General features: G+C 71.9%; 101 protein-coding genes and 1 riboswitch (1 of these 102 cut by a window edge). Of the genes, 46 read left to right on the top strand and 55 right to left on the bottom strand.

Annotated features, from left to right (window positions below; all coding sequences use genetic code 11):
* Positions 1-1,348: the 3' portion of a metallopeptidase TldD-related protein gene (locus tag ACPT94_RS21970; RefSeq protein WP_425246602.1), read on the top strand. The gene continues 47 nt to the left of window position 1, outside the view; only the last 1,348 of its 1,395 coding nucleotides appear in the window; its start codon lies beyond the left edge, outside the window; its stop codon occupies positions 1,346-1,348.
* 91 nt (positions 1,349-1,439) lie between these two features.
* Positions 1,440-2,708 carry a tyrosine--tRNA ligase gene (tyrS, locus tag ACPT94_RS21965; protein WP_360339923.1) on the top strand — a complete coding sequence of 423 codons (1,269 nt, stop codon included), beginning with the start codon at positions 1,440-1,442 and terminating at the stop codon, positions 2,706-2,708.
* Positions 2,709-2,940: 232 nt separating this feature from the next.
* Here the strand turns inward: tyrS and ACPT94_RS21960 are convergent, their stop codons facing one another.
* Complete coding sequence (locus tag ACPT94_RS21960) at positions 2,941-3,219, bottom strand: GlsB/YeaQ/YmgE family stress response membrane protein (RefSeq protein WP_425246601.1); 279 nt, start codon at positions 3,217-3,219, stop codon at positions 2,941-2,943.
* A 202-nt stretch (positions 3,220-3,421) separates the two neighbouring features.
* Here ACPT94_RS21960 and ACPT94_RS21955 point away from each other — a divergent pair, with 202 nt between their 5' ends.
* Together ACPT94_RS21955 and ACPT94_RS21950 are read left to right on the top strand one after the other, a co-directional pair.
* Positions 3,422-3,859, top strand: coding sequence for a DUF3099 domain-containing protein (locus ACPT94_RS21955; RefSeq protein ID WP_425246609.1), 438 nt, complete (start codon positions 3,422-3,424; stop codon positions 3,857-3,859).
* 215 nt (positions 3,860-4,074) lie between these two features.
* The gene (locus ACPT94_RS21950) at positions 4,075-4,302 is read left to right on the top strand and encodes a hypothetical protein (RefSeq protein ID WP_360339929.1); all 228 of its coding nucleotides are present in this window, start codon (positions 4,075-4,077) and stop codon (positions 4,300-4,302) included.
* Positions 4,303-4,304: 2 nt separating this feature from the next.
* Here ACPT94_RS21950 and moaA read toward each other — a convergent pair whose 3' ends face one another.
* From moaA to ACPT94_RS21935, 3 genes are all read right to left on the bottom strand, one after another.
* On the bottom strand, positions 4,305-5,294 hold the full coding sequence (gene moaA, locus ACPT94_RS21945) for a GTP 3',8-cyclase MoaA (protein WP_425246600.1): 990 nt from the start codon (positions 5,292-5,294) through the stop codon (positions 4,305-4,307).
* A 160-nt stretch (positions 5,295-5,454) separates the two neighbouring features.
* On the bottom strand, positions 5,455-7,080 hold the full coding sequence (locus tag ACPT94_RS21940) for a solute symporter family protein (protein ID WP_360339935.1): 1,626 nt from the start codon (positions 7,078-7,080) through the stop codon (positions 5,455-5,457).
* Positions 7,077-7,433: a DUF485 domain-containing protein gene (locus tag ACPT94_RS21935; RefSeq protein WP_360339938.1), complete on the bottom strand. Its 357-nt coding sequence runs from the start codon at positions 7,431-7,433 to the stop codon at positions 7,077-7,079. The genes ACPT94_RS21940 and ACPT94_RS21935 overlap by 4 nt, the downstream gene beginning before the upstream one ends.
* Positions 7,434-7,731: 298 nt before the next feature.
* On the opposite strand from ACPT94_RS21935, the gene ACPT94_RS21930 reads away from it, so the two are divergent.
* Positions 7,732-9,264 carry a S8 family peptidase gene (locus tag ACPT94_RS21930; protein ID WP_425246599.1) on the top strand — a complete coding sequence of 511 codons (1,533 nt, stop codon included), beginning with the start codon at positions 7,732-7,734 and terminating at the stop codon, positions 9,262-9,264.
* A 145-nt stretch (positions 9,265-9,409) separates the two neighbouring features.
* Entirely contained in the window at positions 9,410-10,783 is a 1,374-nt protein-coding gene (locus tag ACPT94_RS21925; RefSeq protein WP_360339944.1) for a CoA transferase, read from the top strand.
* A gap of 16 nt (positions 10,784-10,799) precedes the next feature.
* Here ACPT94_RS21925 and ACPT94_RS21920 read toward each other — a convergent pair whose 3' ends face one another.
* Positions 10,800-11,483 (bottom strand): lysoplasmalogenase, encoded by a 684-nt coding sequence (locus ACPT94_RS21920; RefSeq protein ID WP_425246598.1) that lies wholly within the window; start codon positions 11,481-11,483, stop codon positions 10,800-10,802.
* Positions 11,480-12,364 (bottom strand): sterol desaturase family protein, encoded by an 885-nt coding sequence (locus ACPT94_RS21915; RefSeq protein ID WP_425246597.1) that lies wholly within the window; start codon positions 12,362-12,364, stop codon positions 11,480-11,482. The genes ACPT94_RS21920 and ACPT94_RS21915 overlap by 4 nt, the downstream gene beginning before the upstream one ends.
* A 371-nt stretch (positions 12,365-12,735) precedes the next feature.
* On the opposite strand from ACPT94_RS21915, the gene ACPT94_RS21910 reads away from it, so the two are divergent.
* From ACPT94_RS21910 to ACPT94_RS21870, 9 genes are all read left to right on the top strand, one after another.
* Positions 12,736-15,819, top strand: a complete 3,084-nt coding sequence (locus ACPT94_RS21910) for an MXAN_6230/SCO0854 family RING domain-containing protein (RefSeq protein WP_425246596.1) — start codon at positions 12,736-12,738, stop codon at positions 15,817-15,819.
* 186 nt (positions 15,820-16,005) lie between these two features.
* Positions 16,006-16,995 (top strand): DEDDh family exonuclease, encoded by a 990-nt coding sequence (locus ACPT94_RS21905; protein ID WP_360339956.1) that lies wholly within the window; start codon positions 16,006-16,008, stop codon positions 16,993-16,995.
* Between the two features lie 80 nt (positions 16,996-17,075).
* The gene (locus ACPT94_RS21900) at positions 17,076-17,309 is read left to right on the top strand and encodes a hypothetical protein (protein ID WP_188291435.1); all 234 of its coding nucleotides are present in this window, start codon (positions 17,076-17,078) and stop codon (positions 17,307-17,309) included.
* Between the two features lie 48 nt (positions 17,310-17,357).
* On the top strand, positions 17,358-18,149 hold the full coding sequence (locus tag ACPT94_RS21895) for an SURF1 family cytochrome oxidase biogenesis protein (RefSeq protein WP_360339959.1): 792 nt from the start codon (positions 17,358-17,360) through the stop codon (positions 18,147-18,149).
* A gap of 472 nt (positions 18,150-18,621) precedes the next feature.
* On the top strand, positions 18,622-20,178 hold the full coding sequence (locus ACPT94_RS21890; protein ID WP_360339962.1) for a sodium:solute symporter family protein: 1,557 nt from the start codon (positions 18,622-18,624) through the stop codon (positions 20,176-20,178).
* A gap of 14 nt (positions 20,179-20,192) precedes the next feature.
* The gene (locus tag ACPT94_RS21885) at positions 20,193-20,756 is read left to right on the top strand and encodes a SigE family RNA polymerase sigma factor (RefSeq protein WP_360340236.1); all 564 of its coding nucleotides are present in this window, start codon (positions 20,193-20,195) and stop codon (positions 20,754-20,756) included.
* Positions 20,753-21,067 carry a hypothetical protein gene (locus tag ACPT94_RS21880; protein ID WP_360339965.1) on the top strand — a complete coding sequence of 105 codons (315 nt, stop codon included), beginning with the start codon at positions 20,753-20,755 and terminating at the stop codon, positions 21,065-21,067. The genes ACPT94_RS21885 and ACPT94_RS21880 overlap by 4 nt, the downstream gene beginning before the upstream one ends.
* A 33-nt stretch (positions 21,068-21,100) precedes the next feature.
* The gene (locus ACPT94_RS21875; RefSeq protein WP_360340239.1) at positions 21,101-22,888 is read left to right on the top strand and encodes a glycoside hydrolase family 15 protein; all 1,788 of its coding nucleotides are present in this window, start codon (positions 21,101-21,103) and stop codon (positions 22,886-22,888) included.
* Positions 22,889-22,893: 5 nt separating this feature from the next.
* Positions 22,894-23,649 carry an SDR family oxidoreductase gene (locus tag ACPT94_RS21870; protein WP_360339968.1) on the top strand — a complete coding sequence of 252 codons (756 nt, stop codon included), beginning with the start codon at positions 22,894-22,896 and terminating at the stop codon, positions 23,647-23,649.
* A gap of 27 nt (positions 23,650-23,676) precedes the next feature.
* Here the strand turns inward: ACPT94_RS21870 and amaP are convergent, their stop codons facing one another.
* From amaP to ACPT94_RS21845, 5 genes are read right to left on the bottom strand one after another with little or no spacing between them, the layout of a single operon-like run.
* Positions 23,677-24,255: an alkaline shock response membrane anchor protein AmaP gene (gene amaP, locus ACPT94_RS21865; protein ID WP_360339971.1), complete on the bottom strand. Its 579-nt coding sequence runs from the start codon at positions 24,253-24,255 to the stop codon at positions 23,677-23,679.
* A gap of 5 nt (positions 24,256-24,260) precedes the next feature.
* Positions 24,261-24,902 carry a DUF6286 domain-containing protein gene (locus ACPT94_RS21860; protein WP_360339974.1) on the bottom strand — a complete coding sequence of 214 codons (642 nt, stop codon included), beginning with the start codon at positions 24,900-24,902 and terminating at the stop codon, positions 24,261-24,263.
* Positions 24,899-25,309 (bottom strand): Asp23/Gls24 family envelope stress response protein, encoded by a 411-nt coding sequence (locus tag ACPT94_RS21855; RefSeq protein WP_360339977.1) that lies wholly within the window; start codon positions 25,307-25,309, stop codon positions 24,899-24,901. Before ACPT94_RS21855 ends, ACPT94_RS21860 begins: the two co-directional genes overlap by 4 nt.
* A 5-nt stretch (positions 25,310-25,314) precedes the next feature.
* Positions 25,315-25,500, bottom strand: coding sequence for a hypothetical protein (locus ACPT94_RS21850; RefSeq protein WP_360339980.1), 186 nt, complete (start codon positions 25,498-25,500; stop codon positions 25,315-25,317).
* A gap of 38 nt (positions 25,501-25,538) precedes the next feature.
* Positions 25,539-26,021, bottom strand: coding sequence for an Asp23/Gls24 family envelope stress response protein (locus ACPT94_RS21845; protein WP_360339983.1), 483 nt, complete (start codon positions 26,019-26,021; stop codon positions 25,539-25,541).
* Positions 26,022-26,108: 87 nt separating this feature from the next.
* Here ACPT94_RS21845 and ACPT94_RS21840 point away from each other — a divergent pair, with 87 nt between their 5' ends.
* Positions 26,109-26,831, top strand: a complete 723-nt coding sequence (locus tag ACPT94_RS21840) for a nucleopolyhedrovirus P10 family protein (RefSeq protein WP_360339986.1) — start codon at positions 26,109-26,111, stop codon at positions 26,829-26,831.
* A gap of 4 nt (positions 26,832-26,835) precedes the next feature.
* Here ACPT94_RS21840 and ACPT94_RS21835 read toward each other — a convergent pair whose 3' ends face one another.
* The 3 genes from ACPT94_RS21835 to ACPT94_RS21825 all read right to left on the bottom strand — a co-directional run bounded on the left by ACPT94_RS21835 (position 26,836) and on the right by ACPT94_RS21825 (position 29,956).
* The gene (locus ACPT94_RS21835; RefSeq protein WP_360339989.1) at positions 26,836-27,639 is read right to left on the bottom strand and encodes an enoyl-CoA hydratase/isomerase family protein; all 804 of its coding nucleotides are present in this window, start codon (positions 27,637-27,639) and stop codon (positions 26,836-26,838) included.
* 161 nt (positions 27,640-27,800) lie between these two features.
* On the bottom strand, positions 27,801-28,022 hold the full coding sequence (locus ACPT94_RS21830) for a helix-turn-helix domain-containing protein (protein ID WP_004002281.1): 222 nt from the start codon (positions 28,020-28,022) through the stop codon (positions 27,801-27,803).
* A 335-nt stretch (positions 28,023-28,357) separates the two neighbouring features.
* The gene (locus ACPT94_RS21825; RefSeq protein ID WP_360339992.1) at positions 28,358-29,956 is read right to left on the bottom strand and encodes an ABC-F family ATP-binding cassette domain-containing protein; all 1,599 of its coding nucleotides are present in this window, start codon (positions 29,954-29,956) and stop codon (positions 28,358-28,360) included.
* 284 nt (positions 29,957-30,240) lie between these two features.
* Between ACPT94_RS21825 and ACPT94_RS21820 the strand changes: the two genes are divergently transcribed.
* Entirely contained in the window at positions 30,241-30,645 is a 405-nt protein-coding gene (locus ACPT94_RS21820; protein WP_360340242.1) for a VOC family protein, read from the top strand.
* A 54-nt stretch (positions 30,646-30,699) separates the two neighbouring features.
* Here ACPT94_RS21820 and ACPT94_RS21815 read toward each other — a convergent pair whose 3' ends face one another.
* Complete coding sequence (locus ACPT94_RS21815; protein WP_360339995.1) at positions 30,700-32,142, bottom strand: hypothetical protein; 1,443 nt, start codon at positions 32,140-32,142, stop codon at positions 30,700-30,702.
* 393 nt (positions 32,143-32,535) lie between these two features.
* On the opposite strand from ACPT94_RS21815, the gene ACPT94_RS21810 reads away from it, so the two are divergent.
* On the top strand, positions 32,536-33,387 hold the full coding sequence (locus tag ACPT94_RS21810; protein WP_425246595.1) for a polysaccharide deacetylase family protein: 852 nt from the start codon (positions 32,536-32,538) through the stop codon (positions 33,385-33,387).
* Positions 33,388-33,468: 81 nt separating this feature from the next.
* On the opposite strand, the gene ACPT94_RS21805 is transcribed toward ACPT94_RS21810, so the two are convergent.
* The gene (locus ACPT94_RS21805) at positions 33,469-34,587 is read right to left on the bottom strand and encodes an alpha/beta hydrolase family protein (protein WP_425246594.1); all 1,119 of its coding nucleotides are present in this window, start codon (positions 34,585-34,587) and stop codon (positions 33,469-33,471) included.
* Positions 34,588-34,675: 88 nt separating this feature from the next.
* Complete coding sequence (locus tag ACPT94_RS21800) at positions 34,676-35,377, bottom strand: class II aldolase/adducin family protein (protein ID WP_360340004.1); 702 nt, start codon at positions 35,375-35,377, stop codon at positions 34,676-34,678.
* Positions 35,378-35,720: 343 nt separating this feature from the next.
* Here ACPT94_RS21800 and ACPT94_RS21795 point away from each other — a divergent pair, with 343 nt between their 5' ends.
* From ACPT94_RS21795 to cobI, 9 genes are all read left to right on the top strand, one after another.
* Positions 35,721-36,959, top strand: a complete 1,239-nt coding sequence (locus ACPT94_RS21795) for an inorganic phosphate transporter (RefSeq protein WP_360340007.1) — start codon at positions 35,721-35,723, stop codon at positions 36,957-36,959.
* Between the two features lie 33 nt (positions 36,960-36,992).
* On the top strand, positions 36,993-37,214 hold the full coding sequence (locus ACPT94_RS21790; protein ID WP_360340010.1) for a hypothetical protein: 222 nt from the start codon (positions 36,993-36,995) through the stop codon (positions 37,212-37,214).
* A gap of 132 nt (positions 37,215-37,346) precedes the next feature.
* Positions 37,347-37,486: riboswitch (cobalamin riboswitch) on the top strand.
* Between the two features lie 101 nt (positions 37,487-37,587).
* Positions 37,588-38,535 (top strand): cobalamin biosynthesis protein, encoded by a 948-nt coding sequence (locus tag ACPT94_RS21785; protein WP_425246593.1) that lies wholly within the window; start codon positions 37,588-37,590, stop codon positions 38,533-38,535.
* On the top strand, positions 38,532-40,064 hold the full coding sequence (locus ACPT94_RS21780; protein ID WP_425246592.1) for a cobyric acid synthase: 1,533 nt from the start codon (positions 38,532-38,534) through the stop codon (positions 40,062-40,064). The genes ACPT94_RS21785 and ACPT94_RS21780 overlap by 4 nt, the downstream gene beginning before the upstream one ends.
* A complete protein-coding gene (cobN, locus tag ACPT94_RS21775) occupies positions 40,061-43,729 on the top strand; it encodes a cobaltochelatase subunit CobN (protein WP_360340019.1) in 3,669 nt (1,222 codons plus the stop codon). The genes ACPT94_RS21780 and cobN overlap by 4 nt, the downstream gene beginning before the upstream one ends.
* A gap of 169 nt (positions 43,730-43,898) precedes the next feature.
* Positions 43,899-45,899 carry a putative cobaltochelatase gene (locus ACPT94_RS21770; RefSeq protein ID WP_425246591.1) on the top strand — a complete coding sequence of 667 codons (2,001 nt, stop codon included), beginning with the start codon at positions 43,899-43,901 and terminating at the stop codon, positions 45,897-45,899.
* The gene (gene cobO / locus ACPT94_RS21765; protein ID WP_360340024.1) at positions 45,899-46,498 is read left to right on the top strand and encodes a cob(I)yrinic acid a,c-diamide adenosyltransferase; all 600 of its coding nucleotides are present in this window, start codon (positions 45,899-45,901) and stop codon (positions 46,496-46,498) included. The genes ACPT94_RS21770 and cobO overlap by 1 nt, the downstream gene beginning before the upstream one ends.
* Positions 46,495-47,937, top strand: a complete 1,443-nt coding sequence (locus ACPT94_RS21760) for a cobyrinic acid a,c-diamide synthase CobB (RefSeq protein WP_425246590.1) — start codon at positions 46,495-46,497, stop codon at positions 47,935-47,937. Before cobO ends, ACPT94_RS21760 begins: the two co-directional genes overlap by 4 nt.
* Positions 47,934-48,683, top strand: coding sequence for a precorrin-2 C(20)-methyltransferase (gene cobI / locus ACPT94_RS21755; RefSeq protein ID WP_360340030.1), 750 nt, complete (start codon positions 47,934-47,936; stop codon positions 48,681-48,683). Before ACPT94_RS21760 ends, cobI begins: the two co-directional genes overlap by 4 nt.
* Before the next feature lie 11 nt (positions 48,684-48,694).
* Here the strand turns inward: cobI and ACPT94_RS21750 are convergent, their stop codons facing one another.
* Positions 48,695-49,423, bottom strand: coding sequence for a ZIP family metal transporter (locus ACPT94_RS21750; RefSeq protein WP_425246589.1), 729 nt, complete (start codon positions 49,421-49,423; stop codon positions 48,695-48,697).
* Between the two features lie 80 nt (positions 49,424-49,503).
* Here ACPT94_RS21750 and cobM point away from each other — a divergent pair, with 80 nt between their 5' ends.
* The 5 genes from cobM to cobC all read left to right on the top strand — a co-directional run bounded on the left by cobM (position 49,504) and on the right by cobC (position 55,680).
* Positions 49,504-50,322 carry a precorrin-4 C(11)-methyltransferase gene (gene cobM / locus ACPT94_RS21745; RefSeq protein WP_360340036.1) on the top strand — a complete coding sequence of 273 codons (819 nt, stop codon included), beginning with the start codon at positions 49,504-49,506 and terminating at the stop codon, positions 50,320-50,322.
* 5 nt (positions 50,323-50,327) lie between these two features.
* On the top strand, positions 50,328-51,572 hold the full coding sequence (cbiE, locus tag ACPT94_RS21740) for a precorrin-6y C5,15-methyltransferase (decarboxylating) subunit CbiE (RefSeq protein WP_425246608.1): 1,245 nt from the start codon (positions 50,328-50,330) through the stop codon (positions 51,570-51,572).
* Positions 51,569-53,266: a precorrin-3B C(17)-methyltransferase gene (cobJ, locus tag ACPT94_RS21735; RefSeq protein WP_360340039.1), complete on the top strand. Its 1,698-nt coding sequence runs from the start codon at positions 51,569-51,571 to the stop codon at positions 53,264-53,266. The genes cbiE and cobJ overlap by 4 nt, the downstream gene beginning before the upstream one ends.
* Before the next feature lie 430 nt (positions 53,267-53,696).
* Positions 53,697-54,629 carry a sirohydrochlorin chelatase gene (locus ACPT94_RS21730; RefSeq protein WP_425246588.1) on the top strand — a complete coding sequence of 311 codons (933 nt, stop codon included), beginning with the start codon at positions 53,697-53,699 and terminating at the stop codon, positions 54,627-54,629.
* Entirely contained in the window at positions 54,619-55,680 is a 1,062-nt protein-coding gene (gene cobC / locus ACPT94_RS21725) for an Rv2231c family histidinol phosphate aminotransferase CobC (protein WP_425246587.1), read from the top strand. The genes ACPT94_RS21730 and cobC overlap by 11 nt, the downstream gene beginning before the upstream one ends.
* On the opposite strand, the gene ACPT94_RS21720 is transcribed toward cobC, so the two are convergent.
* From ACPT94_RS21720 to ACPT94_RS21680, 9 genes are all read right to left on the bottom strand, one after another.
* A complete protein-coding gene (locus tag ACPT94_RS21720) occupies positions 55,628-57,565 on the bottom strand; it encodes a DUF2264 domain-containing protein (protein ID WP_425246586.1) in 1,938 nt (645 codons plus the stop codon). The two genes, cobC and ACPT94_RS21720, sit on opposite strands and share 53 nt — an antisense overlap.
* A gap of 155 nt (positions 57,566-57,720) precedes the next feature.
* Positions 57,721-58,770: a LacI family DNA-binding transcriptional regulator gene (locus ACPT94_RS21715; RefSeq protein WP_360340050.1), complete on the bottom strand. Its 1,050-nt coding sequence runs from the start codon at positions 58,768-58,770 to the stop codon at positions 57,721-57,723.
* Positions 58,771-58,814: 44 nt separating this feature from the next.
* Positions 58,815-60,464 carry an extracellular solute-binding protein gene (locus ACPT94_RS21710; protein ID WP_425246585.1) on the bottom strand — a complete coding sequence of 550 codons (1,650 nt, stop codon included), beginning with the start codon at positions 60,462-60,464 and terminating at the stop codon, positions 58,815-58,817.
* A gap of 65 nt (positions 60,465-60,529) precedes the next feature.
* Positions 60,530-61,417 (bottom strand): carbohydrate ABC transporter permease, encoded by an 888-nt coding sequence (locus tag ACPT94_RS21705; protein WP_425246584.1) that lies wholly within the window; start codon positions 61,415-61,417, stop codon positions 60,530-60,532.
* The gene (locus ACPT94_RS21700) at positions 61,414-62,268 is read right to left on the bottom strand and encodes an ABC transporter permease (protein WP_360340059.1); all 855 of its coding nucleotides are present in this window, start codon (positions 62,266-62,268) and stop codon (positions 61,414-61,416) included. The genes ACPT94_RS21705 and ACPT94_RS21700 overlap by 4 nt, the downstream gene beginning before the upstream one ends.
* A gap of 269 nt (positions 62,269-62,537) precedes the next feature.
* Positions 62,538-63,635: an amidohydrolase family protein gene (locus ACPT94_RS21695; protein ID WP_360340062.1), complete on the bottom strand. Its 1,098-nt coding sequence runs from the start codon at positions 63,633-63,635 to the stop codon at positions 62,538-62,540.
* 25 nt (positions 63,636-63,660) lie between these two features.
* Positions 63,661-64,449, bottom strand: coding sequence for an amino acid ABC transporter ATP-binding protein (locus ACPT94_RS21690; protein ID WP_425246583.1), 789 nt, complete (start codon positions 64,447-64,449; stop codon positions 63,661-63,663).
* Positions 64,446-65,279, bottom strand: a complete 834-nt coding sequence (locus tag ACPT94_RS21685) for an amino acid ABC transporter permease (RefSeq protein ID WP_360340068.1) — start codon at positions 65,277-65,279, stop codon at positions 64,446-64,448. Before ACPT94_RS21685 ends, ACPT94_RS21690 begins: the two co-directional genes overlap by 4 nt.
* Positions 65,276-66,127, bottom strand: a complete 852-nt coding sequence (locus ACPT94_RS21680) for a transporter substrate-binding domain-containing protein (RefSeq protein ID WP_360340071.1) — start codon at positions 66,125-66,127, stop codon at positions 65,276-65,278. Before ACPT94_RS21680 ends, ACPT94_RS21685 begins: the two co-directional genes overlap by 4 nt.
* A gap of 183 nt (positions 66,128-66,310) precedes the next feature.
* Here ACPT94_RS21680 and ACPT94_RS21675 point away from each other — a divergent pair, with 183 nt between their 5' ends.
* From ACPT94_RS21675 to thpD, 5 genes are all read left to right on the top strand, one after another.
* Entirely contained in the window at positions 66,311-67,411 is a 1,101-nt protein-coding gene (locus ACPT94_RS21675; RefSeq protein WP_360340248.1) for a pyridoxal-phosphate-dependent aminotransferase family protein, read from the top strand.
* A gap of 380 nt (positions 67,412-67,791) precedes the next feature.
* Positions 67,792-68,301, top strand: coding sequence for a diaminobutyrate acetyltransferase (ectA, locus tag ACPT94_RS21670; RefSeq protein ID WP_360340074.1), 510 nt, complete (start codon positions 67,792-67,794; stop codon positions 68,299-68,301).
* Positions 68,302-68,350: 49 nt separating this feature from the next.
* Entirely contained in the window at positions 68,351-69,622 is a 1,272-nt protein-coding gene (gene ectB, locus ACPT94_RS21665) for a diaminobutyrate--2-oxoglutarate transaminase (RefSeq protein ID WP_360340077.1), read from the top strand.
* 62 nt (positions 69,623-69,684) lie between these two features.
* Complete coding sequence (locus ACPT94_RS21660) at positions 69,685-70,089, top strand: ectoine synthase (protein WP_189938858.1); 405 nt, start codon at positions 69,685-69,687, stop codon at positions 70,087-70,089.
* Between the two features lie 7 nt (positions 70,090-70,096).
* Positions 70,097-70,999 (top strand): ectoine hydroxylase, encoded by a 903-nt coding sequence (gene thpD, locus ACPT94_RS21655; protein WP_425246582.1) that lies wholly within the window; start codon positions 70,097-70,099, stop codon positions 70,997-70,999.
* A 229-nt stretch (positions 71,000-71,228) separates the two neighbouring features.
* Here thpD and ACPT94_RS21650 read toward each other — a convergent pair whose 3' ends face one another.
* The 5 genes from ACPT94_RS21650 to ACPT94_RS21630 form a co-directional block, all read right to left on the bottom strand.
* Positions 71,229-72,299: an aminotransferase class V-fold PLP-dependent enzyme gene (locus ACPT94_RS21650; protein WP_425246581.1), complete on the bottom strand. Its 1,071-nt coding sequence runs from the start codon at positions 72,297-72,299 to the stop codon at positions 71,229-71,231.
* A gap of 116 nt (positions 72,300-72,415) precedes the next feature.
* Positions 72,416-73,132 (bottom strand): DsbA family oxidoreductase, encoded by a 717-nt coding sequence (locus ACPT94_RS21645; RefSeq protein ID WP_360340086.1) that lies wholly within the window; start codon positions 73,130-73,132, stop codon positions 72,416-72,418.
* Between the two features lie 76 nt (positions 73,133-73,208).
* Positions 73,209-73,712, bottom strand: a complete 504-nt coding sequence (locus ACPT94_RS21640; RefSeq protein WP_360340089.1) for a GNAT family N-acetyltransferase — start codon at positions 73,710-73,712, stop codon at positions 73,209-73,211.
* 38 nt (positions 73,713-73,750) lie between these two features.
* The gene (locus ACPT94_RS21635) at positions 73,751-74,359 is read right to left on the bottom strand and encodes a DUF1349 domain-containing protein (RefSeq protein WP_360340092.1); all 609 of its coding nucleotides are present in this window, start codon (positions 74,357-74,359) and stop codon (positions 73,751-73,753) included.
* Positions 74,360-74,405: 46 nt separating this feature from the next.
* Complete coding sequence (locus ACPT94_RS21630) at positions 74,406-75,935, bottom strand: aldehyde dehydrogenase (NADP(+)) (RefSeq protein ID WP_360340095.1); 1,530 nt, start codon at positions 75,933-75,935, stop codon at positions 74,406-74,408.
* Positions 75,936-76,097: 162 nt separating this feature from the next.
* Between ACPT94_RS21630 and ACPT94_RS21625 the strand changes: the two genes are divergently transcribed.
* The 3 genes from ACPT94_RS21625 (at position 76,098) to ACPT94_RS21615 (ending at position 78,888) form a co-directional block, all read left to right on the top strand.
* Positions 76,098-76,871: an IclR family transcriptional regulator gene (locus ACPT94_RS21625; protein WP_327314200.1), complete on the top strand. Its 774-nt coding sequence runs from the start codon at positions 76,098-76,100 to the stop codon at positions 76,869-76,871.
* Positions 76,872-76,874: 3 nt separating this feature from the next.
* The gene (locus ACPT94_RS21620) at positions 76,875-77,354 is read left to right on the top strand and encodes a GNAT family N-acetyltransferase (RefSeq protein ID WP_360340098.1); all 480 of its coding nucleotides are present in this window, start codon (positions 76,875-76,877) and stop codon (positions 77,352-77,354) included.
* Between the two features lie 85 nt (positions 77,355-77,439).
* Positions 77,440-78,888, top strand: coding sequence for a peptidoglycan D,D-transpeptidase FtsI family protein (locus ACPT94_RS21615; RefSeq protein ID WP_425246580.1), 1,449 nt, complete (start codon positions 77,440-77,442; stop codon positions 78,886-78,888).
* A gap of 90 nt (positions 78,889-78,978) precedes the next feature.
* Here ACPT94_RS21615 and ACPT94_RS21610 read toward each other — a convergent pair whose 3' ends face one another.
* Positions 78,979-80,430, bottom strand: coding sequence for an NCS2 family permease (locus ACPT94_RS21610; RefSeq protein ID WP_360340104.1), 1,452 nt, complete (start codon positions 80,428-80,430; stop codon positions 78,979-78,981).
* 285 nt (positions 80,431-80,715) lie between these two features.
* On the opposite strand from ACPT94_RS21610, the gene ACPT94_RS21605 reads away from it, so the two are divergent.
* From ACPT94_RS21605 to ACPT94_RS21595, 3 genes are all read left to right on the top strand, one after another.
* On the top strand, positions 80,716-81,285 hold the full coding sequence (locus ACPT94_RS21605; RefSeq protein WP_360340107.1) for a SigE family RNA polymerase sigma factor: 570 nt from the start codon (positions 80,716-80,718) through the stop codon (positions 81,283-81,285).
* A complete protein-coding gene (locus tag ACPT94_RS21600) occupies positions 81,282-82,151 on the top strand; it encodes a hypothetical protein (protein ID WP_425246579.1) in 870 nt (289 codons plus the stop codon). The genes ACPT94_RS21605 and ACPT94_RS21600 overlap by 4 nt, the downstream gene beginning before the upstream one ends.
* 108 nt (positions 82,152-82,259) lie before the next feature.
* Positions 82,260-83,090 carry a pectate lyase gene (locus ACPT94_RS21595; RefSeq protein ID WP_425246578.1) on the top strand — a complete coding sequence of 277 codons (831 nt, stop codon included), beginning with the start codon at positions 82,260-82,262 and terminating at the stop codon, positions 83,088-83,090.
* Positions 83,091-83,212: 122 nt separating this feature from the next.
* Here ACPT94_RS21595 and ACPT94_RS21590 read toward each other — a convergent pair whose 3' ends face one another.
* Entirely contained in the window at positions 83,213-84,367 is a 1,155-nt protein-coding gene (locus ACPT94_RS21590; RefSeq protein WP_360340116.1) for a right-handed parallel beta-helix repeat-containing protein, read from the bottom strand.
* 235 nt (positions 84,368-84,602) lie between these two features.
* Here ACPT94_RS21590 and ACPT94_RS21585 point away from each other — a divergent pair, with 235 nt between their 5' ends.
* On the top strand, positions 84,603-86,810 hold the full coding sequence (locus ACPT94_RS21585; protein ID WP_425246577.1) for a glycoside hydrolase family 43 protein: 2,208 nt from the start codon (positions 84,603-84,605) through the stop codon (positions 86,808-86,810).
* A gap of 7 nt (positions 86,811-86,817) precedes the next feature.
* On the opposite strand, the gene ACPT94_RS21580 is transcribed toward ACPT94_RS21585, so the two are convergent.
* From ACPT94_RS21580 to ACPT94_RS21490, 19 genes are all read right to left on the bottom strand, one after another.
* The gene (locus tag ACPT94_RS21580) at positions 86,818-87,930 is read right to left on the bottom strand and encodes a right-handed parallel beta-helix repeat-containing protein (protein ID WP_360340122.1); all 1,113 of its coding nucleotides are present in this window, start codon (positions 87,928-87,930) and stop codon (positions 86,818-86,820) included.
* 44 nt (positions 87,931-87,974) lie between these two features.
* Positions 87,975-89,135 carry a dienelactone hydrolase family protein gene (locus ACPT94_RS21575; protein WP_425246576.1) on the bottom strand — a complete coding sequence of 387 codons (1,161 nt, stop codon included), beginning with the start codon at positions 89,133-89,135 and terminating at the stop codon, positions 87,975-87,977.
* Positions 89,122-90,150: a pectinesterase family protein gene (locus ACPT94_RS21570; RefSeq protein WP_425246575.1), complete on the bottom strand. Its 1,029-nt coding sequence runs from the start codon at positions 90,148-90,150 to the stop codon at positions 89,122-89,124. Before ACPT94_RS21570 ends, ACPT94_RS21575 begins: the two co-directional genes overlap by 14 nt.
* A 1-nt stretch (position 90,151) precedes the next feature.
* Entirely contained in the window at positions 90,152-91,285 is a 1,134-nt protein-coding gene (locus tag ACPT94_RS21565) for a pectinesterase family protein (RefSeq protein WP_425246574.1), read from the bottom strand.
* A 132-nt stretch (positions 91,286-91,417) separates the two neighbouring features.
* Positions 91,418-92,698, bottom strand: coding sequence for a pectate lyase family protein (locus tag ACPT94_RS21560; RefSeq protein WP_425246573.1), 1,281 nt, complete (start codon positions 92,696-92,698; stop codon positions 91,418-91,420).
* Positions 92,699-92,762: 64 nt separating this feature from the next.
* Positions 92,763-93,557 (bottom strand): rhamnogalacturonan acetylesterase, encoded by a 795-nt coding sequence (locus ACPT94_RS21555; protein WP_360340137.1) that lies wholly within the window; start codon positions 93,555-93,557, stop codon positions 92,763-92,765.
* Between the two features lie 160 nt (positions 93,558-93,717).
* Positions 93,718-95,061, bottom strand: coding sequence for an ABC transporter substrate-binding protein (locus ACPT94_RS21550; protein ID WP_360340140.1), 1,344 nt, complete (start codon positions 95,059-95,061; stop codon positions 93,718-93,720).
* Positions 95,062-95,115: 54 nt separating this feature from the next.
* Positions 95,116-97,104, bottom strand: a complete 1,989-nt coding sequence (locus ACPT94_RS21545; RefSeq protein ID WP_425246572.1) for a pectinesterase family protein — start codon at positions 97,102-97,104, stop codon at positions 95,116-95,118.
* 33 nt (positions 97,105-97,137) lie between these two features.
* Positions 97,138-98,658 carry a glycoside hydrolase family 43 protein gene (locus ACPT94_RS21540; protein WP_425246571.1) on the bottom strand — a complete coding sequence of 507 codons (1,521 nt, stop codon included), beginning with the start codon at positions 98,656-98,658 and terminating at the stop codon, positions 97,138-97,140.
* On the bottom strand, positions 98,655-99,503 hold the full coding sequence (locus ACPT94_RS21535; RefSeq protein ID WP_360340149.1) for a DUF6807 domain-containing protein: 849 nt from the start codon (positions 99,501-99,503) through the stop codon (positions 98,655-98,657). The genes ACPT94_RS21540 and ACPT94_RS21535 overlap by 4 nt, the downstream gene beginning before the upstream one ends.
* Positions 99,503-100,657: a Gfo/Idh/MocA family protein gene (locus ACPT94_RS21530; RefSeq protein ID WP_360340152.1), complete on the bottom strand. Its 1,155-nt coding sequence runs from the start codon at positions 100,655-100,657 to the stop codon at positions 99,503-99,505. Before ACPT94_RS21530 ends, ACPT94_RS21535 begins: the two co-directional genes overlap by 1 nt.
* A complete protein-coding gene (locus ACPT94_RS21525) occupies positions 100,654-101,943 on the bottom strand; it encodes a pectate lyase family protein (RefSeq protein ID WP_360340155.1) in 1,290 nt (429 codons plus the stop codon). The genes ACPT94_RS21530 and ACPT94_RS21525 overlap by 4 nt, the downstream gene beginning before the upstream one ends.
* Complete coding sequence (locus ACPT94_RS21520; RefSeq protein WP_360340158.1) at positions 101,940-102,839, bottom strand: carbohydrate ABC transporter permease; 900 nt, start codon at positions 102,837-102,839, stop codon at positions 101,940-101,942. The genes ACPT94_RS21525 and ACPT94_RS21520 overlap by 4 nt, the downstream gene beginning before the upstream one ends.
* Entirely contained in the window at positions 102,836-103,771 is a 936-nt protein-coding gene (locus ACPT94_RS21515; protein ID WP_360340161.1) for a carbohydrate ABC transporter permease, read from the bottom strand. The genes ACPT94_RS21520 and ACPT94_RS21515 overlap by 4 nt, the downstream gene beginning before the upstream one ends.
* Before the next feature lie 142 nt (positions 103,772-103,913).
* Positions 103,914-105,656 (bottom strand): L-arabinonate dehydratase, encoded by a 1,743-nt coding sequence (araD, locus tag ACPT94_RS21510; RefSeq protein ID WP_360340164.1) that lies wholly within the window; start codon positions 105,654-105,656, stop codon positions 103,914-103,916.
* Complete coding sequence (locus tag ACPT94_RS21505) at positions 105,653-106,564, bottom strand: dihydrodipicolinate synthase family protein (protein ID WP_360340167.1); 912 nt, start codon at positions 106,562-106,564, stop codon at positions 105,653-105,655. The genes araD and ACPT94_RS21505 overlap by 4 nt, the downstream gene beginning before the upstream one ends.
* Entirely contained in the window at positions 106,561-107,229 is a 669-nt protein-coding gene (locus ACPT94_RS21500) for a GntR family transcriptional regulator (RefSeq protein WP_360340170.1), read from the bottom strand. Before ACPT94_RS21500 ends, ACPT94_RS21505 begins: the two co-directional genes overlap by 4 nt.
* A gap of 158 nt (positions 107,230-107,387) precedes the next feature.
* Positions 107,388-108,140 (bottom strand): MBL fold metallo-hydrolase, encoded by a 753-nt coding sequence (locus ACPT94_RS21495; RefSeq protein ID WP_360340173.1) that lies wholly within the window; start codon positions 108,138-108,140, stop codon positions 107,388-107,390.
* 682 nt (positions 108,141-108,822) lie between these two features.
* Positions 108,823-109,461: a TIGR03086 family metal-binding protein gene (locus ACPT94_RS21490; RefSeq protein WP_425246570.1), complete on the bottom strand. Its 639-nt coding sequence runs from the start codon at positions 109,459-109,461 to the stop codon at positions 108,823-108,825.
* Between the two features lie 304 nt (positions 109,462-109,765).
* Here ACPT94_RS21490 and ACPT94_RS21485 point away from each other — a divergent pair, with 304 nt between their 5' ends.
* Positions 109,766-110,998 (top strand): MFS transporter, encoded by a 1,233-nt coding sequence (locus ACPT94_RS21485; protein WP_425246569.1) that lies wholly within the window; start codon positions 109,766-109,768, stop codon positions 110,996-110,998.
* Here the strand turns inward: ACPT94_RS21485 and ACPT94_RS21480 are convergent.
* Positions 110,935-112,107, bottom strand: a complete 1,173-nt coding sequence (locus ACPT94_RS21480; protein ID WP_360340182.1) for a hypothetical protein — start codon at positions 112,105-112,107, stop codon at positions 110,935-110,937. The two genes, ACPT94_RS21485 and ACPT94_RS21480, sit on opposite strands and share 64 nt — an antisense overlap.
* 67 nt (positions 112,108-112,174) lie before the next feature.
* Positions 112,175-113,116 (bottom strand): 5-dehydro-4-deoxyglucarate dehydratase, encoded by a 942-nt coding sequence (locus tag ACPT94_RS21475; protein ID WP_360340185.1) that lies wholly within the window; start codon positions 113,114-113,116, stop codon positions 112,175-112,177.
* A 251-nt stretch (positions 113,117-113,367) separates the two neighbouring features.
* Between ACPT94_RS21475 and ACPT94_RS21470 the strand changes: the two genes are divergently transcribed.
* Positions 113,368-114,177, top strand: coding sequence for an NAD-dependent epimerase/dehydratase family protein (locus ACPT94_RS21470; RefSeq protein ID WP_360340188.1), 810 nt, complete (start codon positions 113,368-113,370; stop codon positions 114,175-114,177).
* Positions 114,178-114,292 lie beyond the last annotated feature (115 nt).

The raw sequence follows: 114,292 nt of genomic DNA, 5'->3' as shown, positions 1-114,292 counted from the left end.
GGAGCTGTCGCAGGCCGACGGCTGTGTCGTCATCGCCGACGAGCAGTCGACCGCCAACCTGCGCTGGGCGGGCAACGCGCTCACCACGAACGGCGTCACCCGCACGCGTACGCTCACCGTGATCGCGACGGTCGACGGCAAGGAGGGCACCGCCTCCGGGGTCGTCTCGCGGGCCGCGGTGACCGCGGACGAGCTGGAGCCGCTGGTGCGGGCCGCCGAGGCCGCCGCGCGCGGCGCCGGTCCCGCCGAGGACGCGCGGCCGCTGGTCACCGGCGTACCGGCGTCGCCCGACTTCACGGACGCGCCCGCCGAGACCTCCTCCGCCGTGTTCGCCGACTTCGCCCCCGCGCTCGGTGAGGCCTTCGCACGCGCGCGTGCGGGCGGACGCGAGCTGTACGGCTTCGCCAACCACGAGCTGATGTCGACGTACATGGGGACGTCGACGGGGCTGCGCCTGCGCCACGACCAGCCGAACGGGACGCTGGAGCTCAACGCCAAGTCGCCGGACCGTACGCGTTCGGCGTGGGCGGGCCGGTCGACCCGGGACTTCAAGGACGTCGACCCGGCGGCGCTGGACGCCGAGCTCGCCGTACGCCTCGGCTGGGCGCAGCGGCGCGTCGAGCTGCCGGCCGGGCGGTACGAGACGCTGCTGCCGCCGACCGCCGTCGCGGACCTGCTGATCTACCAGATGTGGTCGTCGTCGGGCCGGGACGCGGCCGAGGGCCGCACGGTGTTCTCCAAGCCGGGCGGCGGCACGCGCATGGGGGAGAAGCTCGCCGACCTGCCGCTGACCCTGCGCAGCGATCCGAACGAGCCGGGCCTGGAGTCCGCCCCGTTCGTGCTCGTGCACTCCTCCGGCGGCGACCAGTCGGTGTTCGACAACGGGCTGCCGCTCGCGGCCACCGAGTGGGTGAGCCAGGGCGAGCTGAGCAACCTGCTGACCAGCCGGCACAGCGCGGACCTGACCGGCCTGCCGGTGGCGCCGGGGATCGACAACCTGATCCTGGACGGGGGCGAGGACCGCTCCCTGGAGGAGATGGTCGCGAGCACCACGCGCGGGCTGCTGCTGACCTGCCTGTGGTACATCCGCGAGGTCGACCCGGCGACGCTGCTGCTGACCGGCCTGACCCGGGACGGCGTCTATCTCGTCGAGAACGGCGAGGTCGTCGGCGAGGTCAACAACTTCCGGTTCAACGAGTCCCCGGTGGACCTGCTGGGCCGGGCGACCGAGGCCGGGCGCACGGAAAAGACGCTGCCGAGGGAGTGGAGCGACTGGTTCACTAGGGCTGCGATGCCCGCTCTGCGCGTCCCCGACTTCAACATGAGCTCGGTCAGCCAGGGCGTCTGAGTGCCGGGGCAGGTGGCACGGCATCCGAGTGTCAGCGGCCCCCCATAGACTGGCGGGGCACAGTTTTCACCGTTCGAGGAGACATACGACCGTGACGGACATCGTCGACGAGCTGAAGTGGCGGGGGCTGTTCGCCCTGTCCACTGACGAGGACGCTTTGCGCAAGGCGCTCGCGGACGGTCCCGTCACGTTCTATTGCGGGTTCGACCCGACCGCCCCGTCCCTGCACGTCGGGCATCTGGTGCAGGTGCTCACCGTGCGCCGGCTCCAGCAGGCCGGTCACCGGCCGCTGGCGCTGGTCGGCGGGGCCACGGGCCTGATCGGCGACCCCCGCCCCACGGCGGAGCGCACGCTGAACGCCCCGGAGACGGTCGCCGGCTGGGTCGGCAAGCTGCGCTCCCAGATCGAGCCGTTCCTCTCCTTCGAGGGTGAGAACGCGGCCGTGATGGTCAACAACCTCGACTGGACGGCCGGTCTGTCCGCGATCGAGTTCCTGCGCGACATCGGCAAGCACTTCCGCGTCAACAAGATGCTGACGAAGGACTCCGTGGCCCGGCGCCTGGAGTCCGACCAGGGCATCAGCTACACGGAGTTCAGCTACCAGATCCTCCAGGGCATGGACTTCCTCCAGCTCTACCGGCGCTACGGCTGCACGCTCCAGCAGGGCGGCAGCGACCAGTGGGGCAACCTCACGGCCGGCCTGGACCTGATCCACAAGCTGGAGCCGCACGCGTCCGTGCACGCGCTGGCGACACCGCTGATGACCAAGGCGGACGGCACCAAGTTCGGCAAGACCGAGGGCGGCGCCGTCTGGCTCGACCCGGAGATGACGACGCCGTACGCGTTCTACCAGTTCTGGCTGAACGTGGACGACCGGGACATCTCCTCGTACCTGCGCATCCTGTCCTTCCGCTCCCGTGCGGAGCTGGAGGAGCTGGAGAAGCAGACCGAGGAGCGGCCGCAGGCGCGGGCGGCGCAGCGTGCGCTGGCCGAGGAGCTGACGACGCTGGTGCACGGCGCCGACCAGACGGCCGCCGTGATCGCCGCGTCCAAGGCCCTCTTCGGGCAGGGCGAGCTGGCGGACCTCGACGACCGGACGCTGGCGGCGGCCCTGTCCGAGGTGCCGCACATCCAGGTCGCCGAGCTGGGTCCGGTCGTCGACCTGTTCGCCGAGGTCGGCCTGGTGGCCAGCAAGTCCGCTGCGCGGCGGACGGTGAAGGAGGGTGGCGCCTACGTGAACAACGTCAAGGTGACCGCGGAGGACGCCGTCCCGGCGAGCGAGGATCTGCTGCACGGGCGGTGGCTGGTGCTGCGGCGCGGCAAGAAGAACCTCGCGGCGGTGGAGGTCACCGGCGCGTGAGCGCTCCGCTGGGGAAGTGCCGCGATGTGCAGTCGGTCGTCTTGCGGCACCGCCGTGGCTGGTCGCGCCCGCGCGGCGGAGCCGCACATCGACACGGCCTCGCGCCCCTTCGGGGCGCTGCCGAACCGCAGCGGACTTAACCCGGCCTGCTGAGCGTGCCACGCGGCGGAGCCGCACATCGATACAGCCCCGTGCCCCCGAAGGGGTGCGGGGCTGTGTGCGTCCCGCAAGCTCACACCCGCTGTTTCCGCTTGCCCAGCGTCGCCATGTACAGCATGTCGCCGAAGGCCACGATGATGATCGCGGCGATCAGCTGGAAGATGTGACGGCTCCAGTCGATGCCGGGCGTCTCGTCCACGCCGAAGCCGCGGGCGACCGCGTTGCCGACGACCGCGCCGAGCATGCCGAAGATGGTGGTCAGCCAGAGGGGGCTGTGCTGCTTGCCGGGGATGACCGCCTTGGCGATCAGGCCCAGCACGAATCCCACGATGATCGCCCAAAACCAGCCCATGGCTGCCTCCTCGTACGGCTCGACATGAGCACTGCCCTCAGTCTCGGTCCGTGCGCCGTACGGCGCATGTCGGGTGGCGCCGTACGCGGTACGGCGCACAGTGTCCGCCCTGACGGGAGGTGCCCCGGTCTCGAAGGCGGCGCAGGCGCGGCGTACCGTGGATGGCCGGGGAGAGTTCGATGTGGGCGGATGGTGGAACGTGATGCGGAAGCAGGGTGGCGGCGGCAACGCCCAGGTGTTCCGGATCACCGGAGCCCGTCAGGGGCTCCAGGACGATGTGCGGGGCCGGCAACGGCGGTATGTGATCTCGATGTCGATCCGCACGGTCTCGGTGATCCTCGCGGCGGTCCTGTGGAACGTGGAGCGCCATGTGGCTGTGGTGGCACTGGTCCTCGGGCTGGTCCTGCCCTACATCGCGGTGGTGATCGCGAATGCCGGGCGGGAGAACGCGCCGGGGCTTCCCTCGACCTTCCTGGCCACGCCGACACGGCCGGTGATCGCCCCGCCACCCGCGGACGGCCGTTCGGAGGAATCCGGTCCCGAAGAGGAGCGACACGCGGGGTCCGGCCGGCAAGAGGAGCGGGTCGCGGAATCCCTCCGGCAGGAGGCGAAGGCCGATCAGGCTGAGCGGCGGCCATGAGGCGGCTGTGTGCCAAGCTCAGGAAAAGCTCAGATCAATCATGTTGTTCCGGTGCCCTGGGGCCGGTCCGCCGTGACATACTTCGTACGCGCTCCGCATCCCCCGTCGGAGCGACAGACCGACGCCGGGCAGCTCCCCCCGTGGCTGCTCGGCGTCGCCTTTTTGTGCACGTTCCTCGTGCGTGCTCCGAGTGCGCGTGACTGTGAGACGAATCCGTGAGTGACGAGATCCCCATCTGTTCCGCCAAGGGCTGCCGTGTCGACGCGGTGTGGGTGCTGGCGTGGAACAACCCGAAGATCCACACGCCGGAGCGGCGCAAGACGTGGCTCGCGTGCGAGGAGCACCGAGAGCACTTGTCGCAGTTTCTCGGGGTGCGGGGTTTCCTGAAGGACGTCGTCCCGCTCGAGGAGTGGGAGGAACGGGCAGAGCGGGAGGACGCGTAGCGTCAGCCGCCGATCGCCGACATCGGGCGGTCCGGCTGGACGAACGACGGATCGTCCAGGCCCGCGCCCGCCTTCTTGCCCCACATGGCCAGGCGCCAGATGCGGGCTATCTCCTCGTCGGGGGCGCCGGAGCGCAGGGCCGCGCGCAGGTCGGTCTCCTCGCGGGCGAACAGGCAGGTGCGGATCTGGCCGTCGGCGGTGAGGCGGGTGCGGTCGCAGGCGGCGCAGAACGGGCGGGTGACGGAGGCGATGACGCCGACGCGGTGGGGGCCGCCGTCGACCAGCCAGCGCTCGGCCGGGGCTGAGCCACGGGCCTCGTCGCCCTCCGGGGCGAGGTCGAAGCGGGTGCGCAGGGAGGCCAGGATGTCGCCGGCGGTGACCATGCCCTCGCGCTTCCAGCCGTGCTGGGCGTCCAGGGGCATCTGCTCGATGAAGCGCAGCTCGTAGTCGTGCTCGACGGCCCAGGCGAGGAGGTCGGGGGCCTCGTCGTCGTTGAGACCCGGCATCAGGACGGTGTTGACCTTCACCGGGGTCAGGTCCGCGTCGCGGGCGGCCTGGAGGCCTTCGAGGACGTCCTTGTGGCGGTCGCGGCGGGTCAGGGCCTTGAAGACGTCCGGGCGGAGCGTGTCGAGGGAGACGTTGACCCGGTCCAGGCCGGCGGCCTTCAGGGCCGTCGCCGTGCGCTTGAGGCCGATGCCGTTGGTGGTCAGCGACATCTGGGGGCGCGGGGTGAGGGCGGCGACCCGCTCGACGATGCCGACGAGGCCGGGACGCAGCAGGGGCTCGCCGCCGGTGAAGCGGACCTCTTCGATGCCGAGGGAGGTGACCGCGATGTCGATCAGGCGGACGATCTCGTCGTCCGTGAGGAGGTCGGGCTTGGCCAGCCACTGCAGGCCCTCCTCGGGCATGCAGTACGTGCAGCGCAGGTTGCAGCGGTCGGTCAGCGAGACCCTCAGGTCGGTGGCCACTCGGCCGTAGGTGTCGATGAGCACGTGGGCCCCCTCCCTCGTCAGCGGATCGCATGTGTTCCGTCCTCTGCGAGCCTACGTGACGGCACTGACATCGCCACAGGCCGGATCCCACGAGGCAGGACGCGGCCGCGTCGTAGGGACGTACAGGTGGCCTACGACGCGGCCGCTCGAGGGGTGTCGCTCAGTGGGCGCCGGTGCCGGTCAGGGACCGGACCTCCAGCTCCGCGTACTTGCCGGTGTCCGGCTCCTCCTTCGACAGGACGGTGCCGAGGAAGCCCATCAGGAAGCCGAACGGGATGGAGATGATGCCGGGGTTCTTCAGCGGGAACCAGGCGAAGTCGGCGTCGGGGAACATCGCCTTGGGGTCGCCGGAGACCACGGGCGAGAACAGCACGAGGCCGACGGCGACGATCAGGCCGCCGTAGATCGACCACAGGGCGCCCTGGGTGGTGAACCGCTTCCAGAAGAGGCTGTAGAGGATGGTCGGCAGGTTGGCGGAGGCGGCGACCGCGAAGGCCAGCGCGACCAGGCCGGCCACGTTGAGGTCGCGGGCGAGGGCGCCGAGGCCGATGGAGACGATGCCGATGAAGACGGTCGCCCAGCGGGCCGCGCGGACCTCCTCCGCGCCGGTGGCCTTCCCCTTGCGGATGACGTTGGCGTAGATGTCGTGGGCGAAGGACGACGAGGAGGCGAGGGTGAGGCCGGCGACGACGGCGAGGATCGTCGCGAAGGCCACCGCCGAGATCGTGGCGAGCAGGATCGCGCCCCAGGCCGAGTCGACGCCGCCCAGGTGGAGGGCGAGCAGCGGGGCCGCCGTGTTGCCGGACGGGTTGGACGCGATGATCTCGTCCTGGGAGATCAGGGCGGCGGCGCCGAAGCCGAGCGCGATGGTCATCAGGTAGAAGCCGCCGATGATGCCGATCGCCCAGTTCACCGACTTCCGGGCGGCCTTGGCGTTGGGGACCGTGTAGAAGCGGATCAGGATGTGCGGCAGGCCGGCGGTGCCGAGCACCAGGGCGATGCCCAGGGAGATGAAGTCCAGCTTGGAGGTGCCGGTGGCGCCGTACTGGAGGCCGGGCTCCAGGAAGGCGGCGCCCTTGCCGCTGTTGTCGGCGGCCTTGCCGAGCAGGTCGGAGATGTTGAAGTTGAACTTCAGCAGCACCAGGAAGGTGATCAGGATGGTGCCGCCGATGAGCAGCACGGCCTTGACCATCTGGACCCAAGTGGTGCCCTTCATGCCGCCGATGGAGACGTACACGATCATCAGGAGGCCGACGAGCGCGACGATCAGGATCTTGCCGGCGTCGGAGGTGATGCCGAGCAGCAGGGAGACGAGGACGCCGGCGCCCGCCATCTGGGCCAGCAGGTAGAAGATCGAGACGACGATGGTGGAGGTGCCGGCCGCGGTGCGGACCGGGCGCTGGCGCATGCGGTACGCCAGGACGTCGCCCATGGTGTAGCGGCCGGAGTTCCGCAGCGGCTCGGCCACCAGGAGCAGCGCCACCAGCCAGGCGACCAGGAAGCCGATGGAGTAGAGGAAGCCGTCGTAGCCGAAGAGGGCGATGGCGCCGGCGATGCCGAGGAAGGACGCGGCCGACATGTAGTCGCCGGAGACCGCGAGGCCGTTCTGGAAGGCGCTGAACTGGCGGCCGCCGGCGTAGAAGTCGGCGGCGTCCTTGGTCTGGCGGCCCGCCCAGATGGTGATGACGAGGGTCGCGACGACGAACAGCGCGAACAGGGTGATGATCAGCGGCCGGTGTTCGCTGGCCTCGTTGGCGGCCAGGAAGGTGTGCTGTGCGGGGCTCATGCGCCGCCCTCCATCCGGGACTTGATGGCGTCCGCCTTGGGGTCGAGCTTCGCGGCGGCGTGCCGCGCGTACCACCAGGCGATGAGGAACGTGGTGACGAACTGGGCGACGCCGAGGACGAACGCGACGTTGATGTTGCCGAACAGCTTGGTGCCCATGAAGTCGCCCGCGTAGTTCGACAGCAGGACGTACAGCAGGTACCAGGCGATGAAGGCCACGGTCAGCGGAAAGGCGAAGTTGCGGTAGGAGCGGCGCAGTTCACCGAACTCCGCGCTCTCCTGCACCGCGACGAACTCCTCGGTGGAGGGGAGTTGGGCTTGGGTTTTCGAGGGGGGCGGTGTCTCGGTGGCCACGGAGTCTCCTCGCGTTGCGGATGGCGGGTGTGCAAGGGGCTCGATCGTCCTCGGGCTCCCTGCACAAGGTCACGGCGGCGCGCGATGGCCGGTTCAACTCGATCGGGTTCTTTCGAAAGTCGTTCGCCGGGTTCCTTTTCGGCGGTCATGACCGGTTGCTTCGGAAGTCATCGCCGTAGGTCATTGCTGGCCGGCGAGTCAGGAAGATAGCTTCGGGCCTGCACCACCCCGTCATGTACCTGCCCAGGCGCGACCCGCGTTCCGGGCCGGTCCCGTTTCCGGATGATGTGGAGACCCCATGGCTCATCTGCCTTCCAGACGCCGCCTCGCCCTCGCGGTGCCCGTCGTGCTGTCGCTGACCGCCTCCCTCGGCTTCCTGCCGACGGCGGCCTCCGCGGCCCCTGTTACGGCCCCCGCCTCCCAGGCGGCGGACGCGGGCACCCTGGCGTACGTCGTCAACACGAAGGTGGACCACCGCACGATCGCGTCGGTGAAGAAGGCGATCGCCGCGGCCGGCGGCACCGTCACCGTGGCGTACGAGAAGATCGGTGTGCTCGTCGTGCACTCGGCGAACCCCGACTTCGGCCCGACGATACGCGCGGTGCGCGGGGTGCAGTCGGCGGGTGCGACCCGTACCGCGCCGCTGAGCCCCGCGGGGACCACCGACGAGGGCGCGGTGCAGCTGCTGTCGAAGGCGCAGGCCGCGAAGACGGCGAGCGCGTCGGCCGCGGCCGGTGAGAGCGAGCCGCTCGAGGCCGACCAGTGGGACCTGCGCGCCATCGGCGCCGACAAGGCCGCCGAGATCAACCCGGGCAGCAAGAAGGTGACGGTCGCCGTGATCGACACCGGCGTCGACGACACCCACCCGGACCTCGCCCCGAACTTCTCCGCGTCCCAGTCGGCCAACTGCGTCGGCGGCGTCCCGGACACCAGCGAGGGCGCCTGGCGCCCGTACAACCCCACGGAGGACTACCACGGCACGCATGTCGCCGGTGAGATCGCGGCGGCCCGCAACGGCATCGGTGTGGCCGGTGTCGCGCCCGGCGTGAAGGTCGCCGGCATCAAGGTGAGCGACCCCAAGGACGGCCTCTTCTACCCGGAGAACGTCGTCTGCGCCTTCGTGTTCGCCGCCGACCACGGCGTCGAGATCACGAACAACAGCTACTACGTCGACCCGTGGCTGTACAACTGCAAGGACGACCCCGACCAGAAGGCGATCGTCGACGCGGTCAACCGGGCGCAGCTGTACGCCCAGAAGAAGGGCACGCTGAACATCGCCTCGGCGGGCAACTCCAACCACGACCTGGACGCCGACTCGATCGTCGACACCAGCAGCCCCGACGACTCCACGCCGGTGACCCGGACGGTCGACCCGCACACCTGCCTCGACGTGCCGACCCAGCTGCCGGGCGTCGTCACGGTGAGCGCGACGGGCGTCAAGGGCGCCAAGTCGTACTACTCCAGCTACGGCTACGGCGTCACCGACGTCGCCGCTCCGGGCGGCGACCGCTACCAGATCCCGGACACGCCGTCGGCCAACGGCCGCATCCTGTCGACGATGCCGAACAACGCGTACGGCTACCTGCAGGGCACCTCGATGGCGTCCCCGCACGTCGCCGGTGTGGCCGCGCTGCTGAAGTCGAAGTACCCGTACGCGTCCCCGGCGATGCTGCAGGCGCTGCTCAAGGCGCAGGCGGACAACCCGGGTTGCCCGGCCGAGCCGTACGACGGCAACGGTGACGGCGTGGTGGACGCCACGTGCGTGGGCGGCAAGCGGCTCAACGGGTTCTTCGGCTTCGGTGTCGTGAACGCGTTGCGTGCGGTGAAGTAGCCGAGCCAGAAGTCGAGTCGGTGAGGGCCGGGCGGGGATTCCGCCCGGCCCTCACGCGTCGCTCCGGCCCGCAGCGCCGGTCCGGTCCTCAAAGGTCGTTCGTGATCTCACGAGTTGGCCCGATCGGATCGTGCATAGTGCCGTCATGACTGACATCGAGTTCGCCTGGTCGGAGCTGGGCGGCGATCCCGCGCTCCTCGCGCGCGTGTCGACCGTCGTGCGGGAGGGTGCTCTGACGGCACGGCTTCCGGTACGGGAGTTGGCGCGGGCCTGCGTCGGGGTGTGCGCGCTGGCCGGGGCCGAGTTGGGGGCGCGGCGGGCCGGGCTCGCGGAGGTGCCCCGGGTGCGGGTGGACGACGGGGCGGTGGCCACGGCGTTCGTGAGTGAGCGCCATCTGCTGATCGACGGGCGGGCGCCCGTCACCTTCGCGCCGCTGTCGCGGTTCTGGCGGACGGCCGACGGGTGGGTGCGCACGCACGCCAACTATCCGCACCACCGGGAGCGGTTGCTCCGGGCGCTGGGTCTGGCGGAGGAGGACCCCGCGGCCGTCGAGGCGGCACTCGGGGAGCGGTCCGCCCTCGAGGTGGAGGAGGCGGTGTACGCGGCGGGAGGCCTGGCGGTCGCGCTGCGCACGCCCGAGGAGTGGGCGGCGCACGAGCAGGCGGCGGAGATCGCCCGGCGGCCGCTCGTGGAACGCGGGCGTCCGGACACGGCACGCGCGCGCGTGCTGCCGCCGCTCGACGGCACTCCCCTGCTGCCCGCCGCCGGACTGCGCGTCCTGGACCTGACGCGGGTCATCGCCGGCCCGATCGCCACCCGCACCCTGGCCCTGCTGGGCGCGGACGTCCTGCGCGTCGACGACCCCCACCTCCCCGAACTCCCCGACCAGCACGCCGACACGGGCTTCGGGAAACGGTCGGCGACCCTGGACCTCGCCACCGACCGGCGGACGTTCGAGGAGTTGCTCGCCGAGGCGGACGTCGTCGTCACCGGCTACCGGCCGGGCGCCCTGGACCGGTTCGGCCTCTCCCCGGAGGCGCTGGCCGAACGCCGGCCCGGGCTGGTCGTCGCGCAGTTGTCGGCGTGGGGTGCGTACGGCCCGTGGGGCGGGCGGCGCGGCTTCGACAGCCTCGTCCAGGTCGCGACCGGCATCGCGGCGATCGAGGGAACGGCCGAACGACCCGGCGCCCTGCCCGCCCAGGCCCTCGACCACGGCACGGGGTACCTCCTGGCGGCGGCGATCCTGCGGGCCCTCACCGAGCAGTCGTCCGAGGGCCACGGCCGGGTGGTGCGGGTGGCACTGGCGCGGACGGCGGCGTGGCTGACGGGCGGGGTCCGGCCGGACGTGGGGGCGGCCGGCGCCGCCTACGACAGCCCGCGGGCATGGCTCACCGAGGCCGTCGGCGGCATCGGCCGACTGCGGTACGCGCTGCCGCCGGTGTCCTTCGACGGCGGCCCGGCCGACTGGGCACGGCCGCCGGGGCCGTGGGGGGCGGATCCGGCGCGGTGGGCGGGCTGAGCCGTTGCCGGTGGGCTCAGGGGGCGGTCGAACGCATCGCCCCGTACGACGTCACCGGCGCCGGCCGGGTGTCGAGGGCGCCCCGGGCCAGCAGGAACTGCGCGGCGACGTACGTGAGCATGATCCAGAAGTCGGGGCGCGGGGGCCGCGGCCAGTCGGCGACGCCGGTCGCGATGAGGGTGTCGGAGAGGAGGAACAGCGCGCCGCCGAGACCCGCGACGAGGCCGAGGCGGGTGGCGGCGGTGTACGCCATGGCCGTGAGGAGGGTGCTGTAGCAGGCGACGGGGATGCGGAGGTCCGCCGGGAGATCCGGCCACAGGAGGGCGACGGTGGCGATCAGAGCGGCGGCGTAGCCCGGGGCGAGGAGGGCGGCACGCGCGCGGGGTGGGCCGTTGCGGTGGAAGAGGGCGAGGTAGCAGACGTGGCCGACGGCGAAGGAGGCCATGCCGGCGAGGAAGGCGGGGTCGGCGTCGGACAGGAGCAGGACGTCGCCGCCCCAGCCGCACAGGAGGGCGGCGACGAGCGGCCGGGGTGCGCCCCGTACTGCGGCCCAGGCGGCCAGGAGCGGCATCAGGAGGGGCTTGGCCGCCAGGTGGCCGGGGGTGAAGCCGGCCACGAGGCTCAGCAGGTCGACGGCGGTGGCGACGGCGAGGGCGACGAGGAGGAGGCCGGGCAGGCGGGGGCGGCGGGGACGGGTCACGCTGCCGTGGTCTCCTCGACCGGCGTGGACGTGCCGGCGGGGGCGGTGACGGGCGTCGGCTGCCAGCCCGGTCCGCGGAACACACGCCCGGCCCGCTCGCGCCAACTGCGCGCCGTCTTCAGGTCCTTGGCGATGGCGACGTACTCATGGGTGGCCACCTTCACGGGGTTGTACGTGTTGATGTTCTTCGTCAGCCCGTAGACAGGCCGTTCGACCTCCGGCACGAAGGATCCGAAGAGCCGGTCCCAGACGATGAGGATGCCGCCGAAGTTGCGGTCCAGGTAGCCGCCCTGGGAGGCGTGGTGGACGCGGTGGTGGGAGGGCGTGTTGAAGACGAACTCGAACCAGCGGGGCATCCTGTCGATGCGCTCGGTGTGGATCCAGAACTGGTAGACGAGGTTCGCCGAGGAGCAGAAGGCGAGGGCGGCCGGGTGCACGCCGGCGGCGACCAGCGGGACGTAGAACGGCCAGACGGTCAAGGACGTCCAGGGCTGGCGCAGCGCGGTGGTGAGGTTGAACTTCTCGCTGGAGTGGTGGACGACGTGGCAGGCCCACAGGATGCGGACGACGTGGTGGCCTCGGTGGGACCAGTAGTAGAAGAAGTCCTGCGCGAGCAGCATCAGCGGGATCGTCCACCACAGGACGGGGACGCGCAGCGGGGTCAGTTCGTGGAGCGCGGTGTAGATCGCGACGATCGGGATCTTCCAGAGCAGGTCGAAGACCAGGCTCCCGAGCCCCATGCCGATGCTCGTGGCCGCGTCCTTGGCCTCGTAGCCGGCCGCGTCCTCGTCGGGATGGAGACGGACGCTGATCATCTCGACCACGGTGAGCAGCACGAAGGCGGGTATCGACCACAGCACGACATCGGGCAGGTTCGGCATGGGGGCACCGTAGAACCGCTGGTGGGCCGCGGCTAGACGTTGTTACCCACAAGTATTACCGGGGGTACGCGCTTGCTTCTTGGCGATCTCCGCCAAGCGGAGGCCTCGCCCGCGCACGTGAGCGGCACCGCGCCCGCGCACGTGAGCGCACCGCATGCGTCAGTGGCGCGCCTTCCCCCGACAAATCAGTGGCGCCCCTTTCTCCGCCCGGCCTAAAGTCACCCCAACGGGGGCGGCTCCGCCGCGTGCTTCCTTCTCTTCTTCCGACGAATCCGTAGCGCGCCCACTCTCCGCCCCCGTTTCAGACCGACCTCTCGCCCCGACTCGCACGACGAGTCCGGGTACCTTCCACGCGTTCCGGGGGATTCCGCTTGTCCGTACTCGCGTCCGTGCTGCTCCGCCGTCTCCGTACCGTCTACGTCGACCAGGCCGGGCCGCGGCCGGGTGACCCGTCGACGGACGAGGGGCTCGTCGCGCTCGAAGCCGAGCTGCTGGAACGGGGATTCGCACCGAACGCGCAGTTGCGGGCGGCGCTGGCGTGGCTGGGGCCCGCCGGGCTGGCCGACGCGGGGCGGCAGATGATCGCGCACATCGACGCCGAACTGGGCGCCGACCGTACGCACATGCCGCTGTTCCGCAGCTTCCCGGCCTCCGTGCCGGACGACACCTTCCAGCTGTGGATCGACCGGGTCTTCACGCTGCTGCTGCAGTGGCCGAAGCAGCCGTGCGTGCTGTGCGGCACGGTCGGCGGCGTGCACCCGGTGTCGCCGTGCGCGCATCTGGTGTGCCGGGAGTGCTGGGACGGCGCGGACTACTCGGGCTGCCCGATCTGTCATCGCCGTATCGACCCCGCCGACCCCTTCTTGAAGCCGGCTCCGCCGCGGCACGCGCGCGAGGTGTCCGTCGGCCCGCTGAGGGTGCTCGCGCTCGGGTTGGACGCGCGCGCCGACGCCGTGACGGCGCTGCGGACGCTGCTGGCCCGTCGTACGCCGCTGCCGCCGCGGGACCGGGAGGACCTGGCGGTGCTGCTGGCGCACGCGCCGGCGGGGGTCGAGTGGTTCCCGGAGGAGATTCCGGTGCGGGAGACCAAGGCGCTGGTGCTGGGGCGGATGCTGCGTGTGCGCGAACGGCGCGCGGACGCCCTGGAGTTGCTCGACCGGCATCTGACGACCGCGACCGACGTGTTGCGGCTGCTGTGCGTGTGGTCGGGGGGCGAGGCCGATCTGATCGAGCCGCCGCGGCTGCGGTCGGTGCCGCGCGGGCTGCGCCGCCGGCTGCTCGGCCTGCTCGACGGACTGTCGGCGCCCTCGCTGGTGGAGGACGTGCTGCGGCATCCGGTCCTGTGGAAGCGGGCCGCGGAGATTCTCCACCCGTACGAGCAGCACGCCCGCCATCCGAAGGCCGCGATGGCGTTCGCCGTGCTGCGGGGGACGGACGTGTCGGGGGCGGGGGCGCCGGGGCCCGCGGGCACCCCGGGTGACACCCGGCCGCGCGACACCGCCACCTCGGCCGCCCGGGCCGACGGGACGCCGCCGCACGCCACCGGCATCCCGGGCGCCGCGCTCACCGAGCCCCTCCCCCACCCCGCGAACACCCACGGCACCGCTGCCTCGGCCGCCCGGGCCGACGGGACGCCGCCGCACGCCACCGGTGTCCCGGGCGACGGGGCCGGCGAGCCCCTCCCCCACCCCGCGAACACCCACGGCACCGCTGCCTCGGCCGCCCGGGCCGACGGGACGCCGCCGCACGCCACCGGCATCCCGGGCGCCGCGCTCACCGAGCCCCTCCCCCACCCCGCGAACACCCACGGCACCGCCACCTCGAACGCCGAGGCCGACGGGACGCCGCCGCACGGCACCGGTGTCCCGGGCGACGGGGGCGGCGAGCCCCTCTCCCAGCCCGTGAACACGCCTGGCACCACCCTTGGCGAAGTCCTGCTTCGCACCGCCGCCGCGTATCCCGACGCCGTCCGTGTCGACGGCGCCCGGCTCCGTGCCGTCACCTTCAGTGCACGCGTCGAGCAGGCGCTGGGCGAGAAGGACACCGCGGGCGCCCTCGCGTTGCTGGCCCGGCGGCCCGGGGAGCTGCTGCGCCGCCTCGACCACCTGCTGCGGCTGCGCGAACTCGACGCCCTGCCGGAGGACTTCGCGGACGTGCTGCGGCGGGCCCTGCCACAGGCGGGTCCGGCGCCGCTGCTGGCCGCGCTCGGGCGGCTGAGGATCCGTCACCTGCCCACCGAGCGGCGGGTGTTCTTCCCACGTGGCCGGGTCACGCACGCGTACACCCTCGACGACACCCGCGCCCCGCTGTCGCCCGCCGTGACCGGCGAGGTGTGCGCGCTGCTGGAGGCCGAGGCGGTGCGCCGGCTGTCCGCCGCCCCGCGTGTCGACCTGGCCGTGCTGGACTCGGCGCTCACCGGTCTCGCCGTGCCGGCCACCGAGCGCGCCGACACCAAGGCCCTGGTCTCCGTGCCGCGCGGCAGCACGCAGCCGCTGCCCGACGGCGAGGTCATGCGGCTGTTCCTGCACTGGACGGAGCCCGCGAAGACCCGTGTCGACCTCGACCTGTCGGTGGCGCTGTACGACGAGAACTGGGAGTTCGCCGGCCTGTGCGACTACACCAACCTGGTGTACGGCGAGCGGTGGGCGGTGCACTCCGGCGACCTGACGTCGGCCCCCGCGCCGGACGGTGCCACCGAGTACGTCGACCTGGACCTCACCTCGCTCGGCAGCCGCGGCGTGCGGTACGCGCTGCCCGTCGTCTTCAGCTTCAACGACATCCCCTTCGAACGGCTCCTGGACGCCTTCGCGGGCTTCATGACCCTCCCCTCGGCCGCCGAGGAGGCCCGCGACGCGTCGTACGACCCGCGTACCGTGCGCCAGCGCTACGACCTGGTCGGCGATTCCCGCGTCCACGTCCCGCTCCTGGTCGACCTGCGCGACCGCACGTTCCTGTGGACGGACCTGCACCTGTCGGCCGCCGAGGGCTACCACAACGTGTACCGGCACGCCGCCGACCTGGGCCGCGCCGGCCGTGACCTGTACCAGTACTTCGCCTCCGGCCGGACGACGCTGTGGGACCTGACGGTGTGGCATGCCGCCGCGCGCGCGGACGAGGTCGCGGTGGTACGGCGCGCGCCGCTGCCGGGCGACCGAGACGAGCTGTGGCACTACCTCCGGCGGGACGGCGAGACCGACACGGCGTTCGCGGCACGCGTGCGTGCGCTGGAGGCGCCCGAGCGGCGGGAGCGGCCGGACGGCGTGCCGGGCGGCGGCTCCGTCGACGAGCTCGCCGCCGAAGCCGCCGCCAAGAAGCACGTGTTGCTCGCGCTGGTGCACGGGGGCGTGGCGCCGGAGCGCGCGACCGGGGAGGTGTACCGGCTGCTGCCCGGCCCGGTCGACGGCTGCGGTCTGAGGCCGCTGGCGGCCGGGGACCTGGTGGCCGCGCTGGGCTGACGGCATCCCGGCCGGGCGCCCCGTGCGCCTCGACTGCCGGCCCACCGGTCGGGCGTCCCGGCCGAACTCCCGTGCGTCCGGAGCGCGTTCCGTCCGCCTTCGTCCCGCACGCGCGTGTGGCCGCGCCCGGTGCCGTACCGGGACTTGTGCACGGGGTGTCAGTGGCGGCCCGTATCCTCAGGGACCATGCTCGAAGACCGCACGACCACAGTGTCCTCCCCCACGGAGTGGCCGGCCGCGTATCCCCAGGGATACGCGGTCGTTGACGTGGAGACCACCGGCCTGGCCCGCGACGACCGGATCGTCTCCGCCGCCGTCTACCGGCTGGACGCGCGCGGTGAGGTCGAGGACCACTGGTACACGCTGGTCAATCCGGAGCGCGACCCGGGCCCGGTGTGGATCCACGGTCTGACCAGCGAGGCGTTGGAGGGCGCGCCCCTCTTCCCCGAGGTGGCCGAGGAGTTCGCGGCCCGGCTCGCGGGCCGGGTGCTGGTCGCGCACAACGCGGTCTTCGACTGGCAGATGATCGCGCGGGAGTACGCGCGCGCGGAGCGCGAGGCCCCGGTGAAGCAGCGGCTGTGCACGATCGCGCTCGCCAAGGAGCTGGCGCTGCCGCTGCCCAACCACAAGCTGGAGTCGCTGGCGACCCACTTCGGTGTCGTCCAGCGGCGCGCGCACCACGCGCTGGACGACGCGCGCGTGCTGGCGGAGGCGTTCCGGCCGAGCCTGCGGGCCGCGGCGGCGGGCGGTGTGCGGCTGCCGCTGCAGGAGTGCCGGCCGCTGACGGAGTGGCAGGACCGGCCCGTGCCCCGCATCGGGCAGCAGGCAGGCGGCCCCGGTGGCTACCGGCCGAGCAGCTGGCGCCCGTCCCGCAAAAGGCCCGCGTGCCCCTATCCCAACCCAGGTCGGTACGAAGAGGGCAAAAGGCTCAAGCAGGGCATGCGGGTGGCCTTCTCGGGTGACACGTCGGTCGACCGCGAACTGCTGGAGGACCGTGCGGCCGAGGCGGGGCTGCATGTGGCGACGAGTCTGTCGCGGCTGACCAGCCTGCTGGTCACGAACGACCCCGATGCGGGCACGTCGAAGGTGGTCAAGGCCCGGCAGTTCGGGACGCCGGTGGTCGACGAGGCGGCGTTCGGGCAGTTGCTGCGCGATGTGGAGCCCGCCGACGGGTGACCCGTACGTACGGGTGATTGGCACGCGACTCGCCCGTCGCCCGCTCGCCCGCGCCCCGGCGACCGCTCACCCTGTGGCGCATGGCGACATGTGAAGTGTGCGGCAACAACTACGGAATGACCTTCGAGGTGCACGCCCAGGGCGCGGTCCACGTCTTCGACTGCTTCTCCTGCGCGATCCACCGTATGGCCCCCATCTGCGAGCACTGTCGTGTGCAGATCATCGGCCAGGGCGTCGAGGTCGAGGGCCACTGGTACTGCGGCGCCCACTGCGCGCGGGCGGAGGGGAAGGTGGGCATCGTCGACCGCGTCTGAGCGCACCCTGCCGGAAGCACCCCACGGTCCGAGATGTACGGTCGTGGGGTGTACCGCTTCCTGTTGTCCCGGCAGTGGGTGATCATCACGCTGGTCGCCCTCCTCCTCATCCCCACGATGATCAGGCTGGGCATCTGGCAGATGCACCGCTACGAGGAGCGCTCCGCCCGGAACCAGCTGGTCTCCGACGCGCTCACCGCGAAGCCGGTGCCCGCGGAGAAGCTGACCTCGCCGGGACACACCGTCACCACCGACGAGCGGTATCGCACGGTGACCGCCGAGGGTCACTTCGACACCGAGCGGGAAGTCGTCGTCCGGCGGCGCGTCAACGCCGACGAGGAGGTCGGCTTCCACGTCCTCACCCCCTTCGTCCTGACGGACGGCAAGGTGCTGCTCGTCAACCGCGGCTGGATCCCCGCCGACGGTCCGAGCCAGACCGCGTTCCCCAAGATCCCCGCACCGCCCGGCGGCCGGATCACCGTCACCGGGCGGCTGATGCCCGACGAGACGACCGAGGCGAGCGGCATCAAGGACCTCAAGGGCCTGCCGGACCGGCAGATCATGCTGATCAACAGCGAGCAGGAGGCACGGCGCCTCGGCGCCCAGGTCCTCGGCGGGTACATCGCACAGAGCGCTCCCGAGCCCAAGGGCGACACCCCTGAGCTGCTCGGTAAGCCCGGCGACGAGAACGCCGCGCTGAACTACGCGTACGCCATCCAGTGGTGGCTGTTCTCCGCCGGCGTGCCCGTCGGCTGGGTGATCCTGGTCCGGCGTGAGCTGCGCGACCGCACGGAGAAGGCGCGGGAGGAGACGGAGCAGGCGGAGCCGGCGACGGTGTAGCGGGCTCCGGACGCACACCGCGCAGCGGGAGGGGCCCCGGCCGGGCGCCACTCGCACGCCCCGCGTCACTTCAGAGCACGGGCGAGCACCCACCGGACGCCGCGGCCGACGGGCGGTCCCTGCGGGGTGGTCCCGGAGGAGACCAGGGGGTGGAGGCCGGAGAGCGCGCCGCGCACGACAGTGCTCCAGCCGCTCCGGAGAGCCCGCCGCGCGCCACAGTGTTCCTGCCGCTCCGGAGAGCCCGCCGCGCGCCACAGTGCTCCAGCCGCCCGGCAGAGCGCGCCCACCAGCGGTGACAACGCCCGTGGGCTCCCGTCCGCTGTCGGTCTGTGCAAGAGTTGCCCACCCCGCCGGAACCGGATGACAGCGCGTTTCCCGTTTCCGGGGATTTCCCGCCGGTTTTCCGTCAACCGAATCGGTCGCCCGCGCAACCAATGCGTTGAGGGCACAGGCACACCAAGGACGGTGACCCATGGCCAACGGCGCCATGACCGCGACGTTCCTCGCCGTGATCGGCGCGGCGTCGCTGCTCGCCGTCACGGCACGGCGCCTGCGCCCCAGCGACCGGCTGCCGTCCCTCGAGGGCTGGGCGCTCGCCGACCGCAGCCTGGGCCCGGTGTGGACGTGGCTGCTGCTCGGCGGCACGATCTTCACCGCGTACACCTTCACCGCCGTGCCGGGGCTGGCGTACGGCAACGGCGCGCCCGCGTTCTTCGCGGTGCCGTACACGGTGATCGTCTGGCCGCTCGCCTTCGTCCTGCTGAGCCGTCTGTGGAGCGTGGCCCGCCGGCACGGCTACGTCACGGCCGCCGACTTCGTGCGCGGACGGTACGGGTCGCCGCCGCTGGCCCTGGTGGTCGCGCTGACCGGGATCCTCGCCACCATGCCGTATCTGGCGCTGCAACTGCTCGGTATACAGGCGGTGCTGACCGCGGGCGGGGTCTCTCCGCGCGGTCCGGCCGGGGACCTGGTGATGGTCGCGCTGTTCGCGGGGCTCGCGGTGGCCACGTACCGGCACGGGCTGCGCGCGCCCACGGTGATCTCCGCGCTGAAGGCGGTGGCGGTGTTCGTCTCGCTCACCGCCGTGTGCTGGCTGGTCCTTCAGCGGCTCGGCGGGCCCGGTCCGGTCTTCGAGGGCGCGGCCCGGCGCCTCGGCGGAACGGACCTCGCCCACTCCCCGCTGCTGCTCTCCCCCGACCAGCAGCCCGCGTACGCCACGCTGGCCCTCGGCTCGGCGCTGGCCCTGCTGATGTACCCGCACGTGCTCACCGCCGGGTTCGCCGCGGACGGGCCGCGGACGCTGCGCAAGGTCTCCGTGGCACTGCCCGCGTGGACGGGCCTGCTCGCCCTGTTCGGCTTCCTCGGCATCGCCGCCCTCGCGACCGGTGTGGAGGCCCCCAGGGGCGGTGCCGAGGCCGCCGTGCCCATGCTGGTCGACCGGCTGATGCCGGCGCCGCTGGCCGGGCTGGTGTTCGCCGCGATCACCCTGGGCGCGCTGGTCCCGGCGGCCGTGATGTCGATCGCCGCGGCGACGAGCTTCGTCCGCAACGTGTACGTCGAGTACGTCCATCCGACGGCCACGCCCAAGCGGCAGGTGCGCATCGCGAAGGCCGTGTCGCTCACCGCGAAGGTGGGCGCGGTGGCGTTCGTGTTCGGGCTGCGCGACCAGGACGCCGTCAATCTCCAGCTGCTGGGCGGGGTGTGGATCCTGCAGATCTTCCCGGCCGTGGCCGTCGGGCTGTTCACCGCGCGACTGCACCCGAGGGCGCTGCTGGCGGGGTGGGCCACGGGCATGGTCGCCGGAACCCTCCTGGTGGTGCGCGAGGGGTTCTCGTCCATCGTGCCCCTGGGTTCCGGAGCACCGGCGGTCTACGCCGGGCTCGCGGCCCTGCTGCTCAATCTGGCCGTCACGGTCACCGGCACCGCCGCCCTCGAACCCTTCGGCGTCCCGCGTGGCGCCGACGCGACCGACCTGCCGTCCCGCCTGACCGTCAGGCGACGCCCCGAGACGGGAGCGAACAACCCGTGAGACGCAGACACCCGATTCCCGTGCCCGAGCCGTTCGTCGAGCAGCAGGCTCTCGCTCCCGTGGTGACCGACCCGGCCGAGCTGGAACGCGAGGCCGGTGTCGCCCGGCTCTTCGAGCTGCACTACTCCTCGATGCTGCGGCTCGCCGTGCTGCTCGGCGCCGACGACCCGGAGAACGTGGTGGCCGAGGCGTACTACCAGATCTACCGCAAGTGGCGGCGGCTGCGGGACGTCGAGGCGGCGGAGGCGTATCTGCGCTCCACCGTCTGCAATCTGACCCGGATGCGGATACGCCACCTCCAGGTCGCCCGCAAGCACGTGGAGAATCCGCCGGAACTCCCGGACGAGACCGTCGCCTCCGCCGAGAGCACCGCGCTGCTCCGTGACGACCAGCGGGTGCTGATCGACGCCCTCCAGCAGTTGCCGGCGCGGCAGCGCGAGGCGCTGGTGCTGCGACACTGGCTGGGGCTGAAGGAGGGCGAGATCGCCGCCGCGATGGGCATCTCCTGCGGTTCCGTCAAAACCCACACCTCACGCGGCCTGGCCGCCCTGACCCAGGCGATGGAGGCCCGGCGATGACGCATCGAGATGCGACTCCGTCGCGTGACACCGGTGCGGACCGCACGGAGCGGGAGCTGCGCGAGGCCCTGGAGGCGCTGGCCGGAGGCGTGCGGGCGGCCCCCGACGCCTATCGCACGGCGCGCGGCGAATGGCTGCGCCGGGAACGGCGGCGACGGCTGGTGCTGGCCGTACTGATCGCCGTCGTCTTCACCCTGGCGACGCTGATCGGGCTGTGGGTGCTCAACCAGGCCCCCTCGGACCCCGGCGTGATCTTCTCCGGCACCGGCGACGCCGTGAGCCACGCGTCACTCCCCCGGCCGCAGCCCTGATTGCCCCCCGTGTCCGCCGGGAACCCGCACCCCGTGCACCCCCGTATCGAGGACTACGCCCTCATCGGCGACGAGCAGACCGCCGCCCTGGTCGGCCTGGACGGCTCTGTCGACTGGCTGTGCCTGCCCCGCTTCGACTCCCCGGCCTGCTTCGCCCGCCTCCTCGGCGACGAGGAGAACGGTCACTGGCGCATCGCGCCCAAGGGCGTCGACGGCCCCTGTACACGGCGCGCCTACCGCCCCGACACCCTCGTCCTGGACACCGAGTGGGAGACGGACGAGGGCGCGATCCGCGTCACCGACCTGATGCCGCAGCGCGACCGCGCCCCCGACGTCGTCCGCATCGTGGAGGGCCTGCGCGGCCGGGTCGCCGTCCGCAGCACGCTGCGGCTGCGCTTCGACTACGGCTGGGTCATCCCGTGGATGCGCCGGGTCGACGGCCACCGGGTGGCGATCGCCGGGCCGGACGCGGTCTGGCTGCGCAGTGAACCGGAGGTGCGCACCTGGGGCGAGGACTTCCGCACCCACTCCGACTTCACCGTCGGCGAGGGCGAGTCGGTCGCCTTCGTGCTGACCTGGCACCCCTCGCACCACCCGCGTCCACCGCTCGTCGACCCGTACGAGGCGCTGCGGCACAGCGTCGACGACTGGCAGAGCTGGTCGGCGCGGTGTCGCTACGACGGGCCCCACCGGGACGCCGTCGTGCGCTCCCTGATCACGCTCAAGGCCCTGACCTACGTGCCCACCGGCGGCATCGTCGCCGCGCTCACCACCTCCCTGCCCGAGGAGCTCGGCGGGGTGCGCAACTGGGACTACCGCTACTGCTGGCTGCGCGACTCCACCCTCACCCTCGGCGCCCTGCTGGCGGCCGGCTACCACGAGGAGGCCGAGGCCTGGCGCGACTGGCTGCTGCGCGCCGTCGCGGGCAGCCCGGCGGACCTGCAGATCATGTACGGGCTCGCGGGCGAGCGCCGGCTGCCCGAGTGCGAGCTGCCGTGGCTGTCCGGCTACGCCGGATCCCAGCCCGTACGCATCGGCAACGGGGCCGTGAACCAGCTCCAGCTGGACGTCTACGGCGAGGTCATGGACTCCCTGTCGCTGGCCCGCACCGCGGGCATGTCGCCCAAGCCGCACATGTGGTCGCTGCAGTGCGCGCTGATGACGTGGCTGAGCGAGAACTGGCGGCAGCCGGACGAGGGGCTGTGGGAGGTGCGCGGCGGACGCCGCCAGTTCGTGCACTCCAAGGTGATGGTGTGGGTGGCCGCCGACCGGGCCGTGCGCGCGCTGGAGCAGTACCCCGAGCTGCGCGGCGACCTGGAGGGCTGGCGAAAACTGCGCGACGAGGTGCACCAGGAGGTGTGCGAGAAGGGCTACGACCCGGAGCGGAACACCTTCACCCAGTACTACGGCTCCCACGACCTGGACGCCTCCCTGCTGCTGATCCCCCGCGTCGGCTTCCTGCCGCCCGACGACCCCCGGGTGACCGGCACCGTCGACGCGATCCGCGAGGAGCTCGGCCACGGCGGCCTGGTGCGCCGTTACAGCACCGACGGCACCACGGTCGACGGCCTGCCCGGCGACGAGGGCACCTTCCTGGCGTGCTCCTTCTGGCTCGCCGACGCGCTCCACATGACGGGCCGCACGAAGGAGGCGCGGGAGCTGTTCGAACGGCTCTGCCACCTGGCCAACGACGTGGGCCTGCTCGCGGAGGAGTACGACCCGGTGGGCGGCCGCCACCTCGGCAACTTCCCCCAGGCCTTCAGTCACATCGGCCTGGTCAACACCGCCCTCACGCTGTTCGACGGCGAGGGGGCAGGATAGGGGCCATGGATCTTGGACTGAAGGACCGGGTGTACGTCGTCACCGGGGCCACGCGCGGCCTCGGCAACGCCGCCGCGCGCGAGCTGGTCGCGGACGGCGCGAAGGTGGTCGTCACGGGGCGGGACGACCAGCGTGCCGCCGACGCGGCGAAGGAGCTGGGGCCGAACGCGGTCGGCGTCGGCGTCGACAACGCCGACCCCGAGACGCCCGCACGGCTGATCGCAGCCGCCCGCGAGCACTTCGGGGGGTTCGACGGCATCCTCGTCAGCGTGGGCGGGCCGCCGCCGGGGTTCGTCGCCGACAACAGCGACGAGCAGTGGCAGACGGCGTTCGAGTCGGTGTTCCTCGGCGCGGTGCGGCTCGCGCGGGCGGCCGCCGCCGAGCTGGAGGCCGGGGGTGTCATCGGGTTCGTGCTGTCGGGGTCGGTGCACGAGCCGATTCCGGGGCTGACGATCTCCAACGGACTGCGGCCCGGCCTCGCGGGGTTCGCGAAGTCGCTCGCGGACGAGTTGGGGCCGCGGGGGATTCGGGTCGTGGGGTTGCTGCCGGCGCGGATCGACACGGATCGCGTGCGCGAGCTGGACGGGTTGTCGGCCGACCCGAAGGCCACTCGGGCCGCCAACGAGGCGCGGATTCCGCTGCGGCGGTACGGGACGCCGGAGGAGTTCGGGCGGACGGCCGCCTTCCTCCTGTCGCCGGGTGCTTCGTACCTGACCGGGATCATGGTTCCCGTCGACGGCGGGATGCGGCACGGTTTCTGACCGTCTCGTCGCTGGTCGCGGGTGGCTTCAGCTGACCCTCTCCGCACGGTGCTTGGCCGCCCTCAGGCGGACTTCCGCCGGGAGCGCCTTCAGGGCCGCCGATTCCCTCGCGTGGGTCAGGGACTCCGCCGTCAGGTGGTCCAGGGTGTCCCCCGGGTCCACATGCGGCTCCAGGAGGAGACGTACGTGGGCCTGGGGGGCGTCCCTGCGGCCCGTCAGATGGGCGTGGGCGTGGGAGACGCCGTTCAGGCCGGCCGCGTCGGCGGCCAGGACGCCCTCCAGGGCGCGGCCGCGCAGCAGGGCGCCCGCGCCGTCGCCGGTGTCGATGAGGACCTCGCCGAGCCGGCGGCGCCGCAGGACGGCGACCAGCCACCACAGGGCGAGCAGCACAAGGACGGTGAGGACGGCGAGGACGGCCGGCCACCACCAGGTCCGGTCCCGCCAGTGGGTGCGTTCGGCGGTGCTGAGCAGGACGTCGTGGGGGCCGTCGTGGATCCACCAGGAGGGCGCGGGGGCCCCCAGGCCGACGGCCAGCACCGAGCCGCCGACGACGACCAGGACGAGGCCCACGAGTCCCAGTGCCACCCGGTTGACGGTCCTGAGCATCGCCCTCACCCCTTCCTGCCGGGCCGGCGCACCTGCACCGACAGCGCCGGCGGACGGGCCAGGCCGAGGCCGCGGACCGCGTCACCGAGCACGGTGTCCAGGTCGGCGCGTACGTCGTCCAGGTCGCGGAAGTGGGAGACCGCGCGGACGTCGGCCCTGCGGCGCCTCGTGCGCACCCGCACCGACTGCACGCCGGCGACCTCCATGGCCCGGTCGCGCAGGACGAGCGCGGCGGCGTCGCGGTGGAGTCCGGCGCGGACGTCGGGCTGGGTGCGGCGCATGGGCAGGACGCGGCGCAGGCCCGGGGTGACGGCGAGGACGATCAGCCACAGGCCGAGGGCGAGGGCGACGCCCGCGCCGACGAGCACCCAGGTGTCGTCCAGGGGCCGTTCGGCGAGTTGCCGGGCCAGTTCCCAGCGGGCGTGGAGGGCGGGCCGGTGGGCGCGGACGGCGGCGATGTCGTAGAGGAAGGCGCCGGCGAGGGCCAGGAGCAGGAGCGCGACGATGCCCGCCGGGACACGGCGCGCGGACCAGAAGCGGCCGCTGCCCGGGGCGGGGCCCGGGTCGGTCTCCGGCACCTCCTCCGTGGGTTTTTCCAGGACCGGCAGTTGCTGCGTGGTGCCCTCGGAGCTCCGGGGCTCGCTCATCGCGTCCTCCCGCGTGCCGCGCCGTGCGCCTCCGTCAGGTGCAGCCGTTCGACCTGGACGGCGACTTCCGGCACCTCCATTCCCACCAACGCGCCTACCCGCTCGGTGACATGACGACGCACCGCGTGACAGCGCGGCCCGAGATCGGTCGGGTAGTCGAGTTCGAGATGGATACGGATGTGGGCCGCGTCGACGGGACGTCCGCCGCTCGCGCCGGGCCGGGAGTGGGGGTGGACGACGACGGTGGCCTGCGGGCGGGCGGCCTCGGAGGGCAGGCGTCCGACCGCCTCGCGTGCGGCCTGGGCGGCGATCTTGACGACGACCCGGTCGGCGATCCGGGTCGCGCCGCGTTCCCCCGGCGGGACGGCGGCGGACCCGGCGCCGAGCGCGTCGCTCCCCTCGCTCACTTACGTCACCGCCTGCGGTCTTCGCGTGTGCGGAAGAAGTCGCCGAGTTCCAGGTCCCCTTCCAGGAACCGGCCGACGACGAAGCCGATGGCGCCCAGCGCCGCCACCAGTACGAAGGCCCCGAACCCGCCGAAGTATCCGGCGAAGCCCAGTGCCATGCCGGCGATCATGCCGACCACGGCCATGCTCAACGTGCACTCCCCTCACCGGTCGCCCGGTCGGCGACCCGTCACTGGAGCCGGCTCTCCGGCTCCTCTTCCTCTTCCTCGGGCAGCTTGACGTCGCTCACCGCGATGTTGACCTCGACGACCTCGAGACCGGTCATCCGCTCGACGGCCGCGATGACGTTCTCGCGCACGTCTCGCGCGAGGTCGGAGATCGACACCCCGTAGTCGACCACGATCTCCAGGTCGAGCGCGGTCTGCACCTCGCCGACCTCGGCCTTGACGCCGCGCGTCACGGACTTCGCGCCGCCGGGCACCCGGTCGCGTACGGCCCCGAAGGTGCGGCTGAGGCCGCTTCCCATGGCGTGGACGCCGTCGACGTCGCGTGCCGCCAGTCCGGCGATCTTCTCCACGACTCCGTCGGCGATCGTGGTGCGCCCTCGGGACGCCGGGGCTCCGCCTCCGCGCCTGGTGGGCTTGCGGGTCTGTACCGCCTCGGTACCGCTGTCCGGGGCCTGCGTCCGGTTCTGCTCCGATGTCTCACTCATCGCCGTATGTCCTTTTCGATTGTCCTCCTTCGACCACCGTAAGCGCGGTTCCCGAACCGCGCTCCGGCAATGCGGCACGCTGGAGGAATGACGGCGGATCGGTGGACGACTGCGGTACGGCAACAGCTCGGCCTGGGCAGACTGCTGCCCCTGGGCGGGCCGCGGGACGGGGCGTGGATCGCGGAGAACGCGGCGGAGGGGGTGCTGCGGCGGGCGGTGCGGGAGGTGCCGGGGGTGCGCCTGGGACCGCTGCGCCTCGCGCCGGCGGATCCGGAGGGCGCGGGGGAGGCCGTCGTACCGCCTCCGCCGAGTGGGCTGCCGCCGGGGCCCTTGCGGGTGACGGCGGACTTCGCGGCGACGGCCTCCCAGCCGCTGCCGGCGACGGCGTCCCGGCTGCGTACGGTGCTGGCGACGGCCGCGGCGGAGCGGCTCGGGCTGGTGGTGGCTCAGGTGGATCTTCGGGTGACGGCTCTCCTGGACGAGGAGCCCGGGGACGAGCCGGAGAAGGTGCGGCCGCCGCAGTTGTCCGAGGCGGCCCGCGAGGGTGACGAGGCGCGTGCGGCCGAAGCGGCTCTGTCCGTGCCGGGGGTCGCGGGGCTGACCGATGTGCTCGGGCGGGCGGTGCGGGTCGAGGAGCGGCAGGGCGCGGCCGCCGCCGTCGCCGCCCTGCCGCGCCTCCACGCGCGCGTGGAGATCGCGGTGAGCGCGGACCGCCGGGCACTGGACGTGGCCCGGGAGGTCCGTGGTGCGGTGGCGGCGGCGTTGCGGGATCAGCCGACGGTGGCGGTGCTGGTGACGGCGGTGGGCTGAGCGCTCACTCGCCGATGCCGGCCAGGTCCCGCAGCCGTCGGGCCTGGGCGGCTCGCTCGGCGGCGCGCTGCTCGTCGTAGGTACGGTCTGCCGCGCCCCGCAGCAGCGCCTTGGTCTCGACGGCCGCGTCCCGCGGGGCGGCCAGGATCGCCGCGGCCAGCTCACGGACCGTCGCGTCCAGCTCGGTCGCGGGTACGGCGATGTTGGCGAGCCCGGTGCTCACCGCTTCCTCCGCGTGCACGAAGCGGCCGGTCAGGCAGATCTCGGCGGCGCGGCCGTAGCCGACCAGGGAGACGAGGGGGTGGGTGCCGGTGAGGTCCGGTACGAGGCCGAGGCTGGTCTCGCGCATGGCGAACTGCACGTCGTCGGCGACGACGCGCAGGTCACAGGCGAGAGCGAGCTGGAAGCCCGCGCCGATGGCGTGGCCCTGGACGGCGGCGATCGACACGAGGTCGCTGCGTCGCCACCAGGTGAAGCCCTCCTGGAACCCGGCGATGGCGGCGTCGAGTTCGGCGTCGCCACTGCGCGCGAGATCGATGAAGGACGGCTCGCCCTCGATCCCCTCGGGCGTGAACATCTGCCGGTCGAGCCCGGCGGAGAAGGACTTGCCCTCGCCGCGCAGCACGACCACACGGACGGAGCCCGGCAACCGACGCCCGGCTTCGGCGAGCGCGCGCCACATCGCGGGACTCTGCGCGTTGCGCTTGGCCGGGTTGGTCAGCGTCACCGTGGCGAGCGCGTCGTCGACGGTGAGCCGTACGCCGTCCTTGTCGAGCAGGGGAGCGAGTTCCTGGTCGGGCGAAGCCATGGGGCGCCTCCGATGAGTGCGGTCAGCAGAGCGATGCTGGGAGCGTTGCTAAGTGACTGCACAGTAACCACCCGGCCGACCTCGTGATCCTCCAGGGCCCCTTAAGGGTCCGGAGGGAGACCGACCGGGTGGTCACCATCGAAGCCGGTGGGCCGCCCGGGTCAGGACGAGGCGGCCTTCTTGCCCCGCGTCGCCCCGCCACGCCCACGGAGCGTGACGCCCGACTCGCTGAGCATCCGGTGTACGAAGCCATACGAGCGGCCGGTTTCCTCGGCCAGTGCCCGGATGCTCGCACCGGAGTCGTACTTCTTCTTCAGGTCTGCCGCGAGCTTGTCGCGCGCGGCGCCGGTCACCCGGCTGCCCTTCTTCAGAGTCTCGGCCACCCGTGCCTCCTCATGGGAAGTGCGCTCTGGTCCCCTCATGATCACCCCTCTGGGCCCTGATGGCCACCCATTCGGCAAGGTCCGTGCGACATGGTTTTGACGACAGGAGCGCGTCCCCACAATCGGAACCTGTCATTCCAGGGGGTGGTGTTCGTGCGGCCGAACGGGTCCATTCGCGAAGTGCCAGGTCAGGGACGCGCGACGGCCGATCCCTTGTCGACGAAGGGATCGGCCGTGAAATGGATGTAGGACACACCTCGATACGAGGAGATCTCACACAGATGATGGATCACGAGTGGGCCGAATGATCCATACGCTGTGGATCACGCTTTCGATCAAGCCAGGGCGACGAGATCCGCGTAGTCGGAGCCCCACAGGTCCTCGACGCCGTCGGGGAGCAGGATGATCCGCTCGGGCTGGAGCGCCTCGACGGCGCCCTCGTCGTGGGTGACCAGGACGACCGCGCCCTTGTAGGTGCGCAGGGCGCCGAGGATCTCCTCGCGGCTGGCCGGGTCGAGGTTGTTGGTGGGCTCGTCGAGCAGCAGCACGTTCGCCGAGGAGACCACCAGGGTGGCCAGGGCCAGACGGGTCTTCTCACCGCCGGACAGGACACCCGCCGGCTTGTCGACGTCGTCGCCGGAGAACAGGAACGAGCCGAGCACCTTGCGGACCTCGACCAGGTCCATGTCGGGGGCGGCGGAGCGCATGTTCTCCAGGACCGTGCGCTCCGGGTCGAGGGTCTCGTGCTCCTGGGCGTAGTAGCCGAGCTTGAGGCCGTGGCCGGGGACGACCTGTCCGGTGTCGGGGTTCTCCACCCCGCCGAGCAGGCGCAGCAGGGTGGTCTTGCCCGCGCCGTTGAGACCGAGGATGACGACCCTCGACCCCTTGTCGATGGCCAGGTCGACGTCGGTGAAGATCTCCAGGGAGCCGTACGACTTCGACAGGCCCTCGGCCATCAGCGGGGTCTTGCCGCAGGGCGCGGGCTCCGGGAAGCGGAGCTTGGCGACCTTGTCGGACTGGCGGACCGCCTCCAGGCCGGAGAGCAGCTTGTCGGCGCGGCGGGCCATGTTCTGCGCGGCGACCGTCTTGGTGGCCTTGGCGCGCATCTTGTCGGCCTGCGCGTTGAGGGCGGCGGCCTTCTTCTCGGCGTTGGCGCGCTCGCGCTTGCGGCGCTTCTCGTCGGCCTCGCGCTGCTGCTGGTAGAGCTTCCAGCCCATGTTGTAGATGTCGATCTGGGAGCGGTTGGCGTCCAGGTAGAACACCTTGTTGACGACCGTCTCGACCAGGTCGACGTCGTGGGAGATGACGATGAAGCCGCCGCGGTAGGTCTTCAGGTAGTCCCGCAGCCAGATGATCGAGTCGGCGTCGAGGTGGTTCGTCGGCTCGTCGAGGAGCAGGGTGTCCGCGTCGGAGAACAGGATCCGTGCCAGCTCCACACGGCGGCGCTGACCGCCGGAGAGCGTGTGCAGGGGCTGGCCGAGGACACGGTCGGGCAGGTTGAGCGCGGCGGCGATCGTGGCGGCCTCGGCCTCGGCGGCGTACCCGCCCTTGGTGAGGAACTCCGTCTCCTGGCGCTCGTACTGCTTGAGGGCCTTCTCGCGGGTGGCGCCCTGGCCGTTGGCGATGCGCTGTTCGTTCTCGCGCATCTTGCGGATCAGGACGTCCAGGCCGCGCGCGGAGAGGATGCGGTCGCGGGCGAGGACGTCGAGGTCGCCGGTGCGGGGGTCCTGCGGGAGGTAGCCGACCTCGCCGGAGCGGGTGACGGTGCCGCCGGCGGGGATGCCCTCGCCGGCGAGGACCTTGGTCAGCGTGGTCTTGCCGGCGCCGTTGCGGCCGACCAGGCCGATGCGGTCGCCCTTGGCGACACGGAAGGAAGCGTTCTCGATGAGGATGCGGGCACCGGCGCGCAGCTCGATGCCGGAGGCGGAGATCACGGACAGACTCCAGGGCGGGGTCGTAGGCGGGATGGGCGGCTGAGGACGTTCCCGCCGTCTAATGCGCGAGGAGAATGGCCATGGGGCCAGTCTAACGGGGCCCTGCAACCAGTTTTCCCGGTTCGGGTGTTCGATCTCCCCGTGCTCCGGGTCGAGGGGCGTTGTCAGTGGGGGCTGCCAGACTGGGCGGTGGATGACATGTCCGGCGGGAGTGAAGACGTTTCCGGCGGGAATCGAGTGGTCCGTCCGGCAGGGGTCACAAGGGAGTGATCGGTGTGGCAGGGATGAACGGCGGGCGTCCGAGCGTCTGCCCGACGGTGCTGTACCGGGACGCGAAGGCGGCGATCCGGCAGCTCACGCAGGCCTTCGGGTTCACGGAGCTGTCCGTGTACGAGGGCGAGGACGGCTCGGTGCTCCACGCCGAGCTGGCGCAGGGCAACGGCGTGGTGATGCTGGGCTCGAAGGGCCGCGGCGGTGTCTTCGACACGGCGATGAAGGACGCCGGCCCCGCGGGGGTGTACGTCGTCGTGGACGACGTCGACGCCCACCACCGGCGGGCCGTGGAGCACGGCGTGGAGATCCTCATGCCCCCGACGGACCAGGACTACGGCTCCCGGGACTACATGGCCCGCGACGCCGAGGGCAACATCTGGAGCTTCGGCACCTACGCGCCCGAGATACAGGGCTGAGGCTGACGGTTTCCCCGGCGGCCTCGCTGACCGGTCCGCCCGGAGGGCCGGTGGTCAGCTGCCCCCGGTGTGGACCTGGAAGGCGGCCCGGCGGACGGCCTTCGCCAGCGCCGGGTCGGGATGCGCGGCGGCCAGCGCCACCAGGACCTGCACGGTGCGCGGGTGTCCGACCGCGCGCACCTCGTTCAGCAGCGCGGGGACGGTCGGCTGCAGCGCGGACTCCAGGTGACGCACCAGCATCGGCGCCTCGCCGTGGTCGGCGACGGCCGCGGCGGTGTCGACCCACAGCCAGGTGGCCTCCTCCCGGGTGAGCACCTCGTGCGCGTCCTCCGGGTCCACCCCGTCGTGCTCGGCGAGCCAGAGCAGGGCGTACGGCCTGAGGGCCGGCTCCTCGACGACGGCGCGGACGTCGGGCTCGGCGGGGGCTCCGACGACGCGCAGCGCCTCGAAGGCGAGGCCGCGCAGCAGGGCGTCCTCGCCACGGGCGGCGAACAGCAGCTCGGTGACGGCGCTGCCGACGGGGCGGGCGGCGAGCCAGGCACGGTACTCGGCGCGGGCCGCGTTCGGGCGGAGCTGGGCGCAGCCGCGGAGCATCTCCTCGGCGGAGACCTCGATGTTCCCGGCGGGGCTCTGCGCGGCAACGCAGATCTGCTCCAGCTTGACCCAGACCGCCCAGTTGCCGAGCGGGGTGAGGGTGGCGTGCCCGTCGCCGCAGGTGAGGGCGCCCACGGAGGCGAGGGCGTGCAGGGCCCAGTCGAGGAGGGGGGCGAGTTCGTCGTTCCGGGCGGGCTCCGCCGGGTCGGTGCCGGCGTCGGCGGAGGGGGCCGGGGTCCCGGGGGTCGCGGTGTCGGCCTCGGGGCCGTAGGAGACCTCGCAGCGCTCGGTGCGCAGTTCGGTGACGCGCTGGCGCAGCAGGTCGAGAAGCTGGTCCACGGGGACGGGGCCGGCGGACAGCTGGAGGAAGGAAAGCACCTGCGGCATGGCCGAGACGACTTCGGCGACGGTGCCGGGCTCCTCGCCCGCGGGCTCCGGGGTGGCGAGCGACCAGGCGTCGAAGAGGGCGACCCAGCCGCGCAGTACGGCGCTGTCGTCACGGTCCCAGGCGCGCAGCCGCCAGCCCGGGCGGGCGCTGTCGCCGTGCACCTCGACGAGGCCGGCGAGGCGGGCGGTGTCCCAGTCGGCACGGATCTGAGCCGGGGTCAGGCCGAGGTCGCGGGCCGCCCGTTCGGTGGTCGCGTCGGAGAGGGTGGCCTTGCCGTCGTCGGTCGCTCCGTCACGGCCGGGGCCGAGGGCGGCGTCGGCCCAGCGCGCGACACGGGCCGCGTCGGCGAGACCTGAGCGCGCCATTCTGGCCAGCTCCGCCGGGGCCGGTGTGCCCTCCGGCGGGCGGGGCGCGGGGCGGCGCGTGCGCCGCTGGTTCACAGCTGAGGGGGCGCCGGCCAGGGGTCGCGGGCGGACGAGTCGAAGCCTGGAGTCGCGCGGGATACGGGACGTCACGGGTGCAGTCTTCCGGTTGACGGTCCGAAAACCCAAACGGAATGTCACGACGGGCTACGGGACTGGCCAACGCACGGGGGTCGGAGAGGGCCGGAGAGGCGTGATCAAGCCACTGGTACGGGCTTAAACGGAACCACTGGGGCGGGGTCGGGGGGGTGTCGGGGGCGGGGTCGTGCGGGACGGCTGCGGCGGTCCTCGCCGGCCGCCGGGCGGGGAAGTCCGCCGGTCGGCGCCGCCCCGCGCCACCCGGAAAACGCGCGCCCAGGCGCGGTCGTCGGCCGGAAGGCGCTGCGGTGGCGGCCGTCGTCGCGTCCGGAGCGGAACCTCGGACGTCCGTTCGACATCAAGCAAGGCGGACAGGCCGAGGCGTACCGACGACACGGGGGGCACACGATGGGCAGGCGGATCAGGGGGGCGGCGCTGGCGTGCGTCCTTCTCGCGACGGGCGTCGCGACGGGCTGCACGGCCGAAACACCGGAGGACTCCCGTCCCAGCACGCCGTCCCGCTCCGCATCGCCCACCCAGGCTGCCCGCGGCGACGCGGGTGCGCGGGCGGGAATCGAGGCCGCCTACCGCAAGTGGGGCATCAAGCCGCTGGCCGCTCCGCCCGCCCCGCCCGCCACCAAGCCGGCCGGGCGCCCGGCTGCCGGAGGGCCGGTGCCGGTGATCAGCGAGATACCCACCAAGGAGAAGATCGTCTTTCTCACGTTCGACGACGGGGCGGAGAAGGACCCGGAGTTCGTGACCATGATGCGGGAGCTGAAGATCCCCTTCACGATGTTCCTGACGGACTCCGCCATCCGCACCGACTACGGCTACTTCAGCAAGCTCCAGCGGCTCGGCAACGGCGTCCAGAACCACACGCTGACGCATCCGAACCTGCGCACCCTGGGCATGACCGCTCAGAAAGAGGAGATCTGCGGCCAGCAGGACAAGCTGAAGGATCGATACGGCACCGCTCCCCGGCTGTTCCGTCCCCCCTACGGCAACTGGAACGAGGACACCCGCGCCGCCGCGGCGTCCTGCGGCGTCGAGGCGATCGTCCTGTGGCGCGAGTCCATGCAGATCAAGAACATGCAGTACCAGCGCGGCGACAAGAAGCTCCACCCGGGCGACATCATCCTGGCGCACTTCCGCGGGCCGTCCGACCTCAAGGGCACGACGATGACCGAGATGACCGCGAACATGCTGCGTCACGTCCAGGAGCAGGGCTTCACGGTGGCCCGACTGGAGGACTACCTGTAGTCCACCACCGGGAGGCCCCCCGCTGGCAGGCCCCTCACCGGCCGCATCGGCCGGCACCACGTCATGACCGGCTCGCGTGGATCACATCAAGGGCGTCAGGAAGCGGCGCAGGGCTTCCTCGTAGGCGTCCGGGTCGGCGTTCCACATGGCGGCGTGGGGGGCCCGGGGGACGGGGTGGAGGGTGATCAGGTCGGGGCGGCGGGCGGCCAGCAGGCGGGTGGTCGTCCAGGGGGCGACCGTGTCGTCGGGGCCGTGGATGATCAGGGTGGGGACGCTCAGGTCCGTGGTCTCGTCGGCGCGCTCGGCGTTCAGGCCCGTGCGGCCCTGGGCGGCGCGGACGGCCAGGGGGAGCAGCGCGCCCGGGGTGCGGCGGGCGGCGGCGAGGGCGCGCAGCGTCGCCTGCCAGTCGAGGACCGGGGAGTCCAGCACCAGGCCGGAGACCAGGTCGCGCAGCTCCGAGCGGGCGGCGGCGCGCAGGGCCATGGTGGCGCCGGTGGACCAGCCCAGCAGGACGAGCCGTTCGGCGCCGTGGCGGACGGCGTACCGCATCGCCGCGTCCACGTCGCGCCACTCGGTCTCGCCGAAGTGGTTCAGGCCGTCAGGGGGGCGGGGCGCGCCGAGGTCGCCGCGGTAGGAGAGGGCGAGCACGGGGAAGCGGCGGCCGTGCAGGAAGGCGAGGAGGTTCAGGGCGTGTTCGCGGGTGGTGCCCAGGCCGTGCACGGCGATGACCCAGGTGCTGCGGGCGGCGGGGACGTACCAGGCGGGCAGCGAGCCGAGTTCGCCGGGGATGCCGACGTCGGTGTGGTCGAGGCCGAGCGCGCCGCTCGGGTCGCCGACGTACAGGTTCGGGGTGAGCCACACCGCGTCGCCGCGGCTCAGCGTGCCGTGGGTGACGCGTTCCAGGCGGCGTACGACCGTGTCGGCGGAGTGCGGGACGGTGGTCAGGACGGGGCCGACGACCGCGTGGGAGCCGTCGCCCGAGAGGCCGTAGGTACCGGGGCGCAGGGCGGCGAGGTCGCGGGTGAGGAGGACCTGACCGGCGGCCGTGCCGTGCACGGTGAGCCGGGGTTCGGTGGGCAGGGGGCGGCCGGGCGGCGCCTTGAGCGCGGCGTCGCTGGCGAACCGGCCGGCGGCGACACTGGCGGCGCCGGTGGCCAGGGCTGCGGTGACGGCGGCGGCCGTCGCGGTGACAGTGCGCACCTGTCCAGTGTCCTGGCCGATCGTCCTACCGGCCAGTGGTGGGACGGGCGAAGCCGTCCGGGGCTGCTCTGCCGGGGACCGGCCGGTCTCACTTCCGCTGCCCGTACCCTCGCAACCGCTCCCCCACCTCCGCCAGCTGCTCCTCGGTCAGGAGGGTCGGTGTCCGGCCGGGTACCGAGGACGCCGTCAGCCACAGGCGGCACATCCACTCCAGTTGGGCGGTGCGGTCGTAGGCCTGGTCGAGGGTGTTGCCGTAGGTGAGGGTGCCGTGGTTCTGGAGGAGGCAGCCGGTGCGGTCGGCGAGGGCGTGGAGCATGTTCTCGGCCAGCTCCTCGGTGCCGTACGCCGCATAGGGGGCGACCCGGACGGGGCCGCCGAGGGCGGCCGCCATGTAGTGGACGGTCGGGAGTTCGGTCACGAGGGTGGAGACGGCCGTGGCGTGCACGGCGTGGGTGTGGACGACGGCGCGGGCGTCGGTGGTGCGGTGGACGGCGAGGTGCATGGGCAGTTCGCTGGTCGGGACCAGCGTGCCGAGCACCTGCCGGCCGTCGAGGTCGACGCCGGTGATGTCGTCCGGGGTGAGGCGGTCGTAGGGCACGCCCGACGGTGTGACCAGCACCGTGTCGCCGACGCGCACCGAGACGTTGCCGGAGGTGCCGACGACCAGTCCGTCGGCGACGGTGCGGCGTGCCGTGGCGACGAGCGCCTCCCAGGCCCGTGCCTCCTCCTCACCGCGCATGCCGTCCATGTGGTCACGGGCGTCCCGCCGGTCGCGTCGCTGCTCAGCCATACCGCGATCCTGCCAGGAGGGGCGTGCGCCGTCGCCCGGCGCGGGCGCCTCACCGGCGCCGGCGCCGTGGGCCGGCTCCTGCGTCCGCAGGGTCGTCGTGGACCTTCCGGCGGTACGACATCGGGGGCGGTCTGCCGGGTGACGAAAATCTCTTCAACGGCTCCGCTGAGGGCCTGGTGAGGTGCGCCCGGGGCTCCTGGCCGTGCGGCGCCTGGCTCGCCCCGGCGGAGCGGAACAGCATTCCCCACTTGTGGACACCGTGATGCCCGCCCCAGTTCACCTTCCGTTCACTCAGGTTACCTACGTTCGTCCGACCAATGACCTCGAACGAATGCCTGGGTAAATGGAAAGCTTCTCGCTGATCCTCGCGATTGTGGTGGTAACCGCACTCGCGTTCGATTTCACGAACGGTTTCCACGACACCGCCAACGCGATGGCCACGACCATCTCGACCGGTGCGCTCAAGCCCAAGGTCGCGGTGGCCATGTCCGCCGTGCTGAACCTCGTGGGCGCCTTCCTCTCCGTGGAGGTCGCCAACACGATCTCCAAGGGTCTCGTCGACGAGACCGGTATACGTCCCGAGGTCATCTTCGCCGCCCTGGTCGGCGCGATCCTCTGGAACCTGCTGACCTGGCTCGTGGGCCTCCCGTCCAGCTCCTCGCACGCCCTCATGGGTGGTCTGATCGGCGCCACCATCGCCTCGGCGGGCGTCGGCGCGGTGCACGGCGACGTGCTCGTCACCAAGGTGCTGATCCCGGCGATCGCGGCCCCGCTGGTCGCGGGCATCGCCGCGATGCTCGCCACGCGCCTGTCGTACACGCTCGGCAGGAAGGCCGACGGCAAGGCCGCCGAGAAGGGCTACCGCGCGGGCCAGATCGCCTCCGCCGGCCTGGTCTCCCTCGCGCACGGCACGAACGACGCCCAGAAGACGATGGGCATCATCACCCTCGCCCTGGTCGCCGGCGGCGCCGTCGCGCCCGACTCCGACCCGCCCCTGTGGGTCATCCTCTCCGCGGGCCTCGCGATCGCGCTCGGCACCTACCTCGGCGGCTGGCGCATCATCCGCACCATGGGCAGGGGCCTGACCGACCTCCAGCCGCAGCAGGGCTTCGCCGCCCAGACCAGCGCGGCGACCGTCATCCTCGCCTCCTCCCACCTCGGCTTCTCCCTCTCCACCACGCACTCCGTCTCCGGCTCGGTGATGGGCGCGGGCCTCGGCCGCAAGGGCGGCGTCGTCCGCTGGTCGACCGCCACCCGCATGTTCGTCGCCTGGGGCCTGACGCTGCCCGCGGCGGCCCTGGTCGGCGCGATCGCCGAGTGGGTGACCGGCCTCGGCGACTGGGGTACGGCGCTCGTCGCGGTGTTCCTCGTCGCCTCCAGCGCGGCGATCTGGAAGATCTCGCGCCGCGAGGTCGTCGACCACAACAACGTCAACGACACCGAGGAGCCGCCCGGCGTGGTGACCACCGCGATCGCCGCGGTGACCCCGCCTCCCACGGGCACGGTGACCGAGGACCTGACGGCCACGATCCCCGCCCCCACGGGCGAGTCGGCTCCGCCGGCCGCCACCACCCCCGTCTGAGCCCCGGCACCCGGGTACGAAGGAAGAAGCATCATGAAGATCGACTGGGCTGCCCTCGGCTCCGTCTTCGGCGTCAGCCTCGTGGTCACCGTGGCCCTCGTGGCCCTGTTCACCCTCGGCATCGCGGGCCTGTCCCGCCGCGAGCGCGCCGCCGCCCAGGGCGAGTCGGCCGCGCTGGCCCTCACCGCGGCGTACGCGTGCTTCGCGGCCTGCGCGGCGGCGGTGGCGTACGGCATCTCACTGATCGTCGCCTGACGCCGGACGCTCCGGCGTACGCGGGGTGCGGGACGGATCGCCGTCCCGCACCTCGCCTTTTCGTGCCCCGGCGCACGCCCGCGTGTGGGGTTCTGCACACTCTCCCCGCGCAGGTCAACAGCAAGTTGACGGCCCTTCCGGGCCCGTGGTGGACTGCCGGAGCCATGTACGGCGGCAGGAGAGGAAGCCGGTGTGAGTCCGGCGCGGTCCCGCCACTGTCACCGGGGTGGACAACCCCGGGAGCCAGGAACTCTCGTCGCCGGTCTCGTCGAACCAGGGCGTGGACACCCTGAGTGAGGACATATCGCCATGCTCGGCTGCCGTTCGAGGTTCAGCACCCGGTCGTTGCCCGACTCCACGGTCGGCTGAGCCGATGGGTGCCGATCGCGTTCACGCGTACGGCGCCGCCGTCGGCCTCCTGGGGGACCTGCTTCTCGGCGATCCGCGCCGAGGGCATCCGGTCGCCCTGTTCGGACGGGCCGCGGCCGGCGTGGAACGGGTGCTGTGGCGGGACCACCGCGGGTGGGGCGCGCTGCACACCGCCGTGTGCGCCGGGGGCGCCGTCGCGCTCGGGGCCGTCGCCTCGCGTGCCGTACGACGCTCCCCCGCCGCCTCCGTCGCCCTCACCGCCGCCTCCACCTGGGCCGTCGTCGGCGGCACCTCCCTCGTGCGGGAGGCCCGGGCCATCGGTCGGGCCCTCGAGGCCGGGGACGTCGAGGCCGCACGGGCACGGCTGCCGCACCTGTGCGGGCGGGACCCACAGGCCCTGGACGCCGACGGGATCGCCCGTGCCGTGGTCGAGTCCGTCGCCGAGAACACCTCCGACGCGGTGGTCGGGGCGCTCGTGTGGGGCGGACTCGCCGGCGTGCCGGGGCTGCTGGGGTTCCGGGCCGTCAACACCCTCGACGCCATGGTCGGGCACCGGTCACCGAGACATCTGCGGTACGGGTGGGCCTCCGCGCGGCTCGACGACGTCGCCGGATGGCCGGGGGCGCGGCTGACCGCCGTACTCGCCGCCGTCGCCGGGGACGATCCGCGGGGGGCCGTACGGGCGTGGCGGGACGATGCGCGCAAGCATCCCAGTCCCAACGCCGGGCCCGTGGAGGCCTCCTTCGCGGGCGCGCTCGGTGTGCGGCTGGGCGGGACGCTCTCCTACGGCGGCCGGGTCGAGCACCGGCCCGTGCTCAACGGGGCGGCGGGGCGGCCCGTCGTCCCCCACGACATCGAACGCGCCGCGCGGCTCTCCCGCCGTGTCGGCCTGCTCGCGCTCGGCGTCACCGTCGCCGCGCGCCTCGTCGCGAAGAAGGGGCGTACGTCATGAGCGGGGGTCTCCTCGTCGCCGGCACCACCTCCGACGCCGGCAAGAGCGTCGTGACGGCCGGGATCTGCCGGTGGCTGGTGCGGCAGGGGGTCAAGGTCGCGCCGTTCAAGGCGCAGAACATGTCCCTGAACTCGTTCGTCACCCGCGAAGGGGCCGAGATCGGGCGGGCCCAGGCCATGCAGGCGCAGGCCTGCCGGGTGGAGCCCACCGCGCTGATGAACCCCGTGCTGCTGAAGCCGGGTGGCGAGCAGAGCAGTCAGGTGGTGCTGCTCGGGAAGCCCGTGGGCGAGCTGAGCGCCCGGGGCTATCACGGCGGGCGGCAGCAGAAGCTGCTCGGGACCGTGCTGGACTGTCTCGCCGAGTTGCGGGGCACGTATGACGCGGTGATCTGTGAGGGCGCCGGTTCTCCCGCCGAGATCAATCTCCGGCGGACCGACATCGTGAACATGGGGATCGCCCGGAACGCCCGGCTCCCCGTGCTCGTCGTCGGCGACATCGACCGGGGCGGGGTCTTCGCCTCGTTCTTCGGGACCGTGGCCCTGCTCTCCCCCGAGGACCAGGAACTGGTCGCCGGATTCCTCGTCAACAAGTTCCGGGGTGACGTCTCGCTGCTGGAGCCGGGGCTCGACATGCTGCACGGGCTCACCGGGCGGCGGACGTACGGCGTGCTGCCGTTCCGGCACGGGCTCGGGATCGACGAGGAGGACGGGCTGCGGGTTTCCCTGCGGGGCACCGTCCGGGAATCGGTGGTCGCCCCGCCGGTCGGCGAGGACGTGCTGCGCGTCGCCGTCTGCGCGATCCCGCTCATGTCCAACTTCACCGACGTGGACGCGCTCGCCGCCGAACCCGGCGTCGTGGTGCGGTTCGTGGACCGGCCGGAGGAACTGGCCGACGCCGACCTCGTGGTGGTTCCGGGGACCCGGGGGACCGTACGGGCGCTGGAGTGGCTGCACGAGCGGGGGCTCGCACAAGCCTTGAGGCGCAGGGCGTCCGAGGACCGGCCCGTCCTGGGCGTCTGCGGCGGCTTCCAGATCCTCGGCGAGCACATCGAGGACGAGGTCGAGAGCCGGCGGGGTCATGTCGAAGGGCTCGGAGTCCTCCCCGTCCGCGTGCGGTTCGCGCGCGAGAAGACCCTCACCCGGCCCGTGGGGGAAGCCCTCGGCGAGCACGTCGAGGGGTACGAGATCCATCACGGGGTCGCCGACGTCACCGGCGGGGACACATTCATCTCCGATGACCAAGGACACAGCCTGGACGGCTGCCGGGTCGGTGCCGTCTGGGGCACGCACTGGCACGGTTCGCTGGAGTCGGACGGTTTCCGGCGCGCCTTCCTGCGCGAGGTGGCGGCCGCCGCGGGCCGCCGGTTCGTGCCGGCCGCCGACACCTCGTTCGCCGCGCTGCGCGAGGAGCAGCTCGACCGGCTCGGCGATCTGATCGAACAGCACGCGGACACGGACGCGCTCTGGCGGCTCATCGAGTCGGGCGCGCCGCAAGGACTGCCTTTCATTCCACCGGGAGCGCCCGCATGAGCACAGTGTTGTTGTTGTCGACCGCCGACACGGATCTGCTGGCGGCTCGGGCCGCCTCCGGCGCCTCCTACCGGATCGGCAACCCGACCCGGGTGGACGTCGCGGAGGAGCTGCCCGGTCTCGTCGAGGGCGCCGACATCGCCGTCGTACGGCTGCTGGGCGGCAAGCGAGCCTGGGAGGACGGGCTCGCCGCGCTCAAGGCGTCCGGTGTGCCGACGGTGCTGCTGGGCGGTGAGGCGGTGCCCGACGCGGAGTTGATGGCCGAGTCGTCCGTGCCGGCCGGTGTCGTCGCGGAGGCGCTCAAGTACCTCGTCGAGGGCGGGCCGGGCAACCTGACCGAGCTGGCGCGGTTCCTCTCCGACACCGTGCTGCTGACCGGCGAGGGCTTCGTCGAGCCGCGGAAGATGCCCGAGTACGGGGTGCACGGGGAGCGTGACCTCGTCGAGGGACGGCCGACCGTCGGCGTGCTCTTCTACCGGGCCCATGAGCTGAGCGGCAACACCGCCTTCGTGGACACGCTGTGCGACGCGATCGAGGCGCAGGGGGCCAACGCCCTTCCCGTGTACTGCGGTTCGCTGCGCGGGGCGGAGGCGGGGCTGTACGAGATCCTCGGCCGGACCGACGCCCTGGTCGCCACCGTTCTCGCGGCCGGCGGCACGCATGCCTCGCAGGCATCGGCGGGCGGCGACGAGGAGGCCTGGGACATCGGGGCGCTCGCCGACCTCGACGTGCCGGTGCTGCAGGGGCTCTGCCTGACGTCCTCGCGGGCCGCCTGGGACGAGTCCGACGCCGCCCTCTCCCCCATGGACGCGGCGATGCAGGTCGCGATCCCGGAGTTCGACGGGCGGCTGATCACGGTCCCCTTCTCCTTCAAGGAGCAGGGCCCGGACGACGTGCCCGTGTACGTCGCCGACCCCGAGCGGGCCGCCCGGGTCGCCGGGATCGCCGTACGGCACGCGCGGTTGAAGCACAAGCCGAACGCGGAGAAGAAGCTCGCGCTCGTGTTCACCGCCTACCCGACCAAGCACTCGCGCGTCGGCAACGCGGTCGGCCTGGACACGCCGGCGTCGGCGGTGCGGGTGCTGGACGCGCTCAAGCAGGCCGGATACGGCGTCACCGAATACCCCGACAACGGCGACGAGTTGATCCACCGGCTCATCGAGGCCGGCGGGCACGACGTGGAGTGGCTGACGGAGGAGCAGCTCGCCGCCGCTCCCGCCCGGGTGCCGCTCGCCGACTACCGGGCCTGGTTCGACAAGCTCGACCCGGAGCTCAGGGACGCCATGGTCGAGGCGTGGGGTGAGCCGCCGGGCAACCTGTACGTGGACGGGGACGACATCGTCCTCGCCTCCCTCGGGTTCGGGAACGTCGTCGTCATGATCCAGCCGCCGCGCGGCTTCGGCGAGAACCCGATCGCGATCTACCACGACCCCGACATGCCGCCGTCGCACCACTACATGGCGGCCTACCGGTGGCTGGAGGCTGCGACATCGGAGGGGGGCTTCGGCGCCGACGCGATCGTGCACATGGGCAAGCACGGCACGATGGAGTGGCTGCCGGGCAAGGGGCTGGGGCTCAGCGGGGGCTGCGCTCCGGACGCCGTCCTGGGCGACCTGCCGCTGATCTACCCGTTCATCGTCAACGACCCCGGTGAGGGCACCCAGGCCAAGCGGCGCGGGCACGCCACCGTCGTCGACCACCTCGTACCGCCGATGGCACGGGCCGACACCTACGGCGACCTGGCCAAGCTGGAGCAGCTGCTCGACGAGTACGCGCTCGTCTCCGACCTGGACCCGACGAAGGCGCCCGCCGTGCGGGCCCAGATCTGGACGCTGGTCAAGGCGGCCGAGCTCCACCACGACCTGCATGTCGACGAGCAGCCGGACGACGACGAGTTCGACGAGTTCGTCATGCACATCGACGGCTATCTGTGCGAGATCAAGGACGTGCAGATCCGGGACGGGCTGCACATCCTGGGCGGCGGGCCGGTCGGTGAGGCACGGGTGAACCTGGTGCTCGCCGTGCTGCGCGCGTCGCAGGTGTGGGGTGGGCAGGCGAACGCGCTGCCGGGTCTCAGGGCGTCCCTGGCGGAGCACTTCGGGCTCGTGGAGAAGGAGTTGCTGGCCGAGCCGGGGGCTCCGGTGAAGCTGCCGGTGGAGCTGACGGACCTGGTGGAGGGGCCGTCGCGCACGGCCGCCGACGCGATCGACCTGCTGGAGCAGTTGTGCCGGCGGATCGCGGAGGGGATGGAGGCGCGGGACTGGGCGGTCGCGGAGAGCGCCGCGCTCGTCCGCGAGGTCCTGGGCGTCGAACTCCCCGCCGCCGTGGGCGTCCTGGAGTTCGCCTGCGCCGAGGTCGTGCCGCGGCTGGCCCGGACCACCGACGAGATCGGCCACATCCTGAAGGCCCTCGACGGCGGATACGTCCCCGCGGGTCCGTCCGGTTCGCCGACGCGCGGGCTCGTCAACGTCCTGCCGACCGGCCGCAACTTCTACTCCGTCGACCCCAAGGCGATTCCGTCCAGGCTGAGCTGGGAGGTCGGGCAGTCGCTCGCCGACTCGCTCGTCCAGCGGTATCTGCAGGACACCGGCGAGTACCCGAAGTCCGTCGGCCTCACGGTGTGGGGGACGTCCGCGATGCGTACGCAGGGCGACGACATCGCCGAGATCCTCGCGCTGCTGGGCTGCCGCCCGGTGTGGGACGACGCCTCGCGCCGGGTGACCGGGTTCGAGGTGGTCCCCCTGGAGGAGCTGGGCCGGCCGCGCATCGACGTCACGGTCCGGATCTCCGGCTTCTTCCGGGACGCGTTCCCGCACGTCGTCGGGTTGATCGACGACGCGGTGCGGGCGGTGGCCGAGCTGGACGAGCCGGCCGAGTCCAACTTCGTCCGGGCGCATGTGGAGGAGGACGCCGCCGCGCACGGTGACCGACGGCGGGCCACGGCTCGTGTCTTCGGGTCGAAGCCGGGGGCGTACGGCGCCGGTCTGCTGCCGCTGATCGACGCACGGAACTGGCGGTCGGACGCGGACCTCGCCGAGGTGTACGCGGTGTGGGGCGGTTACGCCTACGGGCGCGGGCTCGACGGGCGGGCGGCGCGCGGGGACATGGAGACGGCGTTCAAGCGGATCGCCGTCGCCGCGAAGAACGTCGACACGCGCGAGCACGACCTCGTCGACGCCGACGACTACTTCCAGTACCACGGCGGCATGGTCGCCATGGTGCGGCACCTGACGGGGGCCAACCCCGAGGCGTACGTGGGTGATTCGGCCGTACCCGATCAGGTCAGGACGCGGACGCTGGGCGAGGAGACGCACCGGGTCTTCCGCGCCCGGGTCGTCAACCCGCGCTGGATGGCGGCCATGCGCCGGCACGGCTACAAGGGCGCCTTCGAGATGGCGGCGACCGTCGACTACCTCTTCGGCTACGACGCCACGGCCGGGGTCGTGGACGACTGGATGTACGAGAAGCTCAGCGCGGAGTACGTCTTCGACGCGGAGAACCGGGACTTCATGAAGAAGTCCAACCCCTGGGCCCTGCGGGGCATCACCGAGCGTCTGCTGGAAGCGGCGGACCGCGGTCTGTGGGCGGAGCCGGACCAGGAGACGCTGGACCGGCTCCGGGCGACCTACCTCGAACTTGAGGGAGATCTGGAGGGAGACGCGTGACGCCCCTCGACACCCCCGCGTCAGCGGGGAGCAAGTCATCCCGCGCAGTGCCCACGGGTTCGACTTCGGATCACCCCCGCTGCAGCGGGGAGCGAGCCTTGACCCTGACGCATGAGCCGTCGCCGCGCCTACTGCTCTCGCAAGAAGCACCCGAAGGAGTGATCGCCGCGTGAGTACCCCCTTTCCGTTCACGGCCGTCGTCGGCCAGGACGACCTGCGGCTCGCGCTGCTGCTGAACGCCGTGTCGCCGGCGGTCGGCGGGGTGCTGGTGCGCGGTGAGAAGGGCACCGCCAAGTCGACGGCGGTGCGGGCGCTCTCGGCGCTGCTGCCGCAGGTCGACGTCGTCGCCGGGTGCCGTTTCTCGTGCGATCCGGGCGCGCCGGACCCGGGGTGCCCGGACGGGCCGCACGAGGCGGGCGCCGGGGTGCGCCGGCCCGCCCGCATGGTCGAGCTGCCCGTCGGGGCGTCGGAGGACCGGCTCGTCGGCGCGCTCGACATCGAGCGGGCGCTCGCCGAGGGCGTGAAGGCGTTCGAGCCCGGGCTGCTCGCCGACGCGCACCGCGGGATCCTGTACGTCGACGAGGTCAACCTGCTCCACGACCACCTGGTCGACCTGCTGCTGGACGCGGCGGCGATGGGCGCGTCGTACGTGGAGCGGGAGGGCGTCTCCGTGCGGCATGCCGCGCGGTTCCTGCTCGTCGGGACCATGAACCCCGAGGAGGGCGAGCTGCGGCCGCAGCTCCTCGACCGGTTCGGGCTGACCGTCGAGGTCGCGGCCTCGCGGGAGCCCGACCAGCGGGTGGAGGTCGTCCGGCGACGCCTCGCCCACGACGACGACCCGGCCGGCTTCGCCGCGCGGTGGGCCGACGAGGAGGCCGCCGTACGGGCGCGGATCGTGGCGGCGCGGGAGCTGTTGCCGTCCGTGCGGCTGGGCGACGGGGCGTTGCGGCAGATCGCGGCGACCTGTGCCGCGTTCGAGGTGGACGGCATGCGGGCCGACATCGTGATGGCGCGGACGGCGACGGCGCTGGCCGCGTGGGCCGGGCGGACCGACGTGCTCGCCGAGGACGTGCGGCAGGCCGCGCTGCTGGCGTTGCCGCATCGGCGGCGGCGCAACCCCTTCGACGCGCCGGGTCTCGACGAGGACAAGCTCGACGAGACGCTGGAGGAGTTCTCCGGTGACGGCGACGAGGATCCCGACCCGGACGGGCCCGGCGGTGGGGGCGGTGGGCAGCCGCCGCAGTCCGACGGGGGCGGTCCGGAGGGCGGCGACGCCGGTGCCCGTCCCGAGGCTGGGGAGGGCGGCGCGCCGCAGCCCTCCGGCGCCGGCGAGCAGTCCGCCGTACGGGCCTCCGAGCCGTTCCGTACGAAGGTGCTGAGCGTGCCCGGGATCGGCGAGGGTGCCGCCGGGCGGCGTTCGCGGGCGCGGACCGAGCACGGGCGGACGACGGGGGCTCGGCGGCCGCAGGGCGCCCTGACCAAGCTGCACCTCGCGGCGACCGTGCAGGCGGCGGCGCCGCACCAGCGGGCCCGGGGGCGTTCCGGGCCCGGGCTCGTGGTGCGGCGGGACGATCTGCGGCAGGCGACCAGGGAAGGGCGCGAGGGGAATCTGGTGCTGTTCGTCGTCGACGCCTCGGGGTCGATGGCGGCGCGGCAGCGGATGAGTGCCGTGAAGGGGGCTGTGCTGTCGCTGTTGCTGGACGCGTATCAGCGGCGGGACAAGGTGGGGCTGGTGACGTTCCGGGGCGCGGGTGCCGAGGTGGCGTTGCCGCCCACGTCGTCCGTGGACGCGGCCGCCGTTCGGCTGGAGTCGCTGCCCACCGGGGGGCGCACTCCGCTGGCCGCCGGGCTCCTCAAGGCGCATGACGTGCTGCGGGTCGAGCGGTTGCGGGATCCCGCTCGGCGGGCGCTGGTCGTCGTCGTGACGGACGGGCGGGCCACCGGGGGCCCGGAGCCGGTCGCGCTCGCGGGGCGGGCCGCCCGGCTGTTCGCGGCCGAGGGGGTCGCGTCGGTGGTCGTGGACTGCGAGTCGGGGCCCGTGCGGTTGGGGCTGGCCGGGCAGCTCGCGGGTGAGCTGGGGGGTGCCGCCGTGACGTTGGACGAGTTGCGGGCGGACTCCATCGCGGGGCTGGTCAAGGACGTTCAGGGCAGTAACAGGAGGGCCGCGTAATGCCTCAGGGACAGCCGAGTGTCGTGCCGGACGACGGACTGACGACGCGTCAGCGGCGTAATCGGCCGCTCGTCGTCGTGCACACGGGGGTAGGGAAGGGCAAGTCCACCGCCGCCTTCGGGCTCGCTCTGCGCGCCTGGAACCAGGGGTGGCCCATCGGGGTGTTCCAGTTCGTCAAGTCGGCGAAGTGGAAGGTCGGCGAGGAGCGGGCGCTGCGGGTGCTCGGGGACTCCGGTGAGGGCGGGACCGTCGCCTGGCACAAGATGGGCGAGGGGTGGTCCTGGGTGCAGCGGGACTCCCAGATGGACAACGAGGAGAAGGCCCGCGAGGGCTGGGAGCAGGTCAAGCGGGATCTCGCCGCCGAGACGTACCGGCTGTACGTGCTCGACGAGTTCGCGTACCCGATGCACTGGGGGTGGGTCGACACCGACGAGGTCGTCGACGTGCTGCGCGACCGGCCGGGTACCCAGCATGTCGTGATCACCGGGCGCAACGCGCCCGCGAAGCTCGTCGACTTCGCCGACCTCGTCACCGACATGTCCAAGGTCAAGCATCCGATGGACGTGGGGCAGAAGGGGCAGAGGGGCATCGAGTGGTGACTGCTTCCGTCCCTCGGCTGGTCGTCGCCGCGCCTTCCTCGGGCAGCGGCAAGACCACCGTCGCCACGGGGTTGATGGCCGCGTTCGCCGCGCGGGGGCTCGCCGTGTCTCCGCACAAGGTGGGGCCCGACTACATCGATCCCGGGTATCACGCGCTCGCGAGCGGGCGGGTGGGGCGGAACCTCGACGCGTATCTGTGCGGGCCGGAGTTGGTCGCTCCGTTGTTCCTGCACGGGTCCCGGGGGTGTGACATCGCCGTCGTCGAGGGCGTCATGGGGATGTACGACGGGGCCGCCGGCGAGGGCGAGCTGGCGTCCACCGCGCACGTCGCCAAGCTGTTGCGGGCGCCGGTGGTTCTTGTCGTGGACGCTTCGTCGCAGTCGCGGTCGGTGGCGGCGTTGGTGCACGGGTTCGCGTCCTGGGATCCGCAGGTGCGGGTCGGGGGCGTGATCCTGAACAAGGTCGCGTCGGAGCGGCACGAGGAGTTGCTGCGGGAGGCGTTGGACTCGGCCGGGGTGCCGGTGCTCGGCGCCTTGCGGCGGGCCCCGCAGGTGGACACGCCGTCGCGGCATCTGGGGCTGGTGCCGGTCGCGGAGCGGCATTCCGCGGCCGTGGAAGCCGTTGCGGCCATGGCCGCGCAGGTCTCCGACGGGTGCGATCTGGAAGCGTTGGTCTCGCTGGCGCGGAGTGCTGGTGCGTTGTCCTGTGCGGCCTGGGATGCGGCTGAGGTCCTGGGCCCCGCGGCGGAGCCCCTGATGGATGCAGCGCCCCCGCCGCCCCTTCCCGTTCCCGACCCTGGGGCCCGCAGCCCCCAGACCCCCGCTTCGGCCCTGAACGGGCTGGTTGTCGCTGTCGCCGGTGGCCCCGCCTTCACCTTCTCCTACGCCGAGCACGCGGAGCTGCTCGCCGCCGCCGGCGCCGAGGTCGTCCGCTTCGACCCTCTGCGTGACGAGGGACTGCCCGACGGGACACGCGGGTTGGTCATCGGTGGCGGTTTCCCCGAGGTGTACGCCGCCGAGTTGTCCGCCAACGAGCCCCTCCGCAAGGCGGTGGCCGAGCTCGCCCTCGGTGGGGCGCCCGTCGCCGCGGAATGCGCCGGGCTGCTGTATCTGTGCCGGGAGCTCGACGGGCAGCCCATGTGCGGGGTGCTCGACGCCGGCGCGCGGATGTCGGAGCGGCTCACCCTCGGGTATCGGGACGCCGTGGCCGTCGGTGACAGCGTTCTGGCGGCGGCCGGGACGCGGATGCGGGGGCACGAGTTTCACCGGACCGTCGTGGAGCCGGGAGCCGGGGCGGCTCCCGCCTGGGGTCTGCGTGGCCCTCGGCGACGTGTCGAAGGTTTTGTACAGCGAGGTGTGCACGCGAGTTATCTGCACACGCACTGGGCGGCCGAGCCCGGTGTGGCCCGTCGGTTCGTGGAGAGGTGCCGGACGTCATGAGCAGCAGGCTGATCGGAGTCGGGGTGGGCCCCGGGGATCCGGAGCTGGTGACCGTCAAGGGCGTCAACGCGCTGCGCGCGGCCGATGTGGTCGTCGTGCCCGTCATGGCCGCGCCCGATGGAAAGGACGGCGGGGAGCGGGGGCGCGCCGAGGCCACCGTGCTGCACTACGTGCCCGAGGACAAGGTCGTCCGGGTCGTGTTCGCGTTGAACGAGCGGAGCGACCGGGGCCGGCGTGAGGCCGCCTGGGACTCCGCCGGGGAGCGTGTCGCCGAGTTGCTCGGGCGGTACCGGGCCGTCGCCTTCGCCACGATCGGTGATCCCAACGTGTACTCCACGTTCACCTACCTCGCCCAGACCATCGTGGAGCTGGTGCCGGGTGTGGTCGTCGAGACCGTGCCCGGGATCACCGCCATGCAGGATCTGGCGGCGCGGTCGGGTGCCGTGCTGACGGAGGGGACCGAGCCGTTGACGCTGGTGCCCGTGACCGCCGGTTCCGCCGTGCTGAAGGACGCGCTGGCCGGGCCGGGGACCGTCGTCGCCTACAAGTTCGGGCGGCAGGCCGCCGAGGTCGCCGAGGCCCTGCGGGAGACCGGGCGGATCGGGGGCGCCGTGTGGGGGTCGGCGCTGGGGCTGCCGGAGGAGTCCGTTCGGCCCGCCGGCGAACTCGACGGTGAGCCCCTCCCCTACCTGTCCACGCTCATCGCGCCCGCCCGGCGTGACGGCGGGCGGGGCGGCAAGCTGTGAGAGCCTCCGCCTCACGCCGCGAGGCCCACCACCAGCCAGATGAAACCCACACCCGCGACCGTGCACAGCAGGGTCGAGCGGGCGGGGTGCGCGTGGTGGGCCTCGGGGAGGATCTCGGCCGCCGCGAGATACAGCAGCGCGCCGCCGAAGAAGCCGAGGTAGGCGCCGAGCAGCGGTTCGGGGATCGTCACGAACGCGGTCGAGGCGGCGCTGGCGACCGGGGCCACGGCGTCCGCGAACAGCATGGTCAGGGCTCTGCGGCGGGCGTTCCCGTACACGCTGGTGATCGTGTACGTGTTGAAGCCGTCCGCGAAGTCGTGGGCGATGACGGCCAGGGCCACGGCCGTGCCCATGCCGCCGCCGACCTGGAAGGCCGCGCCGATCGCCACGCCGTCCATGGCGCTGTGGCCGACCATCGCCGCGGCAGCCGTCAGGCCCACCTCGGGGGTGCGGCCGGCGTGTTCCTCGGCGCCGTGCGCGGCCTGTCGGTGTGCGAGCAGGCGTTCCACCAGGTGGGCCGTCAGGAAGCCCGCGACGAAGAGAAGGAGCGCTGCCGGGACGCCGAAGACGTTTCGGCCGGCCGCCTCCAGTGCCTCCGGCAGCAGGTCCAGGCCGACCACGCCCAGCATCAGGCCGCCGGCGAGGCCCAGCACCAGGTGGCGGCGGTCGGTCACGCGCTGCGCCGCCCAGCCGCCGGCCAACGTCATCAGGAACGCGCCGAGCGCGACGAACACCGCCATGTGCCCTTCGTAGCGGATCGAGCCCCGGTCGCGCACATCCGGCTCCCGCACCCCATCCCGTCATGAGAGGACCCGAACCCATGGCCGACGCCCCCACCGGCAAGGTGACCTTCGTCGGTGCCGGCCCCGGCGCCGCCGACCTGCTGACGTTCCGTGCCGCGCGCGCCATCGCCGAGGCCGATGTCGTGATCTGGGCCGCGAGCCTGGTCCAGGCGGAGGTCCTCGAGCACGCCCGTGAGGGCGCGGAGATCCTCGACTCGGCGACCATGTCCCTGGAGGACGTCGTCGCCGTGTACGAGCGGGCCCGGGACGAGGGACTCCGTGTCGCCCGGATCCACTCCGGCGACCCCGCGCTGTGGGGCGGTACGCAGGAGCAGCTCGACCGGTGTGCCGGGATCGGGATCCCCACCGAGATCGTGCCGGGGGTCTCCTCCTTCTCCGCCGTCGCCGCGCTCGCTCAGCGGGAGCTGACGATTCCCGAGGTGGCGCAGTCCGTGATCCTCACCCGGCTCGGCGGCGGCAAGACGCCGATGCCGCCCGGGGAGGAGGTGCGGGAGTTCGCCCGGCACGGCACGACCATGGCGATCTTCCTGTCGGCGGCCCGCAGCGGGCAGCTCGTCCGGGAGCTGCTGGAGGGCGGCTATCCGACCGCCACCCCGGTCGTCATCGCCCACCAGGCGACCTGGCCGGAGGAGCTGGTCGTGCGGTGCACGGTCGGCACGCTGGAGGAGACCGTCAAGGAGCACAAGCTGTGGAAGCACACGCTGTTCCTGGTCGGCCCGGCCCTCGACGCGCACGGCACCCGCTCGCACCTGTACCACCCGGGCCACTTCCACGGCTACCGCAAGGCCGACCCGGAGGCCCGCAGGGCCCTGCGTGAGCGGGGTGCGAGTACGTGAGCCGTGTGATCACCGTCGTCGGTACGGGGACGGGTGCGCCAGTTCCGCCGGACGTGGTGGCGGCAGCGGAGCTCGTCGTGGGCGGGCGGCGGCACCTGGACGCCGTGGCGCTGCCCCCGGGTGCCGAACGGATCGTGCTCGGGCCGCTGGCGCCCGCGCTCGACACCATCGAGAAGTACGTCGCCGAGGAGCGGCGGGTGGTCGTGCTGGCGTCCGGGGATCCGGGGTTCTTCGGGATCGTGCGGGCGCTGGCCGAACGGTTCGGCTCGCCGCGGCTCGATGTCCGGCCGGGGGTGTCGTCCGTCGCCGCCGCCTTCGCCCGGCTCGGACTGACCTGGGACGACGCCGTCGTCGTCAGCGCGCACGGGCGGGATCCGCGGACGGCCGTCCATGTGTGCCGGGCGCATCCCAAGGTCGCCGTGCTGACCGGGCCCGGCGCCGGGCCCGCCGAGCTGGGCGCCGCCCTCGCCCGGACCGTGCCCGGACGGGTGCTCGTCGTCGCGTCGGCGCTGGGTGATCCGGGGCGCGAGCGTGTGGAGCGGGTCAGCCCGGCGGAGGCCGCCGGCCGTGACTGGGGCACGGCGGTGAGTGTCGTGCTGTGCCTGGACGAGACCCGGGCGCTCGGTCCCGTGCGCACGCTGGCCGGAGCCGACGCGCGTCCCGCCGGCTGGGCGCTGGAGGAGGGTGGCTTCGCCCACCGCGACTCGATGATCACCAAGTTCGAGGTGCGGGCGCTGGCGCTGGCCCGGCTCGGCCCACGGGCCGGCGACCTGGTGTGGGACGTCGGCTCCGGGTCGGGGTCCGTGGCCGTGGAGTGCGCGCGGCTGGGGGCCGCCGTCAGCGCGGTCGAGAAGGACGGGGACGGTGTCGGGCGGATCCGGGCCAACGCCGCCGCGCACGGCGTCGACGTGCATGTGGTGCACGGGGAGGCGCCGGACGCCCTGGGCTCACTCGACGATCCCGACGCCGTGTTCGTCGGGGGCGGCGGGCGGGAGCTCGCCGACATCGTCGGGGTGTGCGCGCGGCGGGCCCGGCGGACCGTGGTCGTCGCCATGGCCGCGCTGGACCGGGTGCCGGCGGCGCGCGCCGCGCTCGTCGGCGCCGGGTTCGATGTCGACGGGGTGCTGTTGCAGTCCTCGCGGCTGGCGCCGCTGCCGGGCGACGTGACCCGGCTCGCGGCGACCAATCCGGTTTTCCTGCTGTGGGGCGTCAGGTCTCCAGTACGTACTGAAGAAGGAGTTTCCCAGTGATCGGCCTCATTTCCGCCACCGCGGCGGGGGCGGCGGCGCGCGACCGGCTGGCCGCGGCGTGGCCGGACCGCACGCGCGTGTACGACGGCCCGGTCGGGGACGCCGTACGGCGGGCGTTCGCGGAGTGCGAGCAGCTCGTGTGCTTCCTGGCGACGGGGGCCGTCGTACGGCTCGTCGCCCCGCTGTTGGGTGACAAGGCGTCCGACCCGGGCGTCGTGTGCGTCGACGAGGCCGGGCGGTTCGCGGTCTCGCTGGTCGGCGGGCACGGGGGCGGCGCCAATGAACTCGCCCGTGAGGTGGGCGGGTTGCTGGGAGCCGAGCCGGTGGTGACCACGGCGACGGACGCTGTCGGGATTCCCGGCCTGGACACGCTCGGGCTGCCTGTGGAGGGTGACGTCGCCGGGGTGACGCGGGCCCTGCTGGACGGGGAGCCGGTCGCGCTCGACGCGGAGGTGGCCTGGCCGTTGCCGCCGGTGCCGTTCGCGGACGGGGGGACCGGGGCGTACACGGTGCGGCTGACGGACCGGGCGGTCGCGCCCGGCGCCGGCGAGGTCCTGCTGCGGCCGCCGTCCCTGGTCGTGGGAGTGGGCGCCTCCAAGGGCGCTCCGGTCGAGGAGGTCCTCGACGTGGTCGAGGGGGCCCTGCGCGATGCGGGGCTGTCGGTGGCCAGTGTCGCCGAGCTGGCGACCGTCGACGCCAAGGCCGGCGAGCCGGGCGTCGTCGAAGCGGCCCGGCGTCTGGGCGTGCCCCTGGTGACGTACACGGCGGAGGAGTTGGCCGCCGTCGAGGTGCCGAACCCCTCCGACGCTCCTCTGGCCGCCGTCGGCACGCCGTCCGTCGCGGAGGCGGCGGCGCTGGTGCGCGGGGGCGAGCTCCTCGTGCCGAAGCGGAAGTCGGAGCGCGCGGACGGGCGTCCGGCCATGGCGACCTGTGCCGTCGTACGGCGTCCTGGGCGGGGGCGGCTCGCGGTCGTCGGGCTCGGGCCGGGTGCCCGCGATCTGCTCACCCCGCGCGCGAGGGCGGAGCTGGAGCGTGCCTCGGTGCTCGTCGGGCTCGACCAGTACGTCGACCAGGTCCGCGACCTGCTGCGGCCCGGCACCCGGATCCTGGAGTCGGGGCTCGGGGCCGAGGAGGAGCGGGCGCGGACGGCCGTCGCGGAGGCCCGCGAGGGCCGGGCCGTCGCGCTGATCGGCAGCGGGGACGCGGGCGTGTACGCCATGGCCTCCCCCGCGCTCGCCGAGGCGTCCGACGACATCGACGTGGTCGGGGTGCCGGGGGTGACCGCCGCGCTGGCCGCCGCCGCGCTCCTGGGCGCGCCGTTGGGCCACGACCATGTGTCGATCAGCCTGTCCGACCTGCACACGCCGTGGGAGGTCATCGAACGGCGGGTGCGGGCGGCGGCCGAGGCCGACATCGTCGTGACCTTCTACAACCCGCGCAGCCGGGGCCGCGACTGGCAGCTGCCGAAGGCGCTCGCGATCCTCGCCGGGCACCGGGAGCCGTCGACGCCGGTGGGTGTCGTGCGCAACGCCTCGCGGCCGGACGGGACGGCGCGGGTGACGACCCTCGCGGAGCTCGACCCGGCGTCGGTGGACATGATGACGGTCGTGACCGTGGGCAACACCGCGACCCGGACCGTCGCGGGGCGCATGGTGACGCCGCGCGGCTACCGCTGGCAGGAGGACGCCCGGTGAACCGCCCGGTCCACCCGGTCGAGCCGCGGTCCTTCCGGCGGTCGCGCACCCGCCCGCAAGCCCCCGCGCCCGTCCTCGGGCCGCCCGTCGGCTTCGTCGGGGCGGCCGGGTCCAGGGCGTGTTTCGAAAGTCCCGTCTGCCTGGCGACGCCTGGCACGCACGCTCGCCACGTTGTCGGGATCACCCCGATACAACCGGTATCGGGGCGACCCTCCGCCTTGCGATCGCACGCACCGGACGCCGCCGGGCCTGCCCTTCGGGCAGACGACGCTACTTTCGAAACACGCCCTAGGGCCGCCTCGCGCGAGAGCGGGCCGCCCGCGGTGAGCGACGTGTCCGACAAGGGCGGGTCGGCGGTCGCCGCCACCGCGCTCGACGCCCCGCTGTACCCCCCTGTTCCACCATCCGATTCGCAGTCCGAGGAGACATCGTGACCACCCCGCCGCCCGCCCTGCTCATCGCCGGCCATGGCACCCGCGACGACGCCGGGGCCGAGGCGTTCCGCGACTTCGTACGGGAGTTGGGGCGCCGCCACCCCGAACTGCCCGTCGCGGGCGGCTTCATCGAGCTGTCCCCGCCGCCGCTGGGCGAGGCCGTCACCGAGCTGGTGGAGCGGGGCGTGCGGCGGTTCGCCGCCGTTCCTCTGATGCTGGTGTCCGCCGGGCACGCCAAGGGGGACATCCCGGCGGCGCTGGCCCGTGAGAAGGAACGCCACCCGGGGATCTCGTACACCTACGGCCGTCCGCTGGGCCCGCACCCGGCGCTGCTGAGCGTGCTGGAGCGGCGGCTGGACGAGGCGCTGGGCGGCGGCGCCCGTACCCCGCAGGACCGGGCCGGCGTGACCGTGCTGCTGGTCGGGCGCGGCTCGACGGACCCGGACGCCAACGCCGAGGTGTACAAGGCGGCCCGGCTGCTGTGGGAGGGGCGCGGGTACGCGGGCGTGGAGACGGCGTTCGTGTCGCTGGCGGCGCCCGATGTGCCGAGCGGGCTCGACCGGTGCGTGCGGCTGGGTGCGCGGCGGATCGTCGTGCTGCCGTACTTCCTGTTCACCGGGATCCTGCCGGACCGGGTGCGGCAGCAGACCGAGGGCTGGGCGGCCGCGCATCCGGAGGTCGAGGTGCGGTCGGCGGACGTCATCGGGCCGGAGCCGGAGCTGCTGGACCTGGTGATGGAGCGGTACGAGGAGGCCGTCAAGGGCGATCTGCGGATGAACTGCGACTCGTGCGTGTACCGGATCGCGCTGCCGGGGTTCGAGGACAAGGTGGGTCTGCCGCAGCAGCCGCACTTCCACCCGGACGACGACGGCCACCACCACCACGGCCACCCCCACCACGGAGGGCACACGCACTCCCATGCACACTGACGGGCACGATCTGCGGCACCACGGGGACTCCGAGGTGCGGGACGACGGTGCGGCTCTGGTGGACCTCGCGGTGAACGTCCGCGCGGACACACCGCCCGACTGGCTGCGCGAGACCATCGCCGCGTCCCTGGTCGGCCTCGCCGCCTACCCCGACGGGCGGGCGGCGCGGGCGGCGGTGGCGGCGCGGCACGGGCTGCCGGCCGAGCGGGTGCTGCTGACGGCGGGGGCGGCGGAGGCGTTCGTGCTGCTGGCCCGTGCTCTGAAGGTTCGTCGGCCCGTCGTGGTGCACCCGCAGTTCACGGAGCCGGAGGCGGCGCTGCGGGACGCCGGGCACACCGTCGACCGGGTGCTGCTGCGGGAGGAGGACGGCTTCCGGCTCGACCCGGCGGCCGTTCCCGAGGACGCCGATCTGGTGGTGATCGGCAACCCGACGAATCCGACGTCGGTACTGCACCCGGCCGCCGCGATCGCCCGACTCGCCCGTCCCGGGCGGACGCTGGTGGTCGACGAGGCCTTCATGGACGCCGTGCCGGGTGAGCGGGAGGCGCTGGCCGGCCGGACGGACGTGCCCGGCCTCGTCGTGCTGCGCAGCCTCACCAAGACCTGGGGGCTGGCCGGGCTGCGCATCGGCTACGTCCTGGCGTCCCCGGAGACGATCGGTGAGCTGGAGCGGGCCCAGCCGCTGTGGCCGGTGTCCACGCCGGCGCTGGCCGCGGCGGAGGCGTGCGTGTCCCCGCGGGCTCTGGCGGAGGCGGCCCACGCGGCCCACCGCGTCGCCACCGAACGGGCCCATCTGGTCGCGGGGCTCGCGCGGTTCGCGGCGGCCGGGGTCCGGGTGGCGGAGCCCGCCGAGGGCCCCTTCGTCCTCGTACGGCTGCCCGGGGCCGCCGCCGTCCGCCGCCATCTGCGCGACCTGGGCTTCGCGGTGCGGCGCGGGGACACCTTCCCGGGGCTGGGCGAGGAGTGGCTGCGGCTCGCGGTACGGGACCGGGGGACGGTCAACTCGTTCCTCCGGGCTCTGGACCGGGCGATGACGCTGACACGTCCCTGACGGACGGCGGCACCCGCTCCAGGGTGCCGTCCGGGAAGCGGATCTCCACGGTCCCGTCGGCGGCGACCCGCGCACTCGCGTCCGTGCGCAGGGCGTCCGGGCCGGCGCTGAGGAGCACGAGTGTCACCAAGAGGCGTGCGCCGCCGGGGCGTTGGAGGACGGGTGTCGCCGAGTGGTGTCCGACGGCGTTGGCGCCGTGGGCCGGTACGACCGTGCCCTCGGCGTCGCCCCAGCCGTACAGGCCGACGAGCGCGCTGGTCAGGCCGTCCGCGCGGCGGGCCACGGCCAGCGCCGGGCCGGTCTCCCCCACCGGCGGCACGGTGTCGTCGGCGACGGCCCAGCCGCCCTCCCGCACCGGTGTGCCCGGGGGCGCGTCGAGCCGGTGCACCCGGACCTCCCACGGCCCGTGCACCACGCTCACCGTCTCGACGCGGTGCCCCTCGCCGGTGCCGCCGGGCACCAGCGCCCGGTGCCAGGAGGCGGCCCGGCGGCCCTCGGCGCCGAGGGGGTGGATGCGGCCGCGCGGGGACGGGGTGCCGTCGGGGGCGAGCAGGGCGAGGTGGTTGTCGGGGCCCGCCGCCGCTTCCGGGGTCTCGGGGGCGGTGGCGGTGGAGTAGGCGAGGCGGGCGTAGTGCGGGCTGTCCTCGGACGTCGCGGGCGGGGGCGGCAGCCGGTCGCTGCCGTGGTTGACGAGCCGGACGATCCCGTCGGCGGCGGTGGAGTGCAGCAGCCAGCCCGGTGCGGGCAGGGCCAGGCGGACGTCGTCCGTGTCCACGGGCGCGGTCTCCTCGCACGCCGTCCACACGGGATGGTCGTCGGGCAGCAGCAGGCCGAGGAACGCCTTGCTCGCCCAGTAGGGGGAGGCGGGCCCGGAGTAGCGCTGGGTGACGGGCAGGAAGGGCCGGTACCAGCCGAGGGAGAGCAGGCCGCGCTCGTCGGGAACGCCGCGCTCGGCGAAGTGCTTCAGGGCGCCCGAGGCGAGACGGCGGGTACGGCCCGGCGGCAGCGGCGTGGCGTCGGCGAGGGCTCCCGCCCACAGCGGGGCGGTGGTGGCGAAGCGGTAGGTGAGGGAGCGGCCCTGGTGGACCGGGGCGCCGTCGGCGCCGAAGAAGTGCTGGTGGACCGCGAGGAACTCGCGCAGCCGGGCTCGGTGCCGGAGCACGGTGCCGGGATCGGCGCGGGGGCCCGCGATCCGTGCCCACAGCACCGGATACAGGTGCAGCGCCCACGCGTTGTAGTAGTCGAACTTCCTGCCGTCGCCGTCGGTGTACCAGCCGCCGCCCCGATACCAGTCGTCCAGGCGGGCGAGCCCCGCGTCGATCTCGGCGCGACGGTACGGGGCGCCGACGGAGGCGAGGAACTCCTCCGTGATGACCTGGAAGAGCCGCCAGTTGGAGTCGTTGACGTCGGCGCCGACGAAGCCGCCCAGCCAGTCGGCGACCCGTTCGCGCACCCGGTCGTCGAGGCGGTCCCAGAGCCACGGCCGGGACTCGTGCAGGCCGATCGCGACGGAGGCCGCCTCCACCATCGGCTGGGCCCGGTCGGTGATGGGCGGCCAGCGTTCGTCGCCGTGCGGGTCGGTGCCGGCGGCGAGCCCGGCGGCGTACCGCTCGATGAGTGCGGGCCCTGCACGGCCGTTCGAGCCGGCGATACGGAAGGCGGCGAGCAGGAAGGACCGCGCGAAGCCTTCGAGACCGTCGGACCAGGGCCCGGAGTGGCTGGGCCGACCGGGCAGCCGGTACTGGGCGAGTCCCGGGGAGGCGTACGGCAGCAGTCCGTCGAGGAGACGATCGGCGATCGCCTCCCAGTGGGCGCGGGTCCAGCCGGTGAGGGGTGAGAGAAGGAAGTCGGACTCGGGGAGGTGCGTCAAGGGCGGCGCGGTCATACGGGGGTGAGTCCTCCGTGAGTTGTGGTCAGGGGGCAGCGCACCTCGAGGGGCGCGGGGCGGTGTGCGATCTGCGGCTCCGCCGCGACGGGGGTCCCCCCGCTCGAGCGAAGCCGAGAGTGGGGGGAGCGACCAGCCACAGATCACCCGCACCCTCACGACGCCCCACCCGGCGGACCGACGCTCCGCCGCACGACGATGTGGGTGCCCAGCAGATGGTGGCTCCCGGCCGCCTGCTCGGGATCGCGCAGAGCGATCCGCACGGCCGCGCGGCCCAGTTCCTCCGCGGGCGTGCGCACGGTGGTCAGCGGCGGATCGAAGTCCTCGGCGAGCGGGATGTCGTTGTACCCGACGACGGACATGTCGTCGGGCACACGCAACCCCGCGTCGGCGATCGCGCGGAGCGCCCCCGCGGCGACCATGTCGTCCCCGGCCACCACCGCCGTGAAGTCCCTCCGTCCCTTGAGGAGTTCGCCCATCGCGCGCAGGCCCGCCGCGCGGCCGAGCCCGCAGTCGACGACCCGCGCGGCCGCCGGAGGCAACCCGTGCTCGGCGAGCGCGGCCCGGTATCCGGCGACGCGGGCGTCGAGGGCGGTGTTGCCGGGCAGGCCCCCGAGGAAGACGATCCGCCGGTGCCCCGCTGACAGCAGGTGTCCGGTGATCGCCCGTGCCCCCGCCTCGTTGTCGAACTCGACGACCAGCGCGGGGATGTCGGGGCCCGGCGCCGGCCGCCCGCACAGCACCAGCCGCGCCCCGGAGGCGTCCAGGGCCTGCGCGTAGTGGGCGACGCGCGAGCGGTACGCGTCGTCCTCCACGACGCCGCCGACCAGGATCACGAGGCGTGCCCCCTCCTCCCGCATGAGCTGCACGAACTCCATCTCGCGCTGCGGATCCCCGCCGGTGGCGCCGACCACGCACAGCCAGCCCCGGTCGGCGGCCTCCGCCTCGACGCCCTCGGCGACCTGGGCGTAGAAGGGGCTGGTGACCTGGCGGACGACGACGGCGGCCATCTTGCGGCCGGCGCCGACGAGGGCGCGGGCGTGCGCGTTGGCGACGTAGTCGAGGTCGCGAGCGGCACGCAGCACCCGGGCCCGGGTCGCGGCGGGCACAGGATGGTTGCCGCTGAGCGCTCGTGACGCCGTGGCCGTGGACACGCCCGCCCGCTCGGCGACCTCGCGGATCGTGACCCGCCCCTTGGACTCCATGTCGTTCCCCATCCCCCGCGTCTGTCGATCCACCGGCGGTTCGTTCACGTGTTCGCCGCGAAGTCCTTCGCGAACTCCTCGGCCATTCTGTCGCCGCCCCGGGCCCGCCACTTCTTCACGGCCGCGTCCCATTCGGACAGCGGCAGCCGCCCGGCGACGATCCCGGTGACGGTGTCGTCGAGGAGCGCCTTGAGGGTGGTGCCCTGGGCGTTCTTGGTGCGGGACTGCAGGCCGTAGGAGGCGTTGCGGACGGCGCGCGGGACCGTCTTCTGCTGCCAGGCGTGCAGGGCCCGTACGGCCTCGGGCATGCCGGGCACGAACAGGACCTGGGGGCCTTCGGCGAGGTACTTCAGCGGCAGGTTGGTGTTGTTCTCGACCTCGCCGAGCTTGGTGGGCTGCGGTGAGCCGTCCTCGCCGCGGGTGAAGTGGGTGCCCTCGACGCCGTAGTGGACGAGCTCCCACTCCTCGCTGCCGAAGGGTGCGGCCAGGTAGTCGAGGACGCGCAGGAGCAGCTCGATGCGTTCCTTCCTGGCCTTCTTCAGCACGGTGTAGCCGAAGGAGCGGCGGGCGGCGACGATGCCGCCGGGCTCGCCGTCGACGCTGTACGGCAGCGCCGCCGCGGGGGTCAGCTTGCCGCGGGACTCGCGGAACTTGGGCAGGTAGGCGCCGAAGCCGTCCTGCATGGAGCCGACCGTGCCGTTGTAGTAGAGCGTGGTCAGGTCGATCTGGGAGATGGACGTGGCGTCGGGGTGGTAGCAGCCGCTCTTGCGCAGCTCGGCCTGGAAGGCGATCGCCGCCTTGTAGCGTTCGTCGGCGCAGCCCGGCCGGAAGGCGCCGCCCTCGGTGACGGCCCACTCCTGGGGCGCGTTGTGGGCGGCGGAGTGCACGGCGTTGCCGAAGAGGGAGCCCGCGGCTGCGCCGAGGGCGTACGTACGGCCGCCGGTCGCCCGTTTCGCGACGGCGGCGAAGTCCGTGGAGGTCCAGCCCTCCTTCATGCCGGCGTCGGTGAACAGGCCCTGGTTGAGCCACAGGGTGGAGCCGGGCAGCGGGCGTTCCAGGGGGATGCCGTGGATGCGTCCGCCGATGCGGCCCATGTCGCGCCAGGCGTGGGTGGGGATGTTCGCGAGGTTGGGGTAGTCGGCGATCGCCGCGCCGGAGAGGTACGGCGTGAGGTCCTCGGCGCGCCGTTGGACGAACTCGGCCTCGCGTGGCAGCACGAATCCGGAGAAGAGGTTGATGACGTCCGGCAGGGCGTCGGGGTCGGCGGCCATCACGGTCGCCATCTTCTTCTGGTAGTCGGCCTGGGAGACGATCGTGTACTCGATCTTCACGCCGAGGGCGTTCTCGACGGCCGCCCAGAAACGGTTGGCGGAGGCGGGCTTGGGAGGAGTGCCGAAGGAGACCGACATGACCTTGACGGTGGAGCCGTCGCCGGGGGTGCGGGAGACCGACTTCACCAGGTCGGCGGGGTAGGAGGTGTAGCCGGCCTGGACGCCGGCGTCGGTGGGGGCGAGGTCGGGCCGAGGGCCCTTGGCGGGCCGGTGGGCGGGCCACGGGGCGAGTTTCTTGCCGGCGTTGGAGACGTCGCTGCCGCCGGACTCGGTGGAGCAGGCGGTCAGCAGGCCGGGGACGGAGACGGCGGCGCCGCCGACGGCCATGGAGCGCAGCAGGGTACGCCGGGACATGCGGGGCATGGCGGATGACCTTTCGTAGCGCGGCTCTTGACGGGTGACGGCCGGTGTCGCGGCCGGCCGGTGTCTCAGCTCTTGACGGCGCCGGTGAGCACGCCCTTGGTGAAGTACCGCTGCAGGAACGGGTAGACGAGCAGGATCGGCACGGTGGCGATCACCAGCACGGCCATCTGCACGGTCTGCGGAGCGGTGATGGTGCCCTCGCCGGTGGTGGCGTCGGTGAGGCCGGAGCCGGCCACCACGTAGGTGCGCAGGACCTGCTGGAGGGGCCAGTGGTCGCTCTCCAGGTAGAGCGAGGCGTAGAACCAGGAGTTCCAGTACGCCACCGCGTAGAACAGGCCGACGACGGCGAGCGCGGCCTTGGACAGGGGCAGGACGACCGAGACCAGCACCCGCCAGTCCCCGGCCCCGTCGAGCCGCGCCGCCTCGTACAGCTCCTCGGGGATGCCCTGGAAGAAGCCGCGCAGGACGACGAGGTTGAAGACGTTCACGAGGACGGGCAGGACCAGCGAGGCGTAGCTGTCCAGCAGCCCCAGCTCCTTGACCAGCAGGAAGCTCGGGATCATGCCGGGCGGGAAGAGGAACGTGAACAGGACGAGGAGCAGGACGGGCCGGCCGCCGAGGACTCCGGGGCGGGAGAGGGCGTAGGCGAGGGTCACGGTGCAGGCGAGGCTGAGCAGGGTGCCGACGACGGTGACGCCCGCGCTGACGGCGAGCGCGTGGGTGACGATGCCGCCGTCGAGGATGTCGCGGTACGCCTTGAGCGTCGGCTCGGTCGGCCAGAGCACCCAGCCGCCGTTGTCGACGACCTCGTCGGTGGAGGCCAGCGAGGTCGAGACGATGACGAGGAAGGGAACGCAGACCAGGAGGACGACGGCGGCGAGGGCGAGGGCCTTGCCGGCCTGGGTGACGGGCCCGGGCTTCTCCATCCAGCCGGGGCGGACCTGAGCGCTCACTTGTAGACCCCCTGTTCGCCGAGACGGTGGGCGACCCTGTTGGCGGCGTAGACGAGGAGGGCGCCGACGACGCCCTTGAACAGTCCCGCGGCGGCCGCGAAGCCGTAGTCGCCGCCGACGATGCCCTGGTAGTAGACGAAGGTGTCGATGATCTCGGCGGTTTCGGGGCCGACCGCGTCGCGCTGGAGCAGCATCTGCTCGAAGCCGACGGAGAGGATGTCGCCGAGCCGCATGATCAGCAGCAGGACGATCACCGGGCGGATCGCGGGCAGGGTGACGTGCCAGAAGCGCCGCCAGGGGCCCGCTCCGTCGATCGCGGCGGCCTCGTACTGCTGCTCGTCGACCTGCGCGAGGGCGGCGAGGAAGATGATCGTCCCCCAGCCGGCGTCCTTCCAGATGACCTGGGCGACGACGAGCGGCCGGAAGGCGTCGGGGTTGCCGATGAGGTCGACGGTGTGCAGGCCCATGCCGTCCAGCGAGGAGTTCAGCAGCCCGGTGTCGCCGAGCACCTGCTGGAAGAGGGCGACGACGATCACCCACGAGATGAAGTGCGGCAGGTACGCCACCGACTGCACGAAGCGCCGCACCGAGCTCCAGGTGAGGCTGTGCAGCAGCAGGGCGAGGCCGAGCGGCACGGGGAAGTAGAAGACGAGCTGGAGCACCGCGATCCAGAGGGTGTTGAGGACCGCGGACCAGAACTCCCCGTCCTCGAACATGCGCTGGAAGTTGCCCAGGCCCACCCAGGGGCTGCCCCGGAGACCGTCGAAGGGCACGTACTCCTTGAACGCGATGACGTTGCCGGCCAGCGCGCCGTAGTGGAACAGCAGGAAGTAGGCGAGCCCGGGCACCATGAGCAGCAGAAGGACAGGGCTTTGAAAGCGTTTACGCGATGGACGCGCGCCGCCCGCCCGACGCCGAGCGCTGCCGACCCCCTTCTCACCTGCGTGTTCCCGTAAGGCAACGGCCACGGGTCCCCCTCATGTCTCGGAGTCGAGTGAGAGGAAGTTAAAACGCTTTCATGGGTCGGTCAACGGCCCTGACACCGAAGGACCGTTGACGGTGTGTCGAAAACTTTCGAGGGCTCGGAAGACGACCCGTGCACAGCCGGCGGGTCGGGGCCCTAGCCCACGACCCTCCCGTTCACCACCACCCGCACCGGTGCCCCCAGCACACGCACATCCGCGCGGGGGTCCCGTTCGTACACCACCAGGTCCGCCGCCGCGCCCTCCTCCAGGCCGGGGCGGCCGAGCCACTCGCGGGCCGCCCAGGTCGTCGCGGCGAGGGCGTCGACCGGGGGAATGCCCGCCGTCACCAGTTCGGCGACCTCCTCCGCGACCAGACCGTGGGGCAGGGAGCCGCCCGCGTCCGTGCCGACGTAGACCGGCACGCCGGCGTCGTAGGCGTTGCGGACCGTGTCGTAGCGGCGGGCGTGGAGCCGGCGCATATGGGCCGACCAGCGGGGATACCTGGACTCGCCGCCGGCGGCGAGTTCCGGGAAGGTCGCGATGTTGACGAGGGTCGGCACGATCGCCACGCCGCGGGACGCGAACAACGGGATCAGGTCGTCCGTCAGACCGGTCGCGTGCTCGATGCAGTCGATGCCCGATTCCACCAGGTCCTGCAGTGAGTCCTCGGAGAAGCAGTGGGCCGTGACGCGCGCGCCCAGGCGGTGGGCCTCGGTGATCGCCGCCTCGACGGCCCCGCGCGGCCAGCAGGCCGCCAGGTCGCCCGCCTCGCGGTCGATCCAGTCGCCGACCAGCTTCACCCAGCCGTCGCCGCGCCGGGCCTCCTGGGCGACGTACGCGACCAGGTCCTCCGGTTCGATCTCGTGCGCGTAGCCGCGGAGGTAGCGGCGGGTGCGGGCGATGTGCCGGCCCGCCCTGATGATCTCGGGGAGGTCCTCGCGGTCGTCGATCCAGCGGGTGTCGGAGGGGGAGCCCGCGTCGCGGATCAGCAGCGTGCCGGCGTCGCGGTCGGTCAGCGCCTGCTTCTCCGCGACGTCCTGCGGCACCGGGCCGTGCGGGCCGAGGCCCACATGGCAGTGGGCGTCGACCAGGCCGGGCAGCGCCCAGCCCTCCACCGTGCGGATGTCACGGGCGCCGACGGGACGGTCGTAGGAGATCCGGCCGTCGATCACCCACAGGTCGTCGCGGACCTGGTCCTCGTCCGGTCCGGCGAGGACCCGGCCCTTCACGTGCAGCACCGTTCGATCGCTCATGTACTGCACCTTAGTGAGCCCCGCGCTACCGGCCGTCCGCCCGGTCCGGCCTCTCCTCCTCCACCTCCGCCATCGCCGGGTCGAGGAGGCGGGAGAGGAAGTGGCGGGTGCGTTCGTGGCGGGGGTTGCCGATGACCTGCTCGGGGGAGCCGTCCTCGACGATCACACCGCCGTCCATGAAGACGACCCGGTCGGCGACCTCGCGGGCGAAGGTCATCTCGTGGGTGACCACCATCATGGTCATGCCGTCCCGGGCGAGCATGCGCATGACCGCCAGGACATCCCCCACCAGCTCCGGGTCCAGCGCCGACGTCGGTTCGTCGAACAGCATGACCTCCGGGCCCATGGCGAGGGCACGGGCGATCGCCACCCGCTGCTGCTGGCCGCCGGAGAGGGAGGCGGGATACGCGTCGGCCTTCTCCGCGAGGCCGACCCGCTCCAGGTTCTCCGCGGCGACCTTCGCGGCCTGCGCCTTGCCCCGCCTCAGCACCCGGCGCTGCGGCAGCGTGAGGTTCTCGGTCACCGTCAGGTGCGGGAAGAGGTTGAACTGCTGGAAGACCATGCCGATCCGGCGACGTACGGCGTCGATGTCGACGTCGGGGTCGGTCAGCTCGGTGCCGCCCACGAAGACCTGGCCCTTGGTGGGTTCCTCGAGCAGGTTCACACAGCGCAGCAGCGTCGACTTGCCCGAGCCCGAGGGGCCGATGACGCAGACGACCTCGCCCTGGCCGATCTCCAGGTCGATGCCGTTGAGGACCTCGTTGGCGCCGAACGACTTGTGCAGGCCGCGTACTTCGATCTCCGGTCGGCTCATTTCACGGCCTCCTGGGCCTTCGCCTCCATACGGCGTACGACGAAGCCGAGCGGGATCGTGACCAGCAGGTAGCACAGGCCGGCGACGAGGATCGGCGTGGAGTTGGCGGTCGTGCTGGCCAGGTCGCGGCCGTACTTGGACAGTTCGCGCTCCTCCAGGGTGACGCCGAGGAACAGCACCAGGGAGGAGTCCTTGAAAAGCAGGACCAGTTCGTTGGTGAGCGGCGGGAGGATGATGCGGAACGCCTGCGGGATGATGATCGAGACCATCGCGCGGGCCGGGGAGAAGCCCAGGGAGCGGGCCGCCTCCATCTGTCCCCTGGGGACCGCCTGGATGCCGGCGCGGATCGTCTCCGCCATGTACGCCGCCGCCACCAGGCCGAGCGCGAGGGCGACCTTGCCGTAGGTGCCGCCGACGATCTCCGTGCCGGGGAAGGCCAGCGGGACGGCGACCCCGATGAAGATGAAGATCAGCAGGGCGGGCAGACCGCGGAAGATCTCGATGTAGATGCCGGCGAGCCAGCGGTAGGGGCCGACGGACGACAGCCGCATCAGCGCGATGACCATGCCGAGGGCCAGGCCGACGACGAAGCCGGACACCGTGTAGAGCACGGTGTTCTTCAGCGCCAGCGTGATGACGTCCGGGAACATCCGCTCGGCTATGTCGGCCTGCGCGAACTGGTTCTGCAGCCGGTCCCAGTCCGCCGAGACCGCGAAGGCGATCACGGCGGCGACGAAGACGGCGTACTGGATGCCGCGCGAGACGCTGCGCTTCTGGCGCCGGGTCAGGCCCTTGCGCCGGGGCGTCGCCTGGAGCTCGGTGTCGCTCATGAGGCGGACGGGGAGGCCACGGACGCGTCGTAGGGGCCGATCCACTGCTCGTACAGCTTCTTGTACGTGCCGTCGGCCTTGGCGTCGGCGATCGCCTTGTCGATGGCGGCGAGCAGCTTGGTGTTGCCCTTCTTCACCGTGAAGCCGTACTGCTCACCGGTGTTGAGGTTGTCGACGACCTTGAAGGCGTCGGCGTTGGCCTTGTCCTTCAGCCAGCCCTGGACGACCGGGTAGTCGATGATGACGGCCTTGACCTGGCCGGTGCGCAGGCCGTTGAGGACGGCGTCGGAGGACTCGAAGGAGACCGGGTCGAAGCCCTGCTTCCTGGCGTAGTCCTCGCCGGTGGTCTGCGCCTGCGCGCCGAGCTTGACGTCCTTGGACTTCACGTCGGCGAGGGAGTTCACCCCGGCGTTCTTGTCGACCAGGACGGCCTGGGTGGCGTCGAAGTACGGGTCGGAGAAGTCGACGTTCTTCTTGCGCTCCTCGGTGATGGTCATGCCGGCCGCGGCCAGGTCGCACTCGCCGGAGTTGAGGAAGGCGCCCGTCTTGAAGTTCTCGAACGGCGTGTCACGTATCTCCTGCTTCACGCCCAGGTCCTTGGCGACCAGGTCGATGAGGGAGACGTCGAAGCCCTGGACCTTGCCGTCGATCTCCGACTGGAACGGCGGGTACGGCAGGTGGGTGCAGGTGGTGAGCTGTCCGGCGGTGACGAGCTCGACGCCGCCCGCGGCGGTCTTCGAGCCGCTGCCGCCGTCGTCCGTGGAGGTACAGGCAGCCACCAGCATCAGCCCGGCCGTCGCGGTGATGGCGGCCAGCATGCGGGTCCGGCGCCCGGGGAGCGTGTTCACGGCGGGCCTTCCTGTAAGGGATGTAAGGGAACTTTGGGTTCTGATTATAAGGAGAAGTTTGAGTCTCTCAAACCAAACCCATGGTTACGGGGCTGTACTGCCTGCGAAGTCGCCAGTCGGAATGGTGCGAAGCGTGCCGGTTACTCTCGTCACACCTACCCCGTGAGTGAAGAGAGCACCGCCGTGACGCACCCGTTCCTGGACCTGACCCCGCTGAGTGCCGCCCACTTCGCGTCGATCGAGGACCGTGTGGCGCGTCTGCTGAGCACCGAGCAGGACGTCGTGATCATGCAGGGCGAGGCGCTGCTGCCGCTGGAGGGCGCGATCCGCGGGACGGCCGGTCCGGGCACCACGGCCCTCAACGTCGTCACCGGTCCGTACGGGCAGACCTTCGGCGACTGGCTGCGGGACTGCGGCGCCACGGTGATCGACTTGGCGGTGCCCTTCCACACGGCGGTCACCGCCGAGCAGATCCGGGAGACGTTCGCCGAGCACCCGGAGATCGACTTCGTGTCCCTGGTGCACGCGGAGGCCGCCACCGGCAACACCAACCCGGTCGCGGCGATCGGCGAGGTGGTGAAGGAGCACGGCGCCCTCTTCTACCTGGACGCCGTCGCCTCGGTCGGGGCCGAACCGGTGCTGCCGGACGCGTGGGGTGTGGACCTGTGTGTGATCGGGGCGCAGAAGGCGATGGGCGGGCCGGCGGGCGTGTCGGCGGTGTCGGTGAGCGAGCGGGCGTGGGCGCGGATGGCCGCGAACCCGAAGGCGCCGCGCCGCTCGTACCTCTCCCTCCTGGACTGGAAGGAGCGGTGGGTCGACGGCGGCCGCAAGGCGCTGCTGCACGCGCCGGCGCAGCTGGAGATGCTGGCGCTGGAGGCGTGCCTGGAGCGGATCGAGACGGAGGGGCTCGATGCGGTGACGGGCCGGCACGCCCGTGCCGCCGCCGCGACCCGCGCGGGTGCGGTGGCCCTGGGCGGCGGCCTGGAGCCGTACGTGTACGAGGCGGCGGAGGCGGCCCCGGTCGCCACGACCCTGCGCACCCCCTCGGGCGTGGTGGCCTCGGAGCTGGTGGCGCGCGCCCTGGCGAGCGACCCGGCGCTGCCGCTGGCGGCCGGTGGGGGCGCCCTGGCCAAGGAGATGATCCGGGTCAACCACTACGGGCCGGACGCCACACCGGGCACGGTCCGCAACAGTCTGACGGCCCTGGGCGCGGCCCTCGCGGAGAAGGGCCTCGGGGTGGACCTGACGGGCGCGCTGCGGGCGGCGGAGACGGCCTGGCGGTGAGCTCCGCCCGCGAACGCGAGACGGACCGCCGACATTCTTCCGGAGTGCGTCGACAGGGTTACCGAAGCCTGAATTCACCGTAATTCATAAACAATTCGAGCGGGTAGATTTCCGTTACTCTTCTGCCCGCTTTCCCGAGTGCTAAACGCAAAGATTTCGCGAACGCCGAGCGGTGTGATCCGGGTAGATTCCGTGAGGGTTTCCCTCGTGTGACACGTTCCACAGCGCGCCCGCTTTACGTATTTTGTCGCGCACAAAACGGTACATACGACCCACATCTCGCGCCCGCCCACCCGCCCGCGCGAATAACACAGGAACAGCCGTCACGTAACCCCGTCCACCCATGCATTTTTTAATTTCCCTCGGTAAATTCAATCTGCATGACTGCCACGCAAGCAGACCTGCAGATCGACCGCCCTTCGGTGGCGGACGGGGCCGCGCTCTGGCGTATCGCCAAGGAATCCGGAACGCTCGACCTGAACTCGTCCTACAGCTATCTGCTGTGGTGCCGTGACTTCGCCGGCACCTCGGCGGTGGCGCGTGCGGAGGGCGGGGAGGTCGTCGGGTTCGTCACCGGATACGTCCGGCCCGAGGCCCCGCACACGCTGCTGGTCTGGCAGGTGGCGGTCGACGCCGCGTACCGCGGCCGCGGCCTCGCCGCCGCGCTGCTCGACGGACTGACCGCGCGCATCGCCGCCGAGCGCCCGATCACCGCCGTCGAGACCACCATCACGCCGGGCAACACCGCCTCCGAGCGGCTGTTCACCTCCTACGCCGCCCGGCACGGGGCGGACGTCACGCGTGAGGTGCTGTTCGGCACGGGCCTGTTCCCGGACGGCCCGCACGACCCCGAAGTGCTGTACCGCATCGGCCCGTTGACCGCTGCCTGACTTCCCCCCTCCCCTCCCCCCACACCCTCGCATCGAGGAGCGATTCGCCGTGACCATCACCCAGCCCGACCTCAGCGTCTTCGAGACCGTCGAGTCCGAGGTGCGCAGCTACTGCCGTGGCTGGCCCGTCGTCTTCGACAGCGCCCGGGGCAGCCGTATGCAGGACGAGGACGGCCACCAGTACCTCGACTTCTTCGCCGGCGCCGGGTCACTCAACTACGGCCACAACAACCCCGTGCTGAAACGGGCGTTGATCGACTATCTGCTGCGGGACGGTGTCACCCACGGGCTCGACATGTCCACCGTCGCCAAACGGTCGTTCCTGCAGACCTTCCAGGACCTGGTGCTGCGGCCGCGCGACCTGCCGTACAAGGTCATGTTCCCGGGCCCCACCGGCACCAACGCCGTGGAGTCCGCGCTGAAGCTGGCGCGGAAGGTGAAGGGGCGCGAGGCGATCGTGTCGTTCACCAACGCCTTCCACGGGATGTCGCTGGGCTCGCTCGCCGTCACCGGCAACGCGTTCAAGCGGGCCGGCGCGGGCATCCCGCTCGTGCACGGGACGCCGATGCCGTTCGACAACTACTTCGACGGCACGGTCCCGGACTTCCTGTGGTTCGAGCGGCTGCTCGAGGACCAGGGGTCCGGGCTGAACAAGCCCGCCGCGGTGATCGTCGAGACCGTGCAGGGCGAGGGCGGCATCAACGTCGCCCGCCCGGAGTGGCTGCGGGCGCTCGCCGAGCTGTGCGAGCGACAGGACATGCTGCTGATCGTCGACGACATCCAGATGGGGTGCGGCCGCACCGGCGCCTTCTTCTCCTTCGAGGAGGCCGGGATCGTCCCGGACATCGTCACCGTGTCGAAGTCCATCAGCGGCTACGGCCTGCCCATGTCGCTGTGCCTGTTCAAGCCCGAGCTGGACGTGTGGGAGCCGGGCGAGCACAACGGCACCTTCCGCGGCAACAACCCGGCGTTCGTCACCGCCACCGCCGCCCTCGAGACGTACTGGGCCGACGGCTCGGCGATGGAGAAGCAGACCCGGGCGCGCGGCGAGCAGGTCGAGCAGGGGCTGGTTGCGATCACCGAGGAGAACCTCGCCGACGTCAAGGAGTACCGGGGCCGCGGCCTGGTGTGGGGCCTGGAGTTCCACGACAAGGAGCGCGCCGGTCGGGTCGCGCGGCGCGCCTTCGAACTCGGGCTGCTGGTCGAGACGTCCGGGCCCGAGAGCGAGGTCGTCAAGCTGCTGCCGGCCCTCACCGTCACCCCCGAGGAACTGGACGAGGGCCTGAGCGTGCTCGCCCGCGCCGTACGGGAGACCGCCTGAACCACCCCTGACCAGCCCCTGAGCCAACCCTGCACCATCCACCTAGGAGGCATCGCACCACCGTGATCGTCCGTTCGTTCAAGGACATCGAGGGCACCGACCGGCATGTGAAGGCCGCGTCCGGCACCTGGGAGAGCAAACGCATCGTCCTCGCCAAGGAGAGGGTCGGCTTCTCGTTGCACGAGACGATCCTGTACGCGGGCACGGAGACGTCGATGTGGTACGCCAACCACGTCGAGGCCGTCGTCTGCGTGGAGGGCGAGGCGGAGCTGACCGACCACGAAGCCGGGCGGACGTACACCATCACGCCCGGAACCATGTACCTCCTGGACGGGCACGAGCGGCACACGCTGCGCGTCAAGGAGGACTTCCGCTGCATCTGCGTGTTCAACCCGCCGGTGACCGGACGGGAGGACCACGACGAGAACGGCGTCTATCCCCTGCTCACCGAACCCGAGGAGGTGTGACAACCCCATGGCCACCGTCACCGACACCACCGTCACCGACCTGTACCCCAGCCGCGGCGCCGCCGAGGTGACCGTCCCCCGCCAGGACCCGGTCGTCTGGGGCGCCCCGGACGCGCCCGGCCCGTTCGAACCGCTGGACCTGCAGTCGTTCGAACGAGACGGCTTCGTCGCCGTCGACCGACTGCTCGACGACGACGAGGTCACCGTGTACCGGGAGGAGCTGGACCGGCTGGTGGCCGACCCGGCGATCCGGGCCGACGAGCGGTCCGTCGTCGAGCCGAAGTCCCAGGAGATCCGGTCCGTCTTCGAGGTGCACCGGATCAGCGAGGTCTTCGCGAACCTCGTGCGCGACGAGCGGGTCGTCGGCCGGGCCCGGCAGATCCTCGGCTCGGACGTGTACGTCCACCAGTCCCGGATCAACGTCAAGCCCGGCTTCGGCGCCTCCGGCTTCTACTGGCACTCCGACTTCGAGACCTGGCACGCGGAGGACGGCCTGCCCCGCATGCGGACGGTGTCCGTCTCGATCGCGCTGACCGAGAACTACGACACCAACGGCGGGCTCATGATCATGCCGGGCTCGCACAAGACGTTCCTCGGCTGTGCCGGCGCCACGCCGAAGGACAACTACAAGAAGTCCCTGCAGATGCAGGACGCGGGCACGCCCTCCGACGAGGCGCTGACCAAGATGGCCTCCGCGTACGGCATCAAGCTGTTCACCGGCCCGGCCGGTTCGGCGACCTGGTTCGACTGCAACTGCATGCACGGCTCCGGCGACAACATCACGCCGTTCCCGCGCAGCAACGTCTTCATCGTGTTCAACAGCGTGGAGAACGCGGCGGTGGAGCCGTTCGCGGCACCGGTGCGGCGGCCGGAGTTCATCGGGGCACGTGACTTCACGCCCGTGCGGTGAATGCCCCCCCGGCCGGGGGCCCGGGGGTCGCCCCCCGGAAGACACAGCATCGGGGCACGTGACTTCACGCCCGTGCGGTGAATGCCCCCCGGCCGGGGGCCCGGGGGTCGCCCCCCGGAAGACACAGCATCGGGGCACGCGATTTCACTCACGTGCGGTGAGTGTGAAGTGAACCCCCGAGGCGCGGGCGGCGTCACCGTCTCGCCGGGGATGCCGCCCGCGCTCCTGGTCATCCCGACAGCACGTCCAGCAGGCGGTCCACGTCCGCAGGCGTGTTGTAGAGGTGGAACGCGGCTCGCAGGGCGCCCGCCCGGTCGGACACCTGGATGCCCGCCCTGCTCAGTTCGCCCTGCCAGTGGCCGAGCCCCGGCACGGACACGATCGCCGAGCCCGGCGCGGGCACCGGCTCGTGGCCCAGCTCGGCAAGCCCGGCGCGGAAGCGGTCCGCGAGAGCGGCGTCGTGGGCGTGCACGACGTCGACGCCGATCTCCTCGATGAGCTCCAGCGAGGCACGCAGCCCGGCGTAGGTGAAGAGGGACGGGCTGACGTCGAACCGCCGCGCGGAGTGGGCGAGTTCGTCGACGGGCCCGTAGCAGCTCTCCCAGGGAACCTCACCGGCGACCCAGCCGGCGAGCAGTGGTGTGAGCCCGCCGAAGTCCCGCGGGGCGACGAAGAAAGCGGCCCCGTGCGGCCCCAGGAGCCACTTGAAGCCGACGGCGGCGAGGAAGTCGTCCGCGTCGGCGTCCATCGGCAGCCAGCCGGCCGACTGGGAGGCGTCGACGTAGGTGCGGGCTCCGTGTGCCCGGGCCGCCTCGCGCACGGCCGGCAGGTCGGCGAGCCGGCCGTCGGCGGACTGGGCGGTGCTGACCGCGACGAGCGCGGTGCCGGGGCGGACGGACTCGGCGAGCCGCTCCAGGGGCACGGCGCGGACCTTCAGGTCGTCGCGCACATGGAACGGGTTCACCAGGGAGGAGAAGTCGCCCTCCGCCGTGAGGACTTCCGCACCGGCGGGCAGCGACGCGGCGATCAGCCCGCCGTACTCGGCGATCGAGGCGCCCGTGGCGACGCGCTCGACCGGCACACCGGCCAGCCGGGCGAAGGACGCGCGAGCGACCTCCACGTTCTCGTACAGAGGAACCAGGGGCATGCCCTCGGCCCGCAGCCGCACCGCCTGGTTCAGGGCGGTGACGGTCCGGGCCGGCAGCAGGCCGTTGCTCGCGGTGTTGAGGTAGGTGGTCTTCGGGGCGAACTCGGTGCGGACGAGGGTCTCGAAGGTCTCCGTGCTCTCCGTGGTCTCCATGACTCCACTGTGGGGCCCGGAGAAGTCCAAGTCCATTGCGGATTCTTACGCGGTTCCCCTAAGGAACGCTTATAAGTGGGCCTCTGCCTGCACGTCCGCCGTCTGTCCGCCCGTCCTCAGTGCTGCGGGACCGCGCACCCGTCCGGGCCACAGGCCTCGGCGTCCCCCTGGTCCACCAGCTTCAGCGGCGAGCGCTCGCCCCACGCCTGGGTCAGCGCCTGCGCGAAGACCTCGGCGGGCTGGGCGCCGGAGACGCCGTACTTGCGGTCGAGGACGAAGAACGGCACGCCGTTGGCCCCGAGTTCGGCGGCCTCACGCTCGTCGGCGCGGACCTCGTCGGCGTACGCGGACGGGTCGGCGAGCACCTCGCGGGTGGCGTCGGCGTCGAGACCGGCCTCGACGGCCAGCGCCACGAGCCGCTCGTCGCCCTCGGTGAAGAGGGAGCGCTCCTCGGCGAAGTTGGCCCGGTAGAGGAGCTGGATCAGCTCGTCCTGCCTGCCCTGCTCCTTGGCGAAGTGCAGGAGGCGGTGCATGTCGAAGGTGTTGCCGTGGTCGCGGTCCCGGGTGCGGTAGTCCAGGCCCTCGGCGGCGGCCTGGGCACCGAGGTTGTCCTCACCGGCCTGCGCCTGGGCCTCGCTCATGCCGTACTTCCGGGTGAGCATCGTGATCACGGGCTGGACGTCGCCCTTGGCGCGGCCGGGGTCCAGCTCGAAGGAGCGGTGCACCACCTCGACCTGGTCGCGGTGCGGGAAGGCCTCGAGCGCCTTCTCGAAGCGGGCCTTGCCCACGTAGCACCAGGGGCAGGCGATGTCGCTCCAGATCTCGACGCGCATGTCTCGGCTCTCTTCAGGTCGTGCGGGGTACGGAGACGTCCTCCGGCTGGGTACGTGAACGTTCAAACGGTGGCCTTCATTCCCCGGTCACCGCGAACCGCAGGAAAAGATGGTGGTCCCCCGCGACGGGCGGGTGCTCCGGGTCCGGGATCCAGCCCTGACGCGCGTAGAAGGCCTGGGCGCGCCGGTTGTCGACGTGCACGTCGAGTACGGCCGTCCGCCTGCCGTCGGCGTGCCACTGCTCGACGCAGGCCCTGTGCAGGGCCGTACCGACCCCGGAGCGCCAGTGGGCGGGGTCGACGTGGAACTGGAACAGCTTGACCGTGTCCGCCGGGGCGCCTTCCGGGGTGCGGAACGAGGCGAGGCCGACGATCCGGCCCGCCTCGATCACGCACAGCACCTGCCCGTCGGGCCGCTCGATGGCCGCGCGCCAGTTGGCGAGCCAGTCGATGCCGTCGTCCGGCAGGCCGTCGGGGTAGTAGGTCGCCCGGGCGCGCGCGTGCAGTGCGGCGATGCCCGCCGTCTCGGCGGGCACGGCGGTACGGATCACTCGGCCCACGGCCACTCGGTCACTGATCACGCACCGGAGGACGAGACCTCTGCCGGTCCGGTTCCGCTTCAGCTTCCGTCGCGCAGGTCGTCCGGCCAGCTGGGCCGGAACTCGATGTGGTCGTACGTCACGACACACCCCTCCCCCATCGGCGCCTGTGCCATGAAGCCGACCAGGGCGTCCCCCGTCTCCTTCTCGTCGCCCAGGGTGAACAGCCGGACGAAGGTCCAGCGCTTGCCGTCCCGGGAGGCGTGGAAGGCGAAGGCCCGTCCGGTCCGGCTCACCCGCAGCCAGACGGAACTGCCGTCCACCGTGAAGGAGTTGGCGTCGTCGGAGTGTCCCCGGGTGACCACCGTGCAGACGGTGGGCACGTCCGGGGAGTACTCCAGGCAGAGCTTGGCCCAGGCCCGCTCGCCGACGTGGACGTACAACACGCCCGCGTCGAAGGCCCCGTTGAAGCCGACGGTGACCCGCGCGACGAACTGGAAGTCCCCTTCGGGCGCCCCGAGCAGCCGGGGAGCGTCGGAGGCGGGCTCCAGCGCTTCCCCGGTGGGCGGCACGAAACGATCCTGCCGGGGGCCGGCCCACCCCGTGAGGACACCGTCCTCGTAGGACCAGTGCCCGTCCGGCCCGTAGGTGCGGAGGGGGAAGGGGAGTTCGGGAAGTTCTACGTCCATCCTCGGAGTTTTCCAGTTCGCCTTGCTCGGTGTGGCCGTGGGGTGTTCAGCGCTCGAGGTTGTTGTTGAAGCGCCGGGGCAGTCCGAGCGGGTTGTCGTCCCGGAGCTCGGGCGGCAGCAGCGCCTCCGGGGCGTTCTGGTACACCACCGGCCGCAGCCACCGCTCGATCGCCGTCCCGCCCACGGAGGTGGACGTGGACGTGGTCGCCGGGTACGGCCCCCCGTGGTGCTGGGCCGGTGCGACGGCGACCCCGGTCGGCCAGCCGTTCACCAGCACCCGTCCGGCCAGCGGCGTCAGCTCGGCGAGGAGCTCCGCGCCCCGTCCCTGCCCGGCCGCCTCCTCCTCGGACAGCTGGACCGTCGCCGTGAGGTTGCCCGGCAGTCGCGAGAGAACGGCCTTGGCCTCGTCCTCGGACTCGTAGCGGGCCACGACGGTGACCGGGCCGAAGCACTCCTCCAGGAGCAGGTCGTACGCCCCTTCGCCGGCCAGCTTCTCGGCCGGGACCGTCAGGAAACCGGCGCTGACCGTGTGCTCGCCGCCCGCTCCCGGCGTCACCGGGGACTCCACGCCGGGCAGCTCGGCGCGCTCGGCGACACCGGCGATGAAGTTGTCCCGCATCCGGTGGTCGAGCAGCACCCCGGCGTCCGTGTCGCTCACGGCGTCCGTGAGCGACTTGACCAGCCCGTCACCGGCGGCACCGGACGGCACCAGCACCAGTCCCGGCTTCACGCAGAACTGGCCGACGCCCAGCGTCATCGACCCGGCGAGACCCGTGCCGATCGCCTCGGCCCGCTCGGCGGCGGCCGCCTCGGTCACCAGGACGGGGTTCAGCGAGCCGAGCTCGCCGTGGAACGGGATCGGCACCGGCCGCGCCGCGGCCGCGTCGAACAGCGCGCGCCCGCCCCGGATGGACCCGGTGAAGCCCGCGGCGGCGACCAGCGGGTGCTTGATGAGCTCGACGCCCGCCTCGAAGCCGTGGACGAGACCGACGACGGCCTGGTCGATGCCGTGCGCGGCGGCGGCTCCCCGCAGGACGTGGGCGACCAGCTCGGACAGGCCCGGGTGGTCGGGGTGGGCCTTGACGACGACCGGGCAGCCCGCGGCCAGCGCGCTCGCGGTGTCGCCGCCGGCGACGGAGAAGGCGAAGGGGAAGTTGGAGGCCGAGTAGACGGCGACGACGCCCAGGGGCACCTTGTAGCGGCGCAGGTCCGGAACGGGCGGGGTGGCGGTGTCGTCGGGGTGGTTGATGACGACGTCGAGGAAGGCGCCCTCGTCGACGATGCCGGCGAACGCGCGCAGCTGGTAGCAGGTGCGGGCGAGCTCGCCGGTCAGGCGGACCGGGCCGAGCGCGGTCTCGGCGTCGGCGACCTCGACGAGCTGGTCCTTGGCCGCCTCCAGACGCTCGGCGGCGGTGCGCAGGAAGGCCGCACGGACGGTGCGGTCGGCGAGTGCCTCGCGCGTGGCGTGCGCGGCGCGGACGACGGAGTCCACCTCCTGGGCCGTGGCCTCCACCGCAACCTGTTCACGCTGCTTCCCGGTACGGGGGTCGACACTCCAGACTGGTGCTGCTGCCACCGCGGGTCCCTCCACGTTCGATGCCGCATGCCGCATTCGCAATGCCGCTGTACTTAGGTCACCCACCAGGGACGTTCGATATACTGAACACCGTCTCTGATGATGAATATGCTGTTGGAGACTATATCTTCAGCTTCTCGTCGAACGAAGGGGTCAAGGGCGATGTCGGCTGGCGAGACGGGGGGCGGGGCGCAGGTCAAGTCCGCGGTGCGGACGGTTGAGCTGCTGGAATACTTCGCCGGCCGCCCCGGCATGCACTCCCTGGCCTCGGTCCAGGAGGCCGTCGGCTATCCCAAGTCCAGCCTCTACATGCTGCTGCGCACGCTCGTGGAGCTGGGCTGGGTGGAGACCGACGCGACCGGCACGCGGTACGGCATCGGCGTCCGGGCCCTGCTGGTCGGCACCTCCTACATCGACGGCGACGAGGTGGTCGCGGCCGCCCGTCCGACGCTGGACCGTCTCTCGGACGACACCACCGAGACCATCCACCTGGCTCGTCTGGACGGCACCAACGTGGTCTACCTCGCCACCCGCCAGTCCCAGCACTACCTCCGCCCCTTCACCCGCGTGGGCCGCCGCCTCCCCGCCCACTCGACCTCCCTCGGCAAGGCGCTGCTGAGCACGTACACCGACGAGCAGGTCCGCAAGATGCTCCCGGAGACGCTGCCCGCGCTCACCGAGCACACGATCACGGACCGCGAGAAGCTCATCGAGGAGCTGCGCCAGGTCCGCGAGCAGGGCTTCGCCGTGGACCGCGAGGAGAACACGCTCGGCCTGCGCTGCTTCGGCGTCGCGATCCCGTACCGCACGCCGGCACGGGACGCGATCAGCTGCTCGGTCCCCGTGGCTAGACTGACACCCGCGCACGAACAGATGGTGAAGGACGCCCTGTTCGACGCGCGCGACCGGCTGACTCTCGCGACCCGGAGGCTCTGAACGGTGCAGGTGGTACTCCGCGAAGTCCACGACAGCGACCTGCCGGTCTTCTACCGGCAGCTGAACGACCCGGAAGCGCTCCGGATGGCCGCGTTCACCCCCGAGGACCCGGCCGACCGGGACGCCTTCGAGGCCCACTGGAAACGCATCAGGTCCTCCACCGCCCTCATCCGCACGATCCTGGCCGACGGGGATGTCGTCGGCAACGCGTCCGTGTACGGGGAGCCCGGCGAGCGCGAGGTCACGTACTGGGTGGACCGCGCCTACTGGGGGCGGGGCGTGGCGACGGCAGCGCTGCGCGGACTGCTGGCCGAGGTGACGGAGCGTCCGTTGTACGCCCGCGCGGCGGCGGACAACGCGGGCTCGCTGCGGGTGCTGGAGAAGTGCGGCTTCCGGACGACGGCCCACGCCACGGGATACGCCCCCGCGCGCGGCGAGGAGATCGCCGAGGTCGTGCTGAAGCTGGAGCCCGCACCGGCCTGAGCCTCGCCGGGCCGTAGATGAACGGACGATGAGAAAAGCGGCGGACGGGAACGATTCCCTTCCGCCCGTACGTCTTCCGGACGTCATGAACAAAACGATCAGGCGCGTCTCGGTCTTCACGCTGCTGCTGGTGTTCGCCCTGCTGATCCGGGCGACCTGGGTGCAGTTCTACGAGGGCCGGGCGCTGGCGGACGACCAGAACAACCGGCGCAACGCGATCGAGACGTACGCGAAGCCGCTCGGGAACATCATCGTGGCCGGCAAGGCGATCACCGGCTCGGCGGTCACGACGGACAGCGACCTCGAGTACCGGCGCACGTACACGAACGGGCCCTTGTACGCGGCGGTCACGGGTTATGCCTCGCAGAGCTACGCCCCCACGCAGTTGGAGGGCGTCTACGCGGACCTGCTCAACGGCACGGACAGCCGGTTGAAGACCGTGATGGACACGGTGACCAACCAGCGCGCCGACCCGGGCGACGTCATCACGACCATCGATCCGGACGTGCAGAAGGCGGCCTACGACGCGCTCGGCGACACCAAGGGCGCGGCCGTCGCCATCGACCCGACGACCGGCAGGATCCTCGCGGTCGTGTCCACACCGTCGTACGACCCGTCCTCGCTCACCGACGCCAACACCGCCGGCGCGGCCTGGAAGAAGCTGAACGCGGACCCGGACAAACCGCTCACCAACCGCGCGCTGCGCCAACCGCTGCCACCGGGCTCGACGTTCAAGCTGGTCGTGGCGGCGGCCGCGCTGGAGGACGGGCTGTACTCGTCGGTGGACGACAGGACGGACAGCCCGGACCCCTACACCCTGCCGGGCACCACGACGGTGCTGCGCAACGAGAACACGTCCGCGCCCTGCGAGAACGCCTCGATCCGGGTCGCGCTCCAGTACTCCTGCAACAACGTCTTCGCCCACATGGCCGTCCAGTTGGGGCAGGACAAGGTGAAGGCGATGGCCGAGAAGTTCGGCTTCGACGACGACGAACTGGATGTGCCGGTGCGCGCCTACCCGAGCGTGTACCCCTCCGGCATGGACGAGTCGTCGACCGCGCTGACCGGCATCGGCCAGTTCGACGTGACCGCGACCCCGCTCCAGATGGCCATGGTCTCCGCGGCCATAGCCAACGGCGGCAAACTGGTGTCGCCGCACATGGTCTCGCAGATCACCGACAGCGGCGGCGACGTCCTGACGAACTACGACGACGAGGCCTCGACGACACAGGTCGTCAGCTCCGGCACCGCCGAGCAGTTGCAGTCGGCGATGCGGACGGTCGTCGAGAAGGGTACGGGGACGAACGCGCGGATCGACGGGGTGACCGTCGGCGGCAAGACGGGTACCGCCCAGCACGGTGAGAACAACAGCAAGACGCCGTACGCCTGGTTCACGTCCTACGGCAAGGCCGGCGGCAAGGAGGTCGCCGTGGCGGTGGTCGTGGAGCAGTCGGACGCGGCCCGGTCCGAGGTCAGCGGGAACGGACTGGCGGCGCCGGTGGCAAGGGCGATGATGAAAGCAGCGCTCAGCTGACCCACCTAGGGGCGCGGGGCTGTATCGCTGTGCGGCTCCGCCGCGTGGGCGCGATCAGCCACGGACGAACCGCAGCCGATCGCGCACACCTCACTTCGCGCCGAGAAGCTGCTCGATGGGATCGATCGCGAAGTACACCACGAACAGAGCCGAGGCCCCCCACAGCAGCCAGTGGATCTCCTTCGCCTTGCCCAGCACCGTCCTGATCACGACGTAGGCGAGGAAGCCCGCGCCGATGCCGTTGGTGATGGAGTAGGTGAACGGCATCACGGCGATCGTCAGGAACGCGGGGATGGCGATCTCGTACTTGTCCCAGTCGATGTTCTTGACCTGGGTCATCATCAGGAAGCCGACCGCGACCAGCGCGGGGGCCGCGGCCTGGAGCGGGACGATGGTGAGCAGCGGGGTCAGGAACAGGGCGAGGGCGAACAGGCCGCCGGTGACCAGGTTGGAGAAGCCGGTGCGGGAACCCTCGCCGACGCCGGCCGCCGACTCGATGTAGGAGGTCGCGGAGGAGGACGAGGCCGCGCCGCCCGCCACCGCCGCCGCTCCGTCGATGAGCAGCACACGGCCCAGGTTGGGCACCTTGCCGTCCTCGTCGAGCAGGCCGGCCTCGGCGCTGATGCCGACGACCGTGCCCATGGTGTCGAAGAAGTCCGACAGGATCAGCGTGAAGACGAGCAGGACGACCGTGATCGCGGTGGTCTCGCCGAAGGCGCCGAACAGACTGAAGTGTCCGATCAGCCCGAAGTCGGGGGTGTCGACGATCTTGTCGGGCCACTCGGGCGTGGTCAGACCCCAGGACTTGATGTCCGCCACGGAGTTGATGACGATCGCGAGGAGCGTCATCGTCACGATGCTGATCAGGATGGCGCCCTTGACCTTGCGGGCGAGCAGGCCGATGGTCAGCAGCACGCCGAGGCAGAAGACGAGGACCGGCCACCCGGTGAGGGTGCCGGAGCCGCCGAGCTGAACGGGCACGGTGGTGTTGGCGGCGTCGGGGATGCGGCTGACGAAGCCGGCGTCGACGAAGCCGATGAAGGCGATGAACAGGCCGATGCCGACGCTGATCGCCTGCTTGAGCGGCTGCGGGATGGCGTGCATGACGGCCTCGCGCAGACCGGTCACCACCAGGACGCAGATCAGCAGGCCCTCGAGGACGATCAGGCCCATCGCGTCGTCCCAGCTCATCAGCGGGGCGATCTGGAAGGCGACGACGGCGTTGAGGCCGAGGCCGGCGGCGAGCGCGAGGGGGAGGTTGCCGCCGACGCCCATGATGATCGTCATGACGGCGGCCACCAGGGCGGTGGCGGTGGTGAGTTGGACGGGGTCCAGGGACTCGCCGAACTTGTCCTTGGCGCTGCCCAGGATGATGGGATTCAGGACAAGGATGTAGGCCATCGTGAAGAACGTGGCGAACCCGCCGCGTATCTCACGGCCGAAGGTCGACCCCCGTTCGGAGATCCTGAAGAACCGGTCGACACTGTTCACCGCCGTGGGCGGGGTACTTGGCCGGCCGGTCACCTTCTGTGTTTCGGACATGGCGGACACTCCTCGTGACCTGGTTGATCAGTGTGCGGATGCTGGCTGGATTGTTCCCTTGTCGAACCCGCTTCAGGTTTTCCCCGTGTTACGGAATCGGGTTCGGACTACGTTCGGGCTGCCATACGGTGTTCGAACCCCCGTACCAAACCGGCTTGTCGATCACTGCTACGCTTCCGGATCTCGTCCCGACCCCTCCCCGGGACATCCCCATGTCATTCACATGACACGCACAGCAGGCGCCCCGCAGAGGGTGCCGGAAGTCGCACCGAGAAGAGGTCACCCGTGGGCACAGTCGTCGACGACGCCGCCTCCGTGGAATTCCATGCCTTCTTCGAACGCCACTACGCCGAACTGTCCCGCCTCGCCCATCTGTTGACCGGCGAGGCGGACGCCGCCGACGACCTGGCGGCGGACGCGCTGCTGGCGTTGTGGCACCGCTGGGACCGGGTGCGCGCGGCCGACCATCCGGTGGCGTACGCGCGGGGCGTCGTCGCCAACCTGGCCCGCACCCGCATCCGCAGTGCCGTCCGCGAGCGCCGCAGGATCGCCCTGTTCTGGTCGCAGCGCGAGGAGAAGACGGAGAATCCGGACGTCGCGGGCGTTGTGGACGTCCAGTCGGCACTGCGTAGACTCCCCTTCCGCAAACGGGCCTGCGTGGTGCTCCGGCACGCCTTCGACCTCTCGGAGAAGGACACCGCGCTCGCGCTGGGGGTCTCGGTGGGTACGGTGAAGAGCCAGACCTCGAAGGGAATGGCCGAGTTGCAGAAGCTGCTCGGCGCCAAAGGAGCACCGCTGAAGGTGCACGCCGCGATGGCGGTGCGCACCGGTGAGTCCGTAGGAAGGGACCGATGACGATGCAGCGGGACGTGCACGACGAGCTGCGCGCCCGGCTGCACGAGGCGGCCGAGGCGCACGAGCCGGACCGGGCCCGGATCCTGGCCCGGGTCGAGCGGGGCATGGCGGGACAGGAACGGGCCGATCACCGGGCGACGCGCCCGCCGCTGTGGGGCTGGGCGCGGATCGTGGGCGCCACGGCCGCGGTCGCGGGCATGCTCGCGGTCGGCGGCTACGCGGTGGCCTCCGCGGTGAAGGGCGACACCCCGCCGCAGCAGACGGTCTCCGTCTCGCCGCCGCCGGTCGAGTCCCCGGACGCGACGAGCCGTCCGCCGGTCTCCCCGAAGCCGAAGCCCAGTTCCGGTGGCGGCGGGAAGCAGGACCCCGAGCCGAGCAGCACCCCGTCGAAGAACACGCAGCCGGCTCCCTCCGCTCCGCCCGCCGCCACGATGCTGCCGGGCACCGACGACACCGAGGACGGCCCGCTGTGGTCGGACGGCTCGGTGGACCCGCACAGCAACGACTTCTGGGCGCAGAGCAACATCACGATCAAGACTTCCGAGCAACTCACGGCGCTGACCGTGCAGTTGAAGGTCGCGCAGACCGGCGGGGTGTCCTCGACAGGGGCCTGGCGCTCGCTGCCGGAGGGCGACTTCACGTTCACGGTCGAGGAGAAGGGCGGCTTCCTGGTCTACACCTGGGTGCTCAAGGAGGGCCGTGCGGTCCCGAAGGGCGAGTGGGTGTTCGCCGGGCAGTACGACCACGACCGCGGCGGCCGGGACGCCAAGGACGACAGCTACGCGATCACGGGCCGGTCGCAGAGCCAGGAGGGCTCCGTGGGCGGCGACTTCGCGGCCCGGGACGACGACGAGGGCGACTCCTGAGGGATCCCTCAGGAGTCCCGGAAAAAACTTTCGACTACGCGGCAACCCTTTCCTCACCGGTGGCGACCACAAGGCGCAAGAGTCACCACCCACTTGAGGAATCGGTACATGACTGCTCCAGCAGAACCGCGTGTCCGGCACCGCCGCAAGGTCACCAGGCGGCGGGCGCTGATCGCGGGCTCCGCCGCGTTCGCGATCTCCGGCGCGGCGATCGTCACCACGACGATGCTCTCGTCCGCGGGCGCCGCGTCGGTCTGGCCGACGGCCAACGGCAGCAAGGCCGTGTCCTCGACGATCAAGGTCTCGGGTACGTACGACGGCAAGCTGAAGAAGTTCTACGGCGCCGGTGAGCTGGGCGGCAGCGGCCAGGAGGAGGGCCAGGACCCGATCTTCGAGCTGGCCGACGGCGCCGTGCTGAAGAACGTGATCATCGGGACGCCGGGTGCGGACGGCGTCCACTGCAAGGGCTCCTGCACGCTGCAGAACGTGTGGTGGCTGGACGTCGGCGAGGACGCCGCCAGCTTCAAGGGCAAGTCCGCCTCGTCCGTGTACAAGGTCATCGGCGGTGGCGCGAAGAACGGCTCGGACAAGGTGCTGCAGTTCAACGGCGCCGGCAAGCTCGTCGTGACCGGCTTCCGGGTGGAGAACTCCGGCAAGCTGGTCCGCTCCTGCGGCAACTGCAAGACGCAGTACAAGCGCACGATCGTGCTCAGCGACATCGACGTGGTCGCGCCGCTGAAGGCGATCGTCGGCGTGAACGCCAACTACGGCGACACCGCCACGCTGTCGAAGATCCGCATCCAGGGCGACAGCAAGAAGAAGACGAAGACCTGCGTCCGCTTCAAGGGCAACAACACCGGCAAGGAGCCGACGGAGCTCGGCACCGGCGCCGACGGAGCGACCTGCAAGTTCAAGGCGTCCGACATCACGTACAAGTAAGTGATCTTTCAATAAGTGACGGAGCACCGTCGTTCGACTGCATCGACTTGCCGGCCTGAGCCCCTCTCCGGCCCGCAGGAGAAAGCCCCCGCCGGCGGTCACCGGCGGGGGCTTTCGTCTGCCTAGTTCATGGTGGCACCGATCGTCGTGGAGCCGGTGGTCAGGAACGTCGTCGCCGGCAGCGCACCGTCCGGCTTGCGGGCGCCGTACGCGGTGGTCGCGTCCGTCGACCTGAAGGCCGGGGTCGGGACCCCGCTGTCCCAGTTGTTCGCCGCGGACACCGTGGCGGAACCGAGCTTCGACAACCCGCCCCTGTTGCCGACGGCGAGGTTGCGGGCCAGCCGGGCCTTCCCCGTGGCGAAGTAGAACCCGGCCTGCGCGTTGGAGTACGCCGTGTTCCGGTTCAACGCGATCGCCCCGGTGTTGGAGTTCTCGGTGAACCCGTTCAACGTGTTGTCCCAGGCCGCGTTGTTGTTGACGAGGTGCGCGACGGCGACACCCCCGCCGCCCAGCTTGAACCCGTTGCCGTTGCCCTCGAAGGCGGCGTCGTTCCACCGGTTTTTGCCATTGCCGAAGGCCCAGGAGTGCTCGATGGTGACCGGTGTGGAGAACTGCCAGAGGTCGAGGCCGTCGTCGGAGTTGTTGTAGAGACGGGCGCCCGTGACCCGGTTGCCGCTCCCCGAGCCGAACTTGATGGCGATGCCGTCCGCGTTCTGCCCGTGCCCGGCGGCGTCGTAGTTGCCGTGACTGTCCAGGTTCTGCACGAGGTTGCCGACGGTGTTGTCGCCGCGCAGGGTGAACCCGGAGTCGCCGTTGCCGGCGGTGACGAGGTTCTTGAACACACCACCCGTCGACGACGTCACCACGAAGCCCTGAGCCGGCGAGTTCTGGAAGGTGAGGTTCTGGACGGTCCAGTAGCTGCCGTAGACGGCGGCGAGCCAGGAGCCGGCGGCCAGCCTGGACCCGTCGATCTTCACCTTCTCGCCGCCGTACGCCTGAAGCGTGATCCGGCTCGACGCGGTGCCACTGGCCGTCGACTTCAGGGTGGCCGTCGGGTAGTACGTGCCGCCGCGGACCTGGATGACCGTACCGGCGACCGCGTTCTTCACGGCCGACTCCAGCTGGGCGGTGGTGGAGACGGTGACCGTCGTGGTGGCGGCCTGCGCGCCGTCGTTCGTCAGGCCGAGGTAGACGCCGCCCGCCCCCGCGGCGACGGCCACCGCGGCGGCGATCGAGAGGGTGCGCGTCCTGCGGTGGCGTCCGGTGCTCAAGCGCACGGGGCGTTCCTTTCCTAGAGGAGGGGGAGGAAACGGGCCGGAGGGGCCGCCCCGGCCCGTTTCTGAAAAGCAGTCGCCGCCGTGGCCGGAAAGGGTTGCCGAGGCCGGCGAAAGAGATCGAAACTTTCGCTCCCCTCCCGCCGCGTCCCCACCGATTGACGCCTCCGACCCCCACTGGTGAGACTCCCAGGGCACCGCACCCAACAAAAACCCCCACACTCACACAGGAAGTGTCATGCGCCCCCACTTCGCCCGCACGCTCCTGGCCCCCCTCTTCGCCCTCCTCCTGGCCCTCCTCACCTCGCCCCCCAGTACCGCGAACACCGGAGCACCCCCCGTGACCCAACCGAAGTACGCCGGCTATCTCTTCGCCTACTTCACCGGCGAGGGCACCGCCGACGGCGAGCAGATCCGCTATGCCCTCAGCCGGGGCAACGACCCGTTGCATTGGCGGGAGTTGAACGCCGGGAAGCCGGTTCTGACGTCCACCATCGGTGAGAAGGGTCTGCGCGACCCGTTCGTGATCCGCTCCCCCGAGGGCGACAGGTTCTACCTCATCGCCACCGACCTGCGCATGTACCGGAACAGCAGCGGCAGCTGGGACGAGGTCCAGCGGCACGGCAGCAAGTCGATCATGGTGTGGGAGTCCACCGACCTGGTCCACTGGACCGACCAGCGCCTGGTGAAGGTCGCCCCCGACAACGCCGGCAACACCTGGGCGCCCGAGGCCTACTGGGACGACTCGCTCGACGCGTACGTCGTCTTCTGGGCGTCGAAGCTGTACGCCGACGACGACCCCGGCCACACGGGCTCGACGTACAACAAGATGCTGTACGCGACGACCAAGGACTTCCGCACCTTCAGCGAGCCGAAGGTCTGGGACGACCCGGGCTACTCGGTCATCGACTCGACGGTGGTGAAGTACAAGGACACGTACTACCGCTACACCAAGGACGAGCGGGACCCCAGCTCCTCCAGCCCCTGCTCGAAGTTCATCACCGCCGAGAAGTCCACGTCCCTGACCGCCACGAAGTACGACTTCGTGGCCGACTGCGTCGGCAGCGGTGCCATGGACCGGGGTGAGGGGCCGACGGTGTTCAGGTCGAACACCGAGAAGAAGTGGTACCTGTTCATCGACGAGTACGGCGGCCGCGGCTACGTCCCCTTCGAGACCACCGACCTCGACTCCGGCCGGTGGACCCCGTCCACCGACTACCAGCTGCCCGCCAGCCCCCGGCACGGTACGGTCCTGCCGGTGACGCAGGCGGAGTACGACCGGCTGCTGGCCGCGTATTCCCCCACGCCCACCTCCGTCGTGGACGCGACGGCGAAGGACCAGAAGGGATACGCGATCCTCACGGAGAGCGCCTCGAAGGTCGTCCTGCCGATGGAACCCGGCGCCGACCTCTCGCGGCTGGCCCCGAAGCTGTGGGTCGGCGAGGGGGCCACGGTGAGCCCGAGGTCCGGCGCCCGCCGCGACTTCCGCAAGCCGCAGACGTACACCGTGACGGCCGCCGACGGGACGAAACGCACCTGGACGGTCGAGGCGGCCGTGACCCGCAGCCCCGTCCTGCCCGGCCTCAACGCCGACCCGGACGTCCACTACCTGAACGGCGAGTACTGGATCTACCCGACGACGGACGGCTTCCGGGGCTGGAGCGGGACCAGGTTCAAGGCCTACTCCTCCAAGGACCTCGTCCACTGGAAGGACCACGGGGTCGTCCTGGACCTCGGGCCGGACGTCGGCTGGGCGGACAAGTACGCCTGGGCCCCGGCGATCGCCGAACGCGACGGCACGTACTACTTCTACTTCTGCGCCGAGCAGCAGATCGGCGTGGCCGTGGCCGACTCCCCCGCGGGACCCTTCAAGGACGCGCTGGGCAAGCCGCTGGTGGCGAAGGGCGGCGCCTACTCCGGCCAGATGATCGACCCGGCCGTCTTCACGGACGACGACGGGACCTCGTACCTCTACTGGGGCAACGGCCACGGGTACGTCGTCCCGCTGAACGACGACATGGTGTCGTTCGACGCGGCGAAGGTGAAGGACATCACCCCGGACAACTTCCGTGAGGGGTCCTTCGTGGTCAAGCGCAGGGGCACGTACTACTTCATGTGGTCCGAGGACGACACCCGCAGCGAGAACTACCACGTGGCCTACGCGACGGGACCGTCCCCGCTCGGCCCGTGGACCAAGCGGGGGACGATCCTGTCGAAGCGTCCGGAGTACGGCATCCTCGCCACCGGCCACCACTCGGTGGTGAACGTGCCCGGCACCGACGACTGGTACGTCGTCTACCACCGGTTCGCGCTGAACGGCCCCGGACGGCCGGGGGGTGACGGCATGCACCGGGAGACCACGATCGACCGCATGGAGTTCGCGGCCGACGGCACGATCAAGCCGGTGGTGCCGACGCTGGAGTCGGTCCGGCCCGTGCGGCGCTAGCGCCGGCTCAGTCCATCGTCGCGCCGATGGTGGTGCTGCCCGTGGTCAGGAACGTGGTCACGGGCAGCGCGCCGTTGGACTGGCGGGCGTTGTAGGTGCTGGAGGCGTCCGTCGACCGGAAGGCGGGGGTCGCGATCCCCGAGTCCCAGTTGTTGCCGGCCGAGACCACCGAGGAGCCCTTGCTGACCAGGCCGCTGCCGTTGCTCACGGCGAGGTTCTTGCCGAGGCGGGCCGCGCCGGTGGCGAAGTAGTAGCCCCACTTGCCGTTCTTGTAGGCGGTGGTGCGGTTGATGACGATCGCGCCCTTGTTGGAGTTCTCGGTGAAGCCGTTGCCCGCGTTGTCCCAGGCGGCCGAGTTGTTGACGACGTGCGCGACGACCTCGCCGTCGCCGCCCAGCTTGTAGCCGTTGCCGTCGCCCGCGAACGCGGAGTCGCTCCAGCGGTTCTTGCCGTTGCCCATGGCCCATGTGTGCTCGATGGTCACGGGCGAGGAGAAGGACCAGAAGTCCAGACCGTCGTCGGAGTTGTTGTAGAGGCGGGCCCCGGTGACCAGGTTGCCTGTGCCCGACCCGAACTTGATGGCGAGGCCGTCGGCGTTCTCCCCGTGGTTGGCGGGGTCGTAGTGGCCGTAGGAGTCGAGGTTGCGGACGGTGTTGCCGACCGTCCCGTCTCCGGTGAGGGTGAAGCCGGAGTCGCCGCCGTTGATGGTCTTGATGTTGTTCCAGTTGGTGCCGGTGCAGGACTGGCAGACGACCGCGCTGTCCGGGGAGTTCTGGAAGGTGATGTTGGAGACGTTCCAGTAGTCGGCGGTCAGCTTGAAGATCCAGTCGCCGTCGGGGAGACTCCCGCCGTCGATCTTCACGGTCTCCGAGCCGTACGCGGTGAGCGTGATCGGGCTGGAGGAGGTGCCGTTCTTCGTCGACTGAAGGGTGGCCGTGGGGTAGTAGGTGCCGCCGCGCACCTGGATGACCGTCCCGGCGGTGGCGTTCTTGATGGCGTTGGACAGGTCGGTGGAGTTGCTGACGACCACGGTGGCGGCCTGTGCCTGGGTGGGGAGGACGGCGAGGCCGGCGCCGAGGGTGAGGCCCGCGAGGGCCGTGAGAGCGGTACGACGAGACATGGAGTGCGGGTCCTTTCGTCGTGCGGGTGGGGGAAGGGGACGGTTCACAGGACGGAGTCGAGCCAGGTGAAGACCTCGTCCTGCATGCGGTCGACGAAGACATGGCCGAGGTCGGGCCAGGTCTTCAGGTGCAACCGCTCCTCGGCGTGGCGGGAGCGCCAGACGGCGCGCAGCCTGTCGTGGGCCACGCGGACGCCGTCGGCGGGGAACAGCGGATCGAGTCCGCCGCCGAAGAAGAGCATCGGTCTGGGTGCGGCGATGCTCGCCACGTCGGGGAAGTCGAGATGGCGGGGCAGTCCCGGGTGGAGCATGTAGTAGGCGGACTGGCCGCGCAGGGTGTTGTTGCCGGGCACCATCATGTCCTTGAGCCCGGTCATCCAGCAGACGGCGGCCGCGGCGGCCACGTCGTCGCTGAGCGCCGCCGTCTGCCAGGCGCGGAAGGCGCCCATGGAGAAACCGACGGTCGCGATCCGCCGCCGGTCCACCCGGTCGAGCCGGGCGAGGAAACCGGCGGCGCGGGCGTCCTCGCGGGCCATGAGGCCGGCGAGTGACGAGCCCAGGTTGTAGAAGTTGCTCGCCAGGGCCTGCTGCTGGTCGTAGGCGAGGGGTCCGCGGTCGCCCCAGCCGAGGGCGTCGGTGGCGAGGACGACATAGCCGCGCCGGGCCAGCTCGTCGCCGACGAACCGCCCGCTGAAGTACCGCGCCGCCCAGGCCTCGGCGGACGCCAGCCGGGTGTCGTCGTACCAGGGCCGGACCAGTTTCTCCTTGCCGATGTCGAACTTCGCCCCGTGGTCGTGCAGGAGGAGCACGGCCGGGAAGGGGCCGGGACCGTGCGGGGTGAGCAGGGCGGCGCGGACGCGCTCGTGACGGGTGAGGGAGAGGGTGACCAACTCCCTCGTGCAGCCGCCTTCTTCGTGGCGGTGGCCGAACTCGGGGGCGTACGGGGTCTCGTCCTCCCGGTCGACGATCAGGGCCTCCTCGACCTTGGCGCGGGCGGCCCGGCGCCAGGCGCGGAAGTCACGGATCGGGGAGTTTCCCCAGGCGAGCGGGAAGGTCAGGGCGTCCTTCAGCGCGGGGTGGAAGTCGGGCAGCGGCCCGTCGACGACGGCGGCCTGCGCGCCGGTGGCGGCGACTCCCCCGGCGAGCAGGGCGGCCCCCGACCCGACCACGAACGCCCGCCGCCCCACCGGATCACGGACGCTCATACGGCCTCCAGTCCCCGAGGTAGGTCCGCCGGGTGTGCGCGGCGGCCTCCTCCGCCGTCAGCTGCGGCCGGTTCGCGGGCTCGGAGATCACCGCGCCCGGACCGCGGTTGGCGTGCTCCCGGAAGCGCATGGTCTGCCAGGGGTAGGCGTCCCGCATGTTGGTGTAGGGGGCGACCGCGTCGACGCCGGGCCCGATCCAGGTGTCCCGGACGACCAGCGAGGGCCAGGCGGTCGTCTCGTACGACGGCACCCAGGGCCGGGCCAGCTTGTACGCGGCGTCCTCGGCGCCGGAGGTGACGCGGCCGCGGACGGCGAGGAAGCCGTAGGGGTTGGCGCGGGCGGTGGAGGGGGCGAAGACCATGCCCTTGGGGGTGAAGGTCACGTCCCGCTGGAGGGTGTGGAAGTGGCAGGTGTCGAAGACGGCCCGGGCCCGGCCGAAGACGAAGTCGACGTCGCCCTCGATGTAGCAGCGCCGGTAGTACTGCCGGTCGAAGGCGTCCAGGGCGGTGGTGTCCGCGAAGAGGGTGTCCTGGTGGGCGAGGAAGCGGACGTTGTCGAAGCGCGAGCGGTCGCCGGTGACGTACGCGGCCACCGCCTGGGTGCCGGTGATGTCCGGGTGGTCGGCGCGCAGCCAGTCGTTGGCGAGGGTGAGGTCGCGGACGGTGAGGCCGGGGGCGGCGGAGGTGAAGGTGGCGGATCCGGCCGTGCCGTACGTGGTGCCGTCGGGCTTCTTCGTGCCGTTGGCGTTGTCGAAGACGAGGACGGCGGCGCGAGGGTCGCGGGAGGCGCCGCGCAGGGTCAAGGACCCCTTGTCGGCAGGGATGTTGACGACCTCCCGGTATGTTCCGGGGTGCACGACGACGGTCCAGCCGGGTCCGTCGGCCGCGTCCACGGCGGCCTGGACGGAGTCGCCGGGGCGGACGTGCAGGACGCGGCGGGAGTGGGCGTGGGCGGGGGTCGCCACCGTGCTCAGGGCGCCGGCGGTGAGTCCCGCGAGGAGGGTGCGCCGGCGCATCTCAGCAGGCCTCCTTCCAGGGCGTCCAGTCGCCGAGGCAGGTCTCGCGGGTCGCCGACTCGGCCTGCTCGGGCGTGAGTTGGGGCCGGTTCTCCGGGACTGTGATCCGTGCGCCCGGCCCGGTGTTGCGGTACTCGGCGAATCGCTGGTTCTGCCAGGGGAAGGAGGCGGACATGTCGGTGTAGGGGGCGACCGCGTCGATGCCGGGGCCGAGGTGGGTGTCGCGGACCGTGAGCATGGGGCGGGCGGTGGTGTCGGAGCTGGGCACCCAGGGGCGGGCCAGCTTGTAGTAGTGGTCCGGGGCCTCGCTCGTCACACGGCTCTTCGTCACCAGGTAGCCGCGCGGGTTGGCGCCCGCCGTGGAGGGTGCGAAGACGAAGCCGTAGGGGGCGGCGGCCAGGTCGGTGCGGTTCAGGGTGCGGAAGTGGCAGTGCTCGAAGACGGCGGTCGCCCGGCCGAAGACGAAGTCGACGTCTCCTTCGGCGTAGCAGTGGGCGAAGTACTGGCGGGCGAAGGTGCCGAGGGCGATCGAGTCGGCGTAGAGGGTGTCCTGGTGGCCGAGGAAGCGGCAGTGGTGGAAGGCGGACCGGTCGCCCTGGACCTTGATGGCGACGGCCTGGGTTCCGGTGATGCCGGGGTGGTCGGCTCGCAGCCAGTCGTTGGCGAAGGTGATCCAGCGGGCGGTGAAGCCGTCGGCCTGCACGGTGGTGGTGGCCGACCCGGTGGTGCCGTAGGTGCCGCCGCCGGGCTTGGGGGTGCCGGCCGCGTTGTCGTACACGATCACGACGTCCCGCGGGTTCTCCGAGGCGCCGATCCAGGTCGCCTCGGTGCGGGTGGCGTCGACGGCGACCGTCTCGCGGTAGGTGCCGGGGGCGATGACGAGGGTCCAGCCGCTGCCGACGGCGGCGGCCACGGCGTCCCGGACGGAGGTGAAGTCGCCGCGTCCCCGCGGGTCGACGTACAGGGTCCGCGGGGTGAGGCGGGCGGACGGGGAGCCGTAGCGGCCGAACGGGCGCGTCGGGCGGGTGGCGGCCCCGGCGGGGGCGGCCAGGAGCCCGAGGGCGGCGCCCGCGCCGGCGCTCGCCGTCAGGAATCCCCTTCTGGACAGGGGGAGTCGGGGGTGGGGCGAGGGCATGCGGGTGCTCCTTCGCGGTGCGGCTCGTCAGAGGGTTTCCGTTGCGGGCTTCCTCTGAGTTCTCTCGGGGCGTGGGGGATGGCGGGCCGGGGCGGTGGGGCCCCGGCCCGGACGGTCACGGCGTCGACGGGGTCAGCAGATCTTTCCGGCGCCGGCGCGGGCGCCGACGATGCCGGGGACGGCCTTGGGCGGGTCGACCTTGGTGCGCAGGGTCGGCGTCCAGCCCGCGCCGGACTGGAGGGTCTCGGCGGGGATCTCCGCGTTGTGCACCGCGATGAGGTCGGTCAGCCTGCCGTTGACGTAGTTGTTCTCGGCGGTCAGCGGCGACTCGTTCCACTTCTTCAGGACCTTGCCGACCTTGGCGCCGGCCGGCAGCGAGATGGCGTTGCCGCTGGCGTGGAGCTGCGAGGAGATGCCGACGCCGAAGATGTAGTAGTCGTTCTTCTGCTCCTCGGTCACCACGTAGTGGTTGTTGTAGACGTCGACCTGTCCGAACCGCACCCGCGGAGAGCGCTGGAGGATCCCCTCGAAGCGGTTGTGGTGCATGGTGACCTTGAGCTTGCCGGAGTCGAGGGCGGCGGTGCTGTCGCTGTTCCCGATCAGCATGTTCTTGTCGTGGTCCTGGAAGCGGTTCCAGGACACGGTCACGTAGTTGGAGCCGCGCACGATGTCGGTCAGGCCGTCGTGCTGCTGGAAGACCTTGCCGAAGTAGACCGGTCGCTCGCTGTCGGGGTAGCGCCCGTCGGTGAACGTGTTGTGGTCGATCCACACGTGGTCGGTGCCGTAGACGACCACGGCGTCGTACTCGGAGTTCCAGTTGCCCGTGTTGTTGTCGTCGGTCGGGTCCCACTTGGGGAAGCAGTCGAGCGGGGCCTCGATGGTGAGGTTGCGCATGATGACGTTCGAGACGCCCTTGATCTGGAGGCTGCCGCCGAGGATGCCGGAGTTCCTGCCGACGCCGACGATGGTGGTGTTGCTGGGGATGTTGGCCTTGATGACGGAGTCCTGGTTGGCGGCGGAGGCGACCCGCGCGTCCTCCTGCGGACCCATGGCGACCTTGTCGTTGCCGTAGACGGCCGGGTCGTAGTCCTTCAGGTACTGCTGGAGGTCGTAGCCGCCGGTGACGAAGGCCTCGCAGCCCTCGGAGACGGCGTCGATCATGCCCTTGACCTGGATGATCTTGGGTGCGTCGCCGCCGTCCTTCAGCGCGGCCTTGAACTCCGCCCAGGTGGTGACGGTGTAGATGTGCTCGGCGGCGGCAGCGGACCCGCCGGTCGTCCCGGTGCCGTAGGAGCCCCAGCCGTCGTTCGCGGCCAGGGTCTGCCGGGCGAGGCCGCCCGAGGACTGCGCCTGTGCCGTGGTGCCGGTGACCGTCAGGGCCAGGGCGGTGCAGCCGACGACAGCCATGCTCATGGCATGCCCATGCCATCTCTGTACGTTCACTGTGCGACTCTCTTTCGACGAAGAAGGGGGGTGGTTACGCGGTGGCCGGCGGCCAGGTGATCCAGGACTCGGGGATCTCCGCGTCGAGCCGGCGCACGTCCCGGGGCGCCAGCACCCGGCGGTGCAGCAGCTCGCCGGCGACGAGCCGGGCCACGGCGATCGCGCCCGGCGGATTGAAGTGCGTGTTGTCCTGCTCGGTCTCGGTCCAGTTGAAGTACGTCTTCGTCGCCTCGACCCCGAGCCGCTGCCACAGCGCGAGCGACAGCGCCTGGATGTCGAGCAGTGCGACGCCCTCCTCCTCGGCGAGCGCGCGCATCGCCGCCGGATAGTCGCCGTGACTCGGCACCGCGTTGCCCGCCGCGTCGAACCTCCGCCGCTCGACGGGCGTCAGCAGCACGGGCCGCGCCCCACGCGCCCGCGCCCCGTCGACGTACATCCGCAGATAGTCCTGGTACGTCGTCCAGGGCTCGGTGTAACGGGTGGGGTCGGTGGTCTTCTCGTCGTTGTGCGCGAACTGGACGAGCAGGAAGTCACCCGGCCGGATGGAGGCGAGGACGACGTCGAGCCGCCCCTCGTCCACAAAGCTCTTGGAACTCCGCCCGTTCACCGCGTGGTTGGCGACGGGCAGATCCCTGCGGAGAAAGAAGGGCAACGCCATACCCCACCCGGTCTCGGGCGCGGCATCGGCGAATTTCTGGGCGGCGGTGGAATCACCGGCGATGTAGAGGGTGCGGGGTCGCTGCGCGGCTTGAGCGACACCGGGGGCCGCGGCAGCGAGGGGGAGGGCGGCGAGAGCCGCGGACGTGACCTGTCTACGCGTAAGGGACACGAACGTGCACCTTTCAACAGCAGGGGTTTTCTGATCTGAGGGGCGCGGGGCTGTGTCGATGGGCGGCTCCGCCGCGGGAGCGCGCCCAGCCACGGCCGGTCCGAGGCCCGACCACGACGTCAGGGACCCGGACCGACCGCGAACGGCCGAGCCGACGGAGTTATCCGTTCTGCTTCTTCCATTCCGCCTGGGCTTCGTTCAGCTGGTCGGCAAGCGTGTCCAGGAATTCCTTCGCACTCATCTTCCCGAGCAGCACCTTCTGGAAGTTCGGCTCGTTGTCCGCCTTGGAAATGGTGTTCCAGTCCGGCAGGTAGTACGGCAGCTGCACGATCGTCGTGGAACCGTCCGTCAGCGCCTGCGCCGCCAGCTTCGTCGGCTCCGCCTTCTGGATCCACGCGTCCGACGCGGCCTCGGTGTTCGCCGGCACCTGCCCGGCCGACTCGTTGAACTTCGAGTTCTCCGCCTTCGAGGTGGCGAACTCGATGAACTTCCAGGCGGCCTCCTTGTTCTTCGAGCTCTTGAACAACCCGAGCCCGTCCACCGGGTTGGACACCTGAACCCGCTTGCCGTCGGCGCCCGTCGGCTGCGGAATGCCGCGGAACTTGTCGACCCCGAGCGCCTTCACATGGTCCTGGTACGAGCCCAGGTTGTGGTTCAGCATGCCGATGGTGCCGGAGTCCCACTGGGCGACCATCTTCGTGAAGTCGTTGTTGAGGTCGGCCGCCGGGGTGACCTTCTTGTAGAGGCCGACGTACTTCTCCAGCGCCGCCACGTTCTTCGGGTCGTTGACCGTGGTCTTGTCGCCGTTCCAGAACGAGGTGATCCCGCTCTGGCCGTACATCGCGTCCAGCGCCTGCGCGATGGAGCCGGCGCCACCGCGGATGGTGTAGCCGAACTCGTTCTTCTTGGCGTCGGTGAGCTTCTCCGCCGCGGCGTAGAACTTGTCCCAGGTCGTCGGCTCGTCCAGGCCCGCGGCCTTGAACAGGTCGGTGCGGTAGTACAGGACACCGTTGTTGGCGGAGGTCGGGATGGAGTACAGGGTGTCGTCGCGGCCGCCGGAGGCCTTCAGCACCTTGACCATGTCCTCGTTGAGCTTGCCGTTCAGGGAGGACTTGGCGAGCCGGTCGTCGAGCGGCTCCAGCGCGCCCTGCGCGGAGAAGCCGGCGATCATCGCCGCGCCGACGCCGCCGACGTCCGGCATGCTGCCGCCCTGGATGGAGGTGTCGACCTTGGACTGGTACTCGGTGGAGGCGATGCCGACGTACTCGACCTTGATGTCCGGGTTGGCCTTCTCGAAGTCGGCGATGATCTCCTTCCAGATGTCGGTGCGGACACCGCCGTTGTTGTCCCAGAAGACGATCTTGCCCTTGCCGCTGCCCTCCTCGCCCTTGTCGCCGCCGGCGCCGCTCCCGTCGTCACCGCAGGCGGTGGCGGTCAGGGCGAGCACGGCACCCAGGGCGACGGCCGTGGCGGCGCGCCTGTTTCTACGGATGCTGATCTTCATTGGTCGGCTCTCTTCTTCTGGATCCAACGAGGGTTTCTGTGAAGTTGTGGGGGGTCAGTGGTGGCGGGCGTACGGAGCCCAGTCGTCCGTGCCCTTGAGGTAGTGCGCGACGGTGTGCGTCCGTGCGTCGGCGTCGCTCAGCTGCGGCCGGTCCGCGGTCACGCCCGCCCCCGGGCCGAAGTTCCGGTACTCGGCGAACCGGGCGTCCCGCCAGGAGAAGCCGCTCATGTCGGTCCACGGGGCGGACCTGACCGCGGCGGGCAGCTCGGTGTCGCGGATCAGCACCTGGGCGACGGCCGCCGGTTCGCCGCCCGGGTGCCAGGGCCGCCCGAGGTGGAAGGTCCCGGCGGGCGCGTCGCTCACGATCCTCGACCGGGTGATCAGGAACCCGTACGGGTTGCCCGTCCAGGTCGAGGCGGCCGTGATGTACCCGTTGTTGGTGGCGGAGCCCCGGCTCAGCGCCCGGATCACGGAGCGCTCGACGACGGTCGTCGCCCGCCCGTAGACGAAGTCGACGTCGCCCTCGATGTAGGAGTCGCGGATGTAGACCCGGCTGATGACGTCCAGCTTGGGGCTGTCGGTCATCAGGGTGTCCTGGTTGCCCAGGAAGGCGGTGTCCTCGAAGACGATCCGGTCGCCGGTCGTCTTCACGGCCAGCGCCTGCTCGCCGTTCAGCTCGTGCGCGGCCTCGTCGAAGTCGTTGCTGAAGGTGAGGTTGCGGGCGGTGACGTCGTTCGCCGCGATGCGCACCGTGGCGCTCCCCGTCGAACCCCCGTACGCCGCGGGCGTGTCGTAGACGATGACGGTGTCCGAGCGGTCCTGTCCAGTCCCCCGCAACACGATGTTCGGCTTGGTCGCCGGGATGAACACCTTCTCGCGGTAGGTGCCGGGGGCGACGGCGACGATGACCGTTGAGGCGTTGCCCTCGGGCACGGCGTCCACGGCGGACTGCACGGTCGGGTAGTCGCCCGGGACGCGCAGCGTCACCGCGTCGCCGATCCGCTTCTGCGGCCCGGAGAACCGCGTCACCAGCGCGGGCACGGCCGCCGCCGGATCCAGCCGGTACGCGTAGAAGTCCCGCGGTTCGAAGGCGGCGCCCCACTCGTCGTGCCGGCCCGTCGTGTTCCTCAGGATGGACCCGCGCTCCACCAACTCCGCGGTGGCGTCGGCCTGGTAGGGGTGCTGGACGTCCCGGTAGTAGCTGTTCTCGATGACCATCTTCGTCCGGCCGCGCGACCAGTTGCCGTACGTCCACACCGGGTCGCCCGGATCCACCTGTGCCGTCAGGTAGTTGTTGTAGAGGTGCGCGTAGGCGGCGTTGTCGACGGACGGGTTGCGCTGCTTGGTGTGGGCGAACAGGTTGTGGTCGATGGTGATCTGCGTCTTGACGTTGCTGGTCCAGCCGAGGCCGAACGTCTTGTTGTTGTTCTCGAACCGGTTGTAGGAGACGGTGACGTACTCGCTGTCCTTGCGGACGTCCAGTTGCCCGTCGCAGATGTTCGAGAAGCGGTTGTGGTCGACCCAGACGTGGTGGACGGTGTCCATCTGGATGCCGTCGAAGTCGGTGTCCTTGCAGTCCCAGTTGCCCTCGATCGCCGAGTCGCGGATCGTCAGGTTGCGGATGATCACGTTGTGTGTGCCGGGGTTGAGGTGCAGTTCCCCGTGCACGATCTCGCCGGTGTCGCCGACGCCGACGACCGTCTTGTTCGAGGCCACCACGATGTCCGCGCCGAACGGCTCGACGGCGATCGCCCCGGCGACCCGGATGACGTACGGCTCCTCGGCGCCGGCGTACTTGGCCAGTGAGGACTGGTCGGTGACCGTGACGACCTTGCCGCCGGCGCCTCCGGTGGTGCCGCCGGCCAGGGAGGCGAAGCCGTGGGCCCGGTCGGTCCAGCGGTCGGCGGAGGCCGCCGCCTCGGTCCCGGCGTCGGCGGCTCTCGCCTCGCCGACCGCGCCGAGCCCCAGCGCGGCGATCAGGCCGGCTACGGCGGCCCCGACGAGGCCAGGCCTCGGCAAGCGCTTGCTATGGAAGTGCGTCATTGCGGCTCCCAACAGGCGTACAGATGCGATGAGTCAGAGAGGTCTGATCCGGAATTCGGTGAACGCGGCCGCCCCGGCGTGCCCCGGCCCGTCCGGCGCGAGGGCGAACAGGCCGAGCAGGGCGCCGACCCAGCGCCACGGGGTGGCGGCGAACACGGGACCGGAGTACCGGAAGCCGTCGCCGACGTCGTAGGCGAAACGGCAGCGGGCGCCGGCGCCGATCTCGACGCGCAGACGGGCGCGCCCGCCGGGCGCGAGCCGGGGATGGTCGGCGTCCCGTTCCTTCTCGGCGACGGCCTCGGCGAACCGGTGCACGAGGTGGACCGTCCCGTCGGCCCCGCGTTGCAGCCCGATCCAGCCGAAGGCGTCCCCGAGAACCGCGAGCCCGGCCCGCGCGCCCGGTTCCTCGCCGTGCAGCTCCAGCTCCACCTCGACGGCGGACGGGGTGCCCGGCAGCCGTTGGGTGAGCACGTTCGGCAGCTTGCGCAGGTCGTGGGCGTCGGCCGTGCGGACGCAGCTCAGGCGCAGTCCGTCGCCGGAGTGCTGGGTGGCCCAGCCGTCCTGCGGGTTGGCCGTCCACTGCCACTGCCGTCCGAAGCGTCCGCCGGGGAAGTCGTCGTCGGTGGCCGGCGCGGCGGGCGGCTGCGGGGGCAGGGCGGGCCTGCGGTGCACGGCGACGGGAGCGCCGTCGTCGCCGATCACCGGCCAGCCTCCCCCACTGCCCCAGCGCATCGGCTGGAGATGGACGACCCGGCCGTAGGCGCCGCGCTGCTGGAAGTGCAGGAACCAGTCCTCGCCGGACGGGGTGCGCACCCAGCCGCCCTGGTGGGGGCCGTTGACGTCGGTGTCCTTCTGCTCCAGGACGATCCTCTCCTCGTAGGGGCCGAAGAAGTCCCGGGCGCGGAAGGCGCCCTGCCAGCCGGTCTCCACTCCCCCGGCGGGGGCCAGGATCCAGAACCAGCCGTCGTGCCGGTAGAGCTTGGGGCCCTCCAGGGTGAACCAGCCGGGGATGCGGTCGCCGTCGACGATCAGCTTGCCGTCGTCGAGCAGGGAGGTCCCGTCGGGGTGCATACGGTGGCCGGTGAGGCGGTTCTTGACCCCGGAGCGGGACTTGGCCCAGGCGTGGACCAGGTAGGCCTCGCCGGTCTCCTCGTCCCACAGGGGGCAGGGGTCGATCAGGCCCTTGCCCTCCTTGACCAGGTGCGGGCGGGTCCAGGGCCCCCTGATCTCCGGGGCGTTGACCTGGAAGATCCCCTGGTCGGGGTCGCCCCAGAAGATCCAGAAGCGGTCGTCGTGATGCCGGAGCGAGGGCGCCCAGACCCCGCAGTCGTGGCGGGGCTTCCTGAACTCCCCGGCGGGCTCCAGCAAGGACAGCGCGTGGCCGACCAGGGTCCAGTTGACCAGGTCGCGCGAGTGCAGCAGCGGCAGGCCGGGAGCCCGGCCGAAACTGGAGGCGGTGAGGTAGAAGTCGTCGCCGACGCGCACGACGTCCGGGTCGGACCAGTCGGCGTTCAGGACGGGGTTCTCGTAGGTCTCGGAGGTCTCGTGGGTCACTGGCTGACCGCCTTCCGTACGAGGGATGCCGCCTCGTCGCGGCCCAGGCGGCCGTCGGCGACCACGGTGACGACGCGGCGGACGGCGGTGTCGCCGGGCGCGATCGCCAGCCGTTCCCCCGACGCCAGGGAGGATCCGACGCCCGGGTACTCGGCGGTGCGGACGAACCAGGGGTCGCGGCGGGTGGCGTCGGTGGCGCCCGCGAAGACCAGCGTCCACCCCGCGCCGGCCAGGGCGAGCCAGTCGGCGCGTTCGCCGTGGACGGCGGCCTCGCCCTCGGTGCCGGCGGTGAAGACGTCGGGGGCGGTGGCCTCCTTGCGGGCTCGCCAGAAGAAGCCGCCGTAGGCCGCGCCGGGGCGTCCGTTGGTGGCGGGGCTGCCGATGGTCACCGGGTCCGGGGTGATGTTGGTGAGGGAGAAGGTGAAGTCCAGCGCCCAGGCCGTGTCGGTGAGTTCGGTGGCCGCGACCGTACGGCGCTCACGCAGCAGCTCGGCTCCGGCGGCGACCCAGCGCAGCTCCTCCACGAAGCCGTCGGGGTCGCGCAGCTGGAACCCGACGTGCCGCTGGGCGCCGTGGTTGTCGAGCTCGGTCGGGCCCTGGTCGCGGACGAAGGTGCGCCCGCCCCAGAAGTTGAACCCCTCGACGTCGGGAACGGCGACACCGACGCCGAGGTGGTGTGTGTGGTCGGCGGGGCTCAGCTCGGTGACCGCCGTGCCGGCCAGGGTGGTGACGGGGTGCAGATAGGGGCGCGGGGACAGCCGTGCGGGCAGCTCGGGCCGGGCGACGTAGCGGCCGACGGGGCGGCCCGCGACGCGCAGGACGACCGGTGAGTCGGGTGCCGTCATCAGGTGCTCACCTCTTTCGGATGCGCGGTCGGGGACGCCCAGGGGGCGCCCAGTTCGGAGAAGAGGGCGAGGGTGTCGGCGGCGGCCGCGACCAGCCCGTCGACGCCGGGGACGACCCGGCGGTTCTCGTCGGGCAGCAGGTGCCAGGCGTCCTCGGGGAGCGTGACCGGGTCGGGGGCGACCCGGATCGCCTCGACGACCCGCATGAACGCCTCGGTCGCGGCCGGCGGGACGAGCAGCTCGGCCCCGTCGGTGAGGTGGTCGACGAGGTTCTCCAGCAGGTCGGTACGGCCGTACTCGAACTCCTCGGGACCGTGGTCGGCGCGCTGGAGCAGGACGCGGTCCTGCTTGTACCAGAAGGTGATCCGGCCGCGGCTGCCGTGGATCAGGACGTACGGGTCGTCCGGGTCCTCGGCGCACAGGGTCGCGGCGACGGTCACCGGCAGGCCCGCGACAGTCGTGACACGGACACAGGAGGTGTCGTCGGACTCGATCGCGTTGGCGTGCGCCAGCTCGGTCTCGATGCCGCTCACGTCGTCGGCGCGGGTGGCGCCGGCCAGCGCGAGGGCGGTGGCGACGGCGTGCGCGAGCGGGTTGGTGAGGGCTCCGTCGATCACGTCGACCCCGTGCAGCCGCCGCTTCCCGGCCCAGGGCGCCCGGCGGTAGTACGCCTCCGCGCGCGCCCAGGCACCGGCCCCGCCGACCCCGGCGACCTCGCCGATCACCCCGTCGTCGATCAGCCGGCGGATCGCGGGCAGCGCGTGCGAGCCCAGCGACTGGAAGCCGATCTGACAGACCACGCCCGCCTCGGCGACCCCGTCCGCCATCCGGCGGAACTCCGCGTACGACGGCGCCGGCGGCTTCTCCAGCAGCAGGTGCACGCCCCTGCGGGCCGCGATCAGGGCGAGGTCGGTGTGGGTGGGGATCGGGGTGCAGATGACGGCGATCCGGGCGCCGGTGGCATCGAGCAGCGCGCCGAGGTCGGCGGACTGCTCGGGCGCGCCCAGGCCCTCCGGGATCTCGTCCGGGGTGAGCGGGGTCAGCTCGCAGATGCCCGCCAGGTGGACGATGCCCTTGTCCTGGAGCCGGCGGATGTTGTCCAGGTGCCAGCGGCCGTGGCCGCGTGCGCCCGCGAGGACGATGGGTACGGTCATGGGATCCTCCCTGCGCCCGCGCCGCGCGCCACCTCTCGGTCGGCCGCCTCGGCGCTGTCGATCTTTGTGTGCAGGGTAGGCGTCCAGCCGACGTCCGCCGTGAGATCACGCTCGCTGCCGCTGTTGTAGGCGTTGTGAATGGCGAGCAGGTCGACCGGAAAGCCGTTGAAGAGGGTGCCGGTCTGGTGGAGGGCGGTGCCGTTCCAGCTCTTGACCAGGTCGGCGACCTCGACGTGGCCGGGCGCGTGGAAGGCGTTGTTCTCCGCGTGGATCGCCGACTCGGTCGACACTCCGAGGGAGTACCGGTAGTCGCCCTCGTCGGGGATCTCGTACCGGTTGTTGTAGAGGTGGACCTGCCCGAAGCGGACGCGGGGCGCGCGCTGGACGACCGACTCGAAGGTGTTGTGGTGCAGGGTGACCCGCAGCCTGCCCCGGTCGCCGGTGGCCGTGTCCCCGTTGCCGATGAGGATCGCCTTGTCGTGGTCGGCGAACCGGCTCCAGGAGACGGTGACCAGGTCGGACCCGTTGGTGATGTCCAGCAGGCCGTCGTGGCGGAGGTAGTTGCGGGCGAAGTGGGCGGGTTCGGCCGCGTCCGGGTGGCCCTTGTCGGAGGCGGTGACGTGGTCGACCCAGACATGGGTGGCGCCGGTCAGCCAGATGTTGTCGTACGCCGTCTTCCAGTCGCCGAGGCCGCCGGTGTTGGGCTGCCAGACGGGGAAGCAGTCGTAGGCGTCGCGCAGGTCGAGGTTGCGGAGGATGACGTTGTCCGCGTTCCTGACCTGGAGGCTGGCGCCCTTGAGGACGGCGCCCTTGCCCAGCCCGACGACGGTGGTGTTGGAGCCGACGGGCAGCACGATGCGCTCGGCCTGCCTGGCCGCCGACGCCTGACGGGCCTCCTCCTGCGGGCCGCTGGGCTTGGCGGAGCCCCAGGTGCGGGGATCGTAGGCGGCCAGGTACTTCTTGAGGTCGTAGCCGTCGGTGGCGTAGTCGGCGCAGTCCAGGTGGTCGCCGTCGTCGTCGGTGTTGGCGTCGATGGTCCCGGCGATCTTGATGATCTTCGGGGTGTCGCTGCCGCCGTCGAGGGCGCGGACCAGGCCGGCGCGGTCGGTGACCGTGTAGACGTGGGCGTCGTCGGCGGCCGCGCCTCCGGTGGTGCCGGCGCCCTGCGACGCCCAGCCGTCGCCGGGGGCGAGGGTGTCGCGGCTGATGTCGCGGGCCTCGGCCTGGGCGGGGACGCACAGGAGTCCGACGATGCCCGCGGCAACGGCGATGTGACGTGCCCTCATCCCTTCACCGCCCCCGCACTGAAGCCCGTGATCAGCCACTTCTGGATGAAGGCGAAGACGATCACGACGGGGACGGCCGCGATGATGCCGCCCGCGGCGAGCGCGCCGAGGTCGACGCTGTCCGCGCTCATCAGGGTGTTGAGGCCGACGGGGATGGTCTGCTTGTCCTGGTTGTTCAGGAACATCAGGGCGAACAGGAAGTGGTTCCAGGAGTGGACGAAGGCGAAGGAGCCGACGGCGATCAGACCGGGCCGCAGCAGCGGCAGGACGACGATCCGGAAGGCCGTCATACGGTTGCAGCCGTCGACCCAGGCGGCCTCTTCCAGCGAGTACGGCACGTTCTTGATGAAGTTGCTGATCAGGATCATCGACAGTGGCAGCTGGAAGACGGTCTCCGCGATGATGACGCTGCCGAGTGAGTTGATCATCTTCAGCTCGGCGAAGATCTCGAACAGCGGGACCAGGAGCAGCGCGCCCGGCACGAACTGGGAGCAGAGCAGGGCCAGCATGAAGCCCTGCTTGATCTTGAAGTCGAAGCGGGCGAGGGCGTAGCCGCCGGCCAGGGCGACGAAGGTCGTCATCACCAGGGTGGCGACGCCGACGAGCAGGCTGTTCTGGAAGTAGGTGCCGAAGCTCCGCTCCGTCCACACCTTCTCGAAGTGGTCGAAGGTGATCGGCCAGGGCACGAGCGAGGTCGAGCCCGCCGGGCGCAGCGCGAAGAGCAGGATCCAGTAGAAGGGGATCAGGGTGAAGACGAGGTAGATCGACAGGGGCAGATAGATCTGCCAGCGCGGGACCTCGTCCCAGGAGCGGTTCTTCCGGCGCGGCCGGGGGTCGGTCGCGGTGGGGGCGCTCACCGGCGTGGGCGCCACCTCGGTGGCCTCCTTGGTGATCACTTGGCCTCACTTCCGAACTTGCTCAGCCGCAGATAGACCATCGAGCAGAAGAGCAGGATCACGAACGCGACCGTGGTCAGGGCGGACGCGTAGCCGAAGTTGTGGGCGTCGACGGAGGTGTTGGCGATGTAGAGCGGGAGGGTCGTGGTCTCGCCCGCCGGGCCACCGCCGGTCAGGGTGTAGAGCAGGTCGACGTTGTTGAACTCCCACACCGCGCGCAGCAGCGTGGAGAGGATGATCGCGTCCTTCAGGTGGGGCAGTGTGATGTGCCAGAACTGCTTGAAGCGGCTGGCCCCGTCGACCTCGGCGGCCTCGTACAGGTCCTTCGAGACGGACTGGAGGTCGGCGAGGATGAGGATCGCGAAGAAGGGGACACCGCGCCACAGGTCGGCGACGATCGCCGCCGGGAACACCGTGGAGGTGTCCGACAGCCAGCTGGTGCCGTAGGTGCCGATGCCCATGTCGGCGAGGTAACGGGTGATGCCCGTCTGGGAGTTGTAGAGCAGCACCCAGATCGCGGAGGTCAGCACGCCGGAGACGGCCCACGGGGAGAAGACCAGGGCGCGTCCCAGCGCCCGGCCCACGAAGGTCTGGTTGACGATGAGCGCCAGTGCCAGACCGAACATCAGCTGCAGCCCGACCTCGACGAAGACCCACTTGGCGCTGAAGGTCAGCGTGTCCCAGAAGACCGGGTCGTCGGTGAAGGCGTGGACGAAGTTGTCGAAGCCCGCGTAGCCGTTCCGCCACGGCTTGGTGGGGTTGTAGTTCTGCAGGCTGTAGTAGAAGACACTGATCACCGGGTAGGCGATGAAGCCCAGCATGAGCAGGGCCGCCGGTGCGATCAGCAGGTACGGCAGCCTGCGCGGCGTGGCGGAGGCACGGCGCCGCCGGGGTGGCGCGGGCGGTTTCGCCACGGCTGCGGCTTGGGCCATGACTGTTCTCCGTTCTGGTACGTCGTGCGTGCGTGCGTGCGTGCGTCGTGCGTGCGTCGTGCGTTCTCGTGCGTGCGTCGTGCGTTCTCGCAGGAAGCGCTTTCTCCCCGGGCAGGGGTCTGCGCGGTCGTGCTGCTTCGGCTCAGCCGGCGTACGGGTCCTGCACCTTGCCCGGGCGGGCCAGGAACTCGAAGTCGCAGCCCGTGTCGGCCTGGGTGATCTGTTCGTTGTAGAGCGCGCCGTAGCCGCGCTCGTACCGGGTGGGCGGCGGCGTCCACTCCGCCCTCCGGCGCTCCAACTCCTCGTCGTCCACGTTGAGTCGAAGGGAGCGGGCCTCGACGTCGAGGGTGATCGAGTCCCCCGTGCGCACCAGGGCGAGCGGCCCGCCGACGTACGACTCGGGCGCCACGTGCAGCACGCACGCGCCGTAGCTCGTGCCGCTCATCCGGGCGTCGGAGATCCGGACCATGTCCCGCACGCCCTGCTTGAGCAGGTGGTCGGGGATGGGGAGCATGCCGTACTCGGGCATGCCCGGGCCGCCCTTGGGGCCGGCGTTGCGCAGGACGAGCACGCTGTCGGCGGTGATGTTCAGCGCCGGGTCGTTGATGGTCCGCTGCATTGTTCTGTAGTCGTCGAAGACGACCGCGGGGCCGGTGTGCTTGAGCAGGTGCGGCTCGGCCGCGATGTGCTTGATGACGGCGCCGTCCGGGCAGAGGTTGCCGCGCAGCACGGCCACCCCGCCCTCGCTCGCGACCGGGTTGTCCCGGGGCCGGATGACGTCGTCGTTGTGCACCTGCGCGCCGGCGATCTGCTCGCGCAGCGTGTCGTGGGAGACCGTCGGCCGGTCCAGGTGGAGCAGGTCCGGGATCCGGGAGAGGAATCCGGGCAGGCCGCCGGCGAAGTGGAAGTCCTCCATGAGGTACTTCTGGCCGCCGGGGCGGACGTTGGCGAGGACGGGGACCGTGCGGGCGATGCGGTCGAAGTCGTCGAGGGTGAGCTTGACGCCGGCACGGCCCGCCATGGCGATCAGGTGGATGACGGCGTTGGTGGAGCCGCCGAGGCCGAGGACGGTCGTCACCGCGTCCTCGAAGGCGTCACGGGTGAGGATCTCCGAGAGGGTCCGCCCCTTGTGGACTTGTTCAACGATCCTCATGCCGGCCGCGGCAGCCATCCGGTCGTGCCCGGAGTCCACGGCGGGAATGCTCGACGCTCCCGGCACCGTCACCCCCAGCACCTCGGCCGCGGCGGTCAGCGTGGACGCCGTCCCCATCGTCATGCAGTGGCCGGGCGAACGGGCGAGGCCGTTCTCCAGCTCGGCCATCTCGCAGTCGCCGATGAGGCCGGCCCGCTTGTCGTCCCAGTACTTCCACATGTCGGTGCCGGAGCCGAGGACCTCGTTGCGCCAGTGGCCGGGCAGCATGGGACCGGCGGGCACGAAGACGGTCGGCAGGTCCACGGAGGCCGCTCCCATGAGGAGGGCGGGCGTGGTCTTGTCGCAGCCGCCCATGAGCACGGCCCCGTCGACCGGATAGGAGCGCAGCAGCTCCTCGGTCTCCATCGCGAGCATGTTGCGGTAGAGCATGGGGGTCGGCTTCTGGAAGGTCTCGCTCAGGGTGGAGACCGGGAACTCCAGCGGGAAGCCGCCCGCCTGCCACACCCCGCGCTTCACCGCCTGGGCGCGGTCACGCAGGTGGACGTGGCAGGGGTTGATGTCCGACCAGGTGTTGAGGATCGCGACGACGGGCTTGCCGAGGTGCTCCTCGGGAAGGTAGCCGAGCTGGCGGGTGCGGGCGCGGTGGCTGAAGGAGCGCAGGCCCTCGGTGCCGTACCACTGGTGGCTTCTGAGCTCTTCGGGGCGCTTGCGCTGCTGGTGCGTGTCGGTCATATGGACCACCCGGCGGCGATGGCGGCGACCTCCGCGCGCTCGTCCTCGGGCAGCGGCCGGCTCGGCGGGCGGACCTCGCGGCGGCACAGTCCGAGGGAGGCGAGGGCCTCCTTGACGACGGTGACGTTGTTGGCGGAGCCGTTGGCGGCGCGCAGCTCCTCGAAGCGGCGGATCTGCTCCCAGACCTTCATGGCGGCCGGGTAGTCGCCGGATCGAAGCGCTTCGATCATGTTCAGCGAAACGGCCGGGGCGACGTTCACCAGGCCGGAGGTGAAGCCGGTGGCGCCCGCGGAGAAGTAGGAGGGGGCGTACGGTTCGGCGAGGCCGGCGACCCAGACGAACCGTTCCAGCCCGGCGTCGCGGGCGAAGGCGGCGAAGCGGGCGGCGTCCGGGACGGCGTACTTCACGCCGATCACGTTCGGACAGGCGTCGGCGAGTTCGGCGAGGCGGACGCCGGCGAGCTGCGTGTTGCGGATGTACGGGACGACGCCCAGCTCGGGCACGGACTCGGCGACGGCCCGGTGGTAGTCGACCCAGCCGCTCTGCGAGACGTAGGGGTGGACGGGCTGGTGGACCATCACCATCTGGGCGCCCAGCTCACGGGCGTGGCGGGCGGAGGCGACGGCGGTGGGGACGTCATGACCGACCCCCACGAGGATCGTTGAACGATCCCCCGCCTCATCGACCGTCAGCTCCGTCACGAGCCGCCGCTCCTCCGGCGTGAGGGCGTAGAACTCGCCGGTGTTGCCGTTGGGCGTGAGGGTGGTGATCCCACCGTCGAGCAGACGGCGCAGCAGGGCCCGGTGGGCGTCCTGGTCGACGGAGCCGTCCTCGGCGAACGGGGTCACCGGGATGGCCACGACATCGGCCAGGGCCGCACGCTGGGTCTCGAACGCCACGCTGCTCATTCCTGACCTTCCTGTCCCGGGGCCTCGTCCCCCGCCTCGGGGAACGCCCGCCGCACGAACGACGCGATATGGGCGTAGAGAGCGCTTGCTGCACCGTCGGCGTCGCCCGCCAGGGCGAGCCGCAGGATCTCGCGGTGCTCGCCGGCCTCCCGTTCCCAGGAGGGCGAGGCCGCCCAGGCGACGGCGGAGACCAGGGCGGCCTGGTCGCGGACCTCGTCGAGCATCCGGCCGAGCAGCGGGTTGCCGCACGGCAGGTAGAGGGCGCGGTGGAACTCCCGGTTGGCCAGCGACCGTTCGGCGGTGTCGGTCGCCTCGTCGGCCCGGGTCAGCGCCGCGCGGGCGGCGTCCAGGGAGGCCCCGCGCCGCACGGCCCGCTTGAGCGCCTCGGGCTCCAGCAGCAGCCGTACGTCGTAGACCTCGCGCGCCATGTCCGCGTCCACCATGCGCACCGTGACGCCCTTGTACTGGCTCATGACGACCAGCCCGGTGCCGGCGAGCGTCTTGAGCGCCTCGCGCACCGGGGTCTTGGACACCCCGAACTGCGCGGCCAGCTCGGTCTCGACCAGCGCCTGTCCCGGCGTCAACTGCCCGGTGAGGATGCGGCGTTTGATCTCCTCCAGCACGTACTGCGTGCGGGACGGGATCGGCGTGGGCACAGAGGTCATGCGCGCCTCTCGGATGTCGCGTAGCTCATGTCGCGTATCTGATCTCGCGTATCGCGTCTCATATATGACGTACGAAGTACGACGCGTTGAAGGTAGGAGTACCTCTGTGTTTCGTCAATGCTTCTGGCAAAGGAAGTTGGCGCTGCGCTGAAAGAGAGTCAGAGCGAGACGGTGGCGCCCTCGACCGCGGTGCTGGTGGGTCCGCCGAACACGGCGGCGGCGCGCGCGGTCGCGGACTCCCTGGTCAGCGTGGGTCCGACATGGGTGACGGCCAGCTCGCGCACGCCTGCCTTGCGGGCGGCGTCGCCGGCGTCCTCCGGAGTCAGGTGCACCTGTTCGCCTTCGCGATGCCGGTCGATGTCCGCCTCGCACAGGAACAGGTCGGCGCCGGAGGCGAGTTCGGTGAGCGCGTCGCACGGCCCGCTGTCCCCGGAGTACGCGAGGACGCTGCCCTGGCACTCCGCGCGCAGCCCGTACGCCTCCGTGTCGTGCGTGACCGCGCGCGAGGTGAGGCGGAGGTTCCAGTGCCGGACGGTGTGGCCGTCGTACAGCGGCCGGAAGTCCAGGACGCCGCTGAGGAACCGTACGTCCGGCCGCCCGAGGAACCCGGCCAGGCGGCGGGCGCAGTCGGTCGGCGCGTACACCGGGATCGGGGCCGGCGGGGTGAGGCCGCCGTAGGCCAGCGCGTAGACGGCGGCGAGCAGGTCGGCGCTGTGGTCGGCGTGCAGATGGGAGACCCAGATGGCCGTGAGCCGCCGCGGGTCCGTGTGCCGCTGCAATTCCGCGAACGTCCCCGTCCCCGCGTCCACCCACACCTCCGCGCCCCCGCCGCGCAACAGGTACCCGGAACAGGGGCGACCCGGACCCGGGTGCGGGGAGGCGGTACCGAGGACGGTGAGGCTGAGGGGCATGGTGGGGAGCGTACGTTTCGACGGGCCGGGGGTGCCTGTGGTTTCCGTGCGTCTACGGCCGAGTGGTAGGAGCGTCTACGGCGTCCGGCGGGGTGCACGCGCGCGTGCGGCTCGGGCTGCGGGGGCATGCCCTGCCGGTCCACGCCGGGGCAAGCGGCCTGCGAGGCGGCTCCCGCTGCGGGCAGGCGCGCGGGTCCACGCCGGGGCGGGTCTGCCGGTTCACGCCCGCGCAGCCCGCCCGTTCACGCCGGGGCGGGTCTGCCGATTCACGCCCGGCGCAGGCCCGCCGGTTCACGCCGGGGCGGGTCTGCCGATTCACGCCCGGCGCAAGCCCGCCCGTTCACGCCCGGCGCAGGCCCGCCGGTTCACGCCGGGGCGGGTTCGCCGGTTCACGCCAGCGCAGGCCCGCCGGTCCACGCCGGGGCGGGTCTGCCGGTTCACGCCCGGCGCAAGCCCGCCCGTTCACGCCCGGCGCAGGCCCGCCGGTCCACGCCGGGTGCCCTACCGGCCGCCGGTCGACTCCCGCACGCCGCTCTCGCACCGGCCCATCGCCTCCCGCACGGCAGCCGCCCCGGGCCACGTCGGGCGCTTCGGCGCTTCGGCGCTTCGGCGCTTCGGCGCTTCGGCGCTTCGGCGCTGCGGCGCCCGGCCGCGCGCTTCCGAAGCCCGGGCAGGACCCCGGTCACCCGGAGTGGTCGCTCCCTCCGGTCTCCTGTCCGGGCCGCCATCCCGGATCACGTCCGCTCAGCCCGACGGCCCGGTCGAGCAGCGGGGCGTCCTCCGGGACGGGGACGACGGGGCCGAAGATCCCGCCGCCGGAGTCGGATTCCTCGGCGGCCGCCCGCAGGAACTCGTACGAGGCCCGTAGCGCCGCCGGGTCGGGGACGTACTCCTGGCCGGTGGCCCGCGCCAGGTCCCAGCCGTGGATGACCAGCTCGTCGGCGGCGACGGCGCCTGCGACCGCGCCGGGCAGGTCCACGCCGCCCGCGCGGGTCATACCGGTCCAGGCGTCGGGGTCCCGCCAGGCGTCGGCGAGCTCGTCGAGCACCCCGGGCAGCTTCTCGCGCCAGCCGGGCCCGAGGTCCGGCAAGGCGCTGTCCGGGCTGGTGTCGGTCGTGGCACCCAGGTCCTTGCGCCCGGCGTCACGGAAGGCGACGGCGAGTCCCGTCAGATGCCCGAGCAGGTGGCGCACGGCGTATCGCGGGCAGGGCGTCCTGTCCGCGAGTTGCTCGTCCCGCACTCCCTCGGCGAGGCCCGCCAGAATCCGGGCCTGCGGTCCGAGGTCGAAAGTGGTGATGGTGGTGTCGGTCGTATCGGTCATACGGGGTGGACCGGCCGCGGCCCCGAAACTCATCGCGCCCCGGAAACTCGTCGCACCCCGGCCGCCACCCGCCAGGAGGCCGGCTGGCGCACACCACCTGGGCCGGACGCCGTGTGGCGTCCTGGACGGGAACCACGTAGCTCATGGGAACGACGGAGCTCATGGCGTTGCCGCCATGGCCGTTGCCGTACGCGCCGCAGGGGCGTTGCCGATGGCTTCCGACGGATTCCCGCCGGGCCGCCCTCCGTGCCTAGGGCACGTGACCGATGCCCGCGTCCCCGCCTTAGCACCACGATGACCAGGCATGACGAAGAACTGGACCGTGAGGCGCGTGCTGCGGGACCGTAACGCGGGGCTGTATCTCGTGGGCCTGGTGGTGTCCGCGTTCGGCACGTCCGCGCTGGGGCTGGCCGCCGGGGTGTGGGTCAAGGACCTGACCGGGTCGAACGGGCTGGCCGCGCTGTGCCTGCTGGCCGTCTGGGCGCCGACACTGGCCGCCCCGGCGCTCGGCACGATCGCCGACCGTGTGCGCCGCAGGCCCCTGCTGATCTGGACGAACCTCGGCCTCGGCGGACTGCTCCTCAGCCTCTTCGCCGTCGGCTCCAGGGGCGACCTCTGGCTCCTGTTCGCCGTCCTGCTCGTGTACGGGGCCACCGTCGTCGTCCACGATCCCGCCGAGTCGGCCCTGCTCACGTCCGTCGTCGATGCGGACCTCCTCGGCGACTTCAACGGGCTGCGGACGACCGCCGTCGAGGGCACGAAGCTGGTGGCCCCGCTGACGGGCGCGGCCCTCTACGCGGCGTTCGGAGGGGCGGCGGTCGCCTTTCTGGACGCGGTCACGTTCGTGGTGGCCGCGGGGCTGTGGGGGCTCGTCCGCGTCGACGAGGAGCGGCCGCGGCGGCCCACCGGCGGCTGGTGGGAGCAGGCCGCCGAGGGGGCCCGCCATCTGTGGGCGCATCCCGGGCTGCGCCCGCTCGTGCTGGCGGGCGGCGCGACGATGCTCCTGAGCGGGCTGAACGCCACGACGACCTACGCCGTCGTGGACGGCCTCGGGCACGCCCCCGCCTACACCGGCGTGCTGTACGCCGTGCAGGGCGTCGGCTCGGTGGCGGTCGGGCTGGTCTCCGGGCCCGCGCTGCGGCGGCTCGGCGAGCGCCGGTTCGCGGCGGGCGGCATCGCCCTGCTGGCCGTCGCGGTGGCCGCGCGGGCGGTCCCGTCCGACCCGGTGGCGCTGGCGGGCAGCGCGGCGATCGGGCTGGGGCTGCCGTGTGTGCTGATCGCCGCGTTCACCGCCGTGCAGCGCGAGACGCCGGGGCCGCTCCTCGGTCGCGTGACCGCCACCGCCAACACCCTGGTCTTCACGCCGAACGTGATCGGGCTGGCCGTGGGGGCCGCGCTGGTCGAACTCGTCGACCACCGGCTGCTGCTGGTCCTGTTCGGGCTGGCGCTCCTCGCGACGACCGCCGTCCTGGCTCAGAGCACCGCGAGCGCCTCCCGCACCGCCGCCAGGTCGCCGTCCGACGCCAGTCCGGCGTGATAGAGCCGGATCTCCGTGGCCCCGAACTCACGCGCGCGTGCCGCGTCCGCCGCGAGCGTTCCCGGGCTGCCGCCCATGCCGGAGACGATGCCGAGGTTGGCGGCGATGACCGCGCCCGTCCCGCCCAGCTCGGCGAAGGGCGTGAGCAGGGCGGGGCCGCCCGCGCAGGGCACGACCACGCCGTCCGCGACGGACAGGATGTGCGCGGGGTCGACGCCGGCGTTGGCGCCGACGTGGTACGTGACCGGGTCGGCGTGCAGCAGGATCTGGAAGCCCCGCGGTGCGGCCGCTCGGACGGCCGTGACCGCCGCCTCCTGGAGCGTGCGGGCGGTTTCGTCGCGCCACGCGCGCGTGGCTCTCGCCGTCTCCTCTCCGAGCAGCTTCTCGACGCCCGCCCAGCCCCCGTCGTCGGGCGCCCCCTGCCACAACGGCTCCAGCGCGGTGCGTACGGCCGCCGCCAGTTCGTCGGCGTCCAGGCCGTGTGCGCCGTAGCCGTCGCGGCAGGCCGGGCAGAAGCAGAGCGCCATCAGGTACTGCCCGGCGTCCCCGAGGCCGACCCCGCCGGTCTTGTCGTGGGCGTGCAGATGCTGGAGGCCGTACCAGCCGAGGGACTCCAGCTCGGTGCCGGCCGCGCCGGGCCGTACGGCGGCCTCGGCGGCCAGGTCGACGAGGTACGCGCGCGTGGCGGGCTGCGCGATGCACGGGGCCCAGGGGTAGCGGTCGCCGTAGGCGTTGACGACCGAGGTGTCCGGATGCTCGGCGCCCATGCGGGAGTTGTGCGCGAGGACCACCCAGGTGTGCACCTCCAGGCCGGCCTCGGCGAGCGCGGCGGCGGCCTCGCCGTAGGCGTCGCCGGGGGCCCAGTCACCGGCCGGGTAGGGGTGCAGGGCGCGGCCGGCCCAGCGGCCGTCCGCCGGGTCCGTGGGGTACAGCACGGCCGCGTGTTCGGCGGTGACGATGCGGTGGCGCGGGTGGCGGGGTGTGAGGGCGCGGGTGGAGTGGTAGGCGGCGGCGAGCGTCACCTGCCGCACACCGAGCGCGGCGATGCGGCCCGGGGCCTGCGGGTCGCCGTTGACGTCCCAGGGGTAGACGAAAGTCGACGCCTTCACTTGTCCTCCGCCTTCACTTGATCCTCCGCCTTCACTTGATCCTCCGCCTTCACTTGATCCTCCGCCCTCACTTGTCCTCGTCGAGGAGCGCGTAGCCGCGCTCGATCAGCTGAGCGAGCTGCTTGACATGATCCTCGCCCGGCTCGTGCAGCGGGGGCCGTACCTCCCCCACGTCGAGTCCGCGCAGTCGTACGCCGGCCTTGACGAGGGAGACGGCGTAGCCGCGGCCCTGGGCTCGAAGTTCGACGAACGGGCGGTAGAAGCCGTCCAGCAAGCGGTGCGCGGTGGCCTCGTCGCCGGTGGTGAGCGCCCGGTGGAAGGCGAGGGCGATCTCGGGGGCGAAGCAGAAGACGGCCGACGAGTAGAGGGTGACGCCGATGCCGTGGTAGGCGAGCTGGGTCTGTTCGGCGGTCGGCAGGCCGTTGAAGTAGAGGAAGTCGCCGGGGAGCTCGGTGCGGACGGCGCTGACGATCCGCTGCATCAGGTCGAGGTCGCCGAGTCCGTCCTTGAGGCCGATGATCCCCTCGGTGCGGGCGAGCTCGACGACGGTCCCGGGGGTGAAGACGGCGTTGTCGCGCTGGTAGACGATCACCGGGAGCGGGGTCGCGGCCGCCACCTCCCGGTAGTGGCGCAGCAGCCCCTCCTGTCCGGCGACGACGAGGTACGGCGGCATGGCGAGCAGCCCGTCCGCGCCGGCCGCGTGCGCGAGGCGCGCGTAGCGCACGGCGAGCGCGGTCCCGTAGCCGGCGCCCGCGACGACCGGCACGCGCCCGTCGGTCTCCGTGACGGCCGCCCGCACGCACGCCTCGAACTCCTCCGGTGCGAGCGCGTGGAACTCGCCCGTGCCGCAGCACGCGAAGACGGCGGCAGCCCCCGCCTCGACCCCGCGGCGGACGTGCGCCCGGTAGGCGTCGAGGTCGACGGAGCCGTCGGGGCCGAAGGCGGTGACGGGGAAGAACAGCGGTCCGCTGGGGACGCGCAGGCGTGCGGCGAGCGGGGCTGGCGTCACGGGCTCTCCCTAGGACGACGCGTGCGTTCTTCTGACTGATGTCCACATGTGTGAACGCTCTCACCCTATGGAGCCCTCCAAGGCGCGGTCAAGCGCACAAACCAGCAGACGGGGGTGGACTTGCCAGCTCCGCGCGACACTTGACGGAGCACGCGGGAGATCCCTAGCGTGTCCATGAATGTGAATAAGATCCATGCATGCGGCCATCGGGCCACCCATCCGCCGCACCGCCGATCCAAGGAGACCCGAGGATGCCCGCTCCGCGCACCGTCCTGCTCACCGGCGCCGCCGGTGGCCTCGGCACCCTGATGCGCGACCTGCTCCCCGCCCACGGCTACGAGCTGCGCCTGCTCGACCTGCGCCCGATCGAGGGCGAGCCGGACGCGATCACCGCGGATCTCGCCGACAGGGACGCCCTCCGGGAGGCCGTGCGAGGCGTCGACGCGATCATCCACCTCGCGGGCATCTCCCTGGAAGCCCCCTTCGAGAAGATCCTCAAGGCGAACATCGAGGGGACGTACAACGTGTACGAGGCCGCCCGCGAGGAGGGCGTCGGCCGGATCGTGTTCGCCTCCTCCAACCACGCGGTCGGCTTCACCCCGCGCCCCCAGGGCGACGACCCCCTGATCCCCGTCGACACCCCGCGCCGCCCGGACACCTTCTACGGTCTGTCCAAGTCCTTCGGCGAGGACCTGGCCCAGTTCTACTGGGACAAGTACGGCCTGGAGACGGTGTCCGTGCGCATCGGCTCCTGCTTCCCGGAGCCGACCGGCGTCCGCATGCTCTCGGTGTGGATGAGCCCGGCCGACGGCGCCCGCCTCTTCCACGCGGCCCTGACCGCCGAGAACGTCGGCCACACCGTCGTCTACGGCTCCTCCGCCAACACCCGCCTGTGGTGGGACCTCAGCACAGCGCGGGCGCTCGGCTACGAGCCCCAGGACGACTCCGAGCCGTACGCCGAGAAGCTGATCGCCGAGCAGGGCGAGCTGGACCCGGAGAACATCGCGCACGCCTACCTGGGCGGCCACTTCGTGAGCGACCCGCCGATCTGGCCGTACTGACCGGGCGCCCGCGGCGCAAAACCATCGTTCGCGGCGGGGGGGGGGGGCCCCACCCGCCCCCCCCCCCCCCCCCACCCGGCCCCCCCCCCGCCCCCCCCCCCCCCCCCCCCCCCCC

Origin of the sequence: Streptomyces aurantiaciflavus, assembly GCF_049808595.1 — a bacterium.
Lineage (GTDB): Bacteria > Actinomycetota > Actinomycetes > Streptomycetales > Streptomycetaceae > Streptomyces.
The sequence above is the reverse complement of the archived record's forward strand: the minus strand, read 5'-3'. Positions and strand labels throughout refer to the sequence as shown.

Bases quoted from the DNA above. Each gene is read 5' to 3' on its own strand.
- cobO (WP_360340024.1), top strand. From the start codon at position 45,899: ATGCCTCAGGGACAGCCGAGTGTCGTGCCGGACGACGGACTGACGACG.
- ACPT94_RS21685 (WP_360340068.1), bottom strand. From the start codon at position 65,279: ATGAGCGACACCGAGCTCCAGGCGACGCCCCGGCGCAAGGGCCTGACC.
- ACPT94_RS21585 (WP_425246577.1), top strand. From the start codon at position 84,603: ATGCGCCCCCACTTCGCCCGCACGCTCCTGGCCCCCCTCTTCGCCCTC.
- ACPT94_RS21715 (WP_360340050.1), bottom strand. From the start codon at position 58,770: ATGGAGTCCAAGGGGCGGGTCACGATCCGCGAGGTCGCCGAGCGGGCG.
- ACPT94_RS21625 (WP_327314200.1), top strand. From the start codon at position 76,098: ATGTCGGCTGGCGAGACGGGGGGCGGGGCGCAGGTCAAGTCCGCGGTG.
- ACPT94_RS21550 (WP_360340140.1), bottom strand. From the start codon at position 95,061: ATGAAGATCAGCATCCGTAGAAACAGGCGCGCCGCCACGGCCGTCGCC.
- ACPT94_RS21505 (WP_360340167.1), bottom strand. From the start codon at position 106,564: ATGAGCAGCGTGGCGTTCGAGACCCAGCGTGCGGCCCTGGCCGATGTC.
- ACPT94_RS21495 (WP_360340173.1), bottom strand. From the start codon at position 108,140: ATGCCCCTCAGCCTCACCGTCCTCGGTACCGCCTCCCCGCACCCGGGT.
- ACPT94_RS21490 (WP_425246570.1), bottom strand. From the start codon at position 109,461: ATGACCGATACGACCGACACCACCATCACCACTTTCGACCTCGGACCG.
- ACPT94_RS21955 (WP_425246609.1), top strand. From the start codon at position 3,422: ATGCGGAAGCAGGGTGGCGGCGGCAACGCCCAGGTGTTCCGGATCACC.
- ACPT94_RS21645 (WP_360340086.1), bottom strand. From the start codon at position 73,132: ATGCGCGTCGAGATCTGGAGCGACATCGCCTGCCCCTGGTGCTACGTG.
- ACPT94_RS21880 (WP_360339965.1), top strand. From the start codon at position 20,753: ATGACGCATCGAGATGCGACTCCGTCGCGTGACACCGGTGCGGACCGC.
- ACPT94_RS21650 (WP_425246581.1), bottom strand. From the start codon at position 72,299: ATGGAGACCACGGAGAGCACGGAGACCTTCGAGACCCTCGTCCGCACC.
- ACPT94_RS21890 (WP_360339962.1), top strand. From the start codon at position 18,622: ATGGCCAACGGCGCCATGACCGCGACGTTCCTCGCCGTGATCGGCGCG.
- ACPT94_RS21530 (WP_360340152.1), bottom strand. From the start codon at position 100,657: ATGACCGTACCCATCGTCCTCGCGGGCGCACGCGGCCACGGCCGCTGG.
- ACPT94_RS21750 (WP_425246589.1), bottom strand. From the start codon at position 49,423: ATGGCGGTGTTCGTCGCGCTCGGCGCGTTCCTGATGACGTTGGCCGGC.
- ACPT94_RS21720 (WP_425246586.1), bottom strand. From the start codon at position 57,565: ATGACCGCGCCGCCCTTGACGCACCTCCCCGAGTCCGACTTCCTTCTC.
- ACPT94_RS21485 (WP_425246569.1), top strand. From the start codon at position 109,766: ATGACGAAGAACTGGACCGTGAGGCGCGTGCTGCGGGACCGTAACGCG.
- ACPT94_RS21710 (WP_425246585.1), bottom strand. From the start codon at position 60,464: ATGCCCCGCATGTCCCGGCGTACCCTGCTGCGCTCCATGGCCGTCGGC.
- ACPT94_RS21870 (WP_360339968.1), top strand. From the start codon at position 22,894: ATGGATCTTGGACTGAAGGACCGGGTGTACGTCGTCACCGGGGCCACG.
- ACPT94_RS21635 (WP_360340092.1), bottom strand. From the start codon at position 74,359: ATGGACGTAGAACTTCCCGAACTCCCCTTCCCCCTCCGCACCTACGGG.
- ACPT94_RS21860 (WP_360339974.1), bottom strand. From the start codon at position 24,902: ATGAGCGAGCCCCGGAGCTCCGAGGGCACCACGCAGCAACTGCCGGTC.
- ACPT94_RS21845 (WP_360339983.1), bottom strand. From the start codon at position 26,021: ATGAGTGAGACATCGGAGCAGAACCGGACGCAGGCCCCGGACAGCGGT.
- cobI (WP_360340030.1), top strand. From the start codon at position 47,934: ATGAGCAGCAGGCTGATCGGAGTCGGGGTGGGCCCCGGGGATCCGGAG.
- ACPT94_RS21545 (WP_425246572.1), bottom strand. From the start codon at position 97,104: ATGACGCACTTCCATAGCAAGCGCTTGCCGAGGCCTGGCCTCGTCGGG.
- ACPT94_RS21900 (WP_188291435.1), top strand. From the start codon at position 17,076: ATGGCGACATGTGAAGTGTGCGGCAACAACTACGGAATGACCTTCGAG.
- ACPT94_RS21615 (WP_425246580.1), top strand. From the start codon at position 77,440: ATGAACAAAACGATCAGGCGCGTCTCGGTCTTCACGCTGCTGCTGGTG.
- ACPT94_RS21960 (WP_425246601.1), bottom strand. From the start codon at position 3,219: ATGGGCTGGTTTTGGGCGATCATCGTGGGATTCGTGCTGGGCCTGATC.
- ACPT94_RS21500 (WP_360340170.1), bottom strand. From the start codon at position 107,229: ATGACCTCTGTGCCCACGCCGATCCCGTCCCGCACGCAGTACGTGCTG.
- ACPT94_RS21795 (WP_360340007.1), top strand. From the start codon at position 35,721: ATGGAAAGCTTCTCGCTGATCCTCGCGATTGTGGTGGTAACCGCACTC.
- ACPT94_RS21940 (WP_360339935.1), bottom strand. From the start codon at position 7,080: ATGAGCCCCGCACAGCACACCTTCCTGGCCGCCAACGAGGCCAGCGAA.
- ACPT94_RS21560 (WP_425246573.1), bottom strand. From the start codon at position 92,698: ATGAGCATGGCTGTCGTCGGCTGCACCGCCCTGGCCCTGACGGTCACC.
- ACPT94_RS21565 (WP_425246574.1), bottom strand. From the start codon at position 91,285: ATGCCCTCGCCCCACCCCCGACTCCCCCTGTCCAGAAGGGGATTCCTG.
- ACPT94_RS21690 (WP_425246583.1), bottom strand. From the start codon at position 64,449: ATGAGCCGACCGGAGATCGAAGTACGCGGCCTGCACAAGTCGTTCGGC.
- ACPT94_RS21580 (WP_360340122.1), bottom strand. From the start codon at position 87,930: ATGTCTCGTCGTACCGCTCTCACGGCCCTCGCGGGCCTCACCCTCGGC.
- thpD (WP_425246582.1), top strand. From the start codon at position 70,097: ATGGCCACCGTCACCGACACCACCGTCACCGACCTGTACCCCAGCCGC.
- ACPT94_RS21835 (WP_360339989.1), bottom strand. From the start codon at position 27,639: ATGGCTTCGCCCGACCAGGAACTCGCTCCCCTGCTCGACAAGGACGGC.
- ACPT94_RS21695 (WP_360340062.1), bottom strand. From the start codon at position 63,635: ATGAGCGATCGAACGGTGCTGCACGTGAAGGGCCGGGTCCTCGCCGGA.
- ACPT94_RS21840 (WP_360339986.1), top strand. From the start codon at position 26,109: ATGACGGCGGATCGGTGGACGACTGCGGTACGGCAACAGCTCGGCCTG.
- ACPT94_RS21595 (WP_425246578.1), top strand. From the start codon at position 82,260: ATGACTGCTCCAGCAGAACCGCGTGTCCGGCACCGCCGCAAGGTCACC.
- cobC (WP_425246587.1), top strand. From the start codon at position 54,619: ATGCACACTGACGGGCACGATCTGCGGCACCACGGGGACTCCGAGGTG.
- ACPT94_RS21575 (WP_425246576.1), bottom strand. From the start codon at position 89,135: ATGAGCGTCCGTGATCCGGTGGGGCGGCGGGCGTTCGTGGTCGGGTCG.
- ACPT94_RS21820 (WP_360340242.1), top strand. From the start codon at position 30,241: ATGAACGGCGGGCGTCCGAGCGTCTGCCCGACGGTGCTGTACCGGGAC.
- ACPT94_RS21700 (WP_360340059.1), bottom strand. From the start codon at position 62,268: ATGGTGCCCGGGCTCGCCTACTTCCTGCTGTTCCACTACGGCGCGCTG.
- ACPT94_RS21525 (WP_360340155.1), bottom strand. From the start codon at position 101,943: ATGAGGGCACGTCACATCGCCGTTGCCGCGGGCATCGTCGGACTCCTG.
- ACPT94_RS21515 (WP_360340161.1), bottom strand. From the start codon at position 103,771: ATGGCCCAAGCCGCAGCCGTGGCGAAACCGCCCGCGCCACCCCGGCGG.
- ACPT94_RS21570 (WP_425246575.1), bottom strand. From the start codon at position 90,150: ATGCGCCGGCGCACCCTCCTCGCGGGACTCACCGCCGGCGCCCTGAGC.
- cobM (WP_360340036.1), top strand. From the start codon at position 49,504: ATGGCCGACGCCCCCACCGGCAAGGTGACCTTCGTCGGTGCCGGCCCC.
- ACPT94_RS21800 (WP_360340004.1), bottom strand. From the start codon at position 35,377: ATGGCTGAGCAGCGACGCGACCGGCGGGACGCCCGTGACCACATGGAC.
- ACPT94_RS21930 (WP_425246599.1), top strand. From the start codon at position 7,732: ATGGCTCATCTGCCTTCCAGACGCCGCCTCGCCCTCGCGGTGCCCGTC.
- ACPT94_RS21610 (WP_360340104.1), bottom strand. From the start codon at position 80,430: ATGTCCGAAACACAGAAGGTGACCGGCCGGCCAAGTACCCCGCCCACG.
- ACPT94_RS21600 (WP_425246579.1), top strand. From the start codon at position 81,282: ATGACGATGCAGCGGGACGTGCACGACGAGCTGCGCGCCCGGCTGCAC.
- cobN (WP_360340019.1), top strand. From the start codon at position 40,061: ATGAGCACAGTGTTGTTGTTGTCGACCGCCGACACGGATCTGCTGGCG.
- ACPT94_RS21470 (WP_360340188.1), top strand. From the start codon at position 113,368: ATGCCCGCTCCGCGCACCGTCCTGCTCACCGGCGCCGCCGGTGGCCTC.
- ACPT94_RS21785 (WP_425246593.1), top strand. From the start codon at position 37,588: ATGGGTGCCGATCGCGTTCACGCGTACGGCGCCGCCGTCGGCCTCCTG.
- ACPT94_RS21790 (WP_360340010.1), top strand. From the start codon at position 36,993: ATGAAGATCGACTGGGCTGCCCTCGGCTCCGTCTTCGGCGTCAGCCTC.
- ACPT94_RS21905 (WP_360339956.1), top strand. From the start codon at position 16,006: ATGCTCGAAGACCGCACGACCACAGTGTCCTCCCCCACGGAGTGGCCG.
- ectA (WP_360340074.1), top strand. From the start codon at position 67,792: ATGACTGCCACGCAAGCAGACCTGCAGATCGACCGCCCTTCGGTGGCG.
- ACPT94_RS21915 (WP_425246597.1), bottom strand. From the start codon at position 12,364: ATGCCGAACCTGCCCGATGTCGTGCTGTGGTCGATACCCGCCTTCGTG.
- araD (WP_360340164.1), bottom strand. From the start codon at position 105,656: ATGACCGACACGCACCAGCAGCGCAAGCGCCCCGAAGAGCTCAGAAGC.
- ACPT94_RS21925 (WP_360339944.1), top strand. From the start codon at position 9,410: ATGACTGACATCGAGTTCGCCTGGTCGGAGCTGGGCGGCGATCCCGCG.
- ACPT94_RS21810 (WP_425246595.1), top strand. From the start codon at position 32,536: ATGGGCAGGCGGATCAGGGGGGCGGCGCTGGCGTGCGTCCTTCTCGCG.
- amaP (WP_360339971.1), bottom strand. From the start codon at position 24,255: ATGCTCAGGACCGTCAACCGGGTGGCACTGGGACTCGTGGGCCTCGTC.
- ACPT94_RS21535 (WP_360340149.1), bottom strand. From the start codon at position 99,503: ATGACGGCACCCGACTCACCGGTCGTCCTGCGCGTCGCGGGCCGCCCC.
- ACPT94_RS21780 (WP_425246592.1), top strand. From the start codon at position 38,532: ATGAGCGGGGGTCTCCTCGTCGCCGGCACCACCTCCGACGCCGGCAAG.